The organism is Rhizobium sp. P44RR-XXIV (assembly GCF_001999485.2).
Taxonomy (GTDB): Bacteria; Pseudomonadota; Alphaproteobacteria; order Rhizobiales; family Rhizobiaceae; genus Rhizobium.
On the sequence record NZ_MPVZ02000029.1, the window covers coordinates 115,083 to 229,087 of the forward strand.

99 protein-coding genes, 1 tRNA gene, 7 pseudogenes and 1 riboswitch (2 of these 108 cut by a window edge) are annotated in these 114,005 nt (G+C 60.6%); of the genes and pseudogenes, 50 read left to right on the forward strand and 57 right to left on the reverse strand.

All coding sequences use genetic code 11. From position 1 onward, the window contains the following. The 4 genes and pseudogenes from BSK43_RS26635 to BSK43_RS26650 all read left to right on the forward strand — a co-directional run. On the forward strand, nucleotides 1-696 hold the 3' portion of the coding sequence (locus BSK43_RS26635) for a serine hydrolase (protein ID WP_077467792.1). It extends 324 nt beyond the left edge of the window; 696 of the gene's 1,020 nt are visible here — the last part of the coding sequence; the start codon falls outside the window, past its left edge; its stop codon occupies nucleotides 694-696. Nucleotides 697-706: 10 nt separating this feature from the next. Further along, nucleotides 707-1,823: pseudogene (locus BSK43_RS26640) on the forward strand (anhydro-N-acetylmuramic acid kinase). 106 nt (nucleotides 1,824-1,929) lie between these two features. Beyond that, nucleotides 1,930-2,883, forward strand: coding sequence for a transglycosylase SLT domain-containing protein (locus BSK43_RS26645; protein ID WP_077467794.1), 954 nt, complete (start codon nucleotides 1,930-1,932; stop codon nucleotides 2,881-2,883). 157 nt (nucleotides 2,884-3,040) lie between these two features. Beyond that, nucleotides 3,041-5,311 (forward strand): FdhF/YdeP family oxidoreductase, encoded by a 2,271-nt coding sequence (locus tag BSK43_RS26650; RefSeq protein WP_077467795.1) that lies wholly within the window; start codon nucleotides 3,041-3,043, stop codon nucleotides 5,309-5,311. Nucleotides 5,312-5,368: 57 nt separating this feature from the next. Here BSK43_RS26650 and BSK43_RS26655 read toward each other — a convergent pair whose 3' ends face one another. The 9 genes and pseudogenes from BSK43_RS26655 to putA all read right to left on the reverse strand — a co-directional run bounded on the left by BSK43_RS26655 (nucleotide 5,369) and on the right by putA (nucleotide 18,324). After that, nucleotides 5,369-6,985, reverse strand: a complete 1,617-nt coding sequence (locus tag BSK43_RS26655) for a GMC family oxidoreductase N-terminal domain-containing protein (RefSeq protein WP_077467796.1) — start codon at nucleotides 6,983-6,985, stop codon at nucleotides 5,369-5,371. A 136-nt stretch (nucleotides 6,986-7,121) separates the two neighbouring features. Beyond that, nucleotides 7,122-8,195, reverse strand: coding sequence for a sn-glycerol-3-phosphate ABC transporter ATP-binding protein UgpC (gene ugpC, locus BSK43_RS26660; RefSeq protein WP_077467797.1), 1,074 nt, complete (start codon nucleotides 8,193-8,195; stop codon nucleotides 7,122-7,124). Nucleotide 8,196: 1 nt separating this feature from the next. Beyond that, entirely contained in the window at nucleotides 8,197-10,125 is a 1,929-nt protein-coding gene (locus tag BSK43_RS26665; protein WP_077467798.1) for a glycoside hydrolase family 127 protein, read from the reverse strand. 26 nt (nucleotides 10,126-10,151) lie between these two features. Next, nucleotides 10,152-11,015 (reverse strand): carbohydrate ABC transporter permease, encoded by an 864-nt coding sequence (locus BSK43_RS26670; RefSeq protein ID WP_077467799.1) that lies wholly within the window; start codon nucleotides 11,013-11,015, stop codon nucleotides 10,152-10,154. Then, the gene (locus BSK43_RS26675) at nucleotides 11,012-11,929 is read right to left on the reverse strand and encodes a sugar ABC transporter permease (RefSeq protein ID WP_077467800.1); all 918 of its coding nucleotides are present in this window, start codon (nucleotides 11,927-11,929) and stop codon (nucleotides 11,012-11,014) included. The genes BSK43_RS26670 and BSK43_RS26675 overlap by 4 nt, the downstream gene beginning before the upstream one ends. Nucleotides 11,930-11,992: 63 nt before the next feature. Further along, the gene (locus tag BSK43_RS26680) at nucleotides 11,993-13,234 is read right to left on the reverse strand and encodes a sugar ABC transporter substrate-binding protein (protein ID WP_077467801.1); all 1,242 of its coding nucleotides are present in this window, start codon (nucleotides 13,232-13,234) and stop codon (nucleotides 11,993-11,995) included. Between the two features lie 40 nt (nucleotides 13,235-13,274). Then, on the reverse strand, nucleotides 13,275-14,231 hold the full coding sequence (locus tag BSK43_RS26685) for a LacI family DNA-binding transcriptional regulator (protein WP_246662696.1): 957 nt from the start codon (nucleotides 14,229-14,231) through the stop codon (nucleotides 13,275-13,277). 301 nt (nucleotides 14,232-14,532) lie between these two features. Beyond that, on the reverse strand, nucleotides 14,533-15,735 hold the full coding sequence (locus BSK43_RS36040) for an aldehyde dehydrogenase family protein (RefSeq protein ID WP_281406670.1): 1,203 nt from the start codon (nucleotides 15,733-15,735) through the stop codon (nucleotides 14,533-14,535). Continuing rightward, nucleotides 15,648-18,324: pseudogene (gene putA, locus BSK43_RS26690) on the reverse strand (bifunctional proline dehydrogenase/L-glutamate gamma-semialdehyde dehydrogenase PutA). Before putA ends, BSK43_RS36040 begins: the two are co-directional and overlap by 88 nt. Nucleotides 18,325-18,419: 95 nt before the next feature. Here putA and BSK43_RS26695 point away from each other — a divergent pair. Next, complete coding sequence (locus BSK43_RS26695; protein WP_077467804.1) at nucleotides 18,420-18,881, forward strand: Lrp/AsnC family transcriptional regulator; 462 nt, start codon at nucleotides 18,420-18,422, stop codon at nucleotides 18,879-18,881. Nucleotides 18,882-19,025: 144 nt separating this feature from the next. Next, on the forward strand, nucleotides 19,026-19,292 hold the full coding sequence (locus tag BSK43_RS26700; protein WP_077467805.1) for a hypothetical protein: 267 nt from the start codon (nucleotides 19,026-19,028) through the stop codon (nucleotides 19,290-19,292). 46 nt (nucleotides 19,293-19,338) lie between these two features. On the opposite strand, the gene BSK43_RS26705 is transcribed toward BSK43_RS26700, so the two are convergent. Next, on the reverse strand, nucleotides 19,339-19,524 hold the full coding sequence (locus BSK43_RS26705) for a 4-oxalocrotonate tautomerase (protein WP_068393729.1): 186 nt from the start codon (nucleotides 19,522-19,524) through the stop codon (nucleotides 19,339-19,341). A gap of 115 nt (nucleotides 19,525-19,639) precedes the next feature. Between BSK43_RS26705 and BSK43_RS26710 the strand changes: the two genes are divergently transcribed. Next, nucleotides 19,640-20,524 carry a LysR family transcriptional regulator gene (locus BSK43_RS26710; RefSeq protein ID WP_077467806.1) on the forward strand — a complete coding sequence of 295 codons (885 nt, stop codon included), beginning with the start codon at nucleotides 19,640-19,642 and terminating at the stop codon, nucleotides 20,522-20,524. Nucleotides 20,525-20,533: 9 nt separating this feature from the next. Here the strand turns inward: BSK43_RS26710 and BSK43_RS26715 are convergent, their stop codons facing one another. Next, nucleotides 20,534-21,418 carry a LysR substrate-binding domain-containing protein gene (locus BSK43_RS26715; RefSeq protein ID WP_077467807.1) on the reverse strand — a complete coding sequence of 295 codons (885 nt, stop codon included), beginning with the start codon at nucleotides 21,416-21,418 and terminating at the stop codon, nucleotides 20,534-20,536. A 133-nt stretch (nucleotides 21,419-21,551) separates the two neighbouring features. Between BSK43_RS26715 and BSK43_RS26720 the strand changes: the two genes are divergently transcribed. Further along, a complete protein-coding gene (locus tag BSK43_RS26720) occupies nucleotides 21,552-22,412 on the forward strand; it encodes a DUF1989 domain-containing protein (protein WP_077467808.1) in 861 nt (286 codons plus the stop codon). 119 nt (nucleotides 22,413-22,531) lie between these two features. On the opposite strand, the gene BSK43_RS26725 is transcribed toward BSK43_RS26720, so the two are convergent. The 7 genes and pseudogenes from BSK43_RS26725 to BSK43_RS26755 form a co-directional block, all read right to left on the reverse strand. Continuing rightward, nucleotides 22,532-22,885 carry a hypothetical protein gene (locus tag BSK43_RS26725; RefSeq protein ID WP_077467809.1) on the reverse strand — a complete coding sequence of 118 codons (354 nt, stop codon included), beginning with the start codon at nucleotides 22,883-22,885 and terminating at the stop codon, nucleotides 22,532-22,534. A gap of 160 nt (nucleotides 22,886-23,045) precedes the next feature. After that, on the reverse strand, nucleotides 23,046-23,657 hold the full coding sequence (locus tag BSK43_RS26730) for a thiamine phosphate synthase (protein ID WP_077467810.1): 612 nt from the start codon (nucleotides 23,655-23,657) through the stop codon (nucleotides 23,046-23,048). After that, the gene (locus BSK43_RS26735) at nucleotides 23,654-24,427 is read right to left on the reverse strand and encodes a thiazole synthase (RefSeq protein ID WP_077467811.1); all 774 of its coding nucleotides are present in this window, start codon (nucleotides 24,425-24,427) and stop codon (nucleotides 23,654-23,656) included. Before BSK43_RS26735 ends, BSK43_RS26730 begins: the two co-directional genes overlap by 4 nt. A gap of 3 nt (nucleotides 24,428-24,430) precedes the next feature. After that, nucleotides 24,431-24,628 carry a sulfur carrier protein ThiS gene (gene thiS / locus BSK43_RS26740; protein ID WP_077467812.1) on the reverse strand — a complete coding sequence of 66 codons (198 nt, stop codon included), beginning with the start codon at nucleotides 24,626-24,628 and terminating at the stop codon, nucleotides 24,431-24,433. Continuing rightward, nucleotides 24,619-25,598 (reverse strand): annotated as a pseudogene (gene thiO, locus BSK43_RS26745) (glycine oxidase ThiO). Before thiO ends, thiS begins: the two are co-directional and overlap by 10 nt. Before the next feature lies 1 nt (nucleotide 25,599). Beyond that, nucleotides 25,600-27,426, reverse strand: a complete 1,827-nt coding sequence (gene thiC, locus BSK43_RS26750) for a phosphomethylpyrimidine synthase ThiC (protein WP_077468260.1) — start codon at nucleotides 27,424-27,426, stop codon at nucleotides 25,600-25,602. A 92-nt stretch (nucleotides 27,427-27,518) separates the two neighbouring features. Next, nucleotides 27,519-27,650, reverse strand: a riboswitch (TPP riboswitch). A 153-nt stretch (nucleotides 27,651-27,803) separates the two neighbouring features. Beyond that, on the reverse strand, nucleotides 27,804-28,547 hold the full coding sequence (locus BSK43_RS26755) for a hypothetical protein (RefSeq protein ID WP_068393713.1): 744 nt from the start codon (nucleotides 28,545-28,547) through the stop codon (nucleotides 27,804-27,806). Here BSK43_RS26755 and BSK43_RS26760 point away from each other — a divergent pair. Both BSK43_RS26760 and BSK43_RS26765 read left to right on the forward strand, forming a co-directional pair. Further along, nucleotides 28,522-28,902, forward strand: a complete 381-nt coding sequence (locus tag BSK43_RS26760) for a hypothetical protein (RefSeq protein WP_136687292.1) — start codon at nucleotides 28,522-28,524, stop codon at nucleotides 28,900-28,902. The two genes, BSK43_RS26755 and BSK43_RS26760, sit on opposite strands and share 26 nt — an antisense overlap. A 256-nt stretch (nucleotides 28,903-29,158) precedes the next feature. Next, nucleotides 29,159-30,253: a porin gene (locus tag BSK43_RS26765; RefSeq protein WP_077467813.1), complete on the forward strand. Its 1,095-nt coding sequence runs from the start codon at nucleotides 29,159-29,161 to the stop codon at nucleotides 30,251-30,253. 146 nt (nucleotides 30,254-30,399) lie between these two features. Here the strand turns inward: BSK43_RS26765 and BSK43_RS26770 are convergent, their stop codons facing one another. From BSK43_RS26770 to BSK43_RS35835, 3 genes are all read right to left on the reverse strand, one after another. Further along, the gene (locus tag BSK43_RS26770) at nucleotides 30,400-31,041 is read right to left on the reverse strand and encodes a TetR family transcriptional regulator (protein WP_077467814.1); all 642 of its coding nucleotides are present in this window, start codon (nucleotides 31,039-31,041) and stop codon (nucleotides 30,400-30,402) included. Nucleotides 31,042-31,572: 531 nt separating this feature from the next. Continuing rightward, nucleotides 31,573-31,743, reverse strand: coding sequence for a hypothetical protein (locus BSK43_RS35830; protein ID WP_246662697.1), 171 nt, complete (start codon nucleotides 31,741-31,743; stop codon nucleotides 31,573-31,575). Nucleotides 31,744-31,752: 9 nt separating this feature from the next. Further along, nucleotides 31,753-31,902 carry a hypothetical protein gene (locus tag BSK43_RS35835; protein WP_246662698.1) on the reverse strand — a complete coding sequence of 50 codons (150 nt, stop codon included), beginning with the start codon at nucleotides 31,900-31,902 and terminating at the stop codon, nucleotides 31,753-31,755. Here BSK43_RS35835 and BSK43_RS35840 point away from each other — a divergent pair. The 6 genes from BSK43_RS35840 (at nucleotide 31,901) to BSK43_RS26800 (ending at nucleotide 37,033) form a co-directional block, all read left to right on the forward strand. Then, a complete protein-coding gene (locus BSK43_RS35840; protein ID WP_246662699.1) occupies nucleotides 31,901-32,365 on the forward strand; it encodes an EF-hand domain-containing protein in 465 nt (154 codons plus the stop codon). The genes BSK43_RS35835 and BSK43_RS35840 overlap by 2 nt on opposite strands. Nucleotides 32,366-32,762: 397 nt before the next feature. Then, a complete protein-coding gene (locus tag BSK43_RS26780; RefSeq protein WP_077467816.1) occupies nucleotides 32,763-33,335 on the forward strand; it encodes an RNA polymerase sigma factor in 573 nt (190 codons plus the stop codon). Next, nucleotides 33,328-33,777, forward strand: a complete 450-nt coding sequence (locus tag BSK43_RS26785) for a hypothetical protein (RefSeq protein ID WP_077467817.1) — start codon at nucleotides 33,328-33,330, stop codon at nucleotides 33,775-33,777. Before BSK43_RS26780 ends, BSK43_RS26785 begins: the two co-directional genes overlap by 8 nt. Further along, entirely contained in the window at nucleotides 33,774-34,223 is a 450-nt protein-coding gene (locus BSK43_RS26790; protein WP_077467818.1) for a periplasmic heavy metal sensor, read from the forward strand. Before BSK43_RS26785 ends, BSK43_RS26790 begins: the two co-directional genes overlap by 4 nt. Before the next feature lie 75 nt (nucleotides 34,224-34,298). Then, nucleotides 34,299-35,810, forward strand: a complete 1,512-nt coding sequence (locus BSK43_RS26795) for a DUF1800 family protein (protein WP_077468261.1) — start codon at nucleotides 34,299-34,301, stop codon at nucleotides 35,808-35,810. A gap of 2 nt (nucleotides 35,811-35,812) precedes the next feature. Then, a complete protein-coding gene (locus tag BSK43_RS26800) occupies nucleotides 35,813-37,033 on the forward strand; it encodes a DUF1501 domain-containing protein (RefSeq protein WP_077467819.1) in 1,221 nt (406 codons plus the stop codon). 12 nt (nucleotides 37,034-37,045) lie between these two features. Here the strand turns inward: BSK43_RS26800 and BSK43_RS26805 are convergent, their stop codons facing one another. Further along, entirely contained in the window at nucleotides 37,046-37,942 is an 897-nt protein-coding gene (locus tag BSK43_RS26805) for a helix-turn-helix transcriptional regulator (RefSeq protein ID WP_077467820.1), read from the reverse strand. A 243-nt stretch (nucleotides 37,943-38,185) separates the two neighbouring features. Between BSK43_RS26805 and BSK43_RS26810 the strand changes: the two genes are divergently transcribed. From BSK43_RS26810 to BSK43_RS26845, 8 genes and pseudogenes are all read left to right on the forward strand, one after another. Then, the gene (locus BSK43_RS26810) at nucleotides 38,186-39,637 is read left to right on the forward strand and encodes an aldehyde dehydrogenase (protein ID WP_077467821.1); all 1,452 of its coding nucleotides are present in this window, start codon (nucleotides 38,186-38,188) and stop codon (nucleotides 39,635-39,637) included. A 78-nt stretch (nucleotides 39,638-39,715) separates the two neighbouring features. Next, the gene (locus BSK43_RS26815) at nucleotides 39,716-41,029 is read left to right on the forward strand and encodes an ABC transporter substrate-binding protein (protein ID WP_077467822.1); all 1,314 of its coding nucleotides are present in this window, start codon (nucleotides 39,716-39,718) and stop codon (nucleotides 41,027-41,029) included. 6 nt (nucleotides 41,030-41,035) lie between these two features. Further along, nucleotides 41,036-41,788, forward strand: a complete 753-nt coding sequence (locus tag BSK43_RS26820) for an ABC transporter ATP-binding protein (protein ID WP_077467823.1) — start codon at nucleotides 41,036-41,038, stop codon at nucleotides 41,786-41,788. Then, entirely contained in the window at nucleotides 41,785-42,513 is a 729-nt protein-coding gene (locus BSK43_RS26825) for an ABC transporter ATP-binding protein (protein WP_077467824.1), read from the forward strand. Before BSK43_RS26820 ends, BSK43_RS26825 begins: the two co-directional genes overlap by 4 nt. Beyond that, the gene (locus tag BSK43_RS26830) at nucleotides 42,510-43,406 is read left to right on the forward strand and encodes a branched-chain amino acid ABC transporter permease (protein WP_077467825.1); all 897 of its coding nucleotides are present in this window, start codon (nucleotides 42,510-42,512) and stop codon (nucleotides 43,404-43,406) included. Before BSK43_RS26825 ends, BSK43_RS26830 begins: the two co-directional genes overlap by 4 nt. Beyond that, nucleotides 43,403-44,421, forward strand: a pseudogene (locus tag BSK43_RS26835) (branched-chain amino acid ABC transporter permease). The gene BSK43_RS26830 and the pseudogene BSK43_RS26835 overlap by 4 nt, the downstream one beginning before the upstream one ends. Nucleotides 44,422-44,462: 41 nt before the next feature. Next, nucleotides 44,463-45,248 (forward strand): coniferyl-alcohol dehydrogenase, encoded by a 786-nt coding sequence (locus tag BSK43_RS26840; RefSeq protein WP_077467826.1) that lies wholly within the window; start codon nucleotides 44,463-44,465, stop codon nucleotides 45,246-45,248. 26 nt (nucleotides 45,249-45,274) lie between these two features. Further along, nucleotides 45,275-46,720: an aldehyde dehydrogenase gene (locus BSK43_RS26845; RefSeq protein ID WP_077467827.1), complete on the forward strand. Its 1,446-nt coding sequence runs from the start codon at nucleotides 45,275-45,277 to the stop codon at nucleotides 46,718-46,720. Nucleotides 46,721-46,779: 59 nt separating this feature from the next. Here BSK43_RS26845 and BSK43_RS26850 read toward each other — a convergent pair whose 3' ends face one another. Then, entirely contained in the window at nucleotides 46,780-47,610 is an 831-nt protein-coding gene (locus tag BSK43_RS26850) for a p-hydroxycinnamoyl CoA hydratase/lyase (RefSeq protein WP_077467828.1), read from the reverse strand. Nucleotides 47,611-47,657: 47 nt separating this feature from the next. Continuing rightward, nucleotides 47,658-49,229 (reverse strand): AMP-binding protein, encoded by a 1,572-nt coding sequence (locus BSK43_RS26855; RefSeq protein WP_077468262.1) that lies wholly within the window; start codon nucleotides 49,227-49,229, stop codon nucleotides 47,658-47,660. A gap of 151 nt (nucleotides 49,230-49,380) precedes the next feature. Here BSK43_RS26855 and BSK43_RS26860 point away from each other — a divergent pair, with 151 nt between their 5' ends. After that, nucleotides 49,381-49,878: a MarR family winged helix-turn-helix transcriptional regulator gene (locus tag BSK43_RS26860; RefSeq protein ID WP_136687294.1), complete on the forward strand. Its 498-nt coding sequence runs from the start codon at nucleotides 49,381-49,383 to the stop codon at nucleotides 49,876-49,878. A 77-nt stretch (nucleotides 49,879-49,955) separates the two neighbouring features. Beyond that, nucleotides 49,956-50,669 carry a FadR/GntR family transcriptional regulator gene (locus BSK43_RS26865; protein WP_077467830.1) on the forward strand — a complete coding sequence of 238 codons (714 nt, stop codon included), beginning with the start codon at nucleotides 49,956-49,958 and terminating at the stop codon, nucleotides 50,667-50,669. Here BSK43_RS26865 and BSK43_RS26870 read toward each other — a convergent pair. Then, nucleotides 50,641-52,068 carry an aspartate ammonia-lyase gene (locus BSK43_RS26870; RefSeq protein ID WP_077467831.1) on the reverse strand — a complete coding sequence of 476 codons (1,428 nt, stop codon included), beginning with the start codon at nucleotides 52,066-52,068 and terminating at the stop codon, nucleotides 50,641-50,643. The genes BSK43_RS26865 and BSK43_RS26870 overlap by 29 nt on opposite strands. 277 nt (nucleotides 52,069-52,345) lie before the next feature. On the opposite strand from BSK43_RS26870, the gene BSK43_RS26875 reads away from it, so the two are divergent. Both BSK43_RS26875 and BSK43_RS26880 read left to right on the forward strand, forming a co-directional pair. After that, nucleotides 52,346-53,797 (forward strand): amino acid permease, encoded by a 1,452-nt coding sequence (locus tag BSK43_RS26875; RefSeq protein WP_068393672.1) that lies wholly within the window; start codon nucleotides 52,346-52,348, stop codon nucleotides 53,795-53,797. Continuing rightward, nucleotides 53,794-54,756, forward strand: a complete 963-nt coding sequence (locus tag BSK43_RS26880) for an asparaginase domain-containing protein (protein ID WP_077467832.1) — start codon at nucleotides 53,794-53,796, stop codon at nucleotides 54,754-54,756. The genes BSK43_RS26875 and BSK43_RS26880 overlap by 4 nt, the downstream gene beginning before the upstream one ends. 84 nt (nucleotides 54,757-54,840) lie before the next feature. On the opposite strand, the gene BSK43_RS26885 is transcribed toward BSK43_RS26880, so the two are convergent. Beyond that, nucleotides 54,841-55,086, reverse strand: a complete 246-nt coding sequence (locus BSK43_RS26885) for a hypothetical protein (RefSeq protein WP_068393668.1) — start codon at nucleotides 55,084-55,086, stop codon at nucleotides 54,841-54,843. Nucleotides 55,087-55,113: 27 nt separating this feature from the next. Next, a complete protein-coding gene (aceA, locus tag BSK43_RS26890; protein ID WP_068394078.1) occupies nucleotides 55,114-56,403 on the reverse strand; it encodes an isocitrate lyase in 1,290 nt (429 codons plus the stop codon). Between the two features lie 207 nt (nucleotides 56,404-56,610). On the opposite strand from aceA, the gene BSK43_RS26895 reads away from it, so the two are divergent. The 7 genes and pseudogenes from BSK43_RS26895 to BSK43_RS26925 all read left to right on the forward strand — a co-directional run bounded on the left by BSK43_RS26895 (nucleotide 56,611) and on the right by BSK43_RS26925 (nucleotide 64,060). Beyond that, nucleotides 56,611-58,023 carry an XRE family transcriptional regulator gene (locus BSK43_RS26895; RefSeq protein WP_077467833.1) on the forward strand — a complete coding sequence of 471 codons (1,413 nt, stop codon included), beginning with the start codon at nucleotides 56,611-56,613 and terminating at the stop codon, nucleotides 58,021-58,023. A 168-nt stretch (nucleotides 58,024-58,191) separates the two neighbouring features. After that, a complete protein-coding gene (locus BSK43_RS26900) occupies nucleotides 58,192-59,028 on the forward strand; it encodes a transporter substrate-binding domain-containing protein (protein ID WP_077467834.1) in 837 nt (278 codons plus the stop codon). Nucleotides 59,029-59,057: 29 nt separating this feature from the next. After that, nucleotides 59,058-59,807, forward strand: coding sequence for an amino acid ABC transporter permease (locus BSK43_RS26905; protein ID WP_077467835.1), 750 nt, complete (start codon nucleotides 59,058-59,060; stop codon nucleotides 59,805-59,807). Next, the gene (locus BSK43_RS26910) at nucleotides 59,804-60,577 is read left to right on the forward strand and encodes an amino acid ABC transporter permease (RefSeq protein WP_077467836.1); all 774 of its coding nucleotides are present in this window, start codon (nucleotides 59,804-59,806) and stop codon (nucleotides 60,575-60,577) included. Before BSK43_RS26905 ends, BSK43_RS26910 begins: the two co-directional genes overlap by 4 nt. A gap of 10 nt (nucleotides 60,578-60,587) precedes the next feature. Next, a pseudogene (locus BSK43_RS26915) lies at nucleotides 60,588-61,375 on the forward strand (amino acid ABC transporter ATP-binding protein). An 11-nt stretch (nucleotides 61,376-61,386) separates the two neighbouring features. Continuing rightward, nucleotides 61,387-62,730, forward strand: a complete 1,344-nt coding sequence (locus BSK43_RS26920) for an MmgE/PrpD family protein (RefSeq protein WP_136687451.1) — start codon at nucleotides 61,387-61,389, stop codon at nucleotides 62,728-62,730. Nucleotides 62,731-62,761: 31 nt separating this feature from the next. Further along, nucleotides 62,762-64,060 carry an LLM class flavin-dependent oxidoreductase gene (locus BSK43_RS26925; protein WP_077467837.1) on the forward strand — a complete coding sequence of 433 codons (1,299 nt, stop codon included), beginning with the start codon at nucleotides 62,762-62,764 and terminating at the stop codon, nucleotides 64,058-64,060. A gap of 45 nt (nucleotides 64,061-64,105) precedes the next feature. On the opposite strand, the gene BSK43_RS26930 is transcribed toward BSK43_RS26925, so the two are convergent. The 14 genes and pseudogenes from BSK43_RS26930 to BSK43_RS26995 form a co-directional block, all read right to left on the reverse strand. Further along, nucleotides 64,106-65,827 (reverse strand): ABC transporter ATP-binding protein, encoded by a 1,722-nt coding sequence (locus BSK43_RS26930; RefSeq protein WP_077467838.1) that lies wholly within the window; start codon nucleotides 65,825-65,827, stop codon nucleotides 64,106-64,108. A 219-nt stretch (nucleotides 65,828-66,046) separates the two neighbouring features. Further along, nucleotides 66,047-67,009, reverse strand: coding sequence for a sugar kinase (locus BSK43_RS26935; RefSeq protein WP_077467839.1), 963 nt, complete (start codon nucleotides 67,007-67,009; stop codon nucleotides 66,047-66,049). A 64-nt stretch (nucleotides 67,010-67,073) separates the two neighbouring features. Beyond that, nucleotides 67,074-67,889 (reverse strand): carbohydrate ABC transporter permease, encoded by an 816-nt coding sequence (locus BSK43_RS26940; protein ID WP_037192174.1) that lies wholly within the window; start codon nucleotides 67,887-67,889, stop codon nucleotides 67,074-67,076. A 1-nt stretch (nucleotide 67,890) separates the two neighbouring features. Further along, entirely contained in the window at nucleotides 67,891-68,826 is a 936-nt protein-coding gene (locus BSK43_RS26945; protein ID WP_077467840.1) for a sugar ABC transporter permease, read from the reverse strand. Beyond that, nucleotides 68,826-70,157 carry a sugar ABC transporter substrate-binding protein gene (locus BSK43_RS26950; protein WP_077467841.1) on the reverse strand — a complete coding sequence of 444 codons (1,332 nt, stop codon included), beginning with the start codon at nucleotides 70,155-70,157 and terminating at the stop codon, nucleotides 68,826-68,828. The genes BSK43_RS26945 and BSK43_RS26950 overlap by 1 nt, the downstream gene beginning before the upstream one ends. 51 nt (nucleotides 70,158-70,208) lie before the next feature. After that, entirely contained in the window at nucleotides 70,209-70,865 is a 657-nt protein-coding gene (locus BSK43_RS26955; protein WP_068393646.1) for a GntR family transcriptional regulator, read from the reverse strand. 21 nt (nucleotides 70,866-70,886) lie between these two features. Beyond that, nucleotides 70,887-71,771: a dihydrodipicolinate synthase family protein gene (locus tag BSK43_RS26960; RefSeq protein WP_077467842.1), complete on the reverse strand. Its 885-nt coding sequence runs from the start codon at nucleotides 71,769-71,771 to the stop codon at nucleotides 70,887-70,889. A 122-nt stretch (nucleotides 71,772-71,893) separates the two neighbouring features. Beyond that, nucleotides 71,894-73,186 (reverse strand): amidohydrolase family protein, encoded by a 1,293-nt coding sequence (locus BSK43_RS26965; protein WP_077467843.1) that lies wholly within the window; start codon nucleotides 73,184-73,186, stop codon nucleotides 71,894-71,896. Between the two features lie 15 nt (nucleotides 73,187-73,201). Next, on the reverse strand, nucleotides 73,202-74,143 hold the full coding sequence (locus BSK43_RS26970; protein WP_077467844.1) for an ABC transporter permease: 942 nt from the start codon (nucleotides 74,141-74,143) through the stop codon (nucleotides 73,202-73,204). Continuing rightward, nucleotides 74,140-75,189 (reverse strand): ABC transporter permease, encoded by a 1,050-nt coding sequence (locus BSK43_RS26975; RefSeq protein WP_077467845.1) that lies wholly within the window; start codon nucleotides 75,187-75,189, stop codon nucleotides 74,140-74,142. The genes BSK43_RS26970 and BSK43_RS26975 overlap by 4 nt, the downstream gene beginning before the upstream one ends. Beyond that, entirely contained in the window at nucleotides 75,179-76,705 is a 1,527-nt protein-coding gene (locus tag BSK43_RS26980) for an ABC transporter ATP-binding protein (protein ID WP_077467846.1), read from the reverse strand. Before BSK43_RS26980 ends, BSK43_RS26975 begins: the two co-directional genes overlap by 11 nt. Then, nucleotides 76,702-78,124 (reverse strand): annotated as a pseudogene (locus tag BSK43_RS26985) (amidase). Before BSK43_RS26985 ends, BSK43_RS26980 begins: the two are co-directional and overlap by 4 nt. Before the next feature lie 12 nt (nucleotides 78,125-78,136). After that, a complete protein-coding gene (locus BSK43_RS26990) occupies nucleotides 78,137-79,123 on the reverse strand; it encodes a BMP family protein (protein WP_077467847.1) in 987 nt (328 codons plus the stop codon). A 168-nt stretch (nucleotides 79,124-79,291) separates the two neighbouring features. Beyond that, nucleotides 79,292-79,873 carry a TetR/AcrR family transcriptional regulator gene (locus BSK43_RS26995; RefSeq protein ID WP_077467848.1) on the reverse strand — a complete coding sequence of 194 codons (582 nt, stop codon included), beginning with the start codon at nucleotides 79,871-79,873 and terminating at the stop codon, nucleotides 79,292-79,294. A gap of 69 nt (nucleotides 79,874-79,942) precedes the next feature. Here BSK43_RS26995 and BSK43_RS27000 point away from each other — a divergent pair, with 69 nt between their 5' ends. From BSK43_RS27000 to BSK43_RS27010, 3 genes are all read left to right on the forward strand, one after another. Next, the gene (locus BSK43_RS27000) at nucleotides 79,943-80,371 is read left to right on the forward strand and encodes a VOC family protein (protein WP_077467849.1); all 429 of its coding nucleotides are present in this window, start codon (nucleotides 79,943-79,945) and stop codon (nucleotides 80,369-80,371) included. 122 nt (nucleotides 80,372-80,493) lie between these two features. Then, the gene (locus tag BSK43_RS27005; RefSeq protein ID WP_068393625.1) at nucleotides 80,494-80,700 is read left to right on the forward strand and encodes a KTSC domain-containing protein; all 207 of its coding nucleotides are present in this window, start codon (nucleotides 80,494-80,496) and stop codon (nucleotides 80,698-80,700) included. A 317-nt stretch (nucleotides 80,701-81,017) separates the two neighbouring features. Beyond that, nucleotides 81,018-82,328, forward strand: a complete 1,311-nt coding sequence (locus BSK43_RS27010) for an MFS transporter (RefSeq protein WP_077467850.1) — start codon at nucleotides 81,018-81,020, stop codon at nucleotides 82,326-82,328. A 78-nt stretch (nucleotides 82,329-82,406) separates the two neighbouring features. On the opposite strand, the gene BSK43_RS27015 is transcribed toward BSK43_RS27010, so the two are convergent. From BSK43_RS27015 to BSK43_RS27035, 5 genes are all read right to left on the reverse strand, one after another. Next, nucleotides 82,407-83,594: a galactarate dehydratase gene (locus BSK43_RS27015; RefSeq protein WP_068394074.1), complete on the reverse strand. Its 1,188-nt coding sequence runs from the start codon at nucleotides 83,592-83,594 to the stop codon at nucleotides 82,407-82,409. A gap of 81 nt (nucleotides 83,595-83,675) precedes the next feature. Continuing rightward, nucleotides 83,676-85,397 carry an ABC transporter ATP-binding protein gene (locus BSK43_RS27020; RefSeq protein WP_077467851.1) on the reverse strand — a complete coding sequence of 574 codons (1,722 nt, stop codon included), beginning with the start codon at nucleotides 85,395-85,397 and terminating at the stop codon, nucleotides 83,676-83,678. Nucleotides 85,398-85,404: 7 nt separating this feature from the next. Then, on the reverse strand, nucleotides 85,405-86,526 hold the full coding sequence (locus BSK43_RS27025) for an ABC transporter permease (protein ID WP_077467852.1): 1,122 nt from the start codon (nucleotides 86,524-86,526) through the stop codon (nucleotides 85,405-85,407). A gap of 8 nt (nucleotides 86,527-86,534) precedes the next feature. Then, complete coding sequence (locus tag BSK43_RS27030) at nucleotides 86,535-87,521, reverse strand: ABC transporter permease (RefSeq protein ID WP_037193131.1); 987 nt, start codon at nucleotides 87,519-87,521, stop codon at nucleotides 86,535-86,537. A gap of 86 nt (nucleotides 87,522-87,607) precedes the next feature. Beyond that, nucleotides 87,608-89,551 (reverse strand): ABC transporter substrate-binding protein, encoded by a 1,944-nt coding sequence (locus BSK43_RS27035; RefSeq protein WP_077467853.1) that lies wholly within the window; start codon nucleotides 89,549-89,551, stop codon nucleotides 87,608-87,610. Between the two features lie 212 nt (nucleotides 89,552-89,763). On the opposite strand from BSK43_RS27035, the gene BSK43_RS27040 reads away from it, so the two are divergent. Together BSK43_RS27040 and BSK43_RS27045 are read left to right on the forward strand one after the other, a co-directional pair. Beyond that, nucleotides 89,764-90,477 (forward strand): FadR/GntR family transcriptional regulator, encoded by a 714-nt coding sequence (locus tag BSK43_RS27040; protein WP_068393616.1) that lies wholly within the window; start codon nucleotides 89,764-89,766, stop codon nucleotides 90,475-90,477. Between the two features lie 78 nt (nucleotides 90,478-90,555). Continuing rightward, the gene (locus BSK43_RS27045) at nucleotides 90,556-91,476 is read left to right on the forward strand and encodes a dihydrodipicolinate synthase family protein (RefSeq protein WP_077467854.1); all 921 of its coding nucleotides are present in this window, start codon (nucleotides 90,556-90,558) and stop codon (nucleotides 91,474-91,476) included. Between the two features lie 18 nt (nucleotides 91,477-91,494). Here the strand turns inward: BSK43_RS27045 and BSK43_RS27050 are convergent, their stop codons facing one another. Next, a complete protein-coding gene (locus BSK43_RS27050) occupies nucleotides 91,495-92,157 on the reverse strand; it encodes a CerR family C-terminal domain-containing protein (protein ID WP_077467855.1) in 663 nt (220 codons plus the stop codon). A gap of 134 nt (nucleotides 92,158-92,291) precedes the next feature. On the opposite strand from BSK43_RS27050, the gene BSK43_RS27055 reads away from it, so the two are divergent. From BSK43_RS27055 to BSK43_RS35850, 7 genes are all read left to right on the forward strand, one after another. Then, complete coding sequence (locus BSK43_RS27055) at nucleotides 92,292-93,302, forward strand: HlyD family efflux transporter periplasmic adaptor subunit (RefSeq protein WP_077467856.1); 1,011 nt, start codon at nucleotides 92,292-92,294, stop codon at nucleotides 93,300-93,302. A gap of 11 nt (nucleotides 93,303-93,313) precedes the next feature. Next, nucleotides 93,314-95,074, forward strand: a complete 1,761-nt coding sequence (locus tag BSK43_RS27060) for an ATP-binding cassette domain-containing protein (RefSeq protein WP_077467857.1) — start codon at nucleotides 93,314-93,316, stop codon at nucleotides 95,072-95,074. Next, nucleotides 95,071-96,222 (forward strand): ABC transporter permease, encoded by a 1,152-nt coding sequence (locus BSK43_RS27065; protein WP_077467858.1) that lies wholly within the window; start codon nucleotides 95,071-95,073, stop codon nucleotides 96,220-96,222. The genes BSK43_RS27060 and BSK43_RS27065 overlap by 4 nt, the downstream gene beginning before the upstream one ends. Nucleotides 96,223-96,224: 2 nt before the next feature. Continuing rightward, entirely contained in the window at nucleotides 96,225-97,346 is a 1,122-nt protein-coding gene (locus BSK43_RS27070) for an ABC transporter permease (RefSeq protein ID WP_077467859.1), read from the forward strand. A 179-nt stretch (nucleotides 97,347-97,525) separates the two neighbouring features. Beyond that, a complete protein-coding gene (locus BSK43_RS27075; RefSeq protein ID WP_205910668.1) occupies nucleotides 97,526-98,644 on the forward strand; it encodes a hypothetical protein in 1,119 nt (372 codons plus the stop codon). Between the two features lie 178 nt (nucleotides 98,645-98,822). After that, nucleotides 98,823-98,975 (forward strand): TonB-dependent receptor, encoded by a 153-nt coding sequence (locus tag BSK43_RS35845; RefSeq protein ID WP_246662700.1) that lies wholly within the window; start codon nucleotides 98,823-98,825, stop codon nucleotides 98,973-98,975. A gap of 103 nt (nucleotides 98,976-99,078) precedes the next feature. After that, a complete protein-coding gene (locus BSK43_RS35850) occupies nucleotides 99,079-99,504 on the forward strand; it encodes a TonB-dependent receptor (RefSeq protein ID WP_246662787.1) in 426 nt (141 codons plus the stop codon). Nucleotides 99,505-99,641: 137 nt separating this feature from the next. On the opposite strand, the gene BSK43_RS35230 is transcribed toward BSK43_RS35850, so the two are convergent. Continuing rightward, the gene (locus BSK43_RS35230) at nucleotides 99,642-100,196 is read right to left on the reverse strand and encodes an SMI1/KNR4 family protein (RefSeq protein WP_169055467.1); all 555 of its coding nucleotides are present in this window, start codon (nucleotides 100,194-100,196) and stop codon (nucleotides 99,642-99,644) included. A 339-nt stretch (nucleotides 100,197-100,535) separates the two neighbouring features. Here BSK43_RS35230 and BSK43_RS35440 point away from each other — a divergent pair, with 339 nt between their 5' ends. After that, the gene (locus BSK43_RS35440) at nucleotides 100,536-100,820 is read left to right on the forward strand and encodes a hypothetical protein (RefSeq protein WP_205910669.1); all 285 of its coding nucleotides are present in this window, start codon (nucleotides 100,536-100,538) and stop codon (nucleotides 100,818-100,820) included. Between the two features lie 11 nt (nucleotides 100,821-100,831). On the opposite strand, the gene serA is transcribed toward BSK43_RS35440, so the two are convergent. Then, entirely contained in the window at nucleotides 100,832-102,070 is a 1,239-nt protein-coding gene (gene serA, locus BSK43_RS27090) for a phosphoglycerate dehydrogenase (protein ID WP_077467862.1), read from the reverse strand. 355 nt (nucleotides 102,071-102,425) lie between these two features. On the opposite strand from serA, the gene BSK43_RS27095 reads away from it, so the two are divergent. Continuing rightward, complete coding sequence (locus tag BSK43_RS27095; protein WP_077467863.1) at nucleotides 102,426-103,334, forward strand: heparin lyase I family protein; 909 nt, start codon at nucleotides 102,426-102,428, stop codon at nucleotides 103,332-103,334. An 83-nt stretch (nucleotides 103,335-103,417) separates the two neighbouring features. Here the strand turns inward: BSK43_RS27095 and BSK43_RS35855 are convergent, their stop codons facing one another. From BSK43_RS35855 to BSK43_RS27110, 4 genes are all read right to left on the reverse strand, one after another. Next, the gene (locus tag BSK43_RS35855) at nucleotides 103,418-104,203 is read right to left on the reverse strand and encodes a L,D-transpeptidase (protein ID WP_246662701.1); all 786 of its coding nucleotides are present in this window, start codon (nucleotides 104,201-104,203) and stop codon (nucleotides 103,418-103,420) included. 239 nt (nucleotides 104,204-104,442) lie between these two features. After that, nucleotides 104,443-105,849 (reverse strand): RtcB family protein, encoded by a 1,407-nt coding sequence (locus BSK43_RS27105; protein WP_077467864.1) that lies wholly within the window; start codon nucleotides 105,847-105,849, stop codon nucleotides 104,443-104,445. Between the two features lie 221 nt (nucleotides 105,850-106,070). Further along, nucleotides 106,071-106,222, reverse strand: a tRNA-Pro gene (locus tag BSK43_RS35235). Nucleotides 106,223-106,780: 558 nt separating this feature from the next. Then, nucleotides 106,781-108,337, reverse strand: coding sequence for an RNA-binding protein (locus tag BSK43_RS27110; protein WP_077467865.1), 1,557 nt, complete (start codon nucleotides 108,335-108,337; stop codon nucleotides 106,781-106,783). A 210-nt stretch (nucleotides 108,338-108,547) separates the two neighbouring features. On the opposite strand from BSK43_RS27110, the pseudogene rtcR reads away from it, so the two are divergent. Further along, a pseudogene (gene rtcR, locus BSK43_RS27115) lies at nucleotides 108,548-110,167 on the forward strand (RNA repair transcriptional activator RtcR). A gap of 33 nt (nucleotides 110,168-110,200) precedes the next feature. On the opposite strand, the gene ugpC (BSK43_RS27120) reads toward rtcR, so the two are convergent. The 4 genes in view from ugpC (BSK43_RS27120) to BSK43_RS27135 are tightly spaced (at most 14 nt apart) and all read right to left on the reverse strand, a layout consistent with a single transcriptional unit that may run on beyond the window. After that, entirely contained in the window at nucleotides 110,201-111,307 is a 1,107-nt protein-coding gene (ugpC, locus tag BSK43_RS27120) for a sn-glycerol-3-phosphate ABC transporter ATP-binding protein UgpC (RefSeq protein ID WP_077467866.1), read from the reverse strand. A gap of 1 nt (nucleotide 111,308) precedes the next feature. Further along, a complete protein-coding gene (locus BSK43_RS27125; protein WP_077467867.1) occupies nucleotides 111,309-112,355 on the reverse strand; it encodes an NAD(P)-dependent alcohol dehydrogenase in 1,047 nt (348 codons plus the stop codon). Nucleotides 112,356-112,369: 14 nt separating this feature from the next. Next, the gene (locus BSK43_RS27130) at nucleotides 112,370-113,191 is read right to left on the reverse strand and encodes a carbohydrate ABC transporter permease (protein ID WP_068393574.1); all 822 of its coding nucleotides are present in this window, start codon (nucleotides 113,189-113,191) and stop codon (nucleotides 112,370-112,372) included. Beyond that, nucleotides 113,188-114,005 carry the 3' portion of a sugar ABC transporter permease gene (locus BSK43_RS27135; protein WP_077467868.1) on the reverse strand. Its footprint extends 49 nt past the window's final position, so the window shows 818 of its 867 coding nt (coding positions 50-867); its start codon lies beyond the right edge, outside the window; its stop codon occupies nucleotides 113,188-113,190. Before BSK43_RS27135 ends, BSK43_RS27130 begins: the two co-directional genes overlap by 4 nt.

Here is a 114,005-nt window from a genome sequence, read left to right on the forward strand (position 1 = left end):
GAGGCCTGGGAGCGAAAAGTGACGTTCCGTCAGTGCCTAGGTCATCAGACGCCCTTTCCGGCCGTGGAACCCATCTACACCTATGGCCGAGACCCGGAGCTTTTGCGCGCTTTCATCCTGCAGCGCGAATGGCGAGCAGGACCGCCCGTTTATTCCGACATCAACTTCATTCTGCTGGGCTTTGCGCTGGAGCGCCTGACCGGCCAGACGATCCGCGCCATGGATCCGGGGCCAGGCTTTGCCTTTTCCGCCGCGCCCGATCAGGCAGCCGCGACGGAGGACTGCACCTGGCGTCATCGCATCCTCTCGGGCGAAGTTCATGACGATAATTGTTCCGCACTTCAGGGCGCCGGTCATGCGGGGCTTTTCGGAACGGCAGCGTCCGTCCTCGATTTCGCCGAGGGCTTGCTCGACGGCAGCGGAGCCTCCACCAATTCGATCGCGCTGATGCGGGCACCGCTTTCGGCCACACGGACGCATGGCTGGGAGCGGCCCCATGAGGGCTGGTCGGGCGGGGCGCTGTGTTCGCCGGAGACGATCGGCCATACAGGCTTCACCGGTACGGCTCTCTGGATCGACTTTACCAAGGGCAGGGCCTGGACCTTGCTCACCAACCGCATTCATCCGACACGCCATTTCGACAGCGGCATCCTGGCGCTTCGTCAGACCGTCAGCGATCTCGTCAATGCAGCATAGGAGCCTGACCATGGAACCAATCTGGGCAGTCGGTCTGATGACCGGAACCGTCCTCGACGGCAATATCGATGTTGCCATGCTGAAGACGGATGGCGAGCGGATCGAGGAATTCGGCCCCTATGTTCTCGCCCCTTATCCCGATTGGATCCGAGCGCTTCTGGAAGAAACGCTGCGGCAGGCGCGGGTGTGGAATTTCGATGGCCCCGAACCGGCGATCTTCAAGGAGGCCGAAGAGGCTCTGACGCGAGCGCAGTCGGAGGCTGTCAGGCAGCTGGTCGAGAGCCAGGGCATGACCATGGCCGATATCGGTATCGTCGGCTTTCACGGGCAGACCGTGCTGCACCGCGCGCCGCAGAAGGATCGGTTGGGGCAGACGCGCCAGCTTGGCGATGGCGAGCTGATGCGCTCCATCCTCGTCACCAAGGTCGCCTATGATTTCCGCTCGGCCGACATGCGCGCCGGCGGTCAGGGTGCGCCGCTTGCTGCCGCCTATCACACTGCCTTGCTGCGCGGTGCGGGTGCGGCCGGACGAGACCGCAATCCTCAATCTCGGCGGCGTCGCCAATATCACCTGGTGGGACGGAGAGGGCAATTTCGTCGCCTTCGACACCGGTCCGGCCAATGCTCCGCTCAATGATTTCATCAAGTCGCATGGCCTCGGCGAAATGGACCGCGACGGTGCGCTCGGACGAGCCGGCAAGGTCGATGAGGCGAGGCTCGAAAAGCTGCTGCAGCATCCTTATCTTAGCGCCTCCTATCCGAAGTCGCTGGACCGCTTCGATTTCGGTGCATCGATGGCCGATGGTTTGAGCCCCGAAGATGGTGCGGCAACGCTGTCTGCCTTCACTGCCGGTGCTGTCGGCAAGGCGCTCGATCTGTTGCCGCGCCGACCAAAGAAAGTCATCGTCAGCGGCGGCGGGCGTCACAACCCGACGATCATGTCGATGTTGCAAAGCCGCGCCGGCGTGGAGCCGATTTTTGCCGAAGATTTGGGGTGGCGCGGCGATGCCGTCGAAGCGGAATGCTTCGCATTTCTGGCCGTGCGCGTGCTGCGGGGCTTGCCGATCAGCTTCCCCGGCACGACCGGCGCGCCTGAGCCAATGCGTGGCGGCCGTCTGGCTGTGTAACCACCGGCGACATCATCACGCCGTCAAAGGTTTTCGCCACAGTCCATCGATGCTATGAAGAGATCGCAATTTTGCGATCGAACTGGCTTGGACGGGTATCGCACGGATGGCAGGCAGGCAGCATAGAGCAGGCTTTGTCGGCGGCATGGTCGCCTTCGCCGTTTTGTGCGTCGCGACTATATCAGCCTTTCGCCCCGCCAGCGCGCAGCCGGAATGGAGCGTTGCGCCACCGCCTACCTGCGTCTCCGGCCCGATGATCACAGAGACCGGCGAGACATTGTGCCTCCGCAAAGAGAGCTACAATAGCGATCTCTGCGCCGCCATCGACTATTTCGCCAGTATCAATCACCTGCCGCCGGATTATCTGGCCCGGCTGGTTTGGCGTGAGAGCACCTTTCGCTCGGATGCCATCAGCCCCAAAGGCGCACGCGGTATTGCGCAGTTCATGCCGGGAACGGCAAAGCTTCGTGGCGTCCGCGACAGCTATGATGCGCTGGAGGCGCTTGGCAAGGCGGCTGCTTATCTTGATGAGCTGCGCAACCGCTTCGGTAATCTTGGCTTGGCGGCCGCTGCCTATAATGCCGGCGAGGCTGGCCTGGCGAACTTCCTTAACTCCGGTGATCTTCCGTATGAGACGCGTAGCTATGTGAGCGCAATAACCGCGCACTCGGTCGAAGAGTGGCGGGATGGGCCGCCCGATGTCGCCGCGCCGGCACTGGACAAGGGCAAGCCCTTTATTCAGTCCTGTGTGGCACTCGCTGGAAGTCGGCGGTTGAAGCAAGTTCCCTTCGAACAGGAGCGGCCCTGGGCGCCTTGGGGTGTTCAACTGGCTGAGCACTTTCAGGTCGATGCCGCTCGTCGCCTCTTTGCAATGAACGTTCAGAAATTACCATCTCCCCTCAATGCCGAAAAGCCGTTGATCGTGCGGCAGCGCAATGCCGATTTCGGTCGGCGCATCCGCTATGCGGCCCGTATCGGACGTCAAACGCGGGCGGAGGCGGATGCCGTTTGCACCCAGGTTCGGCAGCAAGGAGGCAGCTGCCTCGTCTTCAAGAACTGAGTTTGAACATCCCAATATCTATGTCCTTGGACACCGGCGCGTATCGATTGTTTTGTCAAGTGCCTATTGGTAGTGCTTTACACCCTCCTGCCTCACGCTTATTCCTTGAAGGCCCGGCCTTTGGGAGGAAGCCATTGGGTAACCGAAGGAGCATGCGATGGCGCAGAAACGTGAAGTCCCTGGTATCCGTCCCTACAACAGCCCGGCCGGCGGCTGGGGAGCGCTGAAAGCCACTGCGAAAGCAGTTCGCGACCAGATGGACGTGACCGAGGCGCCCGGTCTGCTCCTGCGCACCAACAAGCCCACAGGCTTTGACTGCCCCGGCTGCGCCTGGCCCGACAAGGAGCATACGTCTACATTCCAGTTTTGTGAAAATGGCGCCAAGGCTGTCACCTGGGAGGCGACGAACAAGCGCGTCACGCCGGATTTCTTCGCTGAACATACGGTGAGCGAACTCTTGACTTGGAGCGACTATGATCTGGAGAATTCCGGTCGGCTGACGCATCCGATGGTCTATGATCCCGCAACCGACACCTATAAGCCGATTGCCTGGGAGGATGCGTTTGCCCGCATCGGCGAGGTCATGCGCAGCATGCCCGATCCGGATATGGTCGAGTTCTACACCTCGGGCCGCGCCTCAAACGAGGCGGCTTTCCTCTTCCAGATCTTTGCGCGCGAATATGGCACCAACAATTTCCCCGATTGCTCGAACATGTGCCATGAGGCAACCAGCGTCGGCCTGCCGCAATCGATCGGCATCGGCAAGGGCACGGTCTCGCTCGACGATTTCGACGAGTGCGACCTGATTATCTCCATGGGACACAATCCCGGCACCAATCACCCGCGCATGATGGGCACGCTGCACGAGTGTTCGCGCCGCGGCGTGCCGATCATCGTGTTCAATCCGCTGAAGGAGCGGGCGCTCGAACGCTTCGCCGACCCGCAGAGCCCGATCGAAATGGGAACCTTCGGATCGACTCGCATCGCGTCTTCCTACTATCAGGTGAAGATCGGCGGCGATGCGGCAGCACTCAAGGGCATCATGAAGGGCGTTCTGGCGCTTGCCGAGACCTCGGAAGATGTGCTCGATCACGCCTTCATCGCCGAGCATACCAGCGGCTTCGATGCTCTCGTCGCTGACCTCAATCAGACGGAATGGGCGGATATCGAGCGGGTTTCAGGCCTTGCCCGCGCCGATCTGGAGCGGGTCGCCGCCGCCTATGCCAAATCGAAGGCCACGATCGTAGCCTATGGCATGGGTATCACGCAGCATGCGAAGGGCACGGCCAATGTGCAGCAGATCGCCAATCTCCTGCTGCTGCGCGGCAATTTCGGCAAGCCCGGCGCCGGCATCTGCCCGCTGCGCGGCCATTCAAACGTGCAGGGCAATCGTACAGTCGGGATTACCGAGAAGCCAAATGCGGCACTGATCGAGGGCATCGAGCGTGCCTTTGGCTTCAAGTCTCCGGCTCATCATGGCCATGACGCGGTTGCAGCGATGCAGGCGATGGCCGATGGGCGTTCGAAGATATTGCTGAGCCTCGGCGGCAATTTTTCAATTGCGCTTCCGGACCCGCAATTGTGCGCCGAGGGCATGCGTAGGCTCGATCTCGCCGTTCATATGAACACCAAGCTCAATCGCTCGAATCTGCTGATCGGCAAGGAATCCTTCCTGCTGCCGGTACTTGGCCGCACCGAGGTGGATGTCCAGGCCACCGGCCCGCAGGCTGTGACGATCGAGGATTCGATGTCGATGGTGCATGCCTCACAAGGCAGGCTGAAACCGGCCTCCGACCAGCTGCGTTCCGAGCCGGCCATCGTTGCCGCCATGGCGCATGCCACCTTGCCGGAAAGCAGGGTCGCCTGGATGGAGCTCATCAACGATTATGCTCTGATCCGCGACAAGATCGAAATCGTCTACCCGGATTTTGCTCGTTACAACGAGCGCATCGCTGTGCCAGGCGGTTTTCGCCTGCCGCTGGCAGCGACGGAACGCGTCTGGAAGACGCCCTCCGGCAAAGCCGAGTTCAAGCTTTTCTCCGGCCTCAACGAGGACATCTCCTTTTCCGACACCAGCATCCTCAAGCTCGCGACGATCCGCAGCCACGATCAGTACAACACGACGATCTACGGCCTCGACGACCGCTATCGCGGTGTCTTCGGCCGCCGAGATGTACTGTTCATGAATGACAAGGACCTGACGGCCAAGGGATTGGAGCATGGCGATCTCGTGGAGATCGAGACGGCACTCCCTTCCGGCGGCAAGCGGCTGCTGCAGCTGACGGCGATTTCCTATGATATCTCCGAAGGCTCCGTCGCCGCCTATTATCCGGAGGCCAACTGCCTGATCCCGCTCGACTATCAGGACAAGGAAAGCGGCACGCCTTCCTATAAGTCCATTCCGGTGCGCATCAGCAAGGCTGCGTAAACGTCGCTAGACGCTGCGGCCACTGACTCAAGTGGCCGTCTTGGAAATCCTGGCGCGTCAATAATCCCCGGCAATCATCTCCGCCGCCTTGGAGCCGATCGCCATCGCCGGCGCGTTGGTGTTGCCCGAGGGGATGAAGGGAATGATCGAGCAATCGATAACCCTCAACCCCTCGATGCCGCGCACGCGCAGCCTGCCGTCGACTACTGACATGGGATCGCTCTCCGGCCCCATGCGCAGGCTGCCGGAGGGGTGGTAGTTGGTCTTGACTGTCTGGCCGGCGAATTTTGCCAGGGACTCTTCGTCCTGCAGCGCCCGACCGGGCAGGATCTCATCCGCGATCTTTGATTTGAACGGCTCGGTTTCGAGTAGTTGCCGGGCGACTTTCAGTGAGGCAAGCGTCAGGCGTAGATCGTCGGAATCGCCGAAGAAGTTACAGTCGACCAGCGGCTGGTCTGTCGGATTGGCCGAGCGCAGTTTCACGCTGCCGCGCGCCTTCGGCCGTAGCAGGCAGGAGGTGAAGGTGACGCCGTGGGTTGGCTTTGCCGAGGAAACGTCGCGATCGAGATAGACGATTGGCGCGCAATAGAGCTGGATCGTCGGCCGCTCGCCGCCATCGGGATCGTAGAACAGGCAGGATTCGATGCCCGTCGTCGTTACCGGACCTGAGTTGAACAGGATATATTGCAGGCCGTTGCGCAGCATCGGCCAGCCCTTGTCCTCGCCGAAATAACCGGACTTGCCCTTGGTGGTGGCGATGACCGGAACCTCGTGATGGTCCTGCAGATTGGCGCCGACGCCGGGGAGATCGAGCACGACGTCGATGCCATGCTCGCGGAGGTGATCGGCCGGGCCGATGCCGGAGAGCATCATCAGCTTGGCGCTGTTATAGGTCCCGGCTGCCACGAGAACCTCGCGAGCGGCTCTGACGGTATAGGTCTGCCCATTCTGCACATAGCCGACGCCGGTTGCGCGGCCGTTTTCGATGACGATGCGATCGATGCGGGTGTCGGTGATGATATCCAGTCGCTCGTCGTCAGCCAGCGGATCAAGAAAGGCTTTCTTCGCGTCGGAACGCTCCGTCTTGCCGCCCCATAATCCGTAGGTGTGCTGCATGATGCCGACGCCGTTTTGCCTGATGCCGTTGAAATCGGGATTGTAGGCGTGGCCGAGGCCCTGGGCTGCGAGCAGGAAATCCTGTGTCGTATCGCAGGTATGGCGCGGCTCTGAAACGCGTAGATTGCCTGATATGCCGTGATAGTCGTCGTTGAAGCGGGTATTGCCCTCGATGCCTTTGAAGTGCGGCAGCATGTCTTCGTAGGACCACTCGGTGCCGTTGCCCAGATGGGCGGCCCAATGATCATAATCCTCCTTCTGGCCGCGCATGTAGACCATGGCGTTGACGGCGCTGCCGCCGCCGAGCGCCTTGGCGACCGGAACAATCGGGCCGCGGCCACCGAGCTGCGGTTGGGCGACCGTATGATGCATTTCGAGGAAATCATCGCGGGCGAGATATTTCATGTAGCCGGCGGGAAAGGCCATCAGCTTTGCGGTGTTGCGCGGGCCGCGTTCGATGATGAGCACCGAAAAGCCGAAGTCACGCACGAGCCGCATGGCCGCGACGCAGGCAGCCGAACCGCCGCCGGCGATGATGAAATCATATGTCTTCGCCACAAGGCCTCTCCGGTTTGATATCGCGCGTCGTCCCGCATGGGACGGGCGCGTGGCATGCAATCTCCATCAGCAACCTTCTCCAAATCATCCTTGTCCGTCAAATGATTGGCGCGTCGTTGCGGTGAAAATATGCGGCTTAGCGAAGCCGCTCGCCTTGCTTGTCGAAATAGCGCCGCCGCTCGGGCGGGCAGCGCAGATGGAGCGTGTCGCCGCGCCCGATATCAGGCCCTTCGCGATATTCGGCGATCAGGGATTGGCCATCTTCCGTCTGGCAATAGAGATAACGCGTGCCGCCCAGATATTCGGTGACGTCGACCGTGACCCGGACAGCATCTTCCTGGTCTGACGTCACAATCAAATGTTCCGGGCGCATGCCAAGCAGCAGGTTTTCGCCGGTTGATGGCTTGTGGCGGGCCAGATCGACCCTGATAATGCCATTGCCGACCTTGGCTGTCCCTTCGTGGGACCAGATGGCGTCAATCATGTTCATGCGGGGAGAACCGATGAACCCTGCAACGAAACTGTTGGCCGGGTCCTCATAGATCTCCCGCGGACTGCCCACCTGTTCGATCCGACCATCCTTCAGCACGACGATCTTGTCGGCGAGCGTCATGGCCTCGGTCTGATCATGGGTGACGTAGATCATGGTATTGCCGAGTTCGCGGTGCAGTCGGGCAATTTCGATGCGCATGGAGACGCGCAGTTCGGCATCGAGATTGGAAAGCGGCTCATCGAACAGGAAGACCTCCGGTTTGCGCACGATCGCCCGGCCGATGGCGACGCGCTGGCGCTGACCGCCCGAGAGCTGCCCCGGCCGGCGATCGAGCAGATGATCGATCTTGAGGATCGCGGCGGCGGAGCCGACGCGCTGCTCGATTTCGCCCGCATCGGTCCGGGCCATTTTCAGCCCGAAACCGAGATTGTCGCGTACGCTCATATGCGGATAGAGCGCATAGGACTGAAAGACCATGGCGATGCCGCGCTCGGAGGGATCGAGATCGGTGACATCGCGGCCCTTGATGGCGATCTCGCCGTCCGTGACCTCTTCCAGCCCGGCAATCATCCGCAGCAGGGTGGATTTGCCGCAGCCGGACGGGCCGACGAAGACGACGAAAGCGCCCTCCGGCACATCGAGATCGATGCCGTGAATGACCTCCAGCCCGCCGAAGCTCTTGCGGACGCCGGTGAGCTTCATGCCGTTCTTCGTCATGTCAGGCCTCACGGCTTTGCTCGGTGCGGATCCAGACCAGCATTTCGCCCGGCTCGCGGTTGTCCCAGAGATGATAGGGCACGAAGCGTGCGGTGGCGGCTCGGCTCTTCGGGGGCGTCGTCCGGTAAAGATCCGATCCCCAGTCCGCCTCGTCGCGTGTGACTGGAATATCGAGCGCGACGGCACCTTCGAGGGCGGCGATTTCGGCAGTCCTTGCCGAGGCGGGCTTGCCCGCGAGCGAAATGCTGTTGAGGTCCTGGCCGTTATCCGTTGTCTCGACGCAATAGACGAGCGGGCCGCGCATCAGGGCGGCGCGCCCGGCATCCTGGCGGACCCTGGGATTAGCGAAAAGGGTGCGCGGGATCAGCGGAATGTTAAGGTCGACCTTGTCGCCGGCCTGCCACTCGCGGTCGATACGGGCATAGCCGTCGACGGTAACCGCTGGGAGATCGATGGTCTTGCCATTGACCGCAAGCGTTGCGCCCTCGGCCCATTCGGGTATGCGCAGCGACAGTGCGAATTCGGCATTGCGATCCGGGTTGACCTCGAAATGGATGGCACCATCCCAAGGATAGCGCGTCGCCTGGGCAAGCGTCACGGTCACGCCGCTCGCCAACGGCACACGGGCCTTGCTCTCGCCATAGAGATGCACGGCGATTTCGTTGTCCGCTGCGGCATACATGTAGGAACCGACCGAAGCGAGCAGGCGGGCGATGTTGGGCGGGCAGCAGGGGCAATGATGCCAGGTCCAGCGGTGATGCTTGCCGGCACTCTCCAGCGGATTTTCATAGAAAAAGGTCTTGCCGTCGAGTGATAGCCCGGCCATCGCGCCGTTGTAGAGCGCCTGTTCCATGATGTCCGCATAGCGGCGGTTCGGGCCGCGCCCGAGCATGCGGTTGGCCCAGAAGACAAGGCCGACCGAGGCACAGGTCTCGGCATAGGCGCTTTCGTTCGGCAGGTCGTAATAGTCGGTGAAGCCTTCGTTGGAGGCAGCCGGACCGATGCCGCCCGTGACATACATCTGCTTGGTCGTCAGATCGTCCCAGAGCGTCTCCAGCGCCGAAGTTAGCGTGTCGTCGTTATATTCCGTCGCGATGTCGGCCATGCCGGAATAGAGATACATGGCGCGCACGGCATGCCCCACCACCTTGGTCTGGTCGCGCACCGGCAGATGCGACTGGCTGTACTCATAGGTCTTCTGCACGAAGTTCTTGGGGTCGCGGCCGTCGCGCAGCGCTTCCTCGGTGAAGAAATGCGGCTGCTGACCGCGCTCGTCGATGAAGTATTTGGCCAGATCCAGGTACTTCTTCTCACCCGTGACGCGGGCGAGCTTTACGAGCGCGAGTTCTACCTCCTCGTGGCCGCAATAGCCGCGCAACTGTCCTTCGCCATGGCCGAAGACGGTCAGCATGTAGTCGGCAAAGCGGCTCATGATGTCGAGCAGCTTGCGCTTGCCCGTCGCCTGATAATAGGCGACGGCCGCCTCGATCAGATGGCCGGCGCAATAAAGCTCATGGTGGTCGCGCAGGTTGGTCCAGCGGCGCCCGGGCTGGACGCGCTGGAACCAGGCGTTCAGATAACCATCCTTCTCCTGCATCTTTTCATACATGTCGATGATGGCGTCGGCGCGTGCCTCCAGCTCTGGATTGGGCCGGCGATAGAGCGAATAGGCGATGGTCTCGATCGATTTGCCGAGATCGCTGTCCCAGAACATCTGTGTGGAGCCCGACCATGTCTGCAGGGGGATGACGATGCCGGGGCTCGGCTGGCCGACATCGATGGCGCGGATCATGCCGGCCTCGACGCAGCGGTCGAGCAGGGTGGCGGCCGTCGAATTGCAGATAGCATCCTGGCGGTCGCCGAACAGGCCGGCGAGCTCGACATTTGGAACGGGCAGGGGGCGGAACTGGCGGCTTTGCTTGTCTGACATGGCTTTCATCCGTTTGTTTGAAGGGGTCATTTCACCGCGCCGGCCATCAGCCCGCGCATGTAGTAGCGTTGCAAAAGCAGGAAGACGATGACGCAGGGGATGGTCATGACGGCGATGCCGGCCTGGACCGCTCCCCAGTTGACGGCACCGAGGCGGCCGGTCCTGACGGCGATCATCAGCACCGGCAGGGTGAATTTCTCATTGCTGGAGAGAAGGATCAGGGCCGCCAGGAATTCGTTCCAGGCGTTGAGGAAGGCGAAGATCGCAACCGTTGCCACGCCCGGCAGCACCAGCGGAAACAGCACGCGGAAGAGGAGTTTCAGATCGCGCGCGCCGTCGATGCGGGCCGCCTCCTCGATTTCCTTCGGCACGGCGTCGAAGGCGTTGCGCATCATGAAGACCGAGAAGGGCAATTGCAGCGTCACATAGACCAGCGTCAGCCCGATCAGCGAATTGTTGAGGCCGAGCTTCGCCAGAATGATGAAAAGCGGCGTCAGGATCGACTGGAAGGGGATCATCAGCGTCGCGATGACGAGAATGAAGAGAGCGCCCTTGAAGGGGAATTGGTAGCGCGAGAAACCGTAGCCGGCCAGCAGGCTGACGAGGACGGTCAGTACTACCGTACCGACGGAGACGAACAGCGAATTCAGCGTGTGTTGCAGAACGCCCGCCCCGAAGCCATCCAGCGAGCGATAGGCATCGAAGCTGAAACCGGTCGTCGGCCAGGGCGGCAACGGCGGAAGGCTGGCTTCGCTACCGTGCCTGAATGAGGAAAGGAGCGCGATCGCAAAGGGCGCGAAGAAAAAAATGACGATGATGACGCCGATACCGTGATAGCCGATACCGCCCCAGAGCTTGCGCCTTGCGCGGCGCTCTTTTGCTGTGTTCATGGCCGGCCCTCCCCACCGCGTAGAAGCCAGAGCTGGACGATGCTGATCAGCACGAGGATGACGAGCAGCGCGATCGACAATGCTGCGCCATAGCCGAGATTGAAGGACACGAAGGACTGGTTGAAGATGTAGTAAACCACGGAGATCATCCGGTTCTGCGGTCCGCCTGATGTCATGATGTAGAACTGGTCGAAGGCCAGCACCGAGCCGGTGATGGAGATGATGAGCGCGAGCGCGATGGTGCGGCGCATCAGTGGCAAGGTCAGGTGCCGGAAGCGCTGCCAGCGCCTCGCGCCATCGATGCGGGCGGCTTCCGTGAGCTCGGATGGGATCGCCTGCAGGCCGGTCAGCAGGATGATCATGGTGAAGCCGGCGATCTTCCAGACCACCATGACGACGATCGTGGCAAATGCCATGTCGAAATCGGCAAGCAGGTTCGGCCTCTTGTCGACCAGACCGAGCGCCAGCGCCACCGGGGCGAAGAAGCCGCTATCGACATTGGCGAGCCAGACCCAGAGTAGCGAGGCCGTGGCAAGGCCGACGACAACAGGAAGGAAGATGATCGTCCGATAGAAGCCGACGAAAGGCCGCTGCTTCTCCACATAGAGTGCCAGCGGAAAGGCGACGGCGAAAATCACTATGGTGACGACGACCGTGTAATAGGCGGTAAAGCGTAGCGCCGCCATGAAGCGTATGTCGGAGAACATGCGGATATAGTTGCCGAAGCCGATCCAGCGCGGATTGCCGAGCAGCGGCCAGTTATGCAGGCTCATCCAGACGGTGAAGACAACGGGCAGGATGAAGAAGACGATGACCAGCGCCATGGCCGGCGCGATGTAGAGAAATCCGTGCCAGCCGGCACGTCTTCGCCGTTTGCGAAGCCGCGCGGTTGCGATAGCTCCAGGACCCGCCATGGAATGCTCCCGATGTTGCGATGGAAGGACCGGGAAGCGTGAAGCCTCCCGGCAATCGTGCGCTTATTGCTGTTGGGCGGTGTCGATGATCGACTGCATTTCCGATTGGGCATTGGCAAAGGCGCCGTCGACATCGCTGCCGAAGATCGCGGCATTGGTAAAGCCTGCCCAGGGGCCGTTGGCGCTGTTGATCAGATCGTTGAACTGCAGCGTATAGGGCGTCTTGGCGATCGATATGGCTTTCAGGCCAACCTGCATGCGCGGATCGAGGCCCTCAAGCACCTGCTGAGCGATATCGCCGCGCGTCGGCAGGCTGCCATATTTCGCCATGATCTTCTGCCCCTCGAGCGAATAGGTGTATTCGAGGAATTTCTTCACTGCATCGAGCTTCTTGGTGCCCTTGGAGATGACGAAATTGTCGCCGCCGGCAAAGGACGACGGCTTGCCGTCAGCGCCGGGGATCAGAGTCACCCCGAAATGGATATCGGGATATTGCGTAATGAGCGTGCCGATCGAGAAGGCACCGATGCTCTGCTGACCGATCTTGCCGTTGCTGATGCTCAGGAAATTGGCGCCGGTATCGCTTGCCGCCCCTGCCGGTACCAGATCCTTTTTCACCATGTCGCGGTAGATGCCGACCGCCTTGCGCATTTGTGGCGTGTCGAGCGTCGCGGTCTTGCCGTCGGCCGAAAGAATGTCTGCCCCTGCACCCCAGACGAGCGGGGTGAAGGTGAAGATCATGCAGCCGCCACAGCCACCGCCGGAGAAATAGAAGCCGTAGGTGTCGCCGCCGAGGGCGCGGATCTTTTCGGCATTCTGCTCGATCTCTTCCCAGGTTGCCGGCGCCTTTTCCGGGTCGAGGCCGGCCTTCTTGTAGAGATCCTTGTTCCAGGCAAAGACGGAGGTCTCGACCGAGAGTGGCAGGCCATAGATATGGCCGTCATAAGTGCCGAGCTTCACATGCGATGGCGAGAGCGAGTTGAAATAGGGCAGGCTTTTCGCCCAGTCGGTCAGGTCCGCGAGCTGGCCGGCTGCGGCAAAGGCCGGCGTATAGATTAGATCCATCGATAGCGCATCCGGCGCCTGACTGCCGGCGATGGCTGTCGCGTATTTTTGCACGAGTTCGCCGAAAGGCACTTCCGTCAGCGCGACCTTGTCGTCATGGCCGGCATTATAGGCCTCGACGACCTTCTTGAAGGAATCGCCGATGCCGCTGCGCACCCACATGGAGATGTTTTCAGCAGATGCGGCAGGTGCCAAGCATAGGGATATGAGGCCGGTTGCGGCCAGAAATCGCTTCATCATGTTCTCCTCCCATGGGGCAACTCCCATTGCCCTTTCTTGATTAAAGCTCGGGGTCTCCCCCGCACGACTGCCGCACGACGAGTTCGCAGGGCAATGTCCTGATCCCCGGTTCGACGCTGCGTCCTTCCGCGAGCGCTAGAACCGTCAGTCCGGCCTCTCTTCCGAGCGCCTTGAGATTCATGTCGACCGTCGTCAGCGGCGGCCTTGTTTGCGCGGCGACGATCTCCCAATTGTCGAAACCAACCACCGAGACATCCTCCGGCACCCGCACGCCGCGCTCGCGCAGCGCATCAACGACCGCCCGCGCGATCTGGTCGTTGCCGCAGAAGATCGCGTCTGGTTTTGCGCCGGCCGCATTCCATAGCTGTGCCACCGCTTCGTGACCCCATGCCTCGGACCAGGTGCCGTACATGACCGGCAGCGCGTCGCCGACAAGGCCGCGATAGGCCTTGGCGCGCTCGCGCACCGAGACGAAGCTGTCCGGCCCCGTCACATGGGCTATCCGGCGTCGGCCGAGGCCCTGAAGCCATTCGACGGCAAGAACCGCTCCCTGAAAATCGTCGGCGCAGAAGGTGACGCTATCAGGCGCACCCTCTGTGAACGCGTAGACGACCGGCACGGGCAGGTTGGACAGATCCACCGGCAAGCGGCGGTCGATCCGCTTGCCCGAGGCGATGATGCCGTCAACATGCTTGTCCAGCAGCGCGTCCACGTGAACCTTTCCAAGCACCGGATCATCCTCGATGGTACACAGGAAGACCGAAACCCCATGATCGACGAGCGCTTCGGTGATGCCGGCCATGACCGGCAGCGTGAAGCGGCCATATGTGTCGTTGGTCAGAAGACCGATCGTGAAGGTGCGATTGCTGAGCAGCCCCTTGGCGAGAGTATTCGGCCGGAAGCCGATCTCGGCAGCGGCCCGCTTGACCCGCTCGCGAGTGTCGTCACCCATGCGGCCGGTATTGTTGAGGGCTTTCGATGCTGTCGAAATGCTCACACCTGCAGCCGCCGCAACGTCGTGAATCGTTGCGCGTCCGCTTTTCGCACGCTGATTTTCCAGATGTCTTCTCCCACTCGATTTTCTTGAGAAAAGCTTTTCTCAATGTCAGAGTCAATAAGAGAAAAGCTTTTCTCAAAATTTTTTAAGCGGCCAATCAAATGACGTTCGGAAGGGATGAGCACATGGCTGCCAAAGGATCAGGTTTGAGGCAGCGTGAATGAATCCGACAGATGCAGTCACAAAAAAAGCGGCCGGGACATGACTATCCCGGCCGCCGAGTTCATTCGAGATCGCGGCGTTAGCCGATCGTCATCAGGCTGGCATTGCCGCCGGCGGCTGCCGTGTTGATCGACGTCGTCACTTCTTCCAGCAGCCAGTTCAGGCAGTAGGCATCGGCGCTCCCGGCGATTTCCTCGCTAGAGGCGGCCTGCGTGAGCAGCAGGGGGCCGGGAAGAGCTGATATCGTCTTGATGGCCCGCTGGACGCGCGCGGCATCTCCTTCGATGAGAGCGCCGGCGAATGGGCCATCCGCAGCCCAATCCTTTGACCACGAGATGCGGGCCGTAACCACCGCTGGCAGATTTTGGAGTTCGTCCTGCAGACCCGAAGCAGCGTCGATGACGATCGAATTGCCCGTCGCAAGTGCGGCGGCGACCTGGACATGCAGGCCAAGCGCCGTCTGTGGAACGAGCAGGACCCTGCCACGCGGATGCAGCGCATAGAGGTTCAACTCACCGACCGGGCCGGGCAGTTCGGCGTTGAAACCCAGCGACGACTGGTCGGCAACGGCGCGAGCCTGCTTTGCAGCCGGTGCTCCTTTGCTGTCGAGCCAGGCAAGAAACTCCTGAGCGGCTGGATCGACCTGTACTGTTTCGTCGCGCAGTGGCTCGGTCGATGAGGCGGTCAGACGACGCAGATACATCGGGCCGCCTGCCTTCGGGCCGGTACCGGAGAGGCCGCGGCCGCCGAAGGGCTGAACACCGACGACAGCGCCGATGATGTTGCGGTTGACGTAAAGATTGCCTGCTTTCACGCGGCTGGTGACATGGGCGATCGTGTCATCCAGCCGGGTGTGCAGGCCGAAGGTCAAGCCGTAGCCGGACGCGTTGACATCATCAATCAGCCTGTCCAGCCCCTTGCGCTTGTAGCGGATGATATGGAGGACGGGCCCAAACACCTCGCGCTTCAGATCGCTCAGCTTCTTCAGCTCGATGATCGTCGGGGCGACGAAGGTGCCCTTGGCGGCGCTTGTCGGAAGGTCGAGCTGTTCGACGGCGCAGCCAAGCTTACGCATGCGTTCGATGTGCTCATCGATGCCGCGCTTGGCGTTGTCGTCGATGACGGGCCCAATGTCGATGGCAAGCCGGTCGGTACGGCCGACAGAGAGCTCGCGAAGCGCACCGCGCAGCATGGTCAGCGTACGATCGGCGACTTCGTCCTGCAGGCATAGCACGCGCAGCGCCGAGCAGCGCTGTCCGGCGCTATCGAAGGCAGAAGCGATGACGTCGGCGACGACCTGTTCGCGAGCGCCGAGGAGTCGACGATCATGCCGTTCTGGCCGCCGGTCTCGGCGATCAGCGGGATCGGCTTGCCGAATTTCGACAGCCGCTCGGCGAGCTGCGCCTGAATGAGGCGGGCGACTTCCGTCGAACCGGTGAACATGACGCCGGCGGTTTCAGGCGCACCGACGAGGGCTGCCCCCATGCGGCCGCTACCTGGAGCGAATTGGAGAACGTCGCGCGGAATGCCCGCTTCATGCAGGATGCGAATGCCCTGGGCAGCAATCAGCGGCGTGTTGCCAGCCGGCTTGGCGACAACCGGATTGCCGGCAACCAGTGCTGCGGCAACCTGGCCGGTGAAGATCGCCAGCGGGAAGTTCCATGGGCTGATGCAGACGACCGGACCGAGCGGAACGCTGTCGGGCTTCAATACTTTGCGCGCGCAGCGCAGCGTAATAGCGCAGGAAATCAATGGCCTCCCGGACCTCGCCGACGGCATTTGCTGTAGACTTGCCCGCTTCGCGGATCGTCAGGCCGACAAGCAGGGGCATCTCGCCTTGCATCAGTTCGGCGGCGCGCTCCAGGATCGCTGCGCGAGCATCCGGGCTGACGGACGCCCATGATCCAGTAGCGCCGGCCGCAAGGCGCATCACGTCGGCGGCGTCATCCAGGCCGAGCTCGGTAACGTGGCCGACAACGTCGGAATGGTCGGCGGGATTGAGGATCGGGCGCGTCTCGCCGCGCTCGGAGCTATCGGCGAGCAGCGGCTTTGCGACCCAATCCCTGGCGGCGGAGGCGTGCAGTTCGGCGGAGAGCCCGGAGAGCGCCGCTTCATTCGACAAATCTATGCCGGCTGAATTCTTCCGAGCGCCCTCGAACAGATCGGCGGGAAGGACGATCTTGTCGTGCTGTGCGCCCATGATGGGCATCGCACTGACGATCTCGACAGGATCGGCGATCAATTCGGAAACGGGAACGGCCGGATCGGCGATCTTGTTGACGAAGGAGGAGTTGGCGCCGTTTTCGAGCAGGCGGCGGACAAGATAGGCGAGCAGCGTTTCATGCGTACCGACAGGCGCGTAGATCCGGCATGGACGATCCAGGTTTTCGGCGCCGACTACTTCCTCGTAAAGCGGTTCGCCCATGCCGTGCAGGCATTGGAACTCATATTTGCCAACGGCAAAATCGCTTCCGGCCATCTGGTAGATCGTTGCCAGCGACTGCGCATTGTGGGTGGCGAACTGCGGGAAGACCACATCGGTTGCCGAAAGCAGCTTCTTGGCGCAGGCGATATAGGAGACATCGGTGTAGATCTTGCGGGTGTAGACCGGGAAGCCTTCGAGGCCGTCTACCTGGGCGCGCTTGATCTCGGCATCCCAATAGGCGCCCTTGACGAGGCGTACCATCAGCCGGTGGCCTGAGCGGCGGGCGAGATCGATGATGAAATCGAGGACGAAGGGGCAGCGCTTGCCATAGGCCTGCACAACGAAGCCGATGCCATCCCAGCCGTCGAGATCCGGATCGAGGCAAAGTGCTTCCAGCAGGTCGAGCGACAGCTCCAGCCGGTCAGCTTCCTCGGCGTCGATGTTCAGGCCGATATTGTAACTCTTGGAGAGAAGGGCGAGCGCTTTCACCTTCGGCAGCAGTTCGCCCATGACCCTGTCGACCTGCGAGCGCGAATAGCGAGGATGCAAGGCGGAGAGCTTGATGGAGATGCCAGGGCCTTCATAGATGCCGCGGCCGGCCGAGGCCTTGCCGATGGCATGAATCGCGTTTTCATAGTCGCGATAGTAGCGTTCTGCATCGGCGTGTGTCGTCGCTGCCTCGCCGAGCATATCGTAGGAATAGCGAAAGCCTTGGGCCTCGAGCGCGCGGGCACGCTTCAGTGCCTCGTCGATCGTCTCGCCCGTGACGAATTGCTCGCCCATCATCCGCATCGCCATGTCGACGCCGCGCCGGATCACCGGCTCGCCAGCACGCGCGATCAGCCGCGTCAGCGAGGCCGACAGCCCGCTTTCGCTGACCGTTGATGTCAGCTTGCCGGTAACCACCAGTCCCCATGTCGCGGCATTGACGAACATCGAGCGGCCACCGCCCAGATGCGACTTCCAGTCGCCGCCGGCGATCTTGTCGCGGATCAGCGCGTCGCGCGTTGCCGTGTCGGGAATGCGCAGCAGTGCCTCGGCAAGGCACATCAGCGCCACGCCTTCCTGGCTCGACAGCGAATATTCGTGCACCAGACCTTCGACGCCGGTGCCCTTGTGCTTGGCGCGCAACGCCTCGATCAGCGTCCTGGCCGTATTCTTCGCAGCTTCACGAACGGGTGCCGGCAAAGTAGCCGCCTCGACCAGCATGGGGAGGCATTCGGTCTCCGGACGCCGATAGGCCGCAGTAATCGCCTTTCGAAGCGGGCTTTGCTCACGGATGGGAGGGGCGAAATGTGAAAACGGGGCAGCGTCCGGGGACGGTTCTTCGGCGGCGAGTGCGACAGTAGCAGTCATGATAACCTCAAGGTGCAAGGGTCCCTGTAACCACATAGGCGCGAGCGATTTCGCTCCCTGCGGCCCTCCCGTTGCTTCGCTGCGGAACATACTTCATTCCCGAAAGGCGTTCCGCCTTGAAACTGCGGCTTTTCAGTCATATTGGACTTCAATAATGTCCATTTCAAATAGGAATGCCTACAGAAATGATCAAATCCAGTGAAATTGACCAGTTCGATCAAAAGATCCTCGATGCACTGGTCGAAGACGGCCGCATGTCGATCACGGAGCTCTCCGAGCGTGTCGGTCTTTCAAAGACGCCGTGCCAGGCGCGGCTGAAGAAATTGATCGATTCCGGCTATATCGATGGCTTCAAGGCTGTGCTCAATCCGGTCAAGCTCGGCCTCGATCACGTCGCCTTCGCCGAAGTGAAGCTGACTGATACCCGCGAGGAGGCCTTGCTCAGCTTCAACAATGCCATCAAGAAAATCAAGGAAATTGAGGAGTGCCATATGATCGCCGGGCGCTTCGATTATCTGCTGAAAGTTCGCACGTCGGATATCCGGCGCTACCGCATCGTCCTGGGCGAAAAAATCTCCAGCCTGCCTTTCGTGGCAAGCACGTCGACCAATGTAGTGATGCAGTCGGTCAAGGAAAACTGGTCGTAAAATCGCATCGCAATTCCGATGGCGACCACCTTTTGTGTTCTGGCGCATTCGTCGCAATCCACGTTGCCGGCTCAACAACGATCTAGATTTCGCCATTCGAATCGGATCAGTGCCGAGGGCTAAGTTTAGTAAGGTGGAGTATGCATGGAAATGAATGCAAGCGACCGCGACCTCATTGAGGTCATGAAGCGGTACTTTGCGGTGAAGGCCGAAGTGGAAGATCTAAAGGCCCGGCTTGAGGCGGCAAGACGGGAAAGCGGCGAGGAGATCGGCGCATTTTACAATCCGCGCACCAATAGTGATCACGCCCCTGATATTATCCGCTCCCACGCCCTCAAGCAGGAATTGGCCCGTCTGATGGATTGGGCCGAGGCCTGGGGCCGTCAAAGCTTGACGATAAGCCCGGCCTGACGGCCGGTATAGCGCCGTCAGGCTCGATATTTTCGATCGGAACGTCTCAGCTATCCGATTTCAGTTTGCCCGCCGTCGCCCAGGAATCCTTCGAAATCTCGGTAATGATGATTTCCACCGATTCCGGCGGGCAAACCAGCGTTTCGACGACGACCTTGGTGGCTTCACGAACGAAGGCACGCTTCTGGTCCTGTGTACGTCCGGGATGCATTTCCAAGCGCAAGATGGGCATGACGACTCCTTGAGAGAATATAGCCTGATGTTAGGCAGTTCCGACTATCTTGCAAAACCATAGGTGGATAAATAGGCTACCATTTGCTTCATTCAGAACCATTGGGTACGCAATCATGGACAAGTTGGCTGGCATGGCGATGTTTGTCAGGGTCGTCGAGGAAGGCAGCTTTGCCGCCGCGGCGGAGATCAGCCAGGTATCCGCCACCATGGTTGCCAAGCATATCCGGACGATCGAACAGCGCCTCGGCGCGCGATTGCTTCATCGAACCACCCGCCGCCACCAGCTGACCGAGGTTGGCAAGCTCTATTATGAGCGCTGCAAGACTGTTCTGACGGAAGTTGATCTGGCCGAGGCGTCTGCGTCGGAATTGCAGTCGGCGCCGCGCGGCAAGCTTCGGCTCGTCGCACCCGTCAGCTTCGGAACCCAGAGCCTGGTCCCGGCTCTTGTCGATTATCTGCACGAGAATCTCGACGTCAGCGTCGATCTGGCGCTCGACAACAATCCGCATGATCTGATTGGCGAGGGCTATGAACTTTGCATCCATATTGGCGAGCTGACGGATACAAATCTGGTGGCTCGGCCTTTGAAACCGTATCGGCGCATGCTTGCTGCTTCGCCTGACTATCTTGCCCGCCATGGCAGGCCCGAGACGCCCGAGGACCTCACGAAACACGTATGCCTTGGCCACTCCTATTGGCGTCTGCAGGGGCGCTGGCATCTTGTCGGCCCGGAAGGGGAAACACGCGAAATCGCTATAAGGGGCAGGTTTACCACGAACCAGGGCGGGGCGTTGCGGGTTGCTGCGCTCCACGGAGCTGGCATCGTGCTCCAGCCTGAGCTGCTGTTGGCCGCCGATCTTGATGCCGGGCGGCTGGAGCCGGTGCTGCCGCAATGGTCCTACAAGCCGACGCCGATGCATTTGGTCTATGCGCCGGATCGCCGTCCCACAGCGATGCTGCGCAGCGCGATCGATTTCCTCGTGGCTCGCTTCGGCTGAGCAAAAGCCTCAGCTTTCCCGAGCGTTTCGGGATGCTGAGCTTGCCTTCATGAGCCAGTCGCGGAATATCTCCGCCTCAATGGAAAGCCTGGCGGCTTCGATGAGCCAATAGGATTTCTCCGTGTCCAGAGGCATGTCGAACAGAGTGACCAATGTCCCATTAGCCAGTTCGTCGCCGATCAGCGCGGTCGGGCAGAGGCCGATGCCCTGTCCGCCCATGACGGACCCGATCATCAAGCTGAAGTCGGCGAAGATCGGCCCCGATTTCGGATGCTGGTGAATGCCGGCGAGTGCGAACCAGCGGCCCCAGGCGGCGGTGGTCTCATCGTGCAGAAGATCGGCGTCGACCAGATCGGCGGGGGAGGTGATCGGGCCGTGGCGTCGGGCGAATTCCGCCGAGCAGGTGGGTCGCGTCTCGCCGCTCAAAAGAGCGACGGCATTTGTGCCGGGCTGTGTCCCATGCCGAATCAGCAGATCGACGCTCGCGGTTTCCGGCGTTCTTGCATCGAGCGCATAGACGATGTTGATGCGGATATCTGGATGCTCTCGCCTGAATGCCGGCAATTGCGGGATTAGCCAGCGGGTGGCGACGGAAGCGATGCATGCGACACTCACCGGCCGCTCAGGGCTCTCGAGCTTCAATTGCCGGGCGGCGATCTCGATATGCCCGAGCCCATTGGCCACCGCCGTCCCGAATTCGCGTCCGGCCGCCGTCAGCGTTACGCCGCGGGCATGGCGGACGAATAGCGAAACACCGAGCCAGTTTTCCATGGCCCGCACATGCTGGCTGATACCGGTAGCCGTCATATTGAGTTCCGCGGCAGCCTTGACGAAGCTCTGATGGCGGAAGGCTGCCTCAAAGGCGCGAAGGGAGGCGAGGGGAAACTGGCGCATAGGCCAAGGCTAAGTAATACTTGGCCATAGAGCAAGAACAATGAGCGTTGTGCAATAGGCCAATCTCGTTAGAGTGCGGCCCCATTGGCACAATGAAATCGGCAAGCGAACTGACAAAGGACTAGGGATCGTGATGCATAGGACCATGGATATTCCCGTTCCCCCCGATGCCGAGGAGCGGCGCGGCAAGCCGCCGGTGGTCGTCTATCCCAATGAAACGCTGCCTCCGGCGGATCTGGATGTGCTCCATTCCGCAAGGCAAAGCTTGACCAAGGTCAGCGAGATCATCGTGCCGCCGCGAGAAGCGGGCAGTTTCCGTGTGCCGAAGGGGCATTTCTTTCGCATCGTCAGCGTGGAAGGATCGCAGGTCGGCGACCTCAATCTGTGGAATGCCGATGATCTTTCGGAACGCTTTTTCAGCGGCAAGACGCGTGCCCTTCATGCCACGCATGTCGGCCTCGGCGATCGGCTGTGGAGCACTCTGCCATATCTGCGGCCGATGGCGACGATCACCCACGACACGCTCGGCTGGTATGGCTGGGATGCTGATGGAGCCGGTGTCCACGATGTCATTGGCACACGCTGCGATCCCTATACCAACCGGCTGCTGAAGGGCGACGACTACCATCATTGCTGCCATTCGAACCTGTCGCGGGCGCTTGCGTCCGAAATGAACATTCCCGTCCAGGAAGCGGAAATGCATGTTCATGACGTGCTGAACGTCTTCATGTGCACCGGGTTCACGCGTGACACGCATCAGTATTTCATGAAGGCAAGCCCGGTGCGGCCAGGCGATTTCATCGAGTTTTTCGCGGAGATCGATCTTCTGGGCGCGCTGTCGGCTTGCCCAGGCGGCGATTGCGGCAGCGGCCATTCGAGCGACGCGGCGCCCTGCTATCCGCTGCGGGTGGAAATCTTGCGGCCTGATCCGGAAAGTCTTGCGGGTAGGGCCTTTCCGGAGCGCAGCCTGTATCCGAGAACGCATGGGCTTTAAGTTTGGCAGCGCTTCGCATCTGTAAGGCCACATAAATAAATCGCCGGCGGTCTGGCGCCGGCGATTTGAAATGACTGTCCAATCAAGCATCGGCTCGTCGCCGACACTCGGTTGATTGCTTAATTGCAGACGCGGACGCGTTCGTAGTGCCAGCCGTCGTCATACTGGTTTTCAACCTGACGGTTCTCCCACCAGCATCTGGGCGGCGGCGGAGGTGCTTCATACACCGGACCGCGGTTGGCAAGGGCGCCACCGACGATCAGGCCGCCGATGAGGCCTGCGGCGACGCCGCCGGCGATTGCGCCACCATTGCCATGGTGACGATGGCCACGCCAGTCGTCATGGCCGCGCCAGTCGCCACGATAGGGCGGCCGGCCGTCGTAATACTGCGCCTGCGCGCTGCTGACGGGCGCCAATGCGCCACCTACGACCGTAGCGGCCAGCAAAACCGTTAGAACTGTTTTCTTTATCATGACTACCTCCAAAGCAGTCTTCATGCTCAGCGAATGCGCGAGTCATTTATTCAACGTTCTAAGCATGATTATGTTCACCTGAATATTTTATGAATGTATCGTTCATCGCAGCCGAATCCCGGAAAACCAGCCGTCTGGCGATGATTTTCAGCCGTATCGATCAGCTGGAAAGCCATGGACGCGTTGCCTTGATCCATTCCTGCGTGCGTGATTCGGGGTCGGAATTGCGGGTGATATCGGTCACGACGGCGGCAATATCGGCGCCATTTTCGAACACGCCGGCAATACGCGCAATCGTGAGGCCGCCGATCGCGACAAGCGGGATGTTGCCTATTTCGGCCTTCCATTGGCCGATTCGCTCAAGACCTTGCGGCGCCCAGGCCATGGCTTTGAGGATGGTGGGGTAGATCGGCCCGAGCGCGATATAATCGGGACTTGCCGTAAGAGCTGTCGCCAGCTCGGTCTCGTCATGTGTCGAAAGCCCCAGCTTCAAACCGGCCTTGCGGATGGCGCCGAGATCGGTCGTCGCCAGATCCTCCTGTCCCAGGTGAATGAAGTCACAGCCTTCTTCGATCGCAAGCTGCCAATAATCATTGACGATCAGCTGGCACCCATGTGCTGCACAAATCGCCTTTGCAGCTTGAATGTCCGTGCGTATCTCGGCGAGAGGGCGATCCTTGATACGCAGCTGCACCAGTTTTACGCCGAGCGGCACCAGCCTTTCGATCCATGCGGCGCTATCGACGATCAGGTAGAAGGGGTCGATTTTCACGCGAAAACCGCCTTTCCGATGACCGGTGTCGATGGCACCGCCATGTCGCGCGGCTCCAGCATGCCCGCGCCGAATGCTTGCCTACCGGCATCGATTGCCTTTGCGAAGGCTTCGGCCATCGCAGCGGGATCAGCCGCACCGGCAACGGCGGTGTTCAATAGCACTGCATCGAAACCCAGCTCCATGACCGTGGTCGCATGCGAGGGTCGGCCGATACCGGCATCCACGATCAGCGGCACCTCGGGAAAATGCGCGCGCATCGAGCGAAGGGCCGAGAGATTGAGTGGCCCGGCCGCTGTGCCGATCGGCGCACACCAGGGCATCAGCACCTTGCAACCGGCTTCGACCAGGCGTTCGGCGACCACAAGATCGTCCGTCGTATAGGGAAAGACCTCGAAGCCGTCTCCGCTGAGAATGCGTGCCGCTTCCACCAGCGCGAAGACATCCGGCTGCAGCGTGTCGTGATTGCCGATCACCTCGAGCTTGATCCAGTTGGTTCGGAACACTTCGCGAGCCATCTTCGCCGTCAGCACCGCTTCCGAAACACCATGGCAACCGGCCGTGTTGGGAAGAACGCGAACGCCGAGATCGCGGATCATCTCGAAGAAAGCACCGCCACCGCGTCCGCCGGACGTTTCACGGCGCAGCGAGACGGTGACGATCTCCGTTCCCGACCGCCTAACCGCTTCGGCAAGGATGGCCGGTGAGGGGTAGCGAGCCGTACCAAGAAGTAGCCGCGATCCGACTTGGCTTCCATAAAGATCAAGCATGGCTCAGCCTCCCTGCATCGGTGTCAGGATCTCGATCCTGTCATTGTCATCAAGCGAATGGTCGTCGCGATCTTCGCGGTGGACGAGCTCGCCGTTGACGGCGGTGGCCAGCCAGTCGCCCTCATAGTCGAGTGCGACGAGAAGCTGGGTGAGCGTGGTAACGGCGATCGTCTGGGCTTCGCCGTTGATGATCAGGCGCATAGGGAGCTCCCTTGTTTCGTCTGCTCGGAAAGGATGAGATCGGCAGCTTCCACCGCCATTGCCGGCGCCAGCAGGAAGCCGTGGCGGTAGAAACCGTTGAGGATGGTGACGTTGCCTTCCCGGGTCACTTTCGGGAGATTATCGGGGAAGGCTGGGCGGATGCCGGCGCCGGTTTCGACGACAGTGGCGTCGGCAAAGGCCGGGTGTAGCGCGTAGGCCGCATTCAGCAGTTCCATCAGCGAACGCGCCGTGATCGGCCCGTCGAATTCGGTTTCGATCATCGTGGCACCGACCATGAAAAGGCCGTTGCGCGCGGCACGATATAGACGGGAAAGCGTGGATGCAGCAGGCGGATGGGCCGGGCGAGCGTTATTTCTTCGGCGCTTAGATAGAGCATTTCACCGCGCACCCCGCGCAGATCATGGGTTTGCCCGATACGAGCAGCCCCTGTGCAATCGGCGATCTCGGAGAAGCCGCTTTCGTCGATATCACCGCTGGCAAAGGCGACACCCTTCGCCAAAAGTCCCCCTTTCAGTCTGGTCAACGCCCGGCGCGGATCCAGATGGGCCTCCTCGGGAAAGAACAACCCATGCCTGAAGCGGCCCGCAAGAGCGGGCTCCAGGGCAGCGATTTCGCTTTCTTCGACCCGGCGATAGCCGCTCGTGCGGCCGGCGAATCGTTTCAGCTCCACCTGATCGCGTGTCGGCGCGACAACGAGAGTTCCGTTGCGCACGACTTCTCCCGGCAGCATCGTATCCCACCGGTCGGCGGCATCGATTCCGAGCGAGAGTACCGCCGCATCGGCGCTTTCCCGTTCGCACCATGGCGCCAGCATGCCGCCGGCGAGCCAGGAGGCGGCATTGCCGAACTCCGGACGCGGGTCGAAGACCGTGACTTCGGCGCCGCGGACATTCAGTTCATGTGCGAGAGTGAGGCCGGCAACGCCGGCCCCTTTGATCAGGACGCGCATCTCACTCGGCCGGATGAGCAAGGTTTTCGATGGGCATATAGAGATCCCCGCCCTCGCGATATTTTGCCGCCATCGCGTCCAAGCCCTCCTTCTGGGCCTCGGCGCGAATGTCGTGCGAAATCCGCATCGAGCAGAATTTCGGACCGCACATCGAGCAGAAATGCGCGACCTTGTGCGCTTCCTTCGGCAAGGTCTCGTCATGGAAGCTGCGGGCCGTATCGGGATCGAGCGAGAGGTTGAACTGATCTTCCCAGCGGAATTCGAATCGCGCCCGCGACAGGGCATCGTCACGCACCTGCGCGGCCGGATGTCCCTTGGCAAGATCGGCGGCATGGGCGGCGATCTTGTAGGTGATAACGCCGGTCTTGACGTCATTGCGATCGGGCAGGCCGAGATGTTCCTTCGGCGTGACATAGCAGAGCATCGCCGTGCCGAACCAGCCGATCATCGCAGCGCCTATGCCGGAGGTGATATGATCGTAACCCGGCGCGATATCGGTCGTCAGCGGCCCGAGCGTGTAGAAGGGGGCTTCGCCGCAAACCTTCAGCTGCTTGTCCATGTTTTCCTTGATCTTGTGCATCGGCACATGGCCGGGGCCTTCGATCATCACCTGGCAATCCTTGGCCCAGGCGATCTTGGTCAATTCGCCGAGGGTTTCCAGCTCGGCGAATTGCGCGGCGTCGTTGGCATCAGCGATCGAGCCGGGACGAAGGCCGTCGCCAAGCGAGAAGGAGACGTCGTAGGCGCGGCAGATGTCGCAGATCTCCTCGAAATGCTCGTAAAGGAAGCTCTCGCGGTGGTGATGGAGACACCACTTGGCCATGATCGAGCCGCCGCGCGAGACGATGCCGGTGACACGATTGACCGTTAGCGGGATGTAATGCAGCCGCACGCCGGCATGGATGGTGAAGTAGTCGACGCCCTGTTCGGCCTGTTCGATCAACGTGTCGCGATAGACCTCCCAGGTGAGGTCTTCGGCAATACCGCTGACCTTTTCCAGCGCCTGATAGAGCGGCACGGTGCCGATCGGCAGCGGCGAATTGCGGATGATCCATTCGCGGATGTTGTGGATGTTGCGGCCGGTTGAGAGGTCCATGACGGTATCGGCGCCCCAGCGGGCGGCCCAGACCATCTTCTCGACCTCTTCCGCCATCGACGACGTGACGGCGGAATTGCCGATATTGGCGTTGATCTTCACCAGAAAGTTCCGGCCGATGATCATCGGTTCGGCCTCGGGGTGGTTGATGTTGGCAGGGATGATCGCCCGACCGGCAGCGACTTCCTGGCGGACGAATTCCGGCGTCACATGGTCTGGAATATGGGCGCCGAAGCTCTCACCGTCGCGAATCAGGGCTTCGGCCTTTGCCTTGCGGCCGAGATTTTCGCGAATAGCGATGAATTCCATCTCTGGCGTGATGATGCCGGCCCGTGCATAGGCCAGCTGCGTGACGGCCTTACCACCCGTGGCACGCAATGGCTGGCGCTTGGCGGGAAATTCCGGCGTCAGCCGATCGGCGCTGACGAAGCCATTGTCTTCGGGGCGGATGTGGCGACCCTCATAGGCTTCGACATCGCCGCGGGCGAGCACCCAGTCGCGCCGCAGCTGCGCGAGGCCTTGCTCGATAAGGATATCTGCGCCTTCGATCGTATAGGGGCCGGAGGAATCATAGACAACGACAGGCGGCTCGCCCGCGGTCGGATGGACGCTGATCTCGCGCATCGGCACGCGGATATCGGGGTGGATCTCCCCCGGAATGTAGATTTTCCGCGATGCCGGCAGCGGCCCGGTGGTAACGGTGGGGGTGAGGTTTTTTGCGGCAATGGTCATGGTTTGAGGCTCCAAGTGGTTGTTGGAGACCCAGTCAATCAGCCGGAATGATGAAAAGACGCCGGCATGGATTCCACGCGTGAATCCGAAGCCATCGAGCGCTTGCACCGTCCCTACGCCAGTATGAACTGGATCAGGTTCAACGGGTCACTGCGCCACAATCGACAGAGTCGTATTGTCCAGCAGTATCTCAGCCCCTTGCCGGGACCCCCCTGGTGAATATCGAAAGGCTATGCTCTCTCTTCGGCTGCTGTCAACCCCGCAGCCATTGTTGCCCTCGCGACCTCTTTCGCCACTCACAACTCAAGAGTGCGCACGGCGACTTTTCAGCTACACGGCAGGCACAAAGCCGAGAGTGGTTGTAGTCTCGCGCCGGATCAGTAGCGGGGTGCGGTATTGCCGACGAAGCGATGAGGGCCGGTATGGTTCAGCTTGCTGGCCGTATCGAGCCAGATCTTGCCGCCCAAGGCGCGCCAGCGGCGGCAGAAGGCGAAATCCTCGCTGAGATATAGGCCGGTTTCTTCCTCGATCATGCATTCGAACAGCGCATATTGCGTACCCGGCGAGGCCTTCGTGCTCGGATAGGCATGGATGGCATTGTAGCGCAACCCTGGATAGGATTCGCTCATCTGCTCCAGGACCGCGCGTTTGATGAGAAGCATGCCGGTGCCGGCATAGACGGCGCTAACAAAATCACCATCACGCTCTGCGTTCTGGCCAACCAAGGGCGTGCCGACATAGTGAAGAGCGGCTGCAGCAAGCGACGAGCCATCCTGCGAATTGATGCGGGCGGCGGTCTCCCAATCGTAATCCTTGATCGGATACATGGCGGCAACGACGTCCTTGTCGGCATCCAGCAGGCGCATGACCTGATCGGGCTCGAAACTGATGTCCGCATCGACGAAGAGCAGATGAGTCGCCGCAGTATCGTTGAGGAAGGATGACACCAGCGTATTGCGGCTGCGGGTGATCAGCGCGTCATTGCCGAGCAGGGCGAGTGTCAGCTGAATGCCTGCCTGAGCGCCTCGCTGCATGAGCGAGAAGATGGATTGCATATAATCCTTGGTGACGAGACCGCCGAAACAGGGAGTCGCAATGAAGATCAGCCGATTCTCGGTCATTCGCAGTTGGTTCCTTTCCGGAAGTGCGATTCGCCAGAATCTAGGGAGATTCACTATTTCTGTGTGTACCGAATTGTTGAATTTTGTTTCTGAAAGTTTGCTGGATGTTGCTGGAGAGAGATTGTCGGCCGGCGTCGGCTCCAATGCCAATGGCTGTCAGTGGCCCATGGAATTTGAAGGCGCAGACCCGGTTTTGACGGCAAGGCCATCAGCCGGAGCCGCTATCTCGCTCCTTAAAGGCATGAATCGACGCGTTTCTGCCGTCAGCGGACGAAACTCCTGTGCCCTACTGAGCGCAGTTGCATTTAGGCAACAGAGATCAAGACTAACGCTTGAAGCGGTTTCACATAATTGACAAACATACGGGCTGTTTGTAAGTCAAATACAGGACATAAGTTGTCTTACGGTCGGGTAATCGGCCGGATCGGTAGAGGCATTTCAAGGCCTTGCTGTGGGGTCGATTATGAAGGTTCGGGGGGACTCAAGCCAACATTAGGTGCGTATTTTGCCGGGCTACCCGCTCGTGTTGAGGCCGAACCGATCTCTGAGTTGGTATTCCAGCTCAGTACTCGCTGCAGACAAGAAATGCATATTACAACCAGGAGTTTATAATGAACATCAAGAGCCTTCTTCTCGGCTCCGCTGCTGCGCTCGCTGCAGCTTCCGGTGCCCATGCAGCTGACGCTATCGTTGCTGCTGAGCCGGAGCCGTTGGAATACGTTCGCATCTGCGACGCATATGGTGCTGGCTACTTCTTCATCCCGGGTACCGAGACCTGCCTCAAAATCGGCGGACGTGTCCGTTCTGAAGGCGAATGGTACGACGCTTACAACCCGAACAGCAAGGTTGGCACGCTGTGGCACACCCGTGCTGAGCTGAGCCTCGACACCGCAACCGACACCGAATACGGCCCGCTGAAGACCAACACGGTTTTCCGTTGGGACTGGAACGATGGCGGCGCGACCTCCACGAAGCTGCTGTTTGCTAACATCAGCCTCGGCGGCTTCACCGTTGGTAAGCTTGACTCGCAGTACAACCTGTATGTCGGCTACGCTGGCGACGTCATCAACGACGACGTGATCTATGACGGCCCGTACGAACTCAACCAGTTGACCTACAACTACGACGCCGGCAACGGCTTCACGGCTATGGTCTCGCTCGAAGACTCGAACTCCAGCGGTTCGGACAAGTCTTCCTACGGCGCGAGCTGGTGGACGGACGACAAGACCAACCATTACGCTCCTGACGTTGTCGCCGGTCTCGGCTTCAAGTCTGGCGCATGGGGCGTCAAGGTCGTTGGCGGTTACGACTCGATCGTTGAAGAAGGCGCTGTCAAGGTTCGTGTAGACGCTGACTTCGGCGTATTCTCGGCCTTTTTGATGGGCGGTTACAACACCGACGGCAGCAAGCTCAACAAGTACGCCGGCACCAACCTCGATCGTTCGGCTTGCCCGGTTAACGATGCTTCGAAGTGCGGCTGGGGCGACTGGGCCGTCTGGGGCGGCGGTAGCGTTCCGATCAACGACAAGCTGAAGTGGAACCTGCAGCTCGCTTACACCGACTCCAAGATCTTCGCCGCTACGACGAACCTCACCTGGAACCCGGTTAAGAACCTGACGCTCCGTCCGGAAGTTTCCTACACCAACTTCGATTCTGTGAACCAGGATCAGTGGGCTGGTATCATGCGCTTCGAGCGCAGCTTCTAATCAAGAATTACCCGGCCTCGTGCCGGGTAAGAGAAGCCTGATGTTCCAATCCGTCAGGCTTCTTTCAGTGATCGGTTGACCTCCGATCAAAGAGAAAGGATCCGGCTTTCCCTCCGGATCCTTTTTATTTTGAGCCGCTTTTTATCTTAAGCCGCTGAAGTCGCCATTTCGCGCGCCTGGGCTGACGGGAACCAAGTCTTCAAGACCATTTTGATGAACATCTGCCCGCAGGGCACGAGCTGGAAATTGCCCCTGTCGAGGGTCCACTCCGTGATGAGGCCACCGATGACGGCGGTGAGCGACGAGGCGGCCGTATCCGGCGTCCAGGGTGCCGGCAACTTCGTCTTCGCATCCATCAAGGTGAATATACGCTCGAAGTTGTCGTGCATGTCCTGCCGGAAGGAGCTCGCGCGGCTTGTGGTTCCGTCGCAGAACGCCATATCGAGATGCATCATCACCTTCAGCATGCTGCGCTTGCGCGGATCGTGCTGAACATCCTCGAATATCGCGGCAATCGCGTCGGCAACGAGATCGAGCGGATTGGGCGGCAATTCCTTCGACATCCGCTCGGCCAATTCCTGAAACGGCTGCTGGGCTTCATCGCGTATCGCGAACATGAGGCCCTGCTTGTTCTTGAAATGCCAGTGAACCGCGCCGCGCGTAACTCCGGCGGATGCAGCTATCTCCTCGAGGCTGACATTCTCATAGCCCTTGTCGAGAAACAGAGCTTTTGCCGATTGCAAAATCTCGCTCCTCGTTTCTGCCGCCTCCTCCTTAGTCCGCCTCATTCCGCTCTCCACAGAAACAGATTCTCAAGCTGTGCCCCTTTTTATATTTTTGCTCCGTCTATGCGGCGTCAAAGCCGGGATCCCCATACCGGCTATATTCAGCAGCATAGCAGCGTTTAGATGTTTCCTCAAAATCGATAAAGGAAATCGCAACGCGATGTATTCGTCAAGCACCTATAAGCCACGCGCAAGTTTCCTCGTGCAATTTTCACGCGTTGGGAAGTGCAAAGTCGAAAATGTGCAGATGCCGATAGCGCCATGAGGGCGAAAGCTCGCTACGGACGATCGTAAATCCAGTCATCTCGGAGTGGTGCATTCACCATGACGGGTCGCGGCAGAGATTTGGTCTCCGGCGTTCGGCAGTTCCATCAGCTCATATCGATAATCGAAGTCATGGCTCCGCATCCGTGCGGTCGGGCATGACGGTCATGTGTTCAAGTCGCGTATGTGTAAACCATCCGAGTCCCTCTCAACGCTCGTATCCGGAGGCCCCATGACGAGCATTACCTCGGTCTTATCAAACAACTACTATCAGTATCCGACGTCTCGTTCGGCGACGTCATCGTCAGACGATTCTGCGTCCTCGATACTGTCCGGCACTTCGTCCGGCAGTTCTTCCACCACGAGTTCTTCGTCCTCGTCGGACGACCAGTCGCAGATCACCGCGGCAGAGCAGCTGATTGCCCAGCTGATGAACATCATCCTAAATCTTCAGGCGAACAGTGGTGGCGGCAGCAGCAGTAGCGGCGACAGCTCTGCATCGAGTTCCAGTGGTGATTCGGTCGATTCGACGTCCAGCACCCAGCAGTCCTCGGCAACCGCCACGCAGAGCAGCAAGCTGACTGACAGAATCAGCGCCATGGATACCAATGGCGATGGCAGTATCAGCGAGGCGGAATTCGTTGCCGCTCGGCCGTCCAATGTCAGCGAGGACCAGGCTCAGAAGCTGTTTGAAAGCTTCGACAAGGACGGTACTGGTTCGTTGACCGACTCGCAGCTGGCAAGCGCAATGCAGTCGGGTCATCACGTACATCATGGTGGACAATCGAACGATGACCAGCTCTCCAGCCTGTTTTCCTCGATGGATACAAACGGCGATGGCAGTGTAAGCGAAGCCGAATTCGTGGCGGCCCGTCCCTCCGATGTCAGTCAGGATCAGGCGACGACCCTGTTCAAGAGCCTGGATACGTCCGGTTCTGGGTCGTTGACGCAGAGCCAGTTCGAATCGGCGATGAAGGCGCAGCAGCCGCAGATGCCCGATTTCAACAATCTTTACGCCTTCAATGAACAGGATCAGACGACGAGCGATCTGCTCTCACTCTGACCGAAAAACCTTTCGCATCTGAACTTGCGAATGTGCCGGCAGCTTGGACGAGAGACGTTGGGGCCTCCACATCCAAGCGTGCCGGCTTTTTGTTGCCCCGCTCGCACAGGATTGTGTTGAAAAGGCCGGTTGTCGCGCGGACGTTGCTCATGGCACGGATAACCATTGGGCCCGCCGCAGAAAAAATGAACAAATCGATAATGTGAGAGCGACGGATTTCGGCTGACGGCCCGTTCAATCATCGACAACATATGCTTCGATGTCGAAGGAAAGAGACGCTGCGATCAGATTGGTACGATGCGCCGGAAATGACGAATAGGCAAAGACCTCTTGTCAACGGCGGCCGAGGGGCGTGCAATGCGGATGTCGCACGAAATTGGAACGGTGGCGATTGTCGATGAAAACGGATCGCACGCCCGAGAATGGCGACCCGGATGGAGATTTGCTGGGTCGCATCGCTGCCGGCGACGTTCCGGCGATGCGTACGATGGTGACACGGCAATTGCCGAGGATCCTTTCGGTGGCGACTCGTATGCTTGGCGACGCCGCCGAGGCCGAGGACGTCGCCCAGGAGACGTTCCTGCGCGTATGGCGAAATGCCGGCGGCTGGCGCCAGCGCAACGCCCGCTTCAGCACCTGGGTGCACCGCGTGGCGATCAATCTTTGCTACGACCGGCTCCGCCGGCGCAAGGATGTGCTTGCCGAACATCCGCCCGACATCGAGTACGAAGGTCCGGCGCCGGATGCAGGGCTGCTGAATGAGGACGATCCGTCGCGGCGGGTGGAGCGCGCCATGCAGATGATTGCGCCCCGGCAGCGGGAGGCGATCGTTCTGGTTTACTATCAGGCGCTGTCGAATGCGGAAGCGGCTGCGATCATGGACGTGAGCGTGGATGCGTTGGAAAGCCTGCTGGCGCGTGGAAGGCGTTCCTTGCAGGTGCTGTTGTTGAAGGAACAGAGCGATGACTGAACAAGTCGCAGGTCCTATGAGTGCGGAGCGGTTTGCCGAATTGGCCGATGCCTATGGTGGTGATATCGGCCGATGGCCGCAGACGGAGCGCGCGGCTGCGCGCGAATATGCGGAAAATTCCGATGCGATCGGCGCGCTATCGCGCGCTGCCGATCTGGATGCGCTGCTCGATACCTATGTCGTGAAAACCAAACATCAGGGCCTGGACGCCCGGATAATTGCGCAGATCACCCGCCGGTCGAAGATCCGCAACTGGTTCCGCTTTGGCTCAGCCGGCGTCGGCCTCGTCGGCATCGGCATAGCCGGCGCTCTTGCGGGTAGCGTCGCGATCGCCGTATTGGCACCCAGCCTGACATCGGAGACAACAGTCGTATCGGATGGAACCAGCACCATGTTCGGCGATATCGGGCCCGACGTGACCATAACGCAGGAAAGCCAATGACAGACCGCAGCTTCCGAATATTGGTCATATCCCTGTTGGTGTTGAATACCTTCCTGATCGGGGCGCTGGCCGGTGGAGGATTGACATGGATCCGCAATTCGCAGCCGGGAGCCGGCCTCATGCCCCTGGGCGGCGAGCAACTGCCGTCATCCCAGAAAAAGGCGCTGCGTGCGGCCCTCAACGAAGCGCGTAGGGATGAGCGCCAAACCATTCTTGAGGCGCAACAGGCCAAGATCGATGCCGCGTCTCTTCTTGGGCAGCCGGTGCTGGATACGGAAGCGTTGTCGGCGGCTCTGGCAAGGGCCCGCAATGCTGATGTTGCTTTGAGGGCAAAGGTAGAGCAGCGTGCCGTCGATTTCGCTGCAACGCTATCGTATGACGAACGGCGTGCGCTTGCCGGGAGCCTGATCCGCCGCAACATGCCGAAGGCCGCTGCCACAAAATGATCACACTTGCCGACCGACGGATCGGCAAGGCGCCTGCGTTAAAGGAGCATGTTTGATGCAGGAGTTGGCAAGAACATGGCTCAGCAGTCGAATGATGTTTATGCCGCGCTCGCTCTATCCCGGTTTGGACTAGGAGCGGACCATAACGGCATCGCTTCGATCCAATCGGATCCGCGCGGTGCGTTGCTTGAAGAAATTACCGAGCGCTTCGTCCCGGTTCCGGTCGAGCCGCAATTGCAGTCGACCTCTGATCTGCTTGTTGCGCTCTATGCTTTCCAGGATCAACGCAAGGAAGCCCGCCAGCAAAGCGCAGCGCCGGCCACCCTGCCGGACAAGCCGGGACAGGCTCCGCAGCAGGGACCGCAACTCCCCGCCGCGATGCGCGCCCAGCTCGCCGCCAAACAACCTGCCGCTCAGGAGATGGCAGGCGCGATCACCAAGGTGGTCGAGAAGCTGGAAAAGCCCTCGGTGCCCTATCTTCCCCAGCAGATCTTGATGGCGGAAGCGGATGCGCGCTTCAACGGCACCATTCGTCAACCGCTCATCGGCTTCGGCGAACGACTGGCCATGTTCTGGGCAAATCATTTTGCCGTGGCGACATCGAAGAGCGAGGAATGTCACATTCTGGCAGGTGCCTTCGAGCGTGAAGCCATCCGGCCGCATGTCTTCGGGCGCTTTGCGGACATGCTGCTTGCGGTCGAGACGCATCCGGCCATGCTCGGATACCTAGACAATCAACAGTCGATCGGTCCAAACTCGAAAGCCAACGCCAACAAGAAGCGCGGCCTTAACGAGAATCTTGCCCGCGAAACGCTGGAGCTGCACACGCTCGGCGTCAATGGCGGTTACACACAGACCGATGTGACGACGCTTGCGAAAATCATCACCGGCTGGACGGTGGCACGCGCGGAAGGAAAGCTCGGCACGCCCGGTACCTTCGTCTTCAATGCAGGGGCTCACGAGCCAGGCGACCAGACTTTGCTCGGCCTAACCTATGCCGACAACGGCGTCGGGCAGGGGCGGGAAGCGCTGCGCGACCTTGCCCGTCATCCGGCAACCGCGCAGCATATCGCCACCAAGCTTGTCCGGCATTTCATCGCCGATATGCCGCCACCGGCACTCGTGCAAACCGTTTCGGCAACGTTCACCAAGACGGACGGCGATCTCTCGGCGGTCTATCGGGCCTTGCTCGCCTCGGAAGAGGCCTGGAACCCGGCTCTCGTCAAGGTCCGCTCGCCGCTGGAATTCATGGCGGCGCTGCTGCGGGCTAGCGGTGAAACTCCGAAGCCGAATGTCATCCTCGGCACCCTCACTGCTATGGGCCAACCATTTTGGGCTCCTGCCGGTCCGAACGGCTTTGCCGATACTGCCGATGTGTGGGCGTCCAGCGAAAGCCTCAGCATGCGGATGGATGTCGCCAGCATGATCGCCAATGCCGTGCCGCCGCAGATCGATCCGAGGCGCTTCGTCTCGGACAGTCTCGGCCCGCTTCTCTCCAATGAAACACTGCAGGCCGTATCGCGCGCGGAGACCCGCAACCAGGGCTTTGCGATCGCCTATCTTTCCCCCGAATTTCAAAGGCGCTGACCATGACTTGCGAACTCATGACTCCCACTCGCCGAGCCGTTCTTGGTGCTTCCGGCGCCTTGTTTGCCTGGGCGTTCATTCCCCGTTTCGCCCATGCCGCCGGTGGCCGCGATCCGCGTTTCATCACGATCATCCTGCGTGGCGCGCTCGATGGCCTGACGGCCGTGCCACCCGTCGGCGATCCGGACTACGAAGCGCTGCGTCAGGCAATCGCCATGACCACGAGTGGCCCTCATGCGGCGCTGCCGCTCGACAGCTTTTTCGCGCTGCATCCGTCGATGCCGAACTTCAACGGCCTCTACCGCGCAGGGCAGGCGGTCGTCGTTCACGCCAGCGCCACTCCCTACCGCGACCGCTCGCATTTCGACGGTCAGGATGTGCTGGAATCCGGTTATGAGATGCCCGGGCGCGTCGATTCCGGTTGGCTGAACCGCATGCTGGAGGGCTTGCCCAAGGGCGACAAAGTCTCGCCCGGTTCTTCCGGCATCCGCGGATTGTCTGTCGGAGCCAATGCGCCTTTGGTCATTCGCGGCAAGGCGCCGGTTTTGGGCTGGTCGCCATCCAACCTTCAGCCCGTCAGCGACGATCTGCCGCCGCGCCTGATGGATCTCTACAACCACACCGACCCCCTGTTCGCAAAGATCCTTGCCGAGGGCATTTCCACCGGCAAAATTGCGGCCGGCCTCGATGTCAAGGCAAGAGGCGGCCCCGGTGATCCCACCGGGATGGAGCAGATGGCAAGGGGTGCCGCACGCTTGCTGGCGCAGGATGACGGTCCTCGCGTCGCGGCGCTTGCCTTTGAAGGATGGGACACCCATGCCGGCGAGGTCGATCGGCTGAACAAATTGCTTGTCGGTCTCGACAATTCATTTGCCGCGTTCCAGCAGGAGCTTGGCCCCGCCTGGAAGGACACGGCCATCGTCGTTGCGACGGAGTTTGGCCGTACCGCACAGGTCAACGGCACCGAGGGTACGGATCACGGGACGGGAACGACGGCATTCCTTGCCGGTGGTGCGATCAAGGGTGGCCGGGTAATCGCCGACTGGCCGGGCCTCAAGCCGGCGCAACTGCGCGATGGCCGCGATCTGGCGGCCACGACCGATCTGCGCGCGGTCATCAAGGGCATCGCCGTCGATCTGCTCGGTGCCTCGCCGGCGATATTGACCCGCGACGTCTTCCCCGGCTCCGACCATGTCCTGCCGATGAAGGGGCTGATCGCTTGATGATAGCCGCCGTTACGGCCAGTCGGCATAGCCCGAAGAGAGGGTGCCTTCCGAGACCTCGCTCTTACGGGCGACGTCTCGATAGGTGGCCGGGGAAAAACCCGTCTTCTTCTTGAAGAAGTGGCTGAAATAGGTGGGATCGCGAAAGCCGAGCCCATCGGAAATTTCCTGGACCGTTCGCGCCGAGCGCTCCAGCCGCAATTTCGCTTCCTGCACGAGCCGTTCATGCAGCAGTTGCACCGGCGAGCGGCCAAGCGCGCTGCGGCAGATGGAGTGCAGGCGATCGGTGGTTACGCCGAGTTCGCGGGCATAATCCGTCATCGGTCGATGCTGTCGGAACCATGTTTCCACCAGCTGCCGGTATCTCTGCAGCACCGACGCGCTTCCGCCGCGCCCGCGCTGCTCGGCGGTTTCCGCGCCGCCGGCTCGCCAAAGCGCCATTAAAATCAAGCGCATATAGGCGGCAATCGCCATCCATGATGCACGTGCAGGATCGCCGAGTTCGCGAACGAAACCGGCCAGGAGCGGTTGCACCTCGCCAACGGCAGCGGCGTCCGGCTCTGCCATGAACCAGGGCTTTTCGCTGAAGATTCTGAGCGCGTAGGATTCCGCTCGATCACCGATCGCATCGACCACGATCTGCGGCGAGGCGCCGATAATGAAACCGGAGGCACCGGCCGCCATGTGCAGCTCGCAGCGTGACTGCGGCGGCAGATGGGCGATGGTCGGCCCAAGCAAGGCCCTTCGGTCTTCACCCTCGAGAATGAGCGTTGCCGTCCCCACCTGCAGCAGGAACAGGTGATGGAATTGGGTGTAGAAGCCCTTTTGGAAACGGATGGTGCGAGGCGTCAACGAGGGCTCGCGCCACTCTCCGCGCGCATGAAGATGAATGCCGCTGTCGGAAACCAATGCATCCTCCTCAGTATGGTTGACGAGAACGTGACATGATTGCCAGATAATTACAATATTAACCCAGAAAATCACATTCAAAGCGTGCAGCAACAGCGTAATCTTCTCTCATGAGCCTTTGGGAGGAGGCCTCCGCACAAAAGATTTCGTCACACAAGGCTGCATCCCGGCCGTGTTTGGCCGTGCGCGCTTTCTCCCATTCAGATCACTGCAGGTAGAGCCTGCCAACAGCGGACGAGCGCCATGTTCGTGGCAAAACTGCTAATCGATGATGAAGCGCTGGATGCGTCTGACGCCGCCACCTTCGAATCCTTCGATCCGGCAACCGGCGATGTCGCAACCATCGCGCCGGCCGCTTCCGTCGCCGATGCGTCCCGCGCCGCCTGCGCTGCCGCCGCAGCCTTTCCTTCCTGGTCGCAGACAGGGCCGGGCGAACGGCGTGCGCTCTTGAACAAGGCTGCCGATATTCTCGCCGCCCGCACGACTGATTTTGTCGAGGCGATGGTCGGTGAAACTGGAGCGACCGCTCTCTGGGCCGGGATCAACTGTAATCTCGGCGTTGATATTCTGCGTGAGGCAGCCGCCATGACGACGCAGGTCGCGGGCGAAATCATCCCGTCCAGCGAGCCGGGCAGTCTCGCCATGGCGGTACGTCAGCCGGCCGGGGTCTGCCTCGGCATCGCGCCATGGAATGCACCGATCATCCTCGGCGTGCGCGCCATCGCCCTGCCGCTTGCGTGCGGTAATACTGTTATTCTGAAGGCTTCCGAACTTTGCCCGCGAACCCATTGCCTGATCGGCGAGGTCATGCGCGAGGCCGGCTTTCCGCCGGGCGTCGTCAATGTCATCACCAATGCGCCCAAGGATGCGGCAGCGATCGTCGAGACCTTGATTGCGCATCCGGCCGTGCGCCGGATCAATTTCACCGGCTCGACGCGCGTCGGGCGGCTGATTGCGGAAGCGTCGGCGCGTCATCTCAAACGTTGCCTGCTGGAACTTGGCGGCAAGGCGCCGTTCGTCGTGCTTGCCGACGCCGATATCGACGAGGCGGTGCGAGCTGCCGCTTTTGGCGCTTTCATGAACCAGGGCCAGATCTGCATGTCGACCGAGCGTATCATCCTCATGGAAGAGATCGCCGACGAGTTCGTCGAGAAATTCAAGGCAAAGGCTATGACGCTTGTTGCTGGCAATCCGCGCGATGGCAACACGCCGCTCGGAACGATGATCACCGCGGAGGCTGCAAGGCGCGTCCGTGCCCTGGTGGAGGACGCGACGCAGAAAGGTGCGGTTGTGGTTTGCGGAGGGCAGGCGCATGGCACGCTGATCGACGCTACTGTCATCGACCAGGTGACGCCGGCGATGCGGATCTACCGCGAGGAGAGCTTTGGACCACTCGCTGCGATCATCCGGGTCGAGAGCATCGACGAGGCGATCACCGTCGCCAACGACAACGAATACGGCCTGTCTTCGGCTGTGTTCAGCCGCGATATCAACCAGGCGCTTTCGGTCGCAAGGCGCATCGAGACCGGCATCTGCCACATCAACGAAGCCACAGTCGCCGACGAGCCGCAAATGCCGTTCGGCGGTGTCAAATCGAGTGGATACGGCCGCTTCGGTGGCAAAGGGGCAATCGACGAATTCACCGAACTGCGCTGGATCACGCTTGCATCGGGCAAACGGCAATATCCGATCTGAGCCTTCCGGGGCGCCTGATCGGCAAAAGACTGGGACATGCGGAGTAAGAGGGCTCCGACAACAAGGGAGGATTATTTCATGACTTATAGTTTCAACAGGCCGATATTGAAACGTGGATTGACACGACGTGGCTTTATGGCCGCCACAGCAGCAGGCACTGCCGCCATGGCCTTGGGCGGGCGAGCGGCCTTTGCCGCCGATGACACGCTGAAGGTCGGCTTCATCAGCCCGCGTACCGGCCCGCTTGGAGGCTTCGGCGAGACTGATGGCTATGTTTTGGAGCTTGCGCGCAAGGCGCTCGCGGGCGGATTGCAGGCCGGCGGCAAGACATGGAAGGTGGAGATCCTCGACCGCGATACGCAATCCGATCCGTCCCGCGCCGGACAACTGGCGAAGGACCTGATCAACAATCAGGCCATCGACTTGATGCTGGTGGTCTCGACGCCTGAGACAATCAATCCTGTGGCAGATGCCTGCGAGGCGGCGGGCGTGCCCTGCCTGTCGACAGTCATGCCGTGGGAAGCCTGGTATTTCGGCCGCGGCGCCAAGCCCGGCGCGCCGTCGCCGTTCAAGTGGACCTACCATTTCGGCTTCGGCGTCGGTGAGTTCCTCAAGACCTATATTTCGCAATGGAACCTGATCGAGACCAACAAGAAGGTCGGTGTCATGTATCCGAACGATGCCGATGGCAATGCGATCCGCGCCAATCTGGCGCCCGCACTTGCCAAGGCCGGCTTCACCATCGTCGACCCCGGTGCCTATGAGACGGGCACGACCGACTTCTCCTCGCAGATCGCGCTCTTCCGGCAGGAGGGCGTGGAGATATTCAACAGCTTCCCGATCCCGCCGGATTTCGCGGCCTTCTGGCGGCAGGCGGCGCAGCAGGGTTTGACGCAGCAGATCAAGATCTGCCAGGTCGCCAAGACGGGCCTCTTCCCGTCGGATATCGAAGCACTGGGCGATCTCGGCATGAACATCGCCAGTGCCGCCTATTGGCACAAGGCCTTCCCCTACAAATCGTCGCTGACGGGTGTTTCCGGCAACGAACTGGCCGATGGCTATGAGGCCGCGAGCGGCAAGCAATGGACCCAGCAGCTCGGTGCCAGCCTGTCGCTGCTTGATGCCGGCTTCGACGCGCTGAAGGCTGCCTCCGATGTCAAGAGCAAGGAGGCCGTCGCCAAGGCGATGAGCACGCTGAAGACCACGACGATCGCCGGCAAGGTCGATTTCACCAGCGGGCCAGTCGCCAACGTCTCTCCGGGACCGATCATCGGCACGCAATGGGTCAAGGCATCGGCCGGCTCGAAATTCGCGCTCGATTATGTCGTGACCGAGCACGCCACCGATCCGAACGTGCCGGTCGGCGCCAAACTCATCGCTTACAACGGATAACGCATCGTGCAGGTTAGAGAACAACAGCGGCCGGGACAGGATTTCCTGTCAGCCAAAGGGATTCACAAGCGCTTCGGAGCGCTTGTGGTTCTGGAAAACCTCGACTTTTCGATGGGCGAGGGCGATGCCGTCGGCATCGTCGGTCCGAACGGTGCCGGCAAGACGACTTTCCTGAGCGCGCTGGCCGGTGCATTTCCACTGAATGCCGGAACCATCACCTTTGGCGGCCAGAACGTCACGGCGCTGACGGCGGCGGACCGTTGCCGCTCCGGGCTTGTCAGAACGCATCAGATCCCGAAACCCTTCAGCGGCATGACGACCTTCGAGAATGTCTTTGTTGCCGCCTCGCATGGCAAAACATCAAGCCGCGAGGAGGCCTATGAACGGGTTGCCGATTCTCTGCGGCTCTGCGGCATGCTCGGCGTTGCCAATCGCCGTGCCGATACGCTTGGCCTGCTCGATCGCAAACGTCTGGAGCTTGCCCGGGCGCTTGCGACCGGCCCCCGGCTGCTGCTGCTCGACGAGATTGGTGGTGGGTTGACTGATGGCGAGGCGAGCGAGCTGGTGGAGACAATTCTTGAACTACGCCGGCGCGGCATTGGCATCGTCTGGATCGAGCATATGGTCCACATTCTGCTGCAGGTCGTCGAACGGCTGATCTGCATGGATGCCGGCAAGATCATTGCCGATGGTGATCCAAAGGCTGTGATGGCTGATGCCGACGTGGTGCGCGCCTATCTTGGAGGAGCGCCCACATGAGCATTCTTTCCATTCGCAATCTGGATGTCCGCCACGGCCTGTTGCAGGCCGTGCGCGACGTCAGCTTCAATCTGGCCAAGGGTGAGGTGCTGGCGCTCGTCGGTGCCAATGGCGCCGGCAAGACGACACTGCTGCGCTCCATTGCCGGCGCTCACCTTCCGGCCGGCGGCCAGATCATGCTCGATGGCGAGGATGTTACCGCAGTTCCCTCGCACAAGCGGATCGCCAGAGGTATTGCCCTGGTGCCGGAGGGAAGGCGGCTGTTTTCTCAAATGACAGTCGAGGAAAATCTGTTGCTCGGCAAAAGCGCCGGCCGCAAGGGCGAGTGGACTGTCGAGCGGATCTTCGATGCCTTTCCGAACCTGAAGCCGCGCCGCCACGCCAAGACCGGGCATCTCTCAGGCGGCGAGCAGCAGGCGACCGCCATCGGCCGGGCACTGATGAGCAATCCCGATATCCTGTTGCTGGACGAAGTGTCGCTCGGCCTGTCGCCGCTGGTGGTCGATCGTGTCTACCAGCAGCTGCAAAGCCTGTTGTCATCGGGCACGACGATCATTCTCGTTGAACAGGATCTGGCGCGCGCCATGAGCGTCGCAAGCCGCGTCATCTGCATGCTCGAGGGGCGCATCGTGCTCGACAGGCCGGCCAATGGCGTGACGCGCGAAGAGGTCACACAGGCCTATTTCGGGCTCCACCGGCACGCCGCTGAAAGGAATGCCTCATGATCAACACCCTCATTCAAGGCATTCTGCTCGGCGGCTATTATGCCGTCATCGCCTGCGGACTGTCCTTCATGTTCTCGGTCATGCGCATCATAAATCTCGCGCATGGCAGCCTTGCCATCGTTGCCGCCTATGGCCTTTGGCTGCTCGCCGCGAAGCTCGGCGTCCCGCCCTTTGCCGGCCTGCTGATCGTTTTGCCTGTCATGGCCGTGCTCGGCTGGCTGCTGCAGCGCTTCGTGCTGGAGCGCAGTGCTGGCGGCGGCACGCTGCTGCCGATCCTGACGACCTTCGGCCTGTCGATCGTCATCGACAATCTACTGTTCGAACAATTCGGCGCCGACACGCGCTCGCTGGCGCCATTCATTGGCAATCTGTCCTACGCCTCATGGCAGTTGCCGGGCCATATCTTTGTCGGCAAACTCGCCGCGCTGACGATGGTGATTGCGATCGTCATCCTCGGCGGGCTTCAGTTCTTTTTGAGCCGTTTCGCGCTCGGCCGTTCCATCCGCGCGACGGCGGAGGACCCGGATACGGCGGGGCTGGTCGGTATCGATGCCCGCAGGGTCAACGCGGTTGCAACCGCGATCACCATGGTCACGGTCGGCATTGCCGGCGCCTTCCTGGCGATGCGTGCGACTTTCAATCCCTATTCGGGCGGCCCGCAATTATTGTTCGCCTTCGAGGCGGCCGTGATCGGCGGCGCGGGATCGCTGTGGGGAACTCTGGTCGGCGGCATTGTCCTCGGCTTGGCGCAATCCCTTGGCGCACAGATCCATCCGCAAGGCTTCCTGATCGGCGGCCATGTCGCCTTTCTCCTCGTTCTCTTCGTTCGGCTCCACCGGTTCGGCATGCCCGGGCTCGGCAGGATCCGTGCTCTTCTTCGGAGCCCGACATGACCGTGATCGCACCCGGAATTTCAGTCGAACGCTGGACGGCATCGTCCCGCCTGACATTGGCTATCATGACAACAGCGGCGATCCTGCTGGCCGTATCGCCCGCGTTCCTGGGAGCCGGCGCTATCGATCGGATGACGGCCCTCTTCATCTACGTGATCCTCGCCGCCATGTGGAATGCGCTCGCAGGCTTCGGCGCCTCGTTTCCGTCGGCCAACAGGTCTTCTTCGGCCTTGGTGCCTATTTCACCATCCGGCTGGCGGATGCGGGGATCGATCCCTTCGTCTCGCTCTTCGTGGCTGCCGGCATCACCGGCATTCTCTCCGTTCCGCTCTCATGGTTCATGCTGCGGCTGAAGGGCGGGGAGTTTGCGATCGGCATGTGGGTGATCGCCGAGCTTGCCCATTTGCTTGTCAATCTCGACCGGCTGATTCAGGGAGAAACGGGCACTTCGCTCATAGCGCTCAACGCCTATGAGAGCGGCACGCGGCGCGTCGTGATCTATTGGTTGGCGCTTGCCGCCATGATTGCCTTGCTCGGCGCGCTCTTTGCCCTCATGCGTAGCCGGGCAGGGGCTGCAATGCAGGCGATCCGCGACAATGAGGATGCGGCAACCTCCGTCGGCGTGCGGGTGGCCTCAACCAAGCGGTTGCTTTTCGTGCTTGCCGCCTTCGGCATCGCCGTTGCCGGCGGTCTCTGGCTGGCAACCGCGGTCACCTTCCAACCCAAGACCTATTTCAGCGTGCAATGGACCGCCTACATGATCTTCATGGTCCTGGTTGGTGGCATCGGCAAGTTCGAGGGTGCGATCCTGGGCGCCGTGCTGTTCTTCGTCGTCGAGACCGTCTTCGGCGGAACGGGCGTCTGGTATCTGGTCGGCCTTGGCGCCGCAGCGCTGCTGTTCTCGCTCTATCTACCGCAGGGCCTCTGGGGCGCGATCGAGCGACGCTTCGATCTGCAGCTGCTGCCTGTGGGATATCGGCTGACGTTTTCGGATCTGTTCAAGGACAAACAATAGCGGCGGCATCTGTCGTCGTGTTTTATGAGAAAGGTGAAATTATGCTTTTCGGCAAGACCATCCTCGTTACCGGGGTCGCCTCGGGCATCGGTGCGCGCACCGCGGAACTTGCGGGACAAATGGGCGCCGACGTCATCGGCGTAGACATGCGCGAACCGTCCTCGGGCGTCAGCTCCTTCATCAAGGGCGATATCTCGACCGCCGGCGGCGTCACAGACATCGCCCGGCAGTTGCCCAACCGCATCGATGCGCTGGCCAATGTCGCTGGGCTTTCCGGAAATACCGGCGTGGCAGCAACGCTCGCGGTCAATTTCTACGGCCTGCGCGCCCTATCGGAAGCAGTCGTGCCTCGCCTTCGCGAGGGTGGAGCGATCGTCAACGTCGCCTCGATCGCCGGCTATGGCTGGCGGGCCAATCTGGAGCGGGCAAAGACACTGACGGCAATCGAGGGCTTTCCCGATGTCGCTTCTCTCGTCAGCGAGCATGGGCTGAAGGATGAGGAAGGTTATCCCCTGTCCAAGGAGCTTCTGCTTCTCTGGACCATGCGGGCCGCACACCAGCCTCTCTTCAGGGGCCGTGGAATTCGTGTCAATGCCGTCAGCCCGGGGCCAGTGGAAACGCCGATCCTCAAGCAGTTCCGCGCCGTGCTCGGGGACGCCCGCGTGGATAGCGACATCACGCGCGTCGGTCGGGCCGGGACATCGGCCGACATCGCGCCCGCCGTCCTGTTTCTGTGCTCGGACGGTGCCCGTTGGATCAATGGCGCAAATCTTCCCACCGATGGCGGGCTTGAAGCTTCCATCAATGCCGATGTGCTCGGCTTTTAGACATCCTTCGCATCAGGAGACACGAGATGAATATTTCCCTTCTCATCAATGGCGTCGACAGACCAGCCGCTAGCGGCCGAACCTATGACCGCTTGGACCCCTTCACAGAAAAGCTGGCAAGCCGGGCGCCGGCGGCCGGGCTTGAGGATGTGGCGGCAGCAATCGAAGCTGCATCGAACGCCTTTCCGGCCTGGTCGAGCACCGGCCCCGGTCAGCGCCGCGCCATCTTGGCAAAGGCGGCCGATATCATGGACGCCAAGGTCGGCGAGTTCACGGCGCTGATGATGGAAGAGACGGGGGCAACCGCGCCCTGGGCCGGCTTCAACGTCATGCTGGCCGCCAATATCCTGCGCGAGGCGGCGGCCATGACGACGCAGATCGGCGGCGAGATCATTCCGTCCGACAAGCCCGGCACGCTTGCCATGGGCGTGCGTCAGGCGGCCGGTGTCTGCCTGGCGATCGCGCCGTGGAATGCGCCTGTCATCCTGGCAACGCGCGCCATCGCCATGCCGATTGCCTGCGGCAACACGGTGATCCTGAAGGCTTCCGAACAATGCCCCGGCACGCAGCGACTGATCGCGACGGCCCTGACGGAAGCCGGCCTGCCGGCGGGCGTCATCAACGTCATCACCAATGCGCCCGAGGATGCGCCTCAAATCGTCGAGGCGCTGATCGCACACCCGGCGGTGCGCCGCGTCAATTTCACCGGCTCGACCAAGGTGGGCAAGATCATCGCCGAACTCAGCGGCAAGCATCTGAAGCCAGCGCTACTGGAACTTGGCGGCAAGGCGCCGCTTGTCGTGCTTGAGGATGCCGATATAGACGGCGCCGTCAATGCGGCGATCTTCGGCGCCTTCATGCATCAGGGCCAGATCTGCATGTCGACCGAGCGCATCATCGTGCATCAGGCGATCGCCGATGCCTTCGTCGCCAAGCTTGCGGCGCGCGCCGGCGCCCTGCCTGCCGGCGATCCGCGTGGCCATGTGGTGCTGGGTTCGCTGATCAGCCTCGATGCAGCCAAGAAAATGGAAGAACTGATCGCCGATGCGCAGGCAAAGGGAGCCAAGCTGGTGGCCGGCGGCAAGCGCACGGGCACCGTGGTCGAAGCAACACTGCTCGACTTTGTCACGCCCGACATGCGCGTCTACTCGGAAGAATCCTTCGGGCCGGTAAAGCCGATCATCCGTGTGGCGAACGAGGACGAGGCAGTGCGCGTTGCCAACGACACCGAATATGGCCTGTCGTCGGCTGTCTTCAGCCGTGATGTGCAGCGGGCTCTTGCTGTGGCCGGACGCATCCAGTCCGGCATTTGCCATATCAACGGCCCGACTCTGAACGATGAAGCGCAGATGCCCTTCGGCGGCGTCAAGGGCAGCGGCTACGGCCGCTTCGGTGGCAAGGCGGCAATTGCCGAGTTCACCGATCTCAGATGGATCACCATCGAGGATTCGGCACAGCACTATCCATTCTGAGCGAACGAAATTGCGGCGGCCAATGGCTGATTGGCCGCCGCGAATTCTACCTCTACCGGCTAGCGCTTGTAGGCGCCAAGGCCCGGCCGATAGGCCTTGTCGTCGAGAAACTGCTTGAGGCCCTCGTCGCGTCCTCTCGTCTTGTCGAGAAACAGCATCTGTTCGAGCTTGGCGTAGATATAGTCATCGGCCAGATCCCAGGGCAGGTTGCGCACGCGTTTGAATGTGTCCTTTGCGGCCTTGAGCACGACCGGGTTCTTTTCCAGAAGTGTCGAGCAGATGGTGCGGACGCGGCTTTCGAGCTGATCGAGCGGCACGGATTCATTGATGAGGCCCATGTCACGGGCCTTTTGCCCGCCGAAGGTTTCCCCGGTCATGATGTAGTAGAGGGAATCGCGGTGGTTCATCACTTCGGCAACGGCGCGCGTGACGTTGCCGCCGGGCAGGATGCCCCAGTTGATCTCAGAAAGGCCGAAGGTGGCTTCGTCGGCCGCGATCGCCAGGTCGCACGCCACAAGCGGCGTGAAGGCGCCGCCGAAGCACCAGCCGTTGACCATGGCAATCGTTGGCTTCTCGAAATACATCAGCCGGCTCCACCAGCCGCCGGATTGTCTGCGGCTCTTCAGCGTCGCATCGCGCGGCTTGCCGTCATTGTCGCGGAAATATTCCTTCAGATCCATGCCGGCCGACCAGGATGAGCCGGCACCTCGCAGAACGAGAACACCGCAACGCTCGTCACCTTCGAGATCGTCCAGCACCTCGAGCATGCGCCTGTTGAGTGCGGGGTTCATCGCATTGCGCTTATCGGGGCGATTGAGTGTCACGAAGGCGATGCCGCCGTCGAATTCGACGAGCACCGGATCGGCCGTTGTCTTCTCAGTTTCCGTCATCTGTTTCTCCTGCACATGTTCGTTGTTTCTGGAATTTTGCCCGGCGGTCAGAGCGGCCGTGGATCGGCGTCGACATGCGATTGCCTGAGGATGTGTTTCTGCGCCTTGCCGGATGCGGTGCGCGGAATGGTTTCAACGAAGACGACGCGCAGCGGGCGTTTAAAGGCAGCAAGGCGGGCGGCGCAGTGGCTGAGGATGTCTTCAGCGATCGTTTCGGGGGAGGCGGGTACGACGAAAGCAACACCGCTCTCGCCCCAACGCGCATCCGGAATGCCAATGACGGCCACATCGCGCACGGCTGGATGTGTCGCGATGACAGCTTCCACTTCGGCCGGAAAGACATTCTCGCCACCGCTGATATACATGTCCTTCAACCGGTCGGGTATGTAGACCAGGCCGGTCTCGTCACGCCTGCCGAGATCGCCGGTTCGATACCATCCATCAACAAAGGTGGCTGCCGTCTCCCTCGGCTTGTTCCAATAGCCTGGTGTCACGGCCGGCCCGCGCAGCCAGATCTCGCCCACTTCACCATCGGCAACATCCGTGCCGTCCGGCGACACGAGGCGCACATCGGTCAGTGGCGCGGCGAAGCCGACGCTGCCGCGATGGGCAGCGATCATGTCCTTGTCGAGCGGCATGTGCAGGACGGTACCCGCTTCGCTCATGCCGTAGCCGTTGACGAGGGCAATATCATCCTGGAGAAATCCCTCGATCAGGGCAGGCGAAAGCGGGGCGCCGCCGATGAAGATGGCCCTTAAGGCTTTCAAAGCGGCGGGATTCCAATGGGGCGAGGCGCGCAATGCCGACGCCATCTGTGGCACGGCGAAATAATGCGTCACGCCGAGAGCGGGATCGGCGAGGAGGGAGAGTGTCCGCTCCGGCTGGAAGCGATCCGAGATCACAAGCCGTCCGCCCATGAGCAGCGTCGTGCGCGCGATGGCTATGATTCCGATCGTGTGGAAGAAGGGCAGGTCACAGAGCGTCACGGATCGCGCTGTGACCTCGCCAACGACGGCAAAATTGATCGACGAGGAGAAGGCGTTGCGCCGGGTGATGATCACGCCCTTCGGCGTGCCTGTCGTGCCGGAGGTGTAGAGAATGATGCAGGGCGTATCCGCCGGAATTTGTGGGCCGGCATAGCGGTCCGAAGTCTTCAGGCGCGAGAGAAACCCTTCGGCACCCTCCACAGTCAGGACTTGCGGCAAGGTCGGTCCGATCTCGCCGGCGACACCGCCGAATTCCTGATCGACGATCAGCATATGCGGGCGGCAGTCCGCAAGGATCTGCTGAAGCTCCGCTGTGCTGAGCCGCCAATTAAGGGGTATGAAGATTGCTCCCCGACGCTGGCACCCGAGACATGCGACGACTTCGGCAATCGAGTTGCGGCCGAGATAGGCGATGCGCGGATGGTCCTCGCCATCAGGAAAGGCCTTTGCAAGGAAGCCCGCGCAGCGCGAAACCAGTCCATCGAGTTCGCCATAGCTCAACTCTCTGCCTGTCGCTGCCTCGATCAGCGCCGGATGATCGGGGATGACTTTGGCCCGGAAGACAAGAGGGTCGTCCGTCTCCAATCCGACCGGACCGATTTCCGCCTGCACCCGTTGCGGTACCTCTTGCATGCGCTCCTCCATTTCGCTTCTCCTCAAGCGAAATTTGTACGTAACACATACAATAATAATCCCACCCGTCACAAGGGAAATTTGCTGCGCACATGAAATTATGCTTGTAAGGCTAGCAGCGTTCGCGGGCGGCACCCGCCATGGAGGAATGATGGCGGCCGGAAAAAGCGATGAGAAAAGCCAACGGTCGGAAAGCGTGGACGACCTGCGCCGGATCGATCTCGGCCGCCTGGAAAATGTCCTTGGATTTCATCTGCGCATGGCCAATGTCGCGCTCTATCATGACTTTTCCAAAGCCATGGAAGAGCTTGGTTTGACACAGAAGCAGGTCGCCGTGCTGGAGCTGATCGCAGAGAACGAGGGCGCGAGCCAGATCGATATCGCCGCAACGCTCGGCATGGACCGTGCCACGATGATGGCGCTGATCAACCGGCTGGAAGATCGCGACCTGGTGGAGCGTCGGCCGTCTCAAGTCGATCGACGTCGCCAGCAATTGATCCTGACAGGCGCCGGGCAGGATATGCTCACCGCGTGTCGCCAGCTGATATCGGCGCATGAGCGCAAATTCACCGAACGTTTCTCGGATAAGGAGTTGAAAACCTTTGTCGGTTTCCTGAAACGCGTCTATGCCGGCGATCATTCGGATTGAGGTTGGGCGTGCCACGGGATCGGCAGTTCCAGCCGCGATCCTTGACAAGCATCGAATGTTTATGAAGGTTGAGTGTCATGGGTGAAGTGACTGATTGGTTATCTTTTACAAGTCCGATCAGTCGGAAGAACGCCGCTGAGGCGGTGTTCGAAGATATTCGTTCGGCAATTACATCGGGACGGTTGGCTGTGGGAACACGGCTGCCCTCCGAGGCTCAGCTTGCGAGCCGCTATGGCGTGAGCCGCCCCATCGTCCGCGAAGCGCTGCGCTCGCTACAGACCTTGGGGCTTACGCAGACGCGCACGGGCAGCGGCACTTTCGTGGTCACGTCGGCACCCAGCGCTGAATTGCACTATGGCCGCTATTCGGCGCGCGATCTCATCGAGGCGCGGCCTTTCATCGAGGTGCCGGCCGCCGGCTGGGCAGCGTTGCGGCGCACGGATGCTCAACTGGCACGATTGCTGGAACTATGCGACGAGATGGACGTCCAGGAAGACCCTCACAAGTGGGTGCAACTCGACTCCGAATTCCACAGCATGATCGCGGAAGCCTCCGGAAACGCCGTCTTCACCAAGATCGTCACGGATGCCCGCGACGCGCTGATGCAGCAGTCGGAGCTCGTCAACATGATGGCGCAACGACGTGTCGCCTCGAATGTCGAGCACCGCCAGATCGCCGAGGCGATCGTGGCGGGTTCGGAGCAAGGGGCCATCGCCGCGATGGAGACCCATCTTGGTCAAGTCAAGCAGGTGGTGACCACCATCATAGGTGAGGATCCGCCGCACCGTTGATGGCCGCGGGCAGGTTGGCGAGCCGCTCCGGCCGGAGCGCTTCGAAAAGCTGCTCTGCGGTCAGATGCCCATGCTCCAGCACGATTTCCGGCACGGTACGGCCGGTTGCCAACGCCTCGCGAGCGACCTGTGTCGCCGCCTGATAGCCGATGAGCGGATTGAGCGCGGTCGCAAGGCCGATCGATTCCTGCAGGCGCTGCGCCATGATGGCCGGGTTGGCGGTGATGCCGTCGACGCAACGTTCGGCAAGGATATGGCAGGCCGCCGTCAAATGCGTGATGCTTTCCGACAATGAGCGCACGATGATCGGTTCGAACGCGTTGAGCTGCAGCTGTCCTGCTTCCGCGGCCATGGTCACGGTGATGTCGTTGCCGATCACCGAGAAGGCGACCTGGTTGACCATTTCCGGGATCACCGGATTGACCTTGCCCGGCATGATGCTCGATCCGGCCTGCATCGCCGGCAGGTTGATCTCGCCGATGCCGGCCCGTGGGCCGGAAGAGAGCAGACGCAAGTCGTTGCAGGTCTTCGACAATTTGACCGCGACACGCTTCAGCACGCCGGAGAGATGCACGAAGGCGCCGGGATCCTGCGTGGCTTCGATCAGGTCACTTGCGGTCACGAGTGGCCGGCCGGTCAAGCGGGCAAGATGGCTGCAGGCGAGTGCCGCATAGCCGACCGGCGCATTGAGGCCGGTGCCGATGGCGGTCGCGCCGAGATTGATTTCATGCAGCAGAGCTGTGGATTCGATGAGGCGTGAGCGGTCTTCGCCGAGCATCACGGCAAAGGTCCGGAATTCCTGGCCGAGGGTCATCGGCACGGCGTCCTGTAGCTGCGTGCGCCCGACCTTGAGAATGCTGTCGAATTCCCTCGCCTTGCGCGCGAAAGCCTCCTGCAGGATCTCCATTGCCGAGGCCAGCCCGTCGATCGCTTCGATCAGCGCGACATTGACGGCTGTCGGATAGGCGTCATTGGTGGACTGGCTGAGATTGACGTGATCGTTCGGGTGCAGATGGGCATAGTCGCCCTTGGTGTAGCCGAGCAACTCAAGCGCCCGATTGGCGATGACCTCGTTGGCGTTCATGTTGGTCGAGGTGCCGGCGCCGCCTTGGATGACATCGACGACGAATTGCTCGTGAAGCTCGCCGGCGCGAATTTCGCGGCAGGCGCGCACGATGGCATCGAGCTTTTGCTTGTCGAGCAGGCCAAGCTCATGGTTGGCAAGGGCGGCGGCTTCCTTGACGAAGGCGAGGCCGCGGATCAGATGCGTGTAACGCCCGATCGGCGTGCCGGTCACCTGGAAGTTTTCCACGGCGCGTGCGGTGTGCACCCCCCAATAAACCTCGGCCGGAATATCCTTCGTGCCCAGCAGATCATACTCACTTCGCGTCGCGACCACATTATCCTCCTAAGGTCCGGCTCGTCATATCTGTCAAGCTGTAAGACAGATTTATGAATCTGTTATCCGCTACGCCCAAGCGCGTCAATAAGCTCATGGCCGGCTTGACATCGCAGTGGTTCTATTACTAAGAGGAAAAAATCTGTCATACAGCATTACAGGATCGCCGCCAATCATAAGTCTTGATCGATGGTTCGATCGAAGCGGAAGGCATCCAGGCGGGTGCGAATGGAGCACCCCGGGACCCGCCCACAGACAACGGCTCAAGGGAGGAGCAATGTCAGTCGAAACCACTGAGAATATCCCGGCGGACCGCCGGCCGCCGGCCAATGAAGATCTTGGCTACCACAAGGCGCTGAAGCCGCGGCAGATCCAGATGATCGCCATTGGCGGCGCTATCGGCACCGGTCTTTTCCTCGGCGCAGGCGGTCGGCTCGCAGCGGCAGGCCCGGCCCTGATCTTCGTTTATGCGATCTGCGGCTTCTTCGCCTTTCTGGTGCTGCGTGCGCTTGGCGAATTGATCATGCATCGCCCAAGCTCCGGCTCCTTCGTCTCCTATGCCCGTGAGTTCTACGGCGAAAAAATGGCCTTCGCCGTTGGCTGGATGTATTGGCTGAACTGGGCCATGACCTCGGTTGCCGATGTCACGGCCGTTGCGCTCTACATGAATTTCTTCAAGCACTATGTTCCGTGGCTTGCCGGCATCGACCAGTGGGTCTTCGCGCTGATTGCTTTGGTGATCGTGCTCGGTATGAACCTTCTGTCGGTCAAGGTCTTTGGCGAACTTGAATTCTGGTTCAGCCTGGTCAAGGTGCTGGCGCTTGTCAGCTTCCTGGTCATCGGCATCTATTTCGTCGTCTCCGGCACCCCGGTTGCAGGTCATTCGGCTGGTTTCAGCATCATCAGCGATAGCGGCGGCTTTTTCCCCAATGGCATCCTGCCCGCCTTTGTCATCATACAGGGCGTGGTCTTTGCCTATGCGTCGATCGAGCTGATCGGCACGACAGCGGGCGAGACCGAAGATCCGCGCAAGGTCATGCCGCGTGCGATCCGCACGGTGGTCGCCCGTCTTCTGATCTTCTATGTCGGCTCCGTCCTGCTTCTGTCGCTGCTTCTGCCCTACACCGCCTACAAGTCCGGCGAGAGCCCGTTTGTCACCTTCTTCGGCGCCGTCGGCATCGAGGGGGCAGACATCATCATGAACCTCGTGGTGCTGACCGCCGTGCTGTCCTCGCTGAATGCCGGCCTTTACTCCACCGGTCGCATCCTGCACTCTATGGCAGTTTCCGGCTCGGCGCCTGCAGCGCTTGCGAAGATGAACAAGGCCGGCGTGCCCTATGGCGGCATTGCGGTTACCGCCGCCGTCACCGTCATCGGTGTGGCGCTGAACGCCGTTGTTCCTTCGTCCGCCTTCGAGATCGCGTTGAACCTCTCGGCCCTGGGTATCATCTCGGCTTGGGCCGTCATTGTGCTCTGCCAGCTGAAGCTCTGGAAGCTGTCGAAGCGCGGCGAGATGGCGCGGCCGGATTTCCGCATGTTCGGCGCGCCCTATACCGGCCTTTTGACGCTGTTGTTCCTGTTTGCCGTGTTGGTGCTGATGGCATTGGATTATCCGGTTGGGACATGGACGATCGCCTCACTGATCCTGATCGTGCCGGCTTTGGTGATCGGCTGGTATCTGCTGCGTGACCGCATCCATCGGCTGGCCGCCGAGCGAGGCCAATCTTGACGGCCGGAAAGATCAATCCGCTGGTGGCAGTCATCGCCACCGGCGGAACCATTGCGAGCGAGCGCGCCGATAACGGCGCGAGTACGCCGTCGCTGTCGGGGAAGAGCCTGCTGTCTCTTCTTCCCGAAATGCCGGTCGCATTGCGGCCCATCGAACTGATGGCAAAGGATTCCGCGAGCCTGACCCTCACGGATATGCAGCGGATCAGCGACAAGATTGGCGAGCTTCTGCAGGATGCCGACGTGAGCGGCATTGTCGTTCTGCATGGCACGGATGCCATGGAGGAGACGGCGCTGCTCGTCCATCTGCAGCATGAACTGACCAAGCCCGTGCTGTTCACCGGCGCGCAATTCACCGCGGATCACCCGAAGGCTGATGGGCCTGCCAATCTTGCAGCCGCGGTCATTGCCGCAACAGATCCCGAGAATGCAGGTCGGGGCGTGCTTGTCTGTTTTGGCGGTCGGCTTTTGCCTGCATGGGGGCTCTACAAGCAGTCTTCGGATGTTGCCGATGCCTTCCGGCAATCACGCCCGCTTGAAAATCCGCAGAGCCCGCGCCTTGCCGCAGCGCTCGATAGCGTGCGTGTCGACGTTGTGGCGATCTATCCGGGTTGCGACTCGGTGCATGTGGATGCCAGTCTCAGAGCCGACGCTCATGGCATCGTTCTCGCCGCTCTCGGCTCGGGCAATGCCAATCCGCGTCTGGTCGAAGCGGTCAGGCGCTGTGCCGGTGTCGGCGTGCCTGTCGTGGTGTCGAGCCGGGTGCCGGACGGACTGCTCGTTTCGAGCTATGGCGGCGGTGGCGGCGGACATGATCTCGCCGATGCCGGCGCAGTTCATTCCTCGACGCTGCGGCCCGGGCAGGCAAGAATCCTGCTGGCAGCCCTCGTCGCGTCCGGCGCTGGTGCCGAGGTCATCGCGCAGGCGTTCTCCGATTTTTCACGCGACACTCCATCCTGATCTCACTTCGTGTCGTGAAGTCATAAAAGCGGGCCGCTCGTCGATTGACGGCGCGGCCCGAAGTTTGACTGGAGAGTGCAATCGTCAGGCCGGCCGCGCCGCATTGGTGACAACGACGGGGATCAGCAAATCGCCCCAATTGCCGTCGCCACCGTGGTGGCGGGAAGAGCGGACGAGCTCGACGGAGACGCCAGCTTCGACCGCATTCATGACGGCCTGGTTGAGGCGGTGCAGTTCATTCGCCAGCATACGGATGACGGCCTGCTGGTCGGTGTTCATGGTGAGAGATTGCTCCTCGGCTCTCTCGCGAACGCGTGCTATCGATGGCATGTTATTCTCCTCCTGTTGAATTGAGTGTTACTCTGCTGCCGGCTTGAACTGCGCGTGCTCGGTCGAGCCATGCATGGCCGTGGTGGAAGACTGGCCGCCGGTGATCGCCAGCGACACGGCGTCGAAATAGCCGGTGCCGACCTCGCGCTGGTGCTTGGTGGCGGTATAGCCGTTGGCTTCTGCGGCAAATTCGGCTTCTTGCAATTCGGAATAGGCGGCCATCTGGCGGGCCTTGTAGCCGCGAGCAAGTTCGAACATGCCGAAGTTCAGCTGATGGAAGCCGGCAAGCGTGATGAACTGGAACTTGTAGCCCATCGCGCCCAGCTCGCGTTGGAACTTGGCGATTGTCGCGTCATCGAGATTTTTCTTCCAGTTGAAGGACGGCGAGCAATTATAGGCAAGCAGCTTGCCGGGATGAACGCGATGCACCCCTTCTGCAAACCGGCGCGCCTGCTCGAGATCCGGCTTCGACGTCTCGCACCAGATGAGGTCGCAATGCGGCGCGTAAGCCACGGCGCGGGCGATGCACGGATCGATACCGTTTCGGACCTGGTAGAAGCCCTCGACCGTACGGCCTGCATCATAATCGACGAAGGGCTGGTCGCGCTCGTCGATATCGGAGGTCAGAAGCTTGGCAGCCTCCGCGTCCGTGCGGGCGACGACCAATGTCGGCACACCCATGACGTCGGCCGCGAGACGCGCGGCGTCGAGATTGCGGATATGGGCAGCCGTCGGGATGAGAACCTTGCCGCCGAGATGGCCGCACTTCTTCTCCGAAGCGAGCTGATCCTCGAAATGGACGCCCGCGGCACCGGCCTCGATATAGGCCTTCATGATCTCGAAGGCGTTGAGGGGGCCGCCGAAGCCAGCTTCGGCATCGGCAACGATCGGCGCGAACCATGTGTCGACCGAAAGGCCCTTGCCCTCGGCAGTCTCTATCTGATCGGCCCGCTGCAGGGTGCGATTGATGCGCTTTGCCAGTTCAGGGCCCGCGTTGGCGGGGTAGAGGGACTGGTCGGGATACATGGCCGAGGCGGTGTTGGCGTCCGCTGCGACCTGCCAGCCCGAGAGATAGATCGCCTTCAGCCCGGCACGGACCATCTGCATGGCCTGATTGCCTGAGAGCGCGCCGAGCGCGTTGACGAAATCCTCTTCGTGAATGAGCTGCCAAAGCCGGTTCGCACCCATCTCGGCGAGCGAGTGGCGAATGGTGATTGATCCACGCAGCCGCTTCACATCCTCGGCGGTATAGGGGCGCTCGACACCATCGAAACGCCCGCTTGGCGCGCCTGGGATCAGTTTGTAAAAATCTGTCATGACAATCTCCTGATGCTCTTCTATCCGCCGTTTGATCATTGTGGGATGCATGACTAGATTTACAAGAATGCGCGCGAAAGGCCAGAAAAACCAAAAGAGACCATTAGATAAAAGGGTTATGATGTGCTATCGTTGACGGCAATCTTCGGTAAATTTGTAAATATTGTAAATCTCAACTTTGGACGATTCTTGTAAAAGGAATGACAAATGGCTGAGCGCAAGATCTTTGCAGGCCCTCGGGTTCGACGCGTTCGTATGGGGCTTGGTCTGACGCAGACGACCATGGCGCAAGCCCTTGAGATTTCGCCGTCCTATCTCAATCTCATCGAACGCAACCAACGGCCGCTGACCGTTCAGCTGCTGTTGAAGCTGTCGTCGGTCTACAAGATCGACCTTGATGAACTGCAGGGTGAACAGAGCGGTAATGCCGGGCAGTTGCGCGAGATCTTTGCCGATCCGCTACTGTTCGGCGAAATCCCCGCCGATCAGGAGCTGATCGAGCTTGCCGAAATCGCGCCCAATGCCGCGAATGGCATGATCCGGCTTTACCGAGCCTATCGCGAACAGGCGGCGCGGCTATCCGATCTCGCCGAACTTCTTGGCCGCGAGGGGCGGGTTGCTGATGTGGCCGGCCCGCGCTTACCTCTGGACGAGGTCCACGATCGGCTGCAGGGCAGGGCGAATTTCTTTGCTCGTATCGAGGATGCCGCAGAAGCCTTTCACGCCCACCTCGCACCCGGCGATGATATGGCGAGCGCCCTGAAAGCATGGCTGAAAAGCGAGCATGGCATTGCCGTGCGCCTGCTGCCGGTGCGTGCCATGCCGGGTCTGCGCCGGCGCTACGACCGCCATTCCATGCGCCTCTTCCTTTCGGAACGCTTGTCGCCCTTCGATCAGCTTCGGGAGATCGCGACCGAAGTCTCGCTGCTTGTGATGCGCGATGAGATTGCCGCCGAGTTGGATGCCCTCGCCCTCTCGACGCCGGAAGCCAAGCGCATCGCTCGCTTCGAGCTGGCGCGCTATGCTTCGCATGCTCTGCTGATGCCCTATGGCGCCTATCTTTCAGTCGCCCAGCGCCTGCATTACGATATTGACGGGCTCAGCGCCCGTTTCGGCGTTTCCTATGAGCAGGCTGCCACGCGCTTGACGACCTTGCAGCGTCCCGGCGCCTCGGGCATCGGCTTTTTCCTGATGGAAATCGATAGCGCCGGCCATCGCCTGCGCAAAGCAGGAGCGCAGGGCTTCCCGCAAGCCCGCTTCGGCGGAGGCTGTCCCAAACTCAATATTCACTCCGCCTTCGCCCAACCGGGGCAGATACTGGTCGAAGCAGCGGAAATGCCCGATGGGGCGGGTTTTCTGACGATATCGCGCAGCGTCGAAGGTCCTCGGGCGGACTTTGGTGAAAGGGTGCGCCGTACGGCGCTTCTCATCGGCTGCGATATTGCGCATCGCGAGGAAGTCACCTACGGACGTGTGACCGGTTCAGCACCGGTGGCGATCGGTCCGGCCTGTCGGCTGTGCGAGCGTCAGGGTTGTCTGGCGAGGGCGGAGCCGCCGGTGACGCGCCCGCTTGGTCTCGACGAGATGGCAGCGGGCCTCAGTGTGTTTGATTTTCAATGATCGCATTGGCTGCCGATAAGGAGGCGGGCCTGACAGCAGATATAGCATGTTAAAATCTATCGTTTATATGGATAATCCTTGCGCCAATACCGAAGTAAATAGCATGGGATTCCTCGCGCGGCGCACGCGCCCTCTCTAGGTTCCGCGCAGACAAGGAGTCCGACACCCATGAATTTTGCCAGGCGAACATCTGCTGCCATTTTTGCCGCTGCGCTTTCCTGCGGCGCGCTTTTTACCACGATCGCGCATGCTGACGCGACGCTCGATCGCATCAAGGGTCGCGGTGCGCTAACGGTCGGTGTCATCCTGTCAGGTGCGCCTTTCGGCTATATCGATCCGGCAAGCCAGGAGCAGAAGGGCTATAATCTCGACATCGCCAAGGCGCTGGCCGACAAGCTCGGCGTCAAGCTGGAAACGGTGACGGTAACACCGCCGAACCGGGTGCAGTTCCTGCAGCAGGGCAAGGTCGATATCCTGATCGCCAACATGCAGTACACCGAAGAGCGCGCGAAGATCCTCGATTACGTGCCGACGCCTTATGACCGCAGCGGTGGCGCCGCTGTCGGCCGCAAGGATAGCGGCCTGAACGACTGGAGCGACCTCAAGGGCAAGCCGGTTTGCGTCTCCCAGGGCTCGAACTACACGCAGCCGCTGATCGAACAATATGGTGCCGAAGTGAAGGCGCTCCCGAGCCAGCCGGAATCGCTTCTGGCACTGCAGGGCGGCAATTGCGTCGCTGCCGTGCATGTCGGCGCGACCGTCGGCCTCCTTCTTCAGGATCGTCCGGAAGACTGGAAGGATTACAAGATCCTGTTCCCCACCGAACTCGTTCCCTCGGATTCGGTGATCTGGCTACGCAAGGGCGATGGCGACACGCGCGATGCGCTCGACAAGGCCATTCTTGAGCTGCATGCCAATGGCAAGCTCCTCGAATACGCCAAGGCGAACCGCCTGCTCAACACGACCTTCCTGGAAGAAGAACACAAGAAGCTCGAGGGCAAGTGACCTTGTCGGTCGCTTGAGGAGCCGATTGCATGGGGAATTCGATTCTTCAGACCTTCATCGACTGGACTGGCAAAATCGGGCTCCACTACGAGTTCCTGGCCAGCGGCTATGAATCGCAGATCTGGCGTGGTGGTTTCATCACCACGCTTTATCTGATTGTGATCCTCATTCCGGTCAGCCTGATTTTCGGCCTGCTGTTCGCCGCCATGCTGACATCCGGCCGCAAGGCCCTGTCCGCGCCGGTCAGGGCCTTCATCGAAGTGACCCGCAATACGCCGACACTGGTGCAGCTGATGTTCAGCTTTCTCGTGCTGAATACGCTCGTTTCCAACGGTCTTGGCGGTGCGCAGCATAATCCCTTGACGCCGTTCTTCTGGGTGATTGCCGTCGTTGGGCTGCATGTGGCCGCGCTCCATGCCGATGCGCTTCGCGCCGGCATCGAGGCTGTGCCGGAACAGACTGTCGAGGCGGCCCGTGCGATCGGTTTTACCCGCCTGCAAATCCTGCGCTTCGTGGCCATACCCCTTGCCATCAGGGCGTCTTTGCCGGCGATTGTCAACAACATGATCAATCTGGTGAAGCTGACTACCGTCGGCAATGCGATCGCGGTCAGCGAGATCACCTATGCCTCGATCATGGTCTGGACGCAGCGCGATAATGTCGTCGAGCTGATGATCGTCATTCTGCTGTTCTTCAGCGCCATCAATCTTGCTGTGGCGAGGATCGGGCGCTGGATCGAGAAGCGGCTCGCCGTGCCGGGCTTCGGGGTCGGCACATGAGCGTCGCAAAACTCTCACCCGCTTCTTCGAGCAACTGGTTACCCTGGGCGTTTGGCGCTCTGGTCGCGGCGGCTGTCGTCTGGCTTCTCGCCGATCTCTCGCTGCTGCACGTGCTGATCGAATGGCTGCCCTATCTCGGCAGCGGCTTCCTGATGAATATCCTCATCAGCCTGCTCGCCATGGCAGGCGGTACATTGGTCGGCGTGGCGCTCGGCATTCTCGAGCTGACGCCGCTGAAGATCGTCCGCTATCCGGTCGTTGCCTATGTCCAGATTTTCCGCAATGCTCCGCATCTCGTGCTGATCTTCGCCACAACCTATATTTTCCCCTTCGAAATCGTCGTCTTCGGCCACTATCTGCCCTTTCCCGATTGGGTGAAGGCCGTGATTGGCCTTGCCATTCCGGCCAGCGCCTATGTCGCCGAGATCACGCGCGGCGCCATCCAGTCGATCCCGACAACGCAATGGGAGGCGTCGAAAGGGCTCGGTTTCTCCCGGATGCAGGCGCTGCGTTGGGTCATCCTGCCGCAATGCGCCCGCCGCTCGCTGCCGCCCTGGATGAACCTGTTCGCCTCGATCACCATGGCAAGCGCGCTCGCTTCGCTGGTCGGCGTTCACGAATTGCTGCATGCGGCGACCGATGCCAGCACCGCCGTGCGCCGCCTCGATTTCACCGTGCTTGCCTATCTCGTCGTGATGGCGGCGTTCTTCGCCCTCTGCTATCCCATTTCCAGCCTGACGCGCCGCCTCGAGCGCCGCTTCAAAGCTTAAAGGAGCCGGCATGAGCCAAGCTCAGATCAATCCGATCGTCGAACTGGCCGACGTGCATCTCGCCTTTGGATCGACCGAGGTCCTGAAGGGCATCGATCTGACGGTTGCGCGCGGCCAGACCGTTTCGATCATCGGCCCGTCCGGCTCCGGCAAGTCGACGATCCTGCGCTGCATCAATGCGCTGGTTGCGCCGCAGACCGGGCGCATCACGTCAACGGCGCGCGCGTCGACCAGATGCGCAGCGAGGCCGAGCGTATCAAGCTCAGGCAGAAGATTGGCATCGTCTTCCAGCAGTATAATCTCTTTCCGCACCTGTCCGTGCTCGACAATATCACGCTGGCGCCGACACGAATTCTCGGCGTCAACAAGACCGAGGCCGAACGGCACGCCCGCGATCTGCTGGCGCAGGTACGCCTGTCCGAGAAGGCGGGCGTCTATCCTGGACAGCTTTCCGGCGGCCAGCAGCAGCGTGTGGCGATCGCCCGGGCGCTGGCGATGCGGCCCGATCTTGTGCTGTTCGACGAGGTGACTTCGGCGCTCGATCCCGAAACCGTCGGCGAGGTGCTTGCCGTCATCCGCGATCTCGTCAAGGAAGGCATGACCAGTATTCTGGTGACGCACGAAATGCGCTTTGCCGAAGAAATCAGCGATGTCGTGGTCTTCACCGAGAATGGCCTTATCGTTGACCAGGGGGCGCCCGAGGATATCTTCCAGAAGTCGACGAACGCCCGTATCCGCCGTTTCGTCAACGGACTTGCCGGCGGCCGCAACTCGCTTGAAGACGGGGAAGGCATCTGAAGGGATCGATGATGGAAAAGACCTTTCCCCTGACCACCGCCTTTGCCGAGGCCATCGTCTCCGCCGAACCGTTGAAGGATGAGGCAGCCGTCGCCGGCGCGCGCAAGGCGATCGTCGATTGGCTCGCCTGCGCCTTTGGCGGCGCTGATGATCGCACGACACGCATCCTGCTGGAGCAGCTGCCGGCGGGTGCGGGTGAGGCCGTGATTATCGGGCAGGGAGGACGTCGCACCGATGCGCTGACCGCCGCTCTGGTCAATGCCCATGCCGGCCATGTGCTTGATTATGACGATGTGCATGCGAGCGTGCGCGGTCATCCGACGACGGTGATCGTGCCCGTGCTGCTCGCACTGGCATCGGAAGAGCGGCTGTCTGCTGATCGGCTGATCGCCGGTTATATCGTCGGTCTCGAGGCCATGGCGCGTCTCGGCCTTGCGATCGGCATGCGCCACTACGAGAACGGCTTTCACGCGACTGCGACGCTCGGCACCATCGCCGCTGCCGCCGCTGTCGCGGCATGTGCGCGCTACTCGGTCGAAGAGACTGCGACGGCGCTGGGTCTTGCCGCCACGCATTCGAGCGGCTTGCGCCTGCAGTTCGGCCACGATGCCAAGCCCTATCACGCCGGCATGGCGGCTCGCTCCGGCCTGCTGTCTGCCAAGCTCGCCGGGGCCGGCTTTGGCGGCGCCAGGGATTTTCTCGACAATCCGCTCGGCTTCTTTTCGGCCTTTGCGTTTGGCGAACAGCGGCCGCAGGCGGCGGTGGAAGGTTGGGGCGCTCCCTGGCAGATAGTCGCTCCGGGGCTGACGCTCAAGGCGTTTCCATGCTGCACGGCCAGCCATCCGGTCGGCATGATCGGCCTTCAGCTACATGGCGAAGGGCTGAATGCCGAAACGATCGACGAGGTGGTCATCACCTTCCCGCCGGGTGGTGACGCCGCGCTGGTCGTGACAAGCCCCACGACCGGTATCGACGCTCGCTTCAGCGCCGAATATGTCTTCGCCACCGCGTTGGTCGATGGTGCGCTGAAGATCAGCCATTTCGGCGAGACGCCGGTGCGCGACGATCTGATTGAGATCGCCGGGCGCGTTCGCCGCTGGCACGATGAGACGGCCCCGCGCATGTCGAACGATCCGAAGACGCGCTTCGTCATTGCCGAAGTGACGCTCAAGGACGGAAGCCGGCTGGTCCGCGACTTCAAAGGCCTGCCCGGTTTGAACGATCCGACCGAAAAATTCCACGATGCGACGGGCAATCACCCGTCCGTATCGGCCATTCCCGAACTGGTGAGGACCATGCGCAGCGAGGACGATCTTCATCGCCTCATCGCGCTTTTGGCTCACCGTCCGAATTGATCTTCTTCCAAGAAACGCAAGGCATCTATCCATGAGCACGACACGCAAGATCCATCTCGGCCTTTTCCTGCAGGGTGCCGGTCATCATGTGTCCGGCTGGCGTCATCCTGAGGCGGAAGCCGGCAGCGAGAATTTCGATCTCCTGCGCCGGGTCGCGCAGATCGCCGAAGCCGCCAAGTTCGACATGCTGTTCCTGGCCGATGGCCTGACGAGCGCCCTCGATGCGCATCCGTCGATGATCGCCCGTTTCGAGCCGCTGACGCTGCTTGCCTCTCTCGCCATGGTGACGGAGAAGATCGGCCTCGCCGCCACTGCCTCCACCACCTACGGCGAACCTTACCATCTGGCCCGCGCCTTCGCCTCGATCGACCATCTGAGCCACGGCCGCGCCGCCTGGAACATCGTCACGACCTCCTATGCGCGCACGGCCGCCAATTTCTCCAAGAGCCATCCGGAGCATGACGAGCGTTACGCGGTGGCCGAAGAGTTCGTTGATGTCGTCCGCGGTCTCTGGGACAGCTGGGCCGACGATGCTTTTCCGAAGGATAAGGAAAGCGGCGTCTATGCCGATCCCGCCAAGGTGCGGGTGCTCGACCACGCCGGCAAATATTATTCGGTCAAAGGACCGCTGAACATCCCGCGCTCGCCGCAGGGCCATCCGATCCTCATTCAGGCCGGTTCCTCCGGCCCCGGCCAGGATCTTGCCGCTCGTACCGCCGATATCGTCTTTACCGCCCAGCAGAGCCTCGACGAGGCGCAGGCGTTTTATAAGAGCCTGAAGGGCCGCGTCGTCGGCTTCGGGCGCAGTGCGGACGATGTCGCCGTCATGCCGGGCTTTCTGCCCGTTATCGGCAGGACGGCAGCCGAGGCGCGCGAGAAGCTCGACGTGCTGAACCGCTGGACCGACATCAAGAGCGCCATGCCGCTGCTGGAAGAACGCATTGGTCATAGCCTGGCCGAATACGATCTCGACGGCCCGCTGCCCGACCTGCCGATCTCGGACCAGCTGCGCAGCCGCGCCGAGCTTCTGACCGAACTTGCCCGTCGTGAAAAGCTGACGATCCGCGAGCTTGCCCTGCGCGTCGCGGCTGGCCGCGGCCATCACATCGTGCTTGGAACCGCGGAAGAGATCGCTGACCGCATGCAGCTATGGTTCGAGAATGGCGCTGCTGATGGTTTCAACGTCATGCCGCCCTTCTTCCCGGCCGGCCTTGAGGATTTCACCCGTGAGGTCGTGCCGATCCTGCAGGATCGGGGCCTCTTCCGCCGCGACTACGAAGGCACGACGCTGCGCGACCACCTTGGTCTCAAGCGGCCTGCCTGGGCGTGACGGTCGCCGAGGCGTTAAGCCTCGGCTCCAGGTCATTTGCTGAGATCAAGCGTACAGACCGAACTGGGCGTTATGCAGTCGGGCATAGGCTCCGCGCCGAGCAAGCAGCTCGTCATGTGAGCCCTGCTCGACAATACCATTGTCGCCCATGACGATGATGCGGTCGGCATTGCGGATGGTCGACAGCCGGTGGGCGACCACCAGTGTCGTGCGCCCTTTCGCAAGCTCCAGAAGCGCCTGCTGGATGGCATACTCCGTTGCCGTATCCAGCGCCGAGGTGGCCTCATCTAGGATGAGGATCGGTGGATCCTTGAGGAAGATGCGGGCAATCGCCAGACGCTGCTTCTGCCCGCCCGAAAGCTTGACCCCACGCTCGCCCGTCGGTGTATCGAGACCGGCAGGCAGGGAGCGCACGAATTCATCGAGCGAAGCGCGCTGCAGCGCCTTCATGATATCCTCGTCGGCAGCGCCCAGCCTTCCATAGGCGATGTTTTCGCGAATGGTCGAGCCGAACAGGAAGACGTCCTGCTGCACGATGCCGATCTGGCTGCGCAGCGAGGCCTGGGTCATGTCGCGGATATCGATGCCGTCAATGGTGATGCTGCCTGCCGTCACGTCGTAAAAGCGTGGCAGCAAAGAGCAGATGGTCGTTTTGCCGGTGCCGGACGCACCGACGAAGGCGACCGTCTCGCCGGCCGCGATCGTCAGATTGAGATCCTTGAAGATCGTGGTCTGATCTGAGTAGCCGAAGGCGACGCTGTTATAGGCGATATCACCCTTCAGATGCTCGACCGTAACTGCATTTGCCCTGTCGGCAAGGTCCGGTTCGGTGTCGATCAAGGAGAGGAAGCGTTTGAAGCCGGCAATGCCCTTGGGATAAGTCTCGATGACAGACGTAATCTTGTCGATCGGGCGGAAGAAGACGTTGATCAGCAACAGGAAGCTGACGAAGCCGCCATAGCTCAGCTCGGCGGATATAACGAACCAGGTTCCTGCCATCATGACAACGAGCTGCACCAGGCGCGTGCTGAAATAGCTGAGCGCTATGCTCGCCGTCATATAGGCATAGCCATCCAGTTTGGTTGCCTTGTAGTCTTCGTTGTCGCTGGCAAACAGCTGGCTTTCGTATCGCTCATTGGCGAAAGCCTTGACCACGCGGATGCCGCCAACGGTTTCCTGCATGCGCGTATTGAAGTTGCCCACCTTGCCGAACAGGCTGCGGGAGTTCACGGTCATTTTGGAGCCATAACGGCTGACCAGCCAGGTCATGAACGGCACGATAGTCGTCGTCAGCAGCGCCAGCTTCCAGTGCACGCTGAACATCAGCAGGAAGGCGCCGATGAAGGTCATGATCGCGATGAACAGGTCCTCTGGACCGTGGTGGGCGATTTCGCCCACTTCCTCGAGATCCTTGGTGACGTGGGTGATCAGGTGGCCGGTGCGGTTGTTGTCGAAGTAACGGAAGGACAGCTTCTGGATATGGTCGAAGGCCTGGCGGCGCATATCGGACTCGATCGAGATGCCGAGCGCATGGCCCCAGTAGTTGACGATCGCCGAGAGGCCGGTGTTCATGGCGTAGACGACGAGCAGCAGCGCAGCAGTGCCGAAAATCAGGCCCCAGTCGCGGCTCGGCAGCAACTGATCGATGAAGAGCTTGACCGCCAGCGGGAAGCCGAGTTCGAGCAGACCCGCGAGCACGGCGCAGCCAAAGTCGAGGAAAAACAGCCGTTTATAACGGGCATAATAGGAAAAGAACCGACGAAGCATGAATGCCCTCCATGGGCAAACTGAAGAGGATATGATGGGAGAAGAACGGACTGAGCAGCCCGGATTCGGCGTCGCCGTTCAGCCTTAGTGGGTGCTGAAGTTTCTCATCTGGCGTTTCTCCTGCTTGAGTCGCGGGATTCATATAATCCACGCGTGCATCGCTGTCACTTCATAAACAACAGGTGGCGGTGCCCTGTCTCAAGAACCGAATGTTGCGATCTATAGGAGGTGCGGTGTCATGCGTGAATGCAGACGCGTAATCACATCGGCGCGCGTCGGCGCTCCTGATCGCCCTCCAAACACCTCGCACTTCATGGCCGCAGCTACAGAGGAGAGCTGGATGGCGTCCGCGGGGGTCTTCCCCTCGGCAATGGCAAGAGCGAAGGCACCATGGAAAATGTCGCCGGCAGCCAGTGTGTCGACGGCCTTGATCGCGATCGTCGGGCTGTGCCTGATGTCATTGCCGTGGTCGTCAAACCAGAAGCTGCCCGCCGCACCTGCCGTGACGCAAATGAAGGAATGGCTGAACCTTTGCTTCAATACGCGGACCATCTCGGAGAAATCCTCCGTTCCGGTGAGGCTTTGTGCGGCAGGTTCGGAAAAGACGATGTGAGTTGCCTCGGGTGCCAGCTGTTCAATGATGCCGTCTGGAGCCACATCACCGTCGAGGATGGCCGGCTTGCCCATGCTTCTTGCCGCTTGCAGAACCTTGAGCGCGAGTGCCGGCCAGCGGACATCGACAAGCACGGCATCAAAAGCGGCAATATCCTCTGGCGTGAAGGCTTTCACGGTGTGATGCAGGTTCGGATCGTAGAACGGGACGATCAATCTTTCACCGTCGTCGTCCACGAGGACGGTCGCGACAGCCGAACGCGCGCCTTCGACGCGCACTACACCATCTGTGATGATCCCGGCGCTACCCAGTTCATGAATGATTTGTTTGCCGGTCTCGTCATTCCCAACCGCACCCCAAAGACTTGCGTAGCCGCCGAGGCGCGCAACTGCGTAAGCAGCACTTGAGGCCATGCCCTCGGCGATCTGCAACATGTCGTAGGGAAGTACCTTGCCCTGGCCGGACGGCAGCGTTCGGACCCGAAAGAGCGTATCGAGAACGGCGGCCCCGACGCAAAGGACGTGCTTGGGTAAACCTGCCGGCGGATCGAAAACAGATGAGGACGTCAAAGCCGATTTCCGCTCCCTATGTCTGCGGATGCCAGGAATGGGATCCTGTCAAAGGGGAGAGATGTCATTTGACAGCTCCAGCAGTCAGGCCCGCGATGATTTGCCGTTGCGCGAACATCGTCAGCACAAGCACCGGCAGCGTCACGATCAGGGCAGCTGCCGCAAGCGGCCCCCAGCTCACCTGCTCGAAGGAGAGCATGTTGTAGACGGCAACGGGCAGCGTCCGGGTCTCGCGGCTGGCAAGCACGATGCCGAAGACGAAGTTGTTCCAGGAGAAGATGACCGAGAGGATGAAGGCGACGACGATGCCGGGCCGCGCGATTGGCAGTGCGATGAGGCGAAAAACCTGCCAGGGGGTGGCGCCATCGATGCTTGCCGCTTCCTCCAACTCCATCGGGGTCGTCTCGAAATAGCCGATCATGATCCAGACGACGATCGGCACGGTGACCACGAGATGGATGATGATCTGCGGCCACAGCGTTCCCAATAGATTGAGCCATTGGAACAGCAGGAACAGCGGAATGAGGAAGGAGAGGCCGGGCGTCATGCGGGCGATCATGATGACGATCGCCGACTTCTCCGCCTTCAGCCGCGCGATGCCATAGCCAGCCGGCACGCCGATGATGAGCGCGAGCAGTGTGGCAGCCCCCGTCACCAATACGGAGTTCCAGAAATAGAGGAAGAAGTTGTTCTCCTGGAATACCTGGACGTAGTTCGACCAGGCGAAGCGATCCGGAATGAGGATTGGCGGATAGGCGCCGTTGTCGATCTCATATTTCAGCGACAGCGAGATCATCCAGAGGAAGAACAGGACGACCGGCGAGACCATGACCAGGGCCACGAAGAGGAGGCCGATGCGGTTGAGTGTCGAGCGCTTCATATCATTGCCCCTCCGCGTCGGTCCATTTTGTCCGCTGGCGCATCATCAGCAGCATGAAGGACAGCGCGACGATGACGATGAAGAACACCACCGCCATGGCCGAGCCATAGCCGATGTCGTAATAGGCAAAGGCGGTGTTGTAGAGATAGATGTTGATGGTTTCCGATGCCGTTCCCGGGCCGCCCTGGGTCATCGCATAGATGATGTCGAAGCTCTTGATCGCGTCGATGCCGCGGATGATGACGGCGATCATCAGGAAGGGCGATATCATCGGCAGTGTCAGGTAGCGGAATTTCTGCCAGGCGTTGGCGCCGTCGATTTCGGCGCTCTCATAGGGTTCGCGCGGGACTGAGGCGAGGCCGCCGAGCACGATCAGCATGACCAGCGGCGTCCATTGCCAGACCTCGACCAGAACGAGCGAGGGAATGACGCTCACCTGATTGTAGATCCATTCCTGCGGCCCGATGCCCACAAGCGACAGCAGATAGTTGAGCACACCGAGCTGCGGGTGGAACATCATCGTCCAGACGAGTGCGACCGCGACTGGAGTTGCCATCATCGGCATGACGAAGACGCCGCGCAGGAAGCCGCGCAGCGGAAAATTCGTATCGAAGATCAAAGCCGCCAGTGTTCCGAAGATGAGCGGAGCGACGACTGACAGCACGGTATAGAGGACCGTGTGCCAGAGCGACTCCCAGAAGCGCAGATCAGTCGCCAGCCGGACGTAATTGTCCCAGCCGATGAAGCTCTGCGATTGGCCGAGCGTCCATTTGTTCACGCTCATCCACAGGGTGAAGACCCAGGGGAAAACGATGACGGCCGCAATCACGATCAATGCCGGAATGACGAAAGGCCAGTAGTTGGGAACAAGCCTTTTCGGCTTGCTCCTCTTCTCAACTGTCGCCGCTCTCGTATCTTCGATGCTCACGGAGGCCATTATCCCTCGCTTCGCGCCAGCACCGGCTCGAATTGCGCCGTTGCCGTCTTCAGTTCGCTTGCCGGGTCGGCGCCGCCGATCATGTTGGTCAGCGCCACGCCGTAGATGTCGCGGAACTCGGTGACCGGGATGATGACGGGCAGAGCGAGCTGCGAGACCTTGGCGGAGCCGGCAACGGCGTCCAGCCACGGGCCGGGCATTTTGACGCCCTCACGGACCTTCTGATCCTCGAGAATGGACTGGCGGAATGGAACGCCGGCGCCGGCCTGCAGCAGGCGTGCGCCCATATCGTGGGAGATCGCCCATTGGCAGAAGAGATAGGCGGCTTCCTTCTTCTGGCTGGCGGCGGTTACACCGATGCCATCGCCGGTGGTTGCCGCGGCCTGTGCACTCGGTCCCTTCGGTATGACACCATAGCCGACCTGGCCGACCACGCGGGACTTTTCCGGATTTTCGATCGGCGGCGCAAAGCCGACGCCGTCAAGCCACATGCCGATCTTGCCCTGCAGGAAGGCCGACTGCGCCTCCGCCCAGTTAAAGCCGGAAACGCCGGGAGGAGCCGCTTTGGTCATCAGGCGCTGATAGAGAGCCGCGGCATCCACCGCGGCCTGCGATGTCGTCTGCAGCTTTCCGTCGGGCGAAAGCGGTGTCCCGCCGTAGCCGAGCATGAAGGTCGTCCAGACTGGCGCATTGGCGTTCTTGAGGCCGCGTGCGACGAAACCGTAGGTGTTTGTGGACTTGTCCGTCAGCGCCTCGGCAGCCTTCGCCATGTCCTCGAAGGTCTCAGGATAAGCAAGGCCCTTCTTTTCGAACAGGGTCTTGTTCCAGTAGACGATCCAGTAATCCACCGAGAAGGGCAGGGAGCGCATGACGCCTGCGGAATCCTTGGCGAATTTCAGGCCCGCCTCGGCAAAATCGCTTTCCGTCAGCGATGGATCGGTCAGCGACGGGTCCTTGAGGAAGCCGCTGATATCGGCAAGCCAGCCACCCTTTTCGAATTGTCGCTTCTGGACGTGATAACTCAGGTGGACGACGTCGAAGCTTGGTTTGCCGGTGCTCAGTTCAATGGTCGTCTTCTGGCGCTGCTGCTGTTCCGGGGTCGCCTCGGCATTGACCTTGATCCCCGTCAGCGCCTCGAACTCGCTCAGATATTTGAGCAGCGTGTCGCTGCGCGGGCTCTTGATCAGGTTGACTTCGAGCGTCGTGCCGGAAAAGCGCTTCCAGTCGACGGCGGCCGATGCGGTGCGCACGCCCAGCAAGCTTGCGGCGCCAAGCGCTGCCGTGCCGGCCATGAAACCGCGACGCGTTGGATTGAACAATGACGATGACATGCTGTTCCTCCTCCTTTGGCCGAAAATCTCCTCATTCGCGGCCTTGTTTATTCAAAATTTCAATGCGCGGTCCCGTGCTCCGTTGATGTGGGAGGCGAGTGCGGCAACGGCTTCCTCTGCCGATCGACGCTGGATTGCTTCGAGCACTTTCAGGTGCTCGCTCATGACGGGTCCGACATGTCCGTTAATGCGGAACCTGTCCTGGCTGATCAGACGCATCTTGATGGAATTGACCCGGTAGGCATTCGAAATGATGGTATTTCCCAGCGCATCGATAAAGGCATCGTGCATGCCCCAATCGACGGATTGCGCGTGAAGCTCGAGTTCCTGCGATGTGTCGCCGGAACGGATGGCATCGGCGATGTCGCGATGATCCTTCATGAGCTTGGCAATCGTCTCGTCGGACGCCGAATAGGTAAAAAGCGCGACGGCTTCCTTCTCCAGGAAGATGCGAAGCTGGAATGCCTCGCGGATCAGGTCGAGATCGATATGGGCGATCTGGAGCCCGCGCTGCGGCACCGTCTTGATCAGCCCCTCGGCTTCCAGGCGGGGGATCAGCTCGCGGATGGCTCCAAGCGTCAATCCTGTCAGTTCGACAAGCCGTCTTTGCGAGATGAACTGGCCAGGCCGAACGTCGCGCGCCAGCAGATGGCGCGTGAAGCTCTCATAGGCTTTCTCTCTCAAGGTCGGCTGTTCTGTTCCATCCATCGGCGGCTCCGGACAGTTCGGTTAGGCTGCCTTGGCGCGGAACAAGGCGCCGAAGTCAGTAAAGAGCTTGTCACAATCTTGCCTGCTGATTGGCACAAGAGGTGGCCGCACGGCAAGCCAGCTTTCGTCATTCGTCACTCGAGCAAGGATGGCCTTGATGGAAGGGATGACAGGATGGCGCACCAGTTCCTCGACAAAGCGCTCGACATTGGCGTCGTCGACACCCTTTTCCGCCATGGCCTGCACTTCTCTCGGAAGCAGGTTGGCCATACCAGAAATCGCGCCTTGTCCGCCGAGGCGCACGCCGCGCGCCAGATGCCGTTCGTCGCCAATCAGGATGATGAGATCGCCATGCGTCTTCAGCAGCGTCTCGGTATAGGGCCAGTCACCGGAGGAATCCTTGACGCCGACGACGACATCCGGAAAAGCCTCGCGCAGCCGGCCGACCAGAGCAACGGAGAGAGGCACCATCGTCACCGATGGAATATTATAGACGATGACGTCACGCGCATGCTTGCCGAGTATGGTGAAGACAGCCGCGAACCACTTGAAGAGCCCATCGTCGCTGACATTCTTGAAATAGGAGGGAGGCGCCAGAAGAATGCTGCGGACACCCTGGGCAAGGGCTTGGCCCGCCTGGGACGCTGCGTCTTCGGCGGCATCAACAAGCACACCCATGACGATCTGCGAGGGAGCGATGCCTGCCGTGATCATCGCGGTCAGCACTTGTTGCCGTTCTTGCATGCCGATCGAGGCGCCTTCACCCGTGGTGCCGAAAAGCGTCACGCTCGTGCATCCATTCGAAAGGCAGTGCTTGGCCTGGGTGATCACGCCCGAAACGGCAATCTCGCCATTGGCGTCAAAAGGGGTTGCCAGGGCAGCCGACAGGCCAAAACGCTCTTTCATACGATCCTCCCGATCTTGTGAGATCAGGCGTATCATGCTGACATGTTAGTTGTAAAGGTAACTGGCAATCAGTGCATCACAAGTGCGTGTTTGGTTGGGGATGAATGGAGAACGCGCGCCCGCTAGCTTTGAACCGGCACGTAGTCGAGCCCGCCATCGATCCGCGTAGGCCTGCCGTCGAGGAAGAGTTCACCGATGCGTGGCGCCGAGCGGGCGATCACCTTGCCGCTCTTGATGACGGCCAGGCGATTGGGCTTCAGGCGCAGTGCTTCCACCGTGTCGACGGCCTGCAGGATGACAAAATCGGCGTTGCAGCCCTTTGCCAGGCCATAACCCTCCAGGCCAAGCGTTTTGGCGGAATTAACGGTCAGTGCATCGAAGATCTTCTTCTTGTCCTCTATACCGGCCATCTGCGCGACGTGGATCGCCATGTGACCGACTTCGAGCATGTCGCCCGAGCCCATCGAATACCAGGGATCCATCACGCAATCATGGCCGAAGGAAACGTTGAGGCCGGCGTCCATCAGTTCGCGCACGCGCGTCATGCCGCGGCGCTTCGGATAGGTATCGTGTCGGCCCTGCAGCATGATGTTGATCAGCGGGTTGGGGATGACGTTGATCTTCGCTTCCGCCATCAGCGGGATGAGCTTGGAGACGTAGTAATTGTCCATCGAATGCATCGAGGTCAGATGCGAGCCGGCAACCCGGCCCTGCAGCCCAAAGCGAATTGTTTCGGCTGCAAGCGTCTCGATGTGGCGCGACATCGGATCGTCGGTCTCGTCGCAATGCATATCGACGGGAAGGTCGCGATCGGCAGCGATCCGGCAAAGCGCTTCGACGGAAGCCTTGCCTTCGTCCATGGTGCGCTCGAAATGCGGGATGCCGCCGACGATATCGACGCCCATGTCGAGGGCGCGGTTCAGCGACGCTACCCCGTCCTTGGCGCGGTAATAGCCATCCTGCGGGAACGCGACGAGCTGCAGGTCGATATAGGGTTTGACCCTATCCCTGACCTCAAGCAGCGCTTCGGCCGTCACCAGCTTGGGGTCGGAGGTATCGACATGGCTGCGAATGAAAAGCAGGCCTTGGGTGACTGCTAGGTCGCAATAGCGCAGCGCGCGTTCGACGAGCTCTTCCTTCGTCACGATCGGGCGCAGCTCTCCCCAAAGTGCGATGCCTTCAAGGAGCGTGCCTGACACATTCATGCGTGGCAGGCCGAGCGAGAGGGTCGCATCCATATGAAAATGCGGATCGATGAAGGGCGGGCTGACCAGCCGGTTGGTCGCATCGATCTCTTCTTTCGCCTCTGCCGTGATCTTGGCTTCGGCCGCGGCGATCTTGCCATCCTTGACAGCGATATCGATGCCCTTGCGGCCGTCGGGGAGATTGGCGTTGCGAATGATCAGGTCGAACATGGAAGGCTCCTCGGATTATCTTTCGCCGCGGCGGTAGGGCTGCATCAGCGCCTGCGGCACGCGGGCGTGCCGGCTCATGACGGCAAGTGCGACAATGGACAGGATGTAGGGTGTCATCAGGAAGATCTGGTAGGGTATGCCTTGCACCGCCGTCTGCAGCCGCAGCTGGAAGGCATCGAAGAAGGCGAAGAGCAGCGCTCCAAACAGCGCGCGGCCCGGTCGCCAGGAGGAGAAGACCACGAGTGCGATGCAGATCCAGCCACGGCCCTGCACCATGGTCGGAAAGAAGCTGTTGAAGGCTGAAAGCGTCAGGAATGCACCGCCCATCCCCATCAAGGCGCTGCCGGCAATGACGGCGCCATAGCGCACCTTCATCGGGTTTACACCCTGTGCCTCCGCGGCGTGCGGGTTCTCACCGGTCATGCGAATGGCAAGCCCGACCGGTGTCCGAAAGATGATGTAGGCGAGGACGAGCGCCAGGACAATTGCGAGATAGGTCGGCGCCGTCTGTGTGAACAGGGCAGGGCCAATGAACGGCAGAGTGGACAGCCCGGGAATGGCGATCGGCTGGAAGGGCGCGATCGTCGGCGGCGTCCCCGCGACCGGCACGATCAGCCGGAAGACATAGTAGCTGAAACTGGAGGCAAAGAGCGTCACACCGAGGCCGGAGACGTGTTGCGACAGGCCGAGCGTCACCGTCAGGGCCGAATGGAGCAGTCCGAAAATGCCGCCAGCGATCGCCGCGACGAGAAGCCCGGTCCAGAGATCGGCGCCATGATAGACAGAGAGCCAGCCGATCATCGCGCCGAAGGTCATGATGCCCTCGATGCCGAGATTGAGGACGCCCGCGCGCTCGCAAAGAAGCGCTCCAAGCGTACCGAAGATCAGCGGTGTTGCTATGCGCAGCACGGCTGCCCAAAGTCCGGCTGATGCTATGATGTCGATCAGCGTGCTCATCGGCGGATCCTGTATTGCGTGAAGAACAGTGCGATCAGCATGGTCAATAGCGACAAGGCGACCGTGACGTCGGCGATATAGGTGGGAATGCCGAGGCTTCGGCTCATCCCATCGGCGCCGACAAACATCGTTGCGGTGAAGATCGCGGCAAGCACCACGCCGAGCGCGTTGAGATTGGCAAGCATGGCAACGACGATGCCGGCATAGCCAAAGCCTGGCGACAGATCCGTCGTGACATAGCCCTTGACGCCCAGTACCTCGATTGCGCCGGCAAGCCCCGCAAGTCCGCCAGAAAGGCAGGCAACCTTGACCAGTGTCGATCCAAGCCGGACGCCGGCAAAGGCGGCGCCGGATGGGTTGAGGCCTGCCGCACGGGACTGCATGCCGAACACCGTGCGCGACTGGATGAAGTAAACGACGGCAGCAAGCCCGATGGCGATCGCAAAGCCGATATGGAGACGCGAACGGGCGATCAGTTTCGGCAGCATGGCATGATCGACGACGGCCTGGGATTGCGGCCAGCCGAAGGCCATGGGGTCCTTCAATACGCCATCGATCAGCATCGAGACGAAGAGTACTGCAACGAAGTTGAGAATGAGGCTGGTCACGACCTCGTCGACGGAAAAGCGAAGTCTCAACCACAGGGGAACGAGGATCAATACCATGCCGGCGAGGGCGCCGATGATCAAAAGCAGCGGAATGAGGATGGGTGCGGGCAGTCCGGCGAGCCATTTCGAGCCAAAGGCAGCGACGGCAATCGCGCCGAAATAGAACTGGCCCTCGGCGCCGATATTCCAAAGCCTTGCGCGAAACGCGACTGCAGCCGCAAGTCCCGTCAGGATCAGCGGCGTGGCGCGGGTCAGCGTCTCGGTGGCGGAAAGCCGCGAGCCGAAGGCACCCATCAGAATGCGCCAATAGGCTTCGAGAACCGGCGCGCCGGCGATGGCGATGAGGATTCCGGCCAGTGCCAGCGCGGCAATGACCGCGAGCAAGGGGGCGAGGATCATCATATAGAGGGGGCGATGTTCGCGCCGTTCAAACCGCATGACCGTCCCTGTTATTGCTGTTCCATTCTCCGGCCATCATCAGCCCCAGCGACCGGGCATCTGCCATGCCTGCATCGATGGGCGACGAGAGCTGACCGCCGACGATGGCCTGAATGCGGTCTGCCAAGGCGATGACCTCATCCAGATCCTCCGAAATCAGCAGCACGGCCGTACCCTGCCGGCGTGCCTCCAATATACGACCATGAACGGCGGCCACTGCACCTTCGTCCAGGCCACGCGCCGGCTGGGCGGCAACAAGGATGCGCGGGCGTTCGCGCAGATTGCGGCCAAGGATCAGCTTCTGCATGTTGCCACCGGACAAAAGCCGGGTGCGGCTCGTCGGATTGCCGCCGCGCACATCGAATGCGTCGATGATCTCCTGCGCGAAGGCCATGCCGGCCTTACGATCGACCAATCCGCGCTTCGAGAAGGCAGGGAGGCGCTCCAGTACGGCATTCTCCCAGATCGCCATTTCGCCGATCGCGCCGTCGCGGTTGCGATCCTCCGGTATGCGTCCGATGCCGACGTTGATGACGGAAGCCACATCGAGATCGCCGATGGGCTCGCCGAATAGCAGAAGCTCGCCGGACGTGCGGCCCAATATGCCCGATAGAACTTGTCCCAGTGCTGCCTGCCCGTTGCCGGATACGCCGATAATGCCGAGGATTTCGCCGGCACGTAGATGGAAACTGACCTTCTTCAGCCGTTCGACACCGCCGATTTTCACCGTGATATCGCGTGCTTCCAGCGCGATGTCACCGGGCGCACTTGCCTCGCGGGTCGGCCGCGTCACGCGATGGCCGACCATGAGTTCTGCAAGTTCAGCCTTGCTGGTCTCGGATGCCAGCCGCTCCGCTGCAACCTTGCCGCCCCGCAGGACGACGATACGATCGGCCGTCGCCATGACTTCATCGAGCTTGTGCGAGATGAAGATCAATGACAGGCCCTGCGCGGCCATCTGCTTCAGCGTCGCAAACAGCCGTTCCGCCTCGATTTGCGTGAGCACAGCCGTGGGTTCGTCGAGGATCAGGATGCGCGCATCATTATAGAGCGCCTTGAGGATCTCGACGCGCTGCTGCTCGCCGACCGAGAGGTCGCCGAGACGTGCGTCCGGATCGACCTTCAGGCCGAAGCGTTCGGCAATCGCCATCAGCTTTCGGCGCGCGGCTCCTGACTGCGATCGCAGCGACCACAGCTTTTCCGTGCCGGTCATGACGTTTTCAAGCACGGTCAGATTGGGTGCGAGCGAAAAATGCTGATGGACCATGCCGACACCGGCGCGAATTGCGGCGCGTGGTTTGCCGCGCGGGAGTTCGGAGCCGTCAACGAGAATGCGCCCGGTGTCGGGCACGTAATGGCCGAAGAGAATGCTCATGAGCGTGGTCTTGCCGGCGCCGTTTTCGCCAAGCAGGGCGACAATCTCGCCCTTGGCCAATGTCAGCGAGATATTGTCGTTGGCGACGGTGCTGCCGAACCGCTTGCTGACACCTTCGATGGTGAGAACGGGTGTGTTCATGCGGCAAGCCCCGCGATCGGATAGCGATGCTGCCAGCGGCCGTCCGCTTCAAGCTGGGCTGCCAGCGAAAGCAACAGCGCTTCTTCGCCCATCGGCGCCATGATCTGGACCGGCAGCGGCAGACCATCCCTATCGATGCCGAAGGGGAGGGTGATGGCCGGAAAGCCGGAGACGTTGGCAAGCGATGCAAGCGGTGCGAAGGCTGTCATCCGTTCAAGATGCAGGTCGGTATCGGCATGATCCGTTGGAAAGGAGCCAATCGGTGGCGGTGCCGTTGCCAGCATCGGCATGACGATGACATCGACCGTTTCGAACAGGTCCCACAGTGTGCGGCTTGCTCTCACCGCGCCGTTGAGGGAGTTCCAAAGTGCCGTTCCCGATGTCGCGTGTCCACGCATGATGAAAGCCTGCGTCATTGTTTCGGCTGCGAGACTATCCAGTTTGAGCTCGTCCACCAAGCCGGCGATATTGACGGAAATGATGTCCCCGAAGGCGCGGCCGCTGGCCGCGACTGCCTCCTCGAACTGCGCCCAGTCGAGCGCAACGAGGTGGTGTTCCTGTTTCTCGAGATGCCCGGCAGCTGCTTCTACGGCCTCGAGCCGGTCGGTGGTCGTCGGGTAGCGGTCGCCCGTGTCCAGGAGCAGTCCGACCCGGAGGGAGGCGGCCTGCGTGATAGGCGTCAGAATGTCTGCGAACGGGCCTCTGGTCTTGCCGTGAATGGCATCGAAAATCCGAGCCGCGTCGCGCACGGAACGTGTTACCGCGAGTTCGCTGGCAATGCCGCCGAGATGATTGCCGAAGGAGGGGCCTGCAGGCACGGCGCCGCGCGTCGGCTTCAGCCCGATCAGGCCGCAACATGCTGCTGGCACGCGATCGACCGCCGGCGTCCGTCGCATGGGCGATCGCCACGATGCCTGCGGCTACGGCGGCAGCCGCGCCACCGGAAGAGCCGCCGGCTGTGCGGCTCGGGTCCAGCGGGTTTCGACAGAGCGGGCCGATGGCTGGCTCGGAAGCCAGCGAAAAGCCGAATTCCGGGCTGGTGCTCAGCCCGAATGGACAGAGGCCCACGTCGCGAAATCGCTTTGCGAGATCGCTATCGGCGCCTTTGCCTTCGCGCTTGAAAAGGCGCGAGCCAGCCGTCACCGGCAGCCCAGCGAAGGGGCCGCCGAGATCCTTGGCGATGGTGGGTACGCCGGCGAAGGATCGGGCGGCGAAGCGTTCAGGCTGCTCTGACGCTTCACGATCCAGCATTTGTGCGGTTGCAAGCCCCAAAGCAGCATCGAGATAGGCGATGGCGCCGAGATCTTGATGTGTTTCACAGGCTGCAAGTGAGGCCTGCATCGCATCCATGCAGGAGAGCTTGCCGGACTTGATGGCTCCGGCAAGATCGGTGGCGTCGGCGGACGACTGGGTGCTCATGATGAAGCCGAATTACTTCGGCTGGTCCATGACTTTCGGCACTTCGAAAGTGCCGGCCTTGATATCGGCGCGAACCTTCTCCATCGCGGCTTCCGCATCCGACGAGGCAACGCCCTTGACGTAGACGATGTCGCTACCGCCTTCCTTCATCAGGCCGTAAGCCGTGTAGCTGCGTCCCACAGGCTTGCCGGCGGCGACATCGGCGATCGCCGCATTGAGAATGGGACGGAAGTACCACATGGCGTTGGCGAAGACCGTATCCGGATAACGCGGCGTATAGTCGATGAGCGATCCCACGGACTTGATGTGACGCTCCTTGGCGGCGTCCGCGGTACCGATGCGCTCGCCGAAGAGGACGTCGGCGCCGGCATCGATCTGAGCAAGGCCTGCTTCGCGCGCCTTCGGCGGGTCGAAGAAGGTGCCGATGAAGGAGACCAGATGCTTGCAGTCGGGATTGACGGCCTTGGCGCCTGCGCCAAAGGCGTTGATCAACATGTTGACTTCAGGGATCGGGATTGCGCCGACAGAGCCGACGACGTTGGATTTGGTCATCTTGCCCGCCAGCATGCCGGCGAGATAAGCGCCGTCATAGTTCCAGGTGCCGAAGACGCCGAAATTGCTGCCGGCTGCCTCACCGCTCGACCCGAGAACGAAAGCCGTGTCCGGATAGTCTGCCGCGACCTGCCGCGCTTCCTTCTCGACGGCATAGGCTTCGCCAATGATCAGCTTGTTGCCCTGCTCGGCATATTCGCGCATGGCGCGGGGATAATCCGTGCCCGAGACGCCCTCGGAGAAGACGTATTCGATGACGCCTTCCTTTGCTGCGTCCTGGAGCGCCTTGTGAAGACAGGAGTTCCAGGCGTTTTCGACCGGCGAAGCGTGGATCCCCGCCACTTTGAGAGGGGCGGCGGCACGGGCGGCGGGCGCAAGCGCGCTCACTCCAAGCGCGATACCCGAAGCGATGACGGCACGGCGTGACAGCATGATTTCATTGGTCATTTTCTAGTTCCCTATTTTTTTGATCATTTGGTAAAAATCATAGGAGAGGGCTAAAAAAGTGTCAAGCAATCGGCGTGCTTAATTATTATGCGTCGGCGGCGAAAATCTGTAGAATTTTGCTGCTTTCAAACAGTCTATTCAGCCTTTTTCGATGGAAGGCTTCGGCTCTCAACCCGCAATGCGCTTGATCAGATATGCGATCGCCGTGCGGTAGCGCTTGGCATCTCCCCCGGCATCGATCGCGAGCGCAGCCCTATCAAAGGCGGCCGAAAGAATGTCTGCCAATGCGTCAACGGCTGCGCTCGAGCTTGTGTCTGGATCAAGCGCCGCCTCAAGCCCCTGTTTCAGCGAGAGGGTCGTCGTTTCTTCGTCCAGTTGCTTCATGTCCTTGAAACCGAGCACTGTGGGGCCCTCGATGAGGAGAAGCCGGGTGCGCCCCGTGACCCGCATCGCGTCGATATAGGCGTTGCTGCCGGCAATCAGCGCGTCAAGCGGTGCAAGGCGCTCCGGTGTCGCATGTTCGATAGCGCGCGTCACCGCAAGCGCTTCGTCTTGCACGACAGCACGGAATAGCGCCCGCTTATCTTCGAAATGATGGTAGAGCGCGCCGCGGGTGATGCCGGCCGCCGTGACAATCTCCGGCGTCGATGTCTCCGCATAGCCTTTTTCCACGAACAATGCGCGCGCGGCGGCGATGAGGGCAGCCTTGGTCTTTTCGGTTCTTTCCCGATTGGAGCGATAGTCTTGCATGCATGCAGCCTGTATGTTATTTGAAGAAATACAGGCAGACTGTATGTTATTTTAAGGAGGAAGTGAAGCATGAAGGTGACCAGCTATTATCCCGTCATCATGACGGAGCGTGTCGAGGAGACCGCAGCCTTCTACATCGCGCATTTCGATTTTCAGGAAAACTTCGCGAGCGATTGGTACGTGCATCTGCAGTTGGCGCAGGATAGCGGGATCAACCTCGCCATTCTGGACGGACGGCACGAGACGATCCCCGCCGAAGGCCGTGGTCGGGTGGCGGGGCTTCTGCTCAATTTCGAAGTGGAAGACGTGGATGCCGTTTACGAGCGCACAAGGCAAGCCGGCCTGCCGATCCTGCTTGCCATCCGTGACGAAGCTTTCGGTCAGCGTCATTTCATTACTGCCGATCCGAACGGCGTCTTGATCGACGTTATAAAGCCGATACCGCCAAGCGCCGAGTTTGCAGCGCTATACGCCGATGATGCCCTGCCGAAAGGCTGATTGCGATAGCTGACCGACGAAAGATAAAATTCACCGCAGCAATTCTATCTTTCGTTAACTAGGTCATTTCACTCAATATTTTCGGTTTTCGTGCCACAAACTGGAGCAAAGGTAGGTGACCCATGCAAGAGCTCCAGGTTTCGTCGAAAATCATTAAATCCGTCTTCTTCCGCCCCGACGACGGGCGGCTTTATATTCGCTTCAAGAACGGCGAGGAACGCCAATTTACTGGCGTTCCGCAGAAGGCCGCGCTGGCGATGGTAAAGTCATCCTCGCCAGGTCAGCACTATATTGAGCACATCCGCACGCAGTTCGAACGCGTCGCCTGAGGGGCAGTCGAGGCGGCGCGCTGCTTCGCTCCCAACTGCGCTTTTGGGGTGCGCCGAAGCCACGAGCCACCTTGGATCGTGCGGCCAGGACGTGGTCGCGCCATGGCGCCGTAGTTCCTCTTTGAGGCCCTAGATGCTAGCCTTGATGCGGTCGCCGTCGCCGACGGCACCGTCAGCGCAAATCCGCAGTTCTGTATTTACACCTACGTTCGAGGTGAAACCGGAGGAGCCGCGACGTTTCCGTCCAGATCTTCATTGATAAACGCTGAGTTGCGCTATCTATAGTCGTCAATATCGACTTACGGGGAGGACGTAACGTGGTGGATGAGAAGCAGCTTATCTCCAAGATCACCTGGAGGCTCATGCCATTTCTGGGGATCCTTTATCTGATCGCCTATATCGATCGCCAGAATGTCAGTTACGCAAAGCTGGAGATGGTCGGCGATCTCGGCATGAGCGAATATGCCTATGGTCTCGGAGCCTCGCTGTTCTTCATTGGCTATTTCATCTTCGAAGTGCCGAGCAACCTGCTGCTCGACAGGTTCGGTGCCAGCAAGTGGTTCGCCCGCATCCTGGTGTCATGGGGGATCGTCACGATCGCGCTCGCCTATACGCAGAACGCGACCATGTTCTACATTCTACGCTTCCTGCTCGGCGCCTGCGAGGCGGGCTTCTTTCCCGGCGTGCTCTATCTGCTCACTCTCTGGTATCCTTCGGCCTATCGCGGCACGATGGTCGGCCTCTTCATGATCTTCAGCGCATTTGCCAATGCGATCGGTGCGCCCCTTGGCGGTGTGCTGCTGGATCTCAACGGCCTCTACGGCATGGCCGGATGGCAATGGGTCTTCCTCGTTACCGGCGTGCCTGCCGTCATTGCCGGCATCATCACGCTGTTTTATCTCCCTGATCTGCCATCGAAGGCGTCTTTCCTCAGCGATAGCGAGAAGTCCTGGCTCAAGGATCGGCTGGCGGCGGAAAATTCGGACATGGAGCAAAATGCCTCCGATGGTTTCCGGGCGCTGATCAATCCGCGCGTGCTGTTGATGGCTCTTTGCTATGTCGGCTTCCCGCTGGCCGCCTATGGGCTTAGCTACTGGCTGCCGACCATCGTCAAGAATTTCGGCGTCAGCAACACTACCAACGGCTTCCTGAATATCATTCCCTGGCTTCTCGTTGCCGTTGCGCTTTACGCCGTGCCGGCGGCGGCGGACAAGGCAACCTCGAAGACGCCGTTCATCGTCATTCCCGCCCTGGTTGGCGCCGTGTGCCTGGTGCTGTCGGCCGTGATCCCCGACCATACATTGCAGTTCACCTTCCTCTGCATCGCGGCAGCCGGTATTTTTGCCGGTCAGCCCGTCTTCTGGAGCCTGCCGTCGCGCTTCCTGCAGGGGGCCGGGGCTGCGGCAGGCCTTGCCGCTATCAATTCGGTCGGCAACCTCGGCGGCTTCGTCGCCCAGAACGTCGTTCCCTGGATCAAGGACTCCACCGGAAGCACGATTGCACCGATGTTCTTCCTCGCGGCCTGCCTCTTGGCTGCAGCTCTCCTGGTTCTCGTGATCGGACGCATGGTGCCAAGCGCGCCGAAGCGGGAGGATATCGGGGGTCCGAATGCGGCCCGCGTGAAGTGATCCCCACCAGGCTGGCGTGCTTGTCCTATGAATCAGAGGGACGGCCTGACGGCGGCCCCTCTGATTGCTTGGCTGGGTTCAGGCAAAGGCATAGGAGCCATCGGGGCGCTTCGGCACGCGGCGCTGCCAATGGATATAGCCCTCTTCCTCCATCGCCTTCTCGTCCATCTCGACGCCCCAGCCGGGCCGGTCCGGCCTGAGTTCCAGATAGCCGTCCTTCGGAAGATAGGGATCGACAACATAGCGGGTTTCGCCCTGGCGCTGTTCGATATCGTTGCCGCCGTAGACATAGGCCTGGCCCTTCGGCAGCCGGTATTCGAGTATCTTGAAGTTCTGCGCGGCGGCCGAGAAATGAACATTGACGGCGGTTGCCAGCGGACCCATCGGATTATGCGGGGCAACGCCGACGAAATGCGCTTCGGCAAGGGTTGCGATGCGGCGCATCTCGCTGATGCCGCCGACGACGCAGATGTCGGGCTGGATGAGATCCGCGCCTTTCACCTGCAACAGGCGCAGGAATTCGTTGCGATTATAGAGCGACTCGCCCGTCGCCAGCACGCAGTTGAGCCCCTGTTTCAGCTCGCCCCACATCTCGATATTCTCCGGGCGCAGCGGCTCCTCATAGAAGAGCGGATCGTAGGGCGCGAGGGCATTGCCGAGCTGGCGCGCGGCGACCGGTTCGAAGATCTTCGCGTGGGCGTCGAAGGCTATTTCATAGTCGTCGCGCACGGTTTCGCGCAGCGAACGGAAGTAGTCCGCCGAAGCTTTCACGACATTGCCCCAGCGATGGGCGTGCATGTCGATGCGCCAGGGGCTGAGCTTGAAGGCGGTAAAGCCCCATTCGGCATTCAGGCGGTCGAATTCGTCACGCGCGGCCGGCGCGTCCGGTGCCGTATAGACGCCGGCATAGACCTTGACGCGATCGCGCACGGCACCACCGAGCAGCTTGTAGACCGGTACATTGAGCGCTTTGGCGGAGAGATCCCAAAGGCAATGATCCAGCGCGGAGATTGCGGCCAATCCGAGCGCGCCCGGCGGGAACCGGCTCTGCTGGATCAGCAGATTGACGAGATAGTCGATGCGGCTTGGGTCTTGGCCGGCGATGAAGCCGTAGAGATAGTCGAGCAGTGGCGGCAGCGCCTTGTCGGGGCCGTGATTGTAGCATTCGCCCCAGCCTGTCAGTCCATCATCGGTGTCGAGCGCGACGATGACGCGCGGGCGGTCCTTGTCGCGGGTCATGAATACCCGCATGCGGTCGATTTTCATCTTCATTTCCTTCTATCGATGCTTATGGATGCAGCGTGGGACGCGCCGCAGGTTTGGAAATCTTTGCCGAGAGGGTCGTCATCATGCTGCGCTCCCGTTCTTCAGCACCTCCGGCTCGACATAGCGGAAGCGTCGCGAGCGATCGCGGTCGCGCGGATCGGGGCGCGGGATGGCCGATATCAATGCCTGGGTATAGGCGTGTTCAGGGGCGTTGCAGACCTTTTCGGCATCGCCAACTTCGACCAGCCGTCCTTTGTACATGACGCCGACGCGGTCGCACATGTAGCGGATGACGCCGATATCGTGACTGATGAAGATGTAAGCGAGGCCGAGTTCGTCCTGCAGTCGCATCAAAAGGTCGAGCACTTGCGAGCGGACAGAGACATCAAGCGCCGAGGTCGCTTCGTCGGCGACGATGATGCGAGGGTTGAGTGTGATTGCGCGGGCGATACCGATACGCTGGCGCTGCCCGCCGGAAAAGGCATGCGGATAACGCTCGCGCGTCTTCGGGTCGAGACCGACCTGCTCCATCAGGTGGCAGACCCGCTCTTCGAGCGCCCGGCCTTTGGCGATGCCGTTGACGAGCAGCGGTTCGCCGATGATCTGCGAGACGGTCATGCGTGGATTGAGCGAGCCGAACGGGTCCTGAAAGACCATGCGCAATTCGCGCCGCGCTGCCGCAAGCGTCGATCCTCTGGCACTTGCCAGGTCGACCACGTCGCCATCGGTTCGGCGATAGAGGATCTCGCCAGCGCTCGGATCGATGAGGCGCATGATCGAGCGGCCCATCGTCGTCTTGCCGGAGCCGCTCTCGCCGACAATGCCGAGCGTTTCGCGCGGCAGCAGCGATATGGAAACCTCGTTCAAGGCGCGGACTTCGCCGAAGGCCATCGACACGTTGCGCAATTCGAGAATGGGGGCGACCGCCCGGTCGAGCGGCGGCCGCGCTAGCCGTATCTCGGCCTTCTGCTCTAGCTTCAGCACCGAGCCGATCAGCATGCGCGTATAGTCGTCCTTCGGTGCATGGAAGATCTGTTCGACCGGGCCATATTCTTTGACGAGGCCGTTGTGCATGACGAGCACGTCGTCGGCGATTTGGGCGACGACGCCCATGTCATGGGTAATGAACAGCACCGCCATGCCGTAGGCCTTCTGCAAGCGGCCGATCAGGTCGAGGATTTCGGCCTGCGTCGTCACGTCGAGCGCCGTTGTCGGCTCGTCGGCGATCAGAAGTTGTGGCTTGCAGGCAAGCGCCATGGCGATCATGGCGCGCTGGCGCATGCCGCCCGAATATTGGAAGGCGTAGCGGTCGACGGCTTTTTCCGGGGAGGGGATTTCAACCTGCTTCAGCAGCGAGATCGCCTCGACGCGCGCCTCCGCCTTGCTCATTTTCGTATGCAGCCGAAGCGCTTCCATGATCTGGTCGCCGACCGTATGAACCGGTGACAGCGATGCCATCGGTTCCTGGAAAATCATGGCGATGTCGCGCCCGCGGATCGCCCTGATCTGGCGGCCGCGCGGATTGAGTTTGACGAGATCGATGGAGCTGCCATCGGCGGCGTTCAGAATGATCGAGCCGCCACTGATGCGCCCGGGCGCATCGACGATCTGCAGGATGGAGCGCGCGGTCACCGACTTGCCCGAACCGCTCTCGCCGACGACGCAGAGCGTTTTGCCCGGCTCGATGGCGAAGGAGAGATTGTCGACCGCGCGAAAGGTGCCGGTTCGCAAGGGAAAGTCGACCGTCAAGTTCTTGACCTGCAGCAGCGGACGGGTGGTGGCCATGGAAACGATATCGGTCATGCCCACCTCATTTGTTGTAGGGATCGGCTGCATCGCGCAGGCCGTCGCCAAGAAGGTTCAGTGCCATGACGGCAACGACGACGGCCGCACCCGGCAGGAACAGCCACGGCGCGGTGGCAATCGAGCGGATGTTCTGCGCTTCGCGTAGCAGCACGCCCCAGGAGACGGTCGGCGGCTGCAGGCCAAGCCCGAGAAAGGAGAGGGATGTTTCGGCGAGGATCATCGCCGGCACGGCAAGCGTGATGGAGGCGATGATATGGCTGGCGAAACTCGGCAGCATGTGGCGGAAGATGATGCGTCCCTCACTCGCGCCGTCCAGTCTCGCGGCGGCCACGAATTCCTCCGTGCGCAGCGACAGGAAGCGACCGCGCACCACACGAGCAAGCTGTGCCCAGCCCGTGAGCGACAGGATGATGGTGATCATCATATATTGCAGTGCCGCCGGCCAGCCTTGCGGCAGGGCGGCGGCCATGGCGAGCCAGATCGGGATCGTCGGCAGCGACAACACGAAGTCGATCAGCCGCTGGATGAAGAAATCGAGTTTCCCGCCGTAGTAACCAGAAATCCCCCCTAGAACGATGCCGAGCAGCAAGGAGAAGAAGACGCCGACAAGCCCGATCGACAGCGAGATCTGAGCGCCCTGAATGGTGCGGCTGAAGACGTCTCGGCCCAGCCGGTCGGCTCCGAACAGCAGGAGCGGCGTGGATTTGTCGGATGAGACGAGCAGGTGGATGTTGCTCGTAAACAGACCGAGCACCGAATATTCGTAGCCGCGCCCGAACAGGCTGACGGAGACCCGCTTCGTCGTGTCCTCCTTGAAGATCGCCGCCAGCGTTTCCGGATCGCGGGTGAGCTTCAGGGGGTAGTAGTGGAGACCGATCGAGAAGCCGTTGTCCGTATCGATGAAATGCAGTCTCTGCGGCGGATGGAAGGTTGCCCGCGCATTCTGCAGGATGGGATCGTTGATCGCGAAGAACCCGGGAACGAGGGCGACGATATACATCATGACGGTGACGACGAGAGCGACCATGGCCAGCTTGTGGCGGCGAAATGCCCACCAGATCAGCTGCCATTGCGATGCCACAGCGGCGCGGTCGGGACGCAGGTTCGTGACGGCGATGTCGGCCATGGGCGCTTCTACTCCAACCGGATGCGGGGATCGACGAGGGCAAGCAGGATGTCGCTGATGAGCGACCCCACAAGTGTCAGTGCGCAGATCAGCAGCACGAAGGCGCCGGCCAGATACATGTCCTGCGCCATCAGGGCCTGCAGCAGCAGCGGTGCCGCTGTCGGCAGGTTGAGGACGATGGCGACGACGACGGACCCCGAGATGAGGTTGGGCAGCAGCCAGGCAATGGTCGAGATGAACGGATTGAGCGCGATGCGCAGGGGATATTTCACCAGCAGCCTGAACTCGGAGAGGCCCTTCGCCCGCGCTGTCGTCACATAGGGCTTCGGCAGCTCATCGAGCATGTTGGCGCGCATGACGCGGATGAGGCTTGCCGTTGAAGAGACGGCGAGAATGATGACGGGTAGCCAGAGATGTGACAGCAGGTCCAGCATCTTGGCGATGCTCCAGGGCGCCGTCTCATATTCGGAGGAAAACAGGCCGCCGACATCCTGGCCGAATTCCACGGCGGCGACATACATCAGCACCAGCGCCAGCAGGAAGGATGGGATCGCAAGGCCGAGAAAGGTGAAGGCAGTGAAGAGATAGTCGCCGATCGAGTATTTCTTGACGGCGGAATAGACGCCGATCGGCAGCGCGATTGCCCAGGTGGCTATCAGGGCGGCAAGCGCCAGTATCAGCGTCAGCGCCATGCGCTCCCAGATGAGACCGGAGACCGGCTGTTGCCATTCGAACGAAATGCCGAAATCGCCACGGGAAAGAATGCCCCACATCCATTTCAGATACTGAATGAGCATCGGCTGATCGAGGCCGAAGCGTTCGCGAAGCTGCGCCGCTGTGTTCTGGTCGACGACCTCGTTCGAGGAGGCAAGCGTGGCGATATAGGTCGTCACATAATCGCCGGGCGGCAGCTGGATCAGCACGAAGGCGAGGAAGCTGATGGCGAACAGGGATGGGATCATCCACAACAGGCGTTTACCGATGAAGACCAGCATGGCTATGTCTCGCGTTGAGCGCTGCTCCGGGCAGCTCCGCATGAAGGAAAGCGCCGCCCATGGAAGGCGGCGCTTGATCAATCCAATCAGCTGGTGAAGAAGAATTGCTGCGGCATGGCAGGTCCCGGATTGGGCCAGGACCAGCTATCCGGCTGCTTTTCCGGGACATTGCGCAGATTATTGCGGATGATGCCGAAGCCGCCGACCGCAAGGCAAAGCCCGACCGTTTCAAATTCCTCAGCGGCGATGTCGAAGATCTGCTTCATCACGGCGCCGCGCTTTTCGAGATCCGCCGTCGAGCGCGCCTCGTCGAAGAGCTTCATACGCTTCTTCTGGCTTTCCGGCGGCTCTTCGCCCTGTTTGCCGTTCGAGGTGTACCAAACGGACCACGGGATGGCGTAGCGCGAGCCCTGCGGATGGAAGGCGAAGAAATCGCGCGGATCGAGCATCGGGTCGAGACCGCCTGGCCCTGGCCACACCTGGGCATCATGCGCATTGTCGTCGCCGCGGGTGTAATAAAGCGCGCGTTCGACCGTGTTGACCTTCATGTCGACGCCGATCTGCGCCCAATGCGCCTTTACCAGTTCGAGGGCATCGACCAGATCGGGATAGAGAGTCGGAATGACGTCGACGGTGAAGAACATCTTCTGGCCGTCCGGCCTCAGGCGAAAGCCGCTCGCATCCTTCTTCCCGTAACCGGCTTGATCGAGCATCGCGCCGGCCTTGTCCGGATCGTAGTTCGTGAATTGGCGGGCGTATTTTTCATTGTACCAGGGATGCTCCGGCCGCGGCCCCGCCTGATAGCCTTCGCTCTGGCCGAAATAGACGATGTCGATGATTTCTTGCCGGTTGATTCCGAGCGAAAGCGCTTGTCTCACCGATTTGTCGGCAAACATCTTGCGCATCGCTGGATCTTTGTGGGTGATGTTGAAGTAGATCTGGCATTGCTGCGAGCTGGAAGGAATGAGCGTTAAAAGGCGATAGTCGCCCTTCTTCATGTTCTGCGAGAGTGTCGGCTTGTTCGCCAGCACGCTGATGTGGCGTTCCTGGATATCGATCTTGCCGGAAATGACATTCAGCATCAGCGATTCCACGTCCTGCGAGATGCCGAAATTGATCTCGTCGACATAGGGAAGCTGATTGCCCGATGTATCGACCTGCCAGAAGTAAGGATTGCGGGTCATGACGACGCGGGTGGCGCCACCAGTATAGGGCTCCTTGACGACCCAAGGGTCGAGCGTCGGCTTGTCGGGGTTGCCCCAGCGCGAGGGAATCTCGATATCGCCGCAGCGCGCGCGGAAAAGCTCCGGCCAGCTGTTGGAGCCGGCCTTCTTGGCGTCTTCGGCAACGTTGGGATTATATTTCGGCAGGAACTGGCTGCAGTAGTGCTTGGGAAACAGTGTCGGATGCTGGCCAAGCGGGGTGGCTAGATTTTCCAGATAGAGCGCGTTCGGTGCCGCGAAGGCGAACTTCACCGTGTAATCGTCGATCTTCGTGACATCGACCGCCTTGCCGGCGACGGCAAGTTGGGCTGGTGTCGCGCTATAGAGATCGGTGTTCTTGACGCAATCCTCGATGGCGAACACGACATCGTCGGCGGTGAACGGGTGCCCGTCCGACCAGCGTGCGCCCTGGATCAGGTAGAAGGTGAACTGCGAGGCGTCGGCGTTGACGTCCCAGCGCTCGGCCAGATTGGGCAGGACCTGGGTGAAGTCGAGGTTCCAGCGCACAAGGCTCTGGTTGCCTACCATGCGCAGGATACCGTTATGGTCGGACGAGCCCCTGAGGCCACGCCGCAGCGTGCCGCCATAGGTGCCGACCTTTTCGTAAGGGGTGACGACCATGGGCTTCTTCGGCAGGCGATCGGCAAGCGACGGCAGTTTGCCGTCCTTGACGAGTTGGGCCAGCGCCGGAGCCTCGCCGCCGTCGGCGGCACTGACACGGCCGGCCAGAGACAAGGCTGCCATTCCCGCCATGCCGCCGAGCACTGCACGCCGGCTCATGCCGCGAGACACTATCTTATCGCGCATCGAATCCCTCCCTTTGAACGCCCAACGGCTTTCTCCGCCTCGGCGCGACAAGCTCCCAACCCGTCGCACGCACCCTCCTGGTGCAGCGGGACGAGCATATTTACGTTCTCAAATAATTACAAGAGTTGACAGATTTTTACAAATTAGGTAGCCCTACCTAGCCGTAGGCGTGTGCTATTGCTTGCCATTCAGCAGCATCAAGAAGGACCACCATGAAACTCTCGGTCGCCAACGATTCCGGCACGGGGCCGACCCGCTTTGGCGACATCATCTATGAGAGGATCGTCGCCATGATCGCTGATGGAAAGTTTCCAGTGAACGAGCGCCTGCCGTCGGAAGCCAGGCTTGCGGAAATGTTCGGCGCCTCGCGACCCGTGGTGCGTGATGCGCTTGAACGATTGCGCACCGACGGCCTGATCGTCTCCCGCAAGGGGTCCGGTTCCTATGTCCGGCAGCGGCCGGATTCATCGGTCCTCAACATGGTGCCTGTGGGGTCGCTCGCCGATGTCCAGCGTTTCTTCGAATTCCGTGCAGGGCTTGAGGCCGAGGCAGCCGAGCTTGCCGCGCGCAACTGGCAGCCGGCGGATAGAGAGCGCATCACGGCGGCGCTTCAAAACCTCGAACAATGTCTTGGTGAGGGCCGGCTCGGCGCCGAGGAGGACCAGGAGTTGCACGATGCCATCGCGATCGCGACCGGCAACCAGTTCCACATCACCGTCCGCGAATGGTTCAAGCCGCATTTCGCCATCGGGCATTCGGTAACCCGGAGCCTTAGTCTCAAGCGCACGCCGGAGCAGATCCGCAGCGTCCAGGACGAGCATGCGGTCATCGTCGAGGCGATTTTTGCCCGGCAGGAGACCGAGGCTCATGATGCCATGAAGAGGCATATTTTGAATGCACGCGCCCGCATGTTCCAGGGCGTTTGATGTCAGCGGAGGCAACGTGGCGGCCTTTGAATATCGCCTCTATGCCTGTGCAGTGATGATCGATGAAGAGGTAAGACGATGAGTGTTGAAACCATGCGCCAGGCTTTGACCGGCGTATCCGGCGTTCCGGTAACCGCCTATGATGCAAACGGCGAAGTGGAGCCACGCGTAACGGCTCAGGTTTACGGGCGAGTGGCCGCAGCCGGCATTCACAATATCGTCGCGGCGGGAAATACCGGCGAGTTCTATGCCCTGACGCCGGAAGAAATCCGCCGCGTCCATGAAGCTGCAATATCGGGTGTCGACGGCAACGCGCCGGTGACGGCGGCAATCGGCCGCTCGCTGCGCGAGGCGATCGGCATGGCCAAGGATGCCAAAGCGATCGGCGCGACCGCCGTGATGTCACATCAGCCGGTGGACCCTTTCGCAGCACCGGCCTCGCAGATCGATTATTTCCGAAGCCTTGCGGAAGCCTCGCCGTTGCCGCTGGTCGCCTATGTCAGGGCCGACGGTTTCAGCGTCGACGATATGGTTCGCCTTGCCAGTCACGGCAACATCGTTGGCATCAAATTTGCCACGACGGATCTGATGCTGCTTTCGAAGGCGATTGCTGCTTCCGATCCGAACGGTGCGCTTTTCGTCTGTGGTCTGGCGGAAAGCTGGGCGCCGAGTTTTGCAGCGGCCGGCGCACGCGGCTTCACCTCTGGTCTCGTCAACGTCGCACCGAAGCTGTCGCTTGCCGTGCATGCAGCCCTGGCACGGGGCGATTTCGCTGGCGCTCGCGCGATCGTCAACAAGCTCGAGCCCTTCGAGCGCATGCGCACCAAATTCCGCAACGGCGCCAACGTCACCGTCGTCAAGGAGGCTGTCACCTATTCGGGCCTTGATGTCGGCCCCGTCCGCGTTCCGGGCTTGCCGCGCCTCGACCAGAAGGATCGCGACGAGTTGTTCGCCTTGCTTCGCGACTGGCAGGGATCGGGGGATGCATTCAAGCTCTAAAGTTCTGGCTTAGGCCACTCACGACGAAAGCCGACTGATGCCGCCGAGGGTGAAGCGAACCAGCCGGTCCGCCAGTTCCTCATCGGTCGTCACTTCCTTGCCGAGTGCCGGAATGATTTCGGATACGCGTTTCTCGGCCACGAGCAGCATGAAGCACGGCGCCATCGTGGAAAGGGCGGCCTGTGCGACTAACGGGTGATCCGGGGTGACGCCGATGATCTCGGCGATGACACCGAACAGCAATGCTTTCTTCGGCTCTATCTCTTCACGACGGAGCTTGTCGATATGGGGTGTTGGCGCAATGAGTTCGCGGACGATCACCTTCGCCGGCCAGGAATTCTCGCTGTTGGCTCGCACGACCTTGACCAGCAGGCCAATGAGCCGGCGCAATTTTTCCTCGGCGGCAATATCCGCTGCCACTGCGTGGGCAAGCACTTCGTAGCTCATGAGGCGGCGGTGGCCTTCGGCGAGGACGTCTTCATATAGGGCCTCGATGCCGCCGAAGTGGTAGTTGACCGCCGCGGCATTCGTGCCCGCCCTGAGAGCAATTTCCTTTGCCGTCGCACGGTCGAATCCGAGTTCGGCGAAGACGGCGCCTCCTGCCTCGAGCAGGCTCATCCGCGTTGCCGCGCCGTCCTGCCGATCCCTGGAGCGCGATGATCGTCTGTTGCTCTCGACCATTCTCTCTGCCTTCCATTAGTTCAAATATTAAATTGAAATTTTAATTTCACAAGTGCTATAATCGGGCATGCATCGATTTTAGGTCGTCGTTCGCCTCACTAGAGCCGGCATCTCGTTTGGAGTTCAAATAGACCATGCAGCGCATCTTAGTCATCTTGATCCTCGTGATCGCCGCAGCCGGCGGTACCTGGTGGTATCTCCATCGGGACGACGGCTCCAACGCACTCGTTCTCTATGGAAACGTCGACTTCAGGCAGCTTACCCTAGCCTTCAACGGTAGCGAACGCGTCGCCGAAGTCCTTGTCGAAGAGGGCGCACAAGTCAAGAAAGGCCAGATCGTCGCCAGGCTGGATACCAGCCGGCTCCAGCCGCAGGTTGCTCAGGCCGAGGCGCAGGCGGCCAGCCAGCGCGCCAACCTGGCGCGTCTGAAGAACGGCAGCCGCCCCGAAGAGATCGCCCAGGGGCGCGCCAATCTCGAATCCGCCAAGGCGGAGGCCGTCAACGCCCGTGCCCAGTTCGAGCGCCAGAACGCACTCGCGCCGAAGGCCGTGGTCAGCCAGCAAGCGCTGGATGAGGCTCGATCAGCAGCGGCGGTTGCCGACGCCAAGGTCGTTTCGAACCAGAAGGCGCTGGATCTGCTGGTCGTCGGTTCCCGTCTAGAAGATATCGATGAGGCGGAAGCGCAACTTCATGCCGCCGAAGCCAATGTCTCGCTGCTGCATCAGCAACTCGCGGATGCCGAGCTGAAGGCGCCTGTCGATGCGATCGTGCAATCCAGGCTGATCGAACCCGGCGAGATGGCCTCGCCGACCCGCGCTGCCTTCTCGCTTGCGACCATCAGCCCGAAATGGGTGCGCACCTATGCCTCCGAAACCCAGCTCGGCATGCTCCGCCCCGGCATGAAAGCCTCCGTGGCCGTGGATTCGCTTCCGGGGCAAACGATCCCCGGATGGGTCGGCTTCATTTCCTCGGTTGCCGAGTTCACGCCGAAATCGGTGCAGACGGAGGAGCTGCGCACCAGCCTTGTGTATGAGGTGAGGGTCTTCGTCGACGATCCCAACAATATGTTGCGCCTGGGGATGCCGGCAACCGTGACGCCGCTTCCGGGCGAGCAGGCACGCCTTGCCACCGCCCAGCAGCAATAGGCGAGGATGTGATGAGCGACAGCAATCTCTCGGTGATCGCACGCAATCTCCGCAAGGCGTTTCGCCGGGACACCGGGGAAACGGTGGAGGCGCTTGCCGATATCTCGCTCGACGTTCGCAAGGGCGCCTTGACGGCGCTCGTCGGTCCGGATGGCGCCGGCAAGACGACATTGCTGCGCCTGGCCTGCGGCCTCATCGCGCCGGATGGCGGCAGTTTGGAGGTTATCGGCGTCGATATCGCCAAGGAGCCGCAGCATGTCCAGGACCGCATCGGCTACATGCCGCAGAAGTTCGGCCTATACGAAGATTTGAGTGTTCAGGAGAACCTCGATCTCTACGCCGATCTGCATGGCGTGACGCAATCCCAGCGCAACGAAACCTACCCACGCCTCTTCGAGATGACGCAGCTCGGGCGGTTCAAGCAAAGGCCCGCGGGAAAATTGTCGGGCGGCATGAAGCAGAAGCTTGGTCTTGCCTGCACTCTGGTGCGCGCGCCGGAACTGCTGCTTCTCGACGAACCCACAGTGGGTGTCGATCCGCTATCTCGGCGTGAGCTCTGGGACATCGTCTTCAGGCTCATAAAGGAGGACGGGCTGTCGGTGATCGTGGCAACCTCCTATCTCGACGAAGCCGAGCGCTGCGAACATGCCGTGCTCATGCATGCGGGAAAAATCCTCGATCAGGGACCGCCGGCCGAGATCACGGCGAAGGCAGAGGGATGCTGCTTTATGGTCGATACCCCCGAGGGCATGGCCGCAAGATCGCTGCAGGCCCGCCTCTTCGCACTGCCTGGCATTGTCGATGCCGTTCCCGAAGCCGGGCGCGTCCGGATCGTGCGCAAGCCGGACCAGAAGGACGAACCGCTGCAGCTGGATGAGACGAAGCTCGACACCGAAAGCGTCGCGCCGCGGTTCGAAGATGCCTTCATGATGCTGTTTGCCGCTGTTGCCGGCGATGGAGAGCGCCAGACGCATGTCAGTCAGCCCGCGGAGAAGCGAAACGGCGATGAAACGATCGTGCAGGTTCGCGACCTCGTCCGCAAGTTCGGGGATTTCACCGCCGTCGACCATGTCAGCTTCAGTGTCCGCAAGGGCGAGGTCTACGGTCTGCTCGGTCCGAACGGTGCCGGCAAAAGCACCACATTCCGGATGCTCTGCGGCTTGCTTCCCGCCACCAGCGGCACCCTTATGGTCGCCGGCTCCGACCTGTTGACGGCGGGCGCAAAGGCGAGAGAGCGGCTGGGCTATGTCGCGCAGAAATTTTCGCTCTATGGGCAGCTCAGCGTCGATGAAAACCTGGAGTTCTTCGCAAGCGCCTATGGACTGCGCGGCAAGCACAGGAAGGAGAGGATCGACTCCCTGAAGAACCAGTTCGAATTGGGCCAGTTTTCAAGATTGCCGAGCGGGCAGTTGCCCGGCGGGTTCAAGCAGCGGCTGGCGCTTGCCGCCGCCCTGCTGCACGAGCCGGATATTCTCTTTCTCGATGAGGCGACAAGCGGCGCCGATCCACTCGCAAGGCGGCAATTCTGGGGGCGGATCACCGCCCTGTCCGAGCAGGGAGTCACCATCATCGTCACGACGCACTTCATGGAAGAAGCCGAGTATTGCGACCGGATTATCATCCTCGACGCCGGCCGCAATCTGGCGGAGGGAACGCCGGTCGAAATCCGCGCCCATGCGGGTGCGCACGGCGAGACGGCAGCGACCATGGAGGAGGCCTTCATCGCGATCGTCGAGAAGGAACGCCACAGACAAGCGGAGAAGGCTGCATGAGCGTACCCGTCAAACATCCCGGCCAAGGATTGCGCGCGGCCTTGCGCCGCATCCGCGCGCTCATCCGCAAGGAGACCTGGCAGCTCTTGCGCGACCCGAGCAGCATCGCGATCGGCATTGTTATGCCCGTGGCGCTGCTGATCCTGTTCGGATACGGCATCAATCTCGACGTCAAGAATGTTCCCGTTGCCATCGTCATGGAGGAGAATTCGGCCGAGGCGCGCGGGCTCGCATCCGCCTTCGGACTCTCCAGCTATTTTTCTCCAAAGCCCGTCAAGACGATGGCCGAGGCCGAAGCAATGCTTCTCTCATCGCAGGCAAGGGCGATCGTGCGGATCCCTTCCGACTTTGCCCGCAACGCCGCCGTGGGCAATGGCGAGGTCCAGGTCGTCGTCAACGGCAGTGATGCCAACACCGCCCGTATCTCGCTCAGCTATGCGGAAGCAGCGGTCGGCGTCTGGGCCGCGAAGGAGGCATCGCGCCAAGGGGCATCCACCGGCAGCGGCGTGACGATCCAATCCCGGCTCTGGTTCAACGAGGCCAATGACAGCAGCTATTTCCTCGTGCCGGGTCTCGTCGTTCTCGTCATGACGCTGATCGGCGCGCTTCTCACCGCCCTTGTCATGGCGCGGGAATGGGAGCGCGGCACCTTCGAGGCGCTCTTCGTAACACCGGTGCGCTCGACCGAAATCCTGCTCGGCAAGACGGTTCCTTATTTTGTGCTCGGGCTGGCGGGCCTGGCGCTCTGCGTCGTCGGCAGCCGGTTGCTCTTCGGCGTGCCGCTTCGCGGATCGCTGCTGGTGCTCACCATCGTATCCATGCTCTATCTTCTGGTCGCTCTGGGGCTTGGCCTTGCCATATCCTCAATCACCAAGAGCCAGTTCATCGCCAGCCAGATTACCGTTCTCGCCACCTTCCTGCCGGCCATGATGCTCTCGGGCTTCATGTTCGATCCGAGGAGCATGCCCTTGGCGGTGCAGATCATCACCTATATCTTCCCGGGCCGGTACTTCGTCACTCTGTTGCAAACCCTGTTTCTCGCCGGCAACATCTGGAGCGTCATCCTGCCCAATGCGGCGGTGCTCGCCGGCATGGCGACGGCGCTCCTGGCACTTGCCGTCCGCATGACCCGCAAGAGGATCGCCTAGCCATGTTCATCGCGTCGCTTCTGCGCATCCTCACTCTCATCCGAAAGGAACTTCTCGTGATCCTGAAGGATCCGAGAAGCCGGGCAAGCCTCGTCGTGCCACCGATCCTGCAATGCCTGATCTTCGGCTATGCCGCGACCTACGATCTCAACAACGTCCCCTATGCGCTCGTGGACCAGGACAGGACTGCGACGTCGAGAAACCTCGTCGCGAAGCTCGAAGGGTCCGGCATCTTCGAAAGAGTGGCGACGCTGACGCAGACGGGCCAGGCCGTGCGGCTGCTCGACACCAAGCAGGTCGTCCTGATCATCGTCATCGAGCACGATTTCGAGCGGCAATTGGAAGCGGGCGTCCCCGGCACTGTGCAGGTCGTCGCGGATGGCCGGAATTCCAACACCAGCGGCATAGCGCAAGGCTACGTCAACACCATCGTCGGCGATTTCACATCCGACTGGCTTGCACGGAAGGGAGGTTCCGGGAGTGCCGTCAGGGTCACGACCCGCGCATGGTACAATCCGCAGCTGGAAACGCGATGGAGCATGGTCCCCTCGCTCATCGGAACGATCACCATGCTGATGACGATGATGCTGACTGCCATGTCCGTCGCGCGCGAACGCGAGGAAGGAACTTTCGACCAGCTGCTTGTGGCACCCTTCACCCCGACAGAGATCATGATCGGCAAGGCTGTGCCCTCGATGATCGTCGGCATCACCCAGGCATCTACTATCCTGCTGGTGGCGTTGTTCTGGTTCCGCATCCCGTTTGCTGGCTCGTTCATGACGCTTTATCTCGGGCTCAGCCTCTTCCTTGCCGCCGCCATCGGCTTCGGATTGTTCCTGTCATCCATCGCGGCGAACATGCAGCAGGCGATGATCCTCTGCTTCGTCTTCCTGATGCCATTCATGCTGCTGTCCGGGCTGATGTCTCCGACCGACAACATGCCGGAGGTCTTGCAATATGCGACGATGATCAATCCGCTGAAATATGCGATCAACATCACCCGTGGGGTCTATCTCGAAGGCGCGGGGCTGAACGCTCTGCTACCCGACATGCTGGCGCTGGTTGCGATAGCTGCCGCAACCATGCCGGTCGCTGCATGGATGTTCCGTCATCGATTGAATTAAGGAAGCGCGGAACTGCCAACTCGCAGCGCCTCGTGCTAAGAGGCGAGCTACGGCATTCACGCCAGCATGTAATAACATTGCGAAATTTCCAATTTAGAAGAACCTGTCTGATTGCGGCATTGCATTAGCGAAATGTATTTATTGCGGAGTGTTTGGATATGCAGTTCTGGCGGTGGATCGTGTTGGTTTCTGTTGGTCTGCTCCTGTCCCTCCAGCAAGCAACTGCTGCCGAGCTGGTGAAGGAGGAGAGTCTCTCGCTGCCGATCCAGATCGGTTCCAAGACAATGGAGCTTGAAACGCTGGTGGTTCGGCCGGTTGATGGTGACAGGTTTCCACTTGTGTTGATCGTCAACGGATCGGCCGGAGCCAATCCATCGGAGATGCATCCCGAGTGGCTGGCGCATATCGCGCATGATTTTGCCCATCGCGGCTGGATTGCCGCATCGGTCGTCTGGCCGGGCTACGGTCGCTCCACCGGAACCTTCATGAACAAGGCTGGAAACTGTTCAAGGCCCGATGTTTCCATGTTTCTCAATGCGCATGGCGATGAGCTTGCCGCTGCATTGAAGACGCTTCGCACACGCAGCGATGTCGATCCGTCTGTAACATTGGGTTTGGGCATATCGATCGGCGGGGCTTCCATGCTCGATCTTGCCGGACGCACGGACCGGCCGCTGACGGCTGTCATCAATATTTCCGGCGGTGTGTATCACTATACGACGGTGGGGGTGGCCGATCCCAATTGCTCGCTCTTCCAGGATGATCTTGTGCGGGACTTCACCGGGTTCGGTCGCAACAATCCGACACCGACGCTCTGGTTCTACGCTGCCAATGATCCTTATTTCGGGCCGGATCTCGCTCAGCGACTGTTGGCCGGATATCGTTCAGGGGGTGGAAACGTCGATTTCGTCGGGCTTCCGCCTTTCGGGCAGGACGGGCATACATTGTACAAATGGAACGCAAATCCATTGCTTGAACCCAGGATTGACGACTTCCTGCGACGCAATCATCTGCCCGCGATGAACCAAGACGAATTGGCGCCCTTGATTTCCGCGCTGACGCCTGTCGATCGCGCAAGCGCAGAGCTTTACCTGAAGCAAGTGACCGAGAAAGCCGCGGCCATGGCTGAGGATGGCACCGGCTTTTATTGGTGGTACGGCCTTCGTTCCATCGAGGATGCCCGCCGGCAGGCGCAGGCCTATTGCGAGAAAAAAAGCGGTAAGACATGCCATATCGTTGCGGAGAACGCGCATCCGGTCGATGGCTGGCAACGTACGGTCTCCGGCTCCAGGCAATGATAACGAGTCCGTATTCGGCTGGATGAATGTGCCGGGACAAATATATGGATTTACCATCAACTTGATGATGCCAGGCAAGCCTTGTGTGAGGCAATAACGGCCCTTTACAACGCTCTACATTGTAGGGAAGGCAAATGACGGAACTGCGCCCCGTCTTATCGACAGACCTCGATCTCATATGTTGTCGGCGGAGATTATTTCCACCGCCTCGGCCTACATGCAGGATTCCCTGCATCTGACCGACCAATGGATCCTCGTCGGCGGCCTGCGCTATCAGTATTATGACCTGATGGCCCGGCAAGGGGCGGCCCTTCGTCACCAATACGGATAGCAATGGCAGCAAGTGGGTACCGAGCGGCGGCATTGTCTATAAGCTGACGCTGGAGGAGGGAGTATTCTACGAGGTCGGCAGCAAGTTCGAGATTGCCGACGGGCTGACGGCCAATGTTGCGCTCTACACCAGCGACAGGAAGAATGTCGCCTATTCCGAAGTCATCAACGGCGAGATCTATATCCAGACTGCTGGCCTCGTGCGCGCCCGGGGTGTGGAAGTGGATGTTGCGGGCGAATTGACCGACGAGCTAAGCATGATTGCCAGCTACGGCTTCACCGACGCCAAGGTGCTCGAAGATCCGACTTACGCCGGCAAATGGCCCGTCAACGTGCCGCGTCATACCGGCTCACTGTTCTTTACCTATGATTTCGGCGAAGTCGGTGGCAACGGCAATACGCTGAAGGTTGGCCTGGGTGCGCGCGGAGCCGGCAAGCGCGCCGGCATCAACATCAACGCCTATTTCCTGCCCGGTTACGTCGTGGCTGACGCCTTTGCCGCCTACACCTTCCGGATGGACGCCCGCTGACGCTGCAGCTCAATCTGAAAAACATCCTCAACAAGACCTACTACAGCTCCTCCATCGGATCGACCAATCTCGGCAACCAGATCGGCGAGCGTCAAGTTCTGATCGCGGTCACATCCTGGTAGCCTTGCACTGCGGCTCTAAAATAGCTCGAGGAACTCTTCGGGATCGTCCTTGATGGCCTGCAGCGAAAGCTTGAGAAAGGTGCGGAAGTCCGGCGCTACATAGCTGATCTCATCGGGGTCATGCGTGAAGGCGATGATCTGCCCGATCTTCCCTTTCTCGGTGGGGGTATAATCCTGGATCAACATGAGGGAGTTGCCGCCGAAGGCAGCAAACGGAAGCCATCCGCGCTGAAACCAGCCGTCGCGGATGCGTGGGTCGCGGGGTGAGGGTTCGATATATCCCTCATACTGAGGGGATACGCGTTCCATACCGGCTCGCGCCTTTTGGGCGGAAGTCAGAGACAGAAAATCATATCCTGTCAGAAAGTCCGGCCTTAGAAAAACACGCACTTCATGTTCACTGCCGTCAGCTATGCGCCATGCCTCACGCAAGTCGGGATCCAGGGCGAAGTCAAGCCGCGCTTCTGCTTCGGCCAGCGTCGTCTCCGCATTGCCCTCGGCAAGATTGAGATGGGCGTCATGCTTGGAATAAACGCGCCGTAAAGCCTCGACATAGTCTGCAAAGATCATATCTGTCCTCGTGGTTGCGGCTCTCGTCTGTGCGAGTTCATCAGCATAAAGGAAATTGTTCAAGCCGTTCGGCGGCGTGTGCCTCTTGATCCCGGCTATCACTAATATCCGCCTCTGCACATTGAGGGAAACACATGATTTCCGCCTGGCGCATGTTTGGGATAAATATGGTTTCGCAAACCGCTTCTTTGCAAAGAGCGAAGTGACACCGTTCAAATTGTGATTGGGAGCATGAGCCTTTATCGACACGATGAGTTCACGCCTGGATGGGAGCCTGATCCCTGGGAAATGGCTACCAGCGCCGCGGACGCTCAAAGGCGGGCATTTCATGAGCGTGCGATGATGCCGATCAAATGGCGGCCAGTCCCATGGAAACGCTTTCCTTCCGATGGCATTTTCGGCCACCGAAAGGATTGGTTTGTTTCGGCTGAGGTCGAGTTCATAGCCTCATCAGGCGGTGAAGATTTACTGCTGATCGAAAACGTCTGGTTTGGTTGGCCTGATCCACCGCAATGGGGTCTGGCATCCCGTCCCAATGGTCGATACGATCTCGAATGGGAGCGATGGGGCAATTTTGCCGATCTACCGACAGCATGGCAGGTTCCCGATCGTCCTCGGCCTTAGATCCGCCGGCGTCAGTAGAGCAACCGAGCTCTCACAGTTCCCGGAATTTTGCGAAGCGCATCCAAGATCTCGTCCGCCGTCTGGCCGACGCCTTCGGCTTCGATGACCACATAGCCTGTTTCGCCATAGGTCTGCAGGAACTCACCGACGATATTGAGCGAGCGGGACGAAAAGATCGTGTTCAGACTGTTCAGCATGCCAGGACGATTTTCATGAACATGGATGAAACGCGTGCCGTTCGAGCGTGGCGGCAGCTGAACCTGGGGAAAGTTGACGGCGCCCAGTGTCGAGCCGATGTCGGAATACTCCACGAGCTTCCGGGAGACTTCCCTTCCGATGCGCTCCTGGGCTTCTTCAGTTGATCCGCCGATATGCGGCGTGAGAATTACATTGTTCAACCCCTGCAGCGGCGTTTCGAAGCGCTCGTTATTTGATGCCGGCTCCTTCGGAAACACGTCCACAGCCGCGCCTGCGAGATGACCGTCTTTCAGAACCTTCGCAAGTGCATCGAGGTCGACCACGGTCCCGCGGGAGTTGTTGATGAAAATGGCGCCCTTCTTCATACGGCGCAGCTCGATCTCCGTGATCATGTTCTGCGTCGAGCTGGTCTCTGGAACGTGCATCGTCACGAAGTCCGAGATTTCGAGCAGCTCACCGAGTGTCGCCATCGATTCGGAGTTGCCGTGGCGAAGCTTGTCCGAGGGGTCGAAGTAACGCACGTTCATGCCCATGCTTTCCGCAAGAACGCTGAGCTGCGAACCGATATTGCCGTAGCCCACGATGCCGAGCGTCTTTCCACGCATCTCGCGGCTGCCTTCGGCAGACTTGTCCCAGCCGCCTTCATGGGCCGAAGTCGAACGCGGGAAAATCCGCCTTGTCAGCATGATGATCTCGCCGATCACAAGCTCGGCGACCGAGCGCGTGTTCGAATAGGGCGCATTGAAAACCGGGATCCCGCGTCGGCGGGCCGCATCCAGATCGACCTGATTTGTCCCTACAGAAAAGCAACCGACCGCCATGAGCTTTCTGGCGGAACTAAAAATTTCCTCCGTCAGCTGGGTGCGTGAGCGAATTCCGATAATATGCGCCTCGGCGATGAGGTTTTTGAGATCCTTGTCATCAAGCGCCTTTGGCAAGTGCGTGAGGTTGACGTAACCGGACGACGAAAAGTAGTCCACGGCGCTCTGGCTGATGCCTTCGAGCAGAAGCACGGAAATTCGATCGCGCGGAAGAGAAAGTTGGATGGTCATTGAATTGCTTTCGGGTCTCGAATTCGACAAGGCCAAGGTCGCCTGGGGGCGGTAGTGCTAGCAGATATTTCAAAACGTTTTGCGACCATCCGGCGGGCAGCGCAAGAGTAAACTCAAGTCCGATGGTAAACGTGCTCGCTGGGCATCGCTACCTTGATCATGGTCGCCCAACTGGTGGATTCGCCCTGGAATGGAATTGCGATCTCCCGATCGCATGGCTTCAACCTAGCTACTCTTGACTTGTATTGCGTGGCCGGTAGAGCTGCATTCGAGGCTTCACGACCACAGAGTCGTCCAAGAAAGCTGGCTTGAGCCACTACTTCGCAGACCCCGCATTCTCTCCCGCAAAAGGTTGATGATGATGCCCCTGAAGATGCTGCAGCTTGCCTTCGTTCTATTGTGCCTGGGCGCCTCGAACGGATCGGAGGCCTTGGCACAGGATGCAATGCCCACGCTCTCGGGCAGCTTTGCCGACCTGTGTGCCGCCGACAGCGAGCATCCATCGAAGCTTTGGAAGATCAGCAGCAGGCTGGACCCTGCACTATGGAGGTCGCGTATCGTTTGCGATCCTTCTTCTCCCGCCAGGCCGATATTGCGTCTCACCGTGCATCCAGGGGACGCCCCCGACCAAAGTGTCGGCGACGCGCCAACCGAACGGGTGGAAATCCAGATCAGGAAGCAGGTCATCAAATTCGACAGGCCGACCTGGTATCACTTTGCCTTTCGGCTGGAAGCTCCCTGGCGAGGGCTTGGCAACCGCACCGTCATCCATCAGGTGAAGCAGAATATTCCGACTGAGGAGACAAAGCCTCTCGGAATGTGCCAGGCGGCAAACCCGCTCTTCAAGATAGAGGCCATACCGACTGAGACGGGCGCGAATTTCGTTGCCAAGGTGAGGGGAAGCGCCGACTGCAATGCCGGTCAATCCAGGATAGTTTGCGGGCCGTGGCATCTGAATCTGGGTGAATGGAATGATGTGAACGTAATGCTCAAACCCAGCCTGACGGAGGGAGAAAGCGCCTTAAAGGTCTATCTCAACGGCCGTGACTGCGACATCTCTTACACAGGGCGCCTTGGCTTTCTCGATCATGGCATGCGGGATCAGGACGGCCACCCCTTCATCGACACTCAACCGCGCTTCGGGATCTATCGGGACACGCTGCCTGATGTGACGCAATCCATCGACTTCGCGGATATTCAGTTCTGGTCGACGGACCCTTCCAGTGATCCCGCCTGGTCAAAATCAACCGTATCGGCCAAGTGAGTATCACGGGCTGGTTTCGACATCTTGCGCGAAATCGGCGTGACCTTTCCGGATTGGCAGTCCCCGGCAGCGCCGGGGCGCTATCAAAGTACCACGACCTTGGTACCCACGCCGACCCGGCCATAGAGGTCCATCACATCAGGATTTGCCATGCGGATGCAGCCGGAGGATACGGCCTTGCCGATCGAGTTCGGCTCGTTGGTGCCGTGGATGCGGTAGAGGGTGGAGCCGAGATAAAGCGCTCTTGCTCCAAGAGGATTGTTGAGGCCGCCCTCCATATGGTCAGGTAGCTCCGGCCGGCGCGCGATCATTTCCTTGGGCGGCGTCCAGCTCGGCCACTCCGCCTTGCGGCTGATCGTCTCCGTGCCTTTCCACGCAAAACCCTGCTTGCCGACACCGATACCGTATTTGACGGCGGTTCCGTCGTTAAGCACAAGGTAGAGGCGCTTTTCCTTGGTGGAGATCACGATCGTGCCGGGGTCGTAGCCGGAAAAGGGGACAACCTTGCGCGGGATGGGTGACTGCGCAAGGCTCGCCCGCCTGTCATCCTTGAGACCGGAATTGAGCTGGGGAGAGGCTGCGCCCGAATCGACCGAACCTCGCCGCTGTGAACGGGGCGGCGGCGGGAAATCGCCGTCTTCGTCGTCATAATAGCCGTAGCGATCGCCCCGATAGTAGTAGTCATCGTTTAAACGCGGATCATCGCGATAGCGCGGCGGCGGCGCCTGACGCAAGTAGCGGGGAGGTGCATAGCCATAATCCGGCTCGTCGCCATAGTCAGGCAGATATCTCCATTCCTGAGCATGTACCGAGACGCCTGCCATCAGTACGGCCAGAACGGGCAAAAGAACCAATTTCACAGTCTTCATGTCACAACCAATTTCCCGAAGAACGCACGGGTCTGCGCCCCGCCTTGGCGGGGTATGTGCCGCCGACAATTCCGGAAACGGCGGGCGTAATTGTGGCAATACAGCTTCAAAGCTGTGATTTTCCGGCCTGTGGAGTATTTGGCTTTTCGCCAGTCGATCAAGCGAACGCCAAAATGACGGGAAGGGGCAGATCGAGACGGTCATCGGAGGGAAGGCGGGTTTGCCGCCTTCCCCCATGTTTATTGGCGCTTCTTTCGCCATGGTGCAGTCTTCTGCCAGTCGCCGGCCATGATACTCCCGTACGGGATCACCTCATCGACCACTTCGGCCAAGCCATAATGGTTGATCTGCGCCCGCACGTTCGCAGCGTTCTTGTAGGCGCTCGGCAGTTCCGACACATCCGCGAAACCGGAGAAGAAGCGCGCGTCCAGGCCGCTTGTTTCCTTCTCCAGAATAGCCGCGATGTTGTTCGGGCTCAGGCCTCGCGAATCTGCGCCATACTCAGCAGACAACTGCCTCATATGCGCGCTGCGCGAAAAGTTGCGGCCGGCGCCATGCGGCGAGAAGCCGAGACCATGGGCAACGTTCGACCCGCGTACGATCAGGATCGGCTCCGCCATGTTGAGCGGAATGATGGTCAGATCGGTCGCGTCGTCAGCCCAGTTGTCGAAGGCAGGCGTCGCACCCTTTCCGTGGTAGAACAGCCCGTCCGACTTGCGGAAGACGAAGTTATGTTCGTTCCAGAAGCGGTCTGCGACCTTGGCCGACAGCCTTTCCGCCGCCATGTCGTGCAGCGCATAGTGGTTTTCCTTCGTCCACTGGCGGATCGTCTGCAGCGCCGACCAGTAGAAGTCACCTTCCTCCGTATCCGCCGGAATCCAGGCATTCTCCCTGTGCGTCTCGGGCGAGATGCGCTCGCGAAACCGGTTGGCGACCTTCATACCCTTGTCGTAGAGCCGGGCACCCGGTGCTCGCGATCCGTGATGGGTCACAAGCGCGGTTTCACCGGTCGACTTCATCGTTCCGACATAGGCGAAATGATTACCGTCGCCCTGGGTTGCGAAATGCTCGATCCCGACGCTCAGCGCACCGTCGCGCAGGTATGGGTTCTGCTCGAAGGCTGAAAGCGTAGCGTCTGAAGGCTTCAGCTGCGCGCCGCGCGGACGGCCGCCAGGGCCGAAATGCGTCACCGCATGCACGGCATCCAGCAGCGACTTCGGATCCACGCCCGGAAAAATCGAGATCGCCATCGAGCAGCAGATGTCGGCCGAATGCATACCCGGATGGATCGCTTCGGATGCGACCACACCGCCGACCGGAATCGTTCCGACCGGACCAGCCGGGCAAGCATCCGGCATGATCGCCGCGGCCCGAACGACGGGCGTGCGCACGAGCGCGCGCATCGTCGCATTCACCTTTTCCACATTGTCCTGCTCGAATGCGTTTTCAGCACGGATGTTGGAATAGATCTCGATGTCGTTGTCCGCCTTCAAGGCTAGAGTTGGCCCCGGCTCAAATGCCTTTGCCGCTTCCAGGGCATCCGTCACGGAGCCCCCCTTGCTCAAGACCGCGTTGGCCGCGTCAAGGGCCGGGCGAAACCACTTCCCCTGGCTCATGCCGGCATCGATCAAATCCTGTCCGCTCATTACCGTTGTCATTGTCTTTTCTGCGTCCGCAGTCCTTCTTGTTCAGTTGCTTTTCTTCACACCGCCTGGGCGACAAGCGTAGCCGGAGATCTATCTCACCGCACGCATTCCACGAATGGCGCTATGCGGCCCCTGTAGTCACCGGCGGCATTCGCCCAGGCTCGTCTTCATCATCCCGGCGACGACATTTGGCAGGACAGTTTACTGAGCTACGCGCTCCCTGGGGAACGCGGGATGATTTGAACATCCGACCTGCCCACCGAAATCCGGCGGGCTGCTCTATCCCTGTAGTCCTGCCGGCATTCGCCGGGCATTTCCTTCATTTCAGCCCCGACAACAAATTTGGCAGGACAGTTTACTGAGCTACGCATTCCCTGGGGAACACGGGATGACTTGAACATCCGACCTGCTTGCCGAAAATCCGGCAAGCCGCTCTACCTGTAGTCCTGCCGGCATTTGCCGGGATAGTTCGTTCCTACCGGGTAGGAACTTACAGCGGCGACGAGGATGGACGAAACCGGATGGCCCCGCTCGTGCCATAGAGCGTATGCCCAGGAGGAGTCGAACCTGCCAGACCATCCAACTTTGGAGGCTGTAGTTCCGTCCGGCATTCGCCGCTTTTTCAGCCATGGCGACAAGTGACCAAAGAAACTTCCGCTACCAAGGAGACATTCAGTCCCTTGCAGGGTTCGAACCTGCCGCGGCCATGTAGTTTCTTTTGCATTCGCCATGTCATTCCATTCGTCCGTGATGACGAGGTGTGGTGAAACGTCCTGCTCTATCCGCTGAGCTACGGGTCCATGAACTGGAGGACCCGACGGGATTCGAACCCGCGACCTGGAGGGTAATAGCCTGTAGTTTCATCCGGCATTCGTCACGGCCCCCCGCATCGTTCACGGCGGCGCGGGGGGTAGTGCTTCTTGTGAGCTCGTCAGAGCTCGATCGCCTCGATGGCTTTCACCCAGCCATCCGAGCCGTTGGTGTCGGCTGCGAAAGCCGCGATCACTCCATAGACGGCGTCCGAGAACCCGCCGATGTTGAGCACGTCTTCCCGCGTCGTTGCCTGTGTGGTGGCGTGGGGCTGGACATCGAGACAAACCAGCTTTGCAGCCGGATTATTCCCCTTGATCCTCGCCCATTCCGTCATCACAGCGGTCGGCTGGCCATTCTTGCGTGCGTCCACCCAGGATTCGTTATCCGAGATGAACACCACGAGATCAACCTTCGCCTTCTCGTTTGCGAGCCTCTTCAACGGTGCGGAGCAATTCGTTCCGCCGCCGCCGATTTTCGCCAGCTTGTCGGCATTGGTCATCACCGAATCCCGCTTGTTGAGACTGACGTGCACGACGTCATTCTCGAACGGCAGGACCCGTGCCTTCGGATTGCGCTGCAGGAATGCCGCGGTCATGAGACCTGCAACATCGATGCAACGGACCGAGGACGTCGCGCCCTTCCGGTGACCGGTTACGGGCGAGCCCATGGAACCCGAAACGTCGGGGCAAAGCACAACATTGCCCGTCAGCGACGGCACGTTGGCAATGGCGATATCCATCGCATCCTGAAGCGCATCCCGCACGACATCCGGAACCTGGCCGTCGACCATCTTCCACGCCATCATCAGCTGATAGGGGAAGACCTTCGCCTTGCGGATTTCCTCCGGATCGGCAAGCCGCGCCGCCAATGCCTCGGCGAAACCCCTGACCTCGAACACGCCGTTGCGTGCAAAGGTATTGAGGTTCTGCCGCACCATCTGCCAGCCGCCCTTGCGGGCGATCTCGACCCAATGCTCCCGCGTCAGCGGCAGCGAGGTCAGCATCTGGAACGGCACGTCCGGCACCGGGCAGGTCTGGTCGCGTCGAAACGCTTCCAGTGCCTTGACGAGTTCCGGCAGCGCCGCGTAGTCGTGCGGCTTGCCGATCGCCCAGGCATAGAGCGCCTTGCGCTCCTCCGTCGCCGGCTTCGGATGCACCATGCGGATCACGTCGGCAAGCGAAGGGTCGTTTCCGACCATCGCACGCAGGATCTGCTCGGTGCTCGCCCGTTCGAGCCAAGCCTGCACGACCTTCTTCGGGCGCGTGCCGAGTGACTTTCGACCGGTGGCCCCAGAGCGCATGACCTGCACGAAGCCGCGCAGCATCTTGCCGCTCTTCACCACCCGAGGAAATGCACGGGCGAAGGCATCGCTCTGAAGGCTGGAAAGCATGGCGAGCAGCGTCACCGGCATGTCCTTCATGTGACCCTTTTCAGCGGCATAGATAGCGACCTTGGCGAGAAATTCCGGCTCGACCTGAAGGGCGAGCGTCTTTACCGCATCGAGTTGCTCGGCTCCATCCGCATAGAAGGTGCCGTTGAACGTGCCGGTCACAGCGTATTGAGCCAGCGCTTCGTGCGGCGTCAGCCGATAGGCCGGCGCAGCTTCATGATTTTTTGTGTCCGTTCCCGGAAGCAGTTTTCCGAGGTAGGTTTTGAAGATTGCCTTGTTGACCATGACAGCACCTCTTGTTTCTTTCGTGCCAGATACATTTCAAGACGCGTGCCAGTTTGGGGAGAGGAGCGAGAGATTTGTGAAAATTTCTTTTATCATATTGTTTTAAAATGAGAAATTTTTATACGTCCTCGAACGTGAGTACGGTTTGCTAAAAATCCAATCCCGATTATATTATCTTATCCTATAGAGTTTTATAACTTTGGATAAGCCATGAAGCGTCGCGTCGCCATCAGCATATTGGGAACCGTCCTGGATGCGGGGAAATGGGAAAACCGCTGGAGCCGCTGGCGACCCACCGTTGCGCTTTGCCAGCAACCGGGCCTGTTCATCGATCGGCTTGAGTTAATCCATGACGATCGCTCGCAACCCCTTTGCAATCGTATTGTCGGCGATATCGGTGCGGTGGCGCCGGCGACGGAGGTGCGCAGCAACGTCATCAACTTTAGGGATCCCTGGGATTTTTCGGAGGTCTATACGAACCTCCGGGACTTTGCCCGCAACTATAGCTTCGACCCCGAAACGGAAGACTATCTCGTCAACATCACCACCGGCACCCATGTGGCGCAGATCTGCTGGTTTCTGCTGACCGAAGCCCGCATCATCCCCGGCAGGATTCTGCAGCTTTCGCCGCCTCGCGATCGCGAGCCAGAGCAGAACTTCGCCGGCACGCATCGGATCATCGACCTCGACCTGTCACGCTATGACGAGATCGCCAAGCGCTTCGCTTCGGAGCGCGAAGATGCGGCGTCCTTCCTGAAATCGGGGATTTCGACCCGGAACGCCGCCTTCAACAGAATGATCGACGAAATCGAAAGGGTGGTGATCCGCTCGACGGCGCCCGTTCTGCTGACTGGACCGACCGGCGCCGGCAAATCGCAGCTCGCACGCAGGATCTATGAGCTGAAAAAAAGCCAGCGCAAGATCAGTGGCCCGTTCATCGAGGTCAACTGCGCGACCCTGCGCGGCGACCAGGCCATGTCCACCCTGTTCGGCCATGTGAAGGGAGCGTTTACCGGCTCGGCCGGCGAACGCGCCGGCTTGCTCAAGGCCGCCGACAAGGGTGTGCTGTTCCTTGACGAAATTGGCGAGCTTGGTCTTGACGAGCAGGCCATGTGCTTGCGTGCCATCGAGGAATAGAGGTTCCTCCCCGTCGGTGCCGACCGGGAAACGTCAGCAGATTTCCAGCTGCTTGCCGGCACCAATCGCGATCTCGGTGACGATGTCCGCAAGGGTAGGTTCCGCGAAGATCTCTATGCCCGGCTCAATCTCTGGACTTTCCAGCTGCCGGCCTTGCGTGAGCGCAAGGAGGACATAGAACCCAATCTCGACTTCGAACTCAGGCGCTATCTGGAACGTGAAGGCGAGAACATCACCTTCAACAGGGAAGCGCGAGAACGCTATCTTGCCTTCGCGACCGGCCCACAGGCCGTCTGGAGCGCCAACTTCCGTGACCTGTCAGCCTCGGTCACGCGTATGGCGACGCTTGCGCCGCACGGGCGCATCACGACCGACGTCGTTGATGATGAAGTCCGACGGCTCAACGCGTTTTGGCGCAGTTCGAGCGATGGCGGCGGGCCGGATCTGATCATTGAAGACGTGTTGGGCGCGGAAGCTGCTGCACGCCTCGATCACTTTGACGCAGCGCAGCTTGCCACTGTTCTTCATGTCTGCCGCGAACATGCGACAGCGAGCGCTGCCGGCAGAGCCTTGTTCGCGGTCTCGCGATTGGAAAAAAAGAGCAGCAATGATGCGGATCGCTTGACCAAATATCTTGCCCGTTTCGAGCTCCGTTTCGAAGATGTCAGGAAGAAGGGCCAGCCGGCTGGCTGAGAAGCATCCATGGCTCGCTCGACCCGAGCGAGCTTACTGGGTTGCCCCTCCAGCATCATCTTCTCTTAGACTTACACCGCTCTGCGCATCGAAAAGATGCAGCCGTGATTCCAGGAGGGAGAAGCTGACCTGATCTCCCGGTTTTGCACGGCTAGAAGCCTTGACGAGTGCTCCTATCTCGATATCGCCGTGGGTGAAGGTGATCAGCGCGTCATTGCCGTGAAATTCGATCAGGTTTGCGGTTCCGGACAAAACGTTCACATCGGCCCCGTTTGAGACCAGAAGATCGGCAGGCCGGATGCCGAGGGTCGCCTTCTGGCCGTGTTGCAGCCGGAAGCCATGGCCTTCGATCCTGAAATTGATGCCGTCTCCGACGAGAAGCCAACCGTCTTCCACCTGATGTATGACGACGTTGAGGAAGTTCATGTTCGGCGTGCCGATGAACCCGGCAACGAAGAGGGTGCGGGGCTTTTCATAGATCTCGGCAGGCGTGCCGACCTGCTCGATTGCGCCGGCCCGCATCAACACGATCCTGTCGGCAAGCGTCATGGCTTCGAGTTGATCGTGGGTGACATAGACGGTTGTCGTCTGGAGCTTTTGATGCAGTCTCGCGATCTCCACCCGCATGTGATGTCTGAGCTTGGCGTCGAGATTGGAGAGCGGCTCGTCGAAGAGGAAGACCTTTGGTGTTTTGATCATGGCGCGCGCGATCGCCACGCGCTGTTGCTGTCCGCCGGATAGTTCGGCCGGCTTGCGGGCGAGATAGGGCTCCAGGCCGAGGGTTGCCGAGACGGCCTTGATGCGCTCGTCGATCTGGTCCTTCGGCACCTTCATCCGCTTGAGGCCGAAGGCGATGTTGTCGTAGATGGTCATGTGGGGGTAAAGCGCATAGTTCTGAAAGACCATCGCCACTCCCCTGTCGCGTGGTTCGAGGTCGTTGACCTCTTTGCCGCCGATCGACACCGTGCCACCGGAGATCTCCTCAAGTCCGGCAATCATCCGCAGCAAAGTGGATTTTCCGCATCCGGAGGGGCCGAGGAAGACGATGAATTCGCGATCCGAGACGTCGAGATTGAAGTTGTTGATGACGTTGATGGCGCCGTAGCTCTTGTCGATATTGGCACAGACGATATTCGACATCTCAGTTCCCCTCGCTTTCCATCACGATCTGCAGCTTGACATCGGTGGGTCTTCCAGAGGCCGCACGCTCGAATGCCCCAATGCTGTCGCTGAATTTGAAGGTCTCGGTGATGAGTGGGTTCAGGTCGACCTTGCCCGAGGCAATGAGCTGGAGGGCGCGATCGAAAATGTTGGCGTAACGGAAAACGGTCTCGATCCGGACTTCCCTGGCGATTGCTCCGGATACGTCGAAGACCACAGGCTCTACCGGCAGGCCGACCATAACCAGCGCGCCGCCCGGGCGAACGAGATCGAAGAGACCGTTATAGGCCTTCGGACTGCCACTCGCTTCAAAGACGATATCCGCCCCCCAGCCCTCGGTGGAGGATTGAATGACATCGTTCAGGGATTGCTTGCCGATATTGACGGGAATGATCCCCGGGTACCGGCCTGCGATTGCGAGCTTTTCGGCGCTGAAGTCGGAGATGTAGACGCGGCTGCAGCCGCCGGCGAGCGCCGCAAGAGCAACCATGATGCCGATGGGACCGCAGCCAATCACGGCCGCGACGTCGCCGGGAACGATCCGTGCTCGCGCGGCAGCCTGCATGCCGATCGCAAACGGCTCGACCATCGCGCCTTCGGCGAAGGTTACATTGTCCGGTAACTTGTAGGTGAAGGCAGCGGGATGGACGACGAAGGGCGTGAGGACGCCATGGATCGGCGGCGTCGCCCAAAAGCGGACACTCGGATCGACATTGTAGATGCCGAGCTTCGAGGCGCGGGAGGACAGATCGGGTATGCCGGGCTCCATGCAGACACGGTCGCCCGGCTGCAGGTTTGTGACATTCCGGCCGACTTCAACGACCGTGCCGGCGGCCTCGTGGCCGAGCACCATCGGCTCGCGCACCACGAAGGAGCCGATGGCGCCATGGGTGTAATAGTGGACATCGCTGCCGCAAATGCCGACGGTGTGGATCTTGATCTTGACGTCGCCTGGGCCGAGTTCGAGCGGCAGGTCGATCTCCCTCAGGGATAGCTTGCCCTTTTGCTCGAGAACGAGAGCTTCCATATAGATAATCCTCTTTAAGATGACTTGCGCTTGAAGGCGCTATTGAGCAGCCCGCTCAGCACTCCGATGAAGAGCAGCGGGGGAATGGACAGAAGAACGACCGATGCGTTGAGAATGCCCCAGGGGACATCGCGGCCGAGCTGGGTAAGCTCGGATGCGACGATCGGCAGGGTCTTGGCATCGGAGGTCGTCAGCATGAGCGCAATCAGGAACTCGTTCCAAACCAGGACGAAAGCGAAGGCGATCGCACCGATCAGGGACCGCGAGGCAATCGGCAGCGCGATGCGGAAAAAGATGGCGAAGGGACCGTAGCCATCGACGCGCCCGGCCTCCTCGACCTCTTTCGGTACGCGCGCGAAGGCCGGAACACTAAGCCAGATGATGGTCGCGAGCGTCAGCAGCGTGTAGGTGACGATCATCGACAGCCTGGTATCGTAGAAGCCGAAATCCAGCCAGATCACCATCAGCGGAATGGCGACGGCAACCGGTGGCAGGAAGCGGAGCGACAGGACGAAGAACTGGATGTCCTTCGACCAGCGGTTCGGATAACGCGCGATTGCGTAAGCGGCTGGCAGCCCGAGGACCGTGCCGATGAGCACGGAAATGCCCGAGATCAGCACCGAGTTCGTCAGCCCGGCAAAGACACTGTCGCGCCCCAGCACATAGGCGAAATTGTCGAGCGTCGGCGTGAAGAAGAAGAGCGGCGTCGGCGTGACGATGTCGACGCGGTTCTTGAACGCGTTGAGCGTTGTCCAGAACAGCGGGAAAACGGCCGACAGTGCTGCCAATGCCAGGATGAGCTTGCCGACAAGACGGCCCGTGCGACGATTGCTCATATCTTCGCCCTCTTCCAGATGAAGGTGAATGCCACGGATGTCGCGATCATCATCAGGACCGCCATGCTCGACGCATAGGAAATGCGGCCGGATTCGATGAAGCCCTGAGAAAAGGCATACATATCCAGGGTCTCGGTCGAGATGCCCGGACCGCCGCGCGTCATCACATAGATCAGGTCGAAGGCGCGCAGCGACTCGATCATTTTGATGAATGCAAGCGAGATGAGCGGTGCCTTGAGCATGGGCAAGGCGACATAGGCATAGACTTCCCAGCTGCGCGCGTGATCGAGCCGCGCGGCTTCAAACGGCTGCGGCGGGAGGGTCTCGAGCAGCTTGAGGACAATGACCGAGAAGAAGAGACCCCATTGCCAGACATCGACCAGTGCGACCGTGCCAAGCGCCGTGGTGGCGTTCGAAAGCAGGTCCAAAGGCTGGCCCGTGATTGCCTTATACGGGTAGGTGATGATCCCATAGAGCGGATGAAAGGCGAATTTCCAGACAAAAGCCGCGGAAACGCGGGGAAGGATGACCGGGATCAGGAACAGTAGCGACAGCAGATTGCGCGTTTTCGCCGCCGTGCATTCAAACAGAAGGATGCCGAGGCCGATGGCGAGGACGAGGGTCAGAACCACCGTCAATGCTTCCCATTTGAGCGATACCTGAATGGCATTGAGAAAACGCCGATCGGAAAAGAGCGAAAGGTAGTTCGCAAGGCCGATGAACCGGCCATCCGGCCTGCTGAGCTCGCGATCCTCGAGGGAAATAACGATGGCATAGACCGTCGGCACGAAGGCCAATATTGCCAGGATGATCA

What these genes read in the sequence shown, in the direction of transcription:
- BSK43_RS26645 (WP_077467794.1), top strand. Translation starts at nt 1,930, where the DNA reads ATGGCAGGCAGGCAGCATAGAGCAGGCTTTGTCGGCGGCATGGTCGCC.
- BSK43_RS26650 (WP_077467795.1), top strand. Translation starts at nt 3,041, where the DNA reads ATGGCGCAGAAACGTGAAGTCCCTGGTATCCGTCCCTACAACAGCCCG.
- ugpC (WP_077467797.1), bottom strand. Translation starts at nt 8,195, where the DNA reads ATGACGAAGAACGGCATGAAGCTCACCGGCGTCCGCAAGAGCTTCGGC.
- BSK43_RS26665 (WP_077467798.1), bottom strand. Translation starts at nt 10,125, where the DNA reads ATGTCAGACAAGCAAAGCCGCCAGTTCCGCCCCCTGCCCGTTCCAAAT.
- BSK43_RS26670 (WP_077467799.1), bottom strand. Translation starts at nt 11,015, where the DNA reads ATGAACACAGCAAAAGAGCGCCGCGCAAGGCGCAAGCTCTGGGGCGGT.
- BSK43_RS26675 (WP_077467800.1), bottom strand. Translation starts at nt 11,929, where the DNA reads ATGGCGGGTCCTGGAGCTATCGCAACCGCGCGGCTTCGCAAACGGCGA.
- BSK43_RS26680 (WP_077467801.1), bottom strand. Translation starts at nt 13,234, where the DNA reads ATGATGAAGCGATTTCTGGCCGCAACCGGCCTCATATCCCTATGCTTG.
- BSK43_RS26695 (WP_077467804.1), top strand. Translation starts at nt 18,420, where the DNA reads ATGATCAAATCCAGTGAAATTGACCAGTTCGATCAAAAGATCCTCGAT.
- BSK43_RS26700 (WP_077467805.1), top strand. Translation starts at nt 19,026, where the DNA reads ATGGAAATGAATGCAAGCGACCGCGACCTCATTGAGGTCATGAAGCGG.
- BSK43_RS26705 (WP_068393729.1), bottom strand. Translation starts at nt 19,524, where the DNA reads ATGCCCATCTTGCGCTTGGAAATGCATCCCGGACGTACACAGGACCAG.
- BSK43_RS26710 (WP_077467806.1), top strand. Translation starts at nt 19,640, where the DNA reads ATGGACAAGTTGGCTGGCATGGCGATGTTTGTCAGGGTCGTCGAGGAA.
- BSK43_RS26715 (WP_077467807.1), bottom strand. Translation starts at nt 21,418, where the DNA reads ATGCGCCAGTTTCCCCTCGCCTCCCTTCGCGCCTTTGAGGCAGCCTTC.
- BSK43_RS26720 (WP_077467808.1), top strand. Translation starts at nt 21,552, where the DNA reads ATGCATAGGACCATGGATATTCCCGTTCCCCCCGATGCCGAGGAGCGG.
- BSK43_RS26725 (WP_077467809.1), bottom strand. Translation starts at nt 22,885, where the DNA reads ATGATAAAGAAAACAGTTCTAACGGTTTTGCTGGCCGCTACGGTCGTA.
- BSK43_RS26735 (WP_077467811.1), bottom strand. Translation starts at nt 24,427, where the DNA reads ATGCTTGATCTTTATGGAAGCCAAGTCGGATCGCGGCTACTTCTTGGT.
- thiS (WP_077467812.1), bottom strand. Translation starts at nt 24,628, where the DNA reads ATGCGCCTGATCATCAACGGCGAAGCCCAGACGATCGCCGTTACCACG.
- thiC (WP_077468260.1), bottom strand. Translation starts at nt 27,426, where the DNA reads ATGACCATTGCCGCAAAAAACCTCACCCCCACCGTTACCACCGGGCCG.
- BSK43_RS26760 (WP_136687292.1), top strand. Translation starts at nt 28,522, where the DNA reads ATGAAGATCAGCCGATTCTCGGTCATTCGCAGTTGGTTCCTTTCCGGA.
- BSK43_RS26755 (WP_068393713.1), bottom strand. Translation starts at nt 28,547, where the DNA reads ATGACCGAGAATCGGCTGATCTTCATTGCGACTCCCTGTTTCGGCGGT.
- BSK43_RS26765 (WP_077467813.1), top strand. Translation starts at nt 29,159, where the DNA reads ATGAACATCAAGAGCCTTCTTCTCGGCTCCGCTGCTGCGCTCGCTGCA.
- BSK43_RS26770 (WP_077467814.1), bottom strand. Translation starts at nt 31,041, where the DNA reads ATGAGGCGGACTAAGGAGGAGGCGGCAGAAACGAGGAGCGAGATTTTG.
- BSK43_RS35830 (WP_246662697.1), bottom strand. Translation starts at nt 31,743, where the DNA reads ATGATGTTCATCAGCTGGGCAATCAGCTGCTCTGCCGCGGTGATCTGC.
- BSK43_RS35840 (WP_246662699.1), top strand. Translation starts at nt 31,901, where the DNA reads ATGGATACCAATGGCGATGGCAGTATCAGCGAGGCGGAATTCGTTGCC.
- BSK43_RS35835 (WP_246662698.1), bottom strand. Translation starts at nt 31,902, where the DNA reads ATGGCGCTGATTCTGTCAGTCAGCTTGCTGCTCTGCGTGGCGGTTGCC.
- BSK43_RS26780 (WP_077467816.1), top strand. Translation starts at nt 32,763, where the DNA reads ATGAAAACGGATCGCACGCCCGAGAATGGCGACCCGGATGGAGATTTG.
- BSK43_RS26785 (WP_077467817.1), top strand. Translation starts at nt 33,328, where the DNA reads ATGACTGAACAAGTCGCAGGTCCTATGAGTGCGGAGCGGTTTGCCGAA.
- BSK43_RS26790 (WP_077467818.1), top strand. Translation starts at nt 33,774, where the DNA reads ATGACAGACCGCAGCTTCCGAATATTGGTCATATCCCTGTTGGTGTTG.
- BSK43_RS26795 (WP_077468261.1), top strand. Translation starts at nt 34,299, where the DNA reads ATGGCTCAGCAGTCGAATGATGTTTATGCCGCGCTCGCTCTATCCCGG.
- BSK43_RS26800 (WP_077467819.1), top strand. Translation starts at nt 35,813, where the DNA reads ATGACTTGCGAACTCATGACTCCCACTCGCCGAGCCGTTCTTGGTGCT.
- BSK43_RS26810 (WP_077467821.1), top strand. Translation starts at nt 38,186, where the DNA reads ATGTTCGTGGCAAAACTGCTAATCGATGATGAAGCGCTGGATGCGTCT.
- BSK43_RS26815 (WP_077467822.1), top strand. Translation starts at nt 39,716, where the DNA reads ATGACTTATAGTTTCAACAGGCCGATATTGAAACGTGGATTGACACGA.
- BSK43_RS26825 (WP_077467824.1), top strand. Translation starts at nt 41,785, where the DNA reads ATGAGCATTCTTTCCATTCGCAATCTGGATGTCCGCCACGGCCTGTTG.
- BSK43_RS26830 (WP_077467825.1), top strand. Translation starts at nt 42,510, where the DNA reads ATGATCAACACCCTCATTCAAGGCATTCTGCTCGGCGGCTATTATGCC.
- BSK43_RS26840 (WP_077467826.1), top strand. Translation starts at nt 44,463, where the DNA reads ATGCTTTTCGGCAAGACCATCCTCGTTACCGGGGTCGCCTCGGGCATC.
- BSK43_RS26845 (WP_077467827.1), top strand. Translation starts at nt 45,275, where the DNA reads ATGAATATTTCCCTTCTCATCAATGGCGTCGACAGACCAGCCGCTAGC.
- BSK43_RS26850 (WP_077467828.1), bottom strand. Translation starts at nt 47,610, where the DNA reads ATGACGGAAACTGAGAAGACAACGGCCGATCCGGTGCTCGTCGAATTC.
- BSK43_RS26855 (WP_077468262.1), bottom strand. Translation starts at nt 49,229, where the DNA reads ATGCAAGAGGTACCGCAACGGGTGCAGGCGGAAATCGGTCCGGTCGGA.
- BSK43_RS26860 (WP_136687294.1), top strand. Translation starts at nt 49,381, where the DNA reads ATGGCGGCCGGAAAAAGCGATGAGAAAAGCCAACGGTCGGAAAGCGTG.
- BSK43_RS26865 (WP_077467830.1), top strand. Translation starts at nt 49,956, where the DNA reads ATGGGTGAAGTGACTGATTGGTTATCTTTTACAAGTCCGATCAGTCGG.
- BSK43_RS26875 (WP_068393672.1), top strand. Translation starts at nt 52,346, where the DNA reads ATGTCAGTCGAAACCACTGAGAATATCCCGGCGGACCGCCGGCCGCCG.
- BSK43_RS26885 (WP_068393668.1), bottom strand. Translation starts at nt 55,086, where the DNA reads ATGCCATCGATAGCACGCGTTCGCGAGAGAGCCGAGGAGCAATCTCTC.
- aceA (WP_068394078.1), bottom strand. Translation starts at nt 56,403, where the DNA reads ATGACAGATTTTTACAAACTGATCCCAGGCGCGCCAAGCGGGCGTTTC.
- BSK43_RS26895 (WP_077467833.1), top strand. Translation starts at nt 56,611, where the DNA reads ATGGCTGAGCGCAAGATCTTTGCAGGCCCTCGGGTTCGACGCGTTCGT.
- BSK43_RS26900 (WP_077467834.1), top strand. Translation starts at nt 58,192, where the DNA reads ATGAATTTTGCCAGGCGAACATCTGCTGCCATTTTTGCCGCTGCGCTT.
- BSK43_RS26905 (WP_077467835.1), top strand. Translation starts at nt 59,058, where the DNA reads ATGGGGAATTCGATTCTTCAGACCTTCATCGACTGGACTGGCAAAATC.
- BSK43_RS26910 (WP_077467836.1), top strand. Translation starts at nt 59,804, where the DNA reads ATGAGCGTCGCAAAACTCTCACCCGCTTCTTCGAGCAACTGGTTACCC.
- BSK43_RS26920 (WP_136687451.1), top strand. Translation starts at nt 61,387, where the DNA reads ATGGAAAAGACCTTTCCCCTGACCACCGCCTTTGCCGAGGCCATCGTC.
- BSK43_RS26925 (WP_077467837.1), top strand. Translation starts at nt 62,762, where the DNA reads ATGAGCACGACACGCAAGATCCATCTCGGCCTTTTCCTGCAGGGTGCC.
- BSK43_RS26930 (WP_077467838.1), bottom strand. Translation starts at nt 65,827, where the DNA reads ATGCTTCGTCGGTTCTTTTCCTATTATGCCCGTTATAAACGGCTGTTT.
- BSK43_RS26940 (WP_037192174.1), bottom strand. Translation starts at nt 67,889, where the DNA reads ATGAAGCGCTCGACACTCAACCGCATCGGCCTCCTCTTCGTGGCCCTG.
- BSK43_RS26945 (WP_077467840.1), bottom strand. Translation starts at nt 68,826, where the DNA reads ATGGCCTCCGTGAGCATCGAAGATACGAGAGCGGCGACAGTTGAGAAG.
- BSK43_RS26950 (WP_077467841.1), bottom strand. Translation starts at nt 70,157, where the DNA reads ATGTCATCGTCATTGTTCAATCCAACGCGTCGCGGTTTCATGGCCGGC.
- BSK43_RS26955 (WP_068393646.1), bottom strand. Translation starts at nt 70,865, where the DNA reads ATGGATGGAACAGAACAGCCGACCTTGAGAGAGAAAGCCTATGAGAGC.
- BSK43_RS26960 (WP_077467842.1), bottom strand. Translation starts at nt 71,771, where the DNA reads ATGAAAGAGCGTTTTGGCCTGTCGGCTGCCCTGGCAACCCCTTTTGAC.
- BSK43_RS26965 (WP_077467843.1), bottom strand. Translation starts at nt 73,186, where the DNA reads ATGTTCGACCTGATCATTCGCAACGCCAATCTCCCCGACGGCCGCAAG.
- BSK43_RS26970 (WP_077467844.1), bottom strand. Translation starts at nt 74,143, where the DNA reads ATGAGCACGCTGATCGACATCATAGCATCAGCCGGACTTTGGGCAGCC.
- BSK43_RS26975 (WP_077467845.1), bottom strand. Translation starts at nt 75,189, where the DNA reads ATGCGGTTTGAACGGCGCGAACATCGCCCCCTCTATATGATGATCCTC.
- BSK43_RS26980 (WP_077467846.1), bottom strand. Translation starts at nt 76,705, where the DNA reads ATGAACACACCCGTTCTCACCATCGAAGGTGTCAGCAAGCGGTTCGGC.
- BSK43_RS26990 (WP_077467847.1), bottom strand. Translation starts at nt 79,123, where the DNA reads ATGACCAATGAAATCATGCTGTCACGCCGTGCCGTCATCGCTTCGGGT.
- BSK43_RS26995 (WP_077467848.1), bottom strand. Translation starts at nt 79,873, where the DNA reads ATGCAAGACTATCGCTCCAATCGGGAAAGAACCGAAAAGACCAAGGCT.
- BSK43_RS27000 (WP_077467849.1), top strand. Translation starts at nt 79,943, where the DNA reads ATGAAGGTGACCAGCTATTATCCCGTCATCATGACGGAGCGTGTCGAG.
- BSK43_RS27005 (WP_068393625.1), top strand. Translation starts at nt 80,494, where the DNA reads ATGCAAGAGCTCCAGGTTTCGTCGAAAATCATTAAATCCGTCTTCTTC.
- BSK43_RS27015 (WP_068394074.1), bottom strand. Translation starts at nt 83,594, where the DNA reads ATGAAAATCGACCGCATGCGGGTATTCATGACCCGCGACAAGGACCGC.
- BSK43_RS27020 (WP_077467851.1), bottom strand. Translation starts at nt 85,397, where the DNA reads ATGACCGATATCGTTTCCATGGCCACCACCCGTCCGCTGCTGCAGGTC.
- BSK43_RS27025 (WP_077467852.1), bottom strand. Translation starts at nt 86,526, where the DNA reads ATGGCCGACATCGCCGTCACGAACCTGCGTCCCGACCGCGCCGCTGTG.
- BSK43_RS27030 (WP_037193131.1), bottom strand. Translation starts at nt 87,521, where the DNA reads ATGCTGGTCTTCATCGGTAAACGCCTGTTGTGGATGATCCCATCCCTG.
- BSK43_RS27035 (WP_077467853.1), bottom strand. Translation starts at nt 89,551, where the DNA reads ATGCGCGATAAGATAGTGTCTCGCGGCATGAGCCGGCGTGCAGTGCTC.
- BSK43_RS27040 (WP_068393616.1), top strand. Translation starts at nt 89,764, where the DNA reads ATGAAACTCTCGGTCGCCAACGATTCCGGCACGGGGCCGACCCGCTTT.
- BSK43_RS27045 (WP_077467854.1), top strand. Translation starts at nt 90,556, where the DNA reads ATGAGTGTTGAAACCATGCGCCAGGCTTTGACCGGCGTATCCGGCGTT.
- BSK43_RS27050 (WP_077467855.1), bottom strand. Translation starts at nt 92,157, where the DNA reads ATGGTCGAGAGCAACAGACGATCATCGCGCTCCAGGGATCGGCAGGAC.
- BSK43_RS27055 (WP_077467856.1), top strand. Translation starts at nt 92,292, where the DNA reads ATGCAGCGCATCTTAGTCATCTTGATCCTCGTGATCGCCGCAGCCGGC.
- BSK43_RS27060 (WP_077467857.1), top strand. Translation starts at nt 93,314, where the DNA reads ATGAGCGACAGCAATCTCTCGGTGATCGCACGCAATCTCCGCAAGGCG.
- BSK43_RS27065 (WP_077467858.1), top strand. Translation starts at nt 95,071, where the DNA reads ATGAGCGTACCCGTCAAACATCCCGGCCAAGGATTGCGCGCGGCCTTG.
- BSK43_RS27070 (WP_077467859.1), top strand. Translation starts at nt 96,225, where the DNA reads ATGTTCATCGCGTCGCTTCTGCGCATCCTCACTCTCATCCGAAAGGAA.
- BSK43_RS35845 (WP_246662700.1), top strand. Translation starts at nt 98,823, where the DNA reads ATGTTGTCGGCGGAGATTATTTCCACCGCCTCGGCCTACATGCAGGAT.
- BSK43_RS35230 (WP_169055467.1), bottom strand. Translation starts at nt 100,196, where the DNA reads ATGATCTTTGCAGACTATGTCGAGGCTTTACGGCGCGTTTATTCCAAG.
- BSK43_RS35440 (WP_205910669.1), top strand. Translation starts at nt 100,536, where the DNA reads ATGATGCCGATCAAATGGCGGCCAGTCCCATGGAAACGCTTTCCTTCC.
- serA (WP_077467862.1), bottom strand. Translation starts at nt 102,070, where the DNA reads ATGACCATCCAACTTTCTCTTCCGCGCGATCGAATTTCCGTGCTTCTG.
- BSK43_RS27095 (WP_077467863.1), top strand. Translation starts at nt 102,426, where the DNA reads ATGATGATGCCCCTGAAGATGCTGCAGCTTGCCTTCGTTCTATTGTGC.
- BSK43_RS35855 (WP_246662701.1), bottom strand. Translation starts at nt 104,203, where the DNA reads ATGAAGACTGTGAAATTGGTTCTTTTGCCCGTTCTGGCCGTACTGATG.
- BSK43_RS27105 (WP_077467864.1), bottom strand. Translation starts at nt 105,849, where the DNA reads ATGAGCGGACAGGATTTGATCGATGCCGGCATGAGCCAGGGGAAGTGG.
- BSK43_RS27110 (WP_077467865.1), bottom strand. Translation starts at nt 108,337, where the DNA reads ATGGTCAACAAGGCAATCTTCAAAACCTACCTCGGAAAACTGCTTCCG.
- ugpC (WP_077467866.1), bottom strand. Translation starts at nt 111,307, where the DNA reads ATGTCGAATATCGTCTGTGCCAATATCGACAAGAGCTACGGCGCCATC.
- BSK43_RS27125 (WP_077467867.1), bottom strand. Translation starts at nt 112,355, where the DNA reads ATGGAAGCTCTCGTTCTCGAGCAAAAGGGCAAGCTATCCCTGAGGGAG.
- BSK43_RS27130 (WP_068393574.1), bottom strand. Translation starts at nt 113,191, where the DNA reads ATGAGCAATCGTCGCACGGGCCGTCTTGTCGGCAAGCTCATCCTGGCA.